The organism is Campylobacter concisus, assembly GCF_002165815.1.
GTDB classification, from domain to species: Bacteria; Campylobacterota; Campylobacteria; order Campylobacterales; family Campylobacteraceae; genus Campylobacter_A; species Campylobacter_A concisus_BH.
On the sequence record NZ_NDYN01000001.1, the window covers coordinates 283,935 to 399,277 of the forward strand.

The following is a 115,343-nucleotide window of genomic DNA, read 5'->3' on the forward strand; positions in this document are numbered from 1 at the left end:
CAAAGCTACTAATCGGCTTTGGAATTTCATTTGAGCTGCCAGTCATTACATTTTTCTTAGCAAAGATAGGCCTTGTCGATGACAAGATGTTAAAAGACTACTTCAGATACGCAGTAGTCGTCATCTTCATCTTCGCAGCCATCGTGACACCTCCAGATGTTATAAGCCAAATTTTAATGGCACTGCCACTCATCGGACTTTATGGAATCTCTATCATCGTAGCCAAAAGAGCTGGCAAAAGCGAAGACGATGAACAAGATAGCGACACAAACAGCGACGCAGGCGATGAGTGATATAAACGATATCTCAAGCTATGATTATTTTTTGCCTAGTGAGCTCATCGCAAAAGAGCCGGTTTTGCCCAAAGAAGAGGCAAGACTGCTTGTTTATCTTAAAAAAACAAAAGAGATAAAACACTATAAATTTAAAGATCTAGCCAGCCTCATCCCAGAGGACGCGGCGGTCATTTTTAACAACACAAAGGTGGTTAAGGCCCGCATTTTAGGACATAAGCAAAGTGGCGGAGCCTGCGAAGTGATGCTAAATCAACCGCTTGGTGATAATAAATTTAGTGTCTATATAAGAGGCAGAGTAAGTGTCGGTAGCGTTTTAAATTTCGCTGATGATATAAAGGTAAATGTGCTTGATCTAAATGATGATGGCTCAAGGGTGGTAAATTTTACCAAAAATGGCGTTATTTTAGATACGGCGCGACTTTTTAGCGAGCTAGAAAAGATCGGCCACGTCCCGCTTCCGCCATATATCAAAAGGGCTGATACAAAAGACGATGAGAGCTGGTATCAAAGCATATTTGCCAAAAATAGCGGCGCAGTCGCAGCTCCGACAGCTAGTCTGCACTTTAGCGAGCAGATGTTAGAGAAAATAAAGGCAAAGCACGATATCGCTTATATCACGCTTCACGTGGGCGCTGGGACATTTAAGGGCGTGGAGTGCCAAAATATAAATGACCACAAGATGCACTCTGAATTTTACGAGCTAAGCGAAAAAGCTCAAGAGATCATAAGCTCAAATAAGCCCATCCTTGGCGTTGGCACGACTGTGACTAGATGCGTTGAAGAGTTTGCTAGAAGCAAGCAGCCAAGCGGCTTTTGCAAGCTATTTTTAAATCTAAACAATAGACCTATCAGACAAAACTACCTTTTAACAAATTTTCACCTACCAAAATCAACGCTGATCATGCTAGTTACTAGCTTCATAGGGCTTAAAGAGACGATGAGGATTTACGAAACGGCGGTTAGTGAAAAGTATAGATTTTACTCTTATGGCGATGGGATGCTTGTGATATGAAAAATGTCGATTTTGTCGCGCAAATGGAGCTTTTTTTAGAGGCACTTTTTAAGGACGCAACCACTAGAGATAACGCCATCGTCTTTAACTACAACCCAAACTATCCACGCTATCTAAGCTTTGAAGCACACAAGCTAATAGGCGCGATCAAAAATTTAAGCAAATTTTACCTAAATAGCGTTAGCAACTCAAAATTGCTCATATCCTTTACTCTAGTAAGCTATAGCCTAAGTTTGGTGCATTTTGACATACATATAAGATGTACTTCATGCCCGCAAAAGCCAAATGAGAAGCTAGTAAAAGAAGCTGGCGAGCTATTAAAAGAGCTAAATGCCAAGATGAGCAAAGCAGAGGACGGCTTTAATATAAGCATAAGCGTACCACTACCAAAAAGTGGGACATTTAAAAGGCAAAGCGTCGAGATAGCAAGCCTTCTAGGCAAAAATGCGATAATAGCTTGCGATGATGAAAATTTATTTTTAACGCTAAGTCATGAGCTAAGCTTTACTGGGCTGAAGCTAAGCAAGCAAAAGAGCTTTGAGAGTTTAAATTTACACATAAAAGATGCCATTTTTAAGCCAGACATCATCTTCGTACAAAAGGAGTATCTAAGCGATAAAACAAGGCTTGACGAGATGCTAACTTATCAAAAACTTAAGAATTTCTACATCGTCATCATCAGCAAGGATGAAGCCAAAAGCATCAAAAGCGAGAAGATGACTACGCTTAGACAGCCATTTACTAGCGATAGTTTGCATGAAACTTTGGGGGTGGTGGCTAGAAATTTATAAAATTTTTAGATATCTCTTTAAGATAATGGTGGCTGAGACGCTATCAAGCCTACCATCTCGCTTTGTATTTGTGTAAATTTCACTTGCCTCGCTGCTGCTAAATGCCTCGTCTTGATAGACGATATTAGCCTGCACATCAAGAAGCGAGACAAAGTGCTCTATGCGCCTTCTCATCTCATCTTCGCTACTGCCACCGATCGGAACGCCCACTACTAGCGTATTTGGAGCGTATTCATTTACTTTTTGACTCACATCTCTTGCGGCTTGATTTCTATTTTTTCTAAGCACTGGCTCAAGTGGCGTCACGACCTCGCCAAAGCCAAAAGCAAGCCCTATGCGCTTTAGTCCAACATCAATTGCCATAAATTTCTCTCTCATAGCGCGCTTTTTACTCTTAAATTTGAAATTTCAACTAGCCCATCAAGCTCGTACTCGTAGATGATCTCGCCAAATTTAGCCAATGCTTCATCAAGGCTAACTCCGTTTTTGCAAAATTTCAAGATCTCATCATCAGCTTTTTCTTGCTCTTTTACCTCACCAAAAAGCGAAGCAAATTTAACGTAATCATCGATAAGCTCGGCCTTTTTGCTAGCTAGCAAGGCATTTGTCCCATTGCTCTCATTTATGCGCTGCGGCAGGACAAAGAGAGGGATTTTAAGCTCATTTGCAAGCCTTGCACTTTGCATAGAGCCGCTTCTTAGATCAGCCTGAGCGACAACTAGAGCTTGCGCAAGCCCCACAACTATGCGGTTTCGCTCTAAAAACCTATAAGCGATCGGTGGCTCGCCCTCGTCATACTCGCTTAGAGCCAAACCTTTTTCATAAATTTCTTTTATCGACGCCATATTTTGAGCTGGATAGATGATATCAAGTCCATTTGCAAAAACACCGATAGTTCGTGGCATGGCGGCCTTATGAGCTGTGATATCCACACCGATAGCCCCACCACTCACCACGCAGACATTTGCATTTTTTAGCGCTGCACAAAGTGCTGTGACACACTCTTTTGTATAGACACTTGCCTTTCTTGAGCCAACGACTGCTACTTTTGGCATGCTAAGAAGCGAAGTGTCGCCTATGAAATTTAGCTTTTTTGGGGGATTTTTTAGCCTATTTAGCGCCTCTGGGATGATTTCAAGCTTCATAAAATATCTTTTAGATAAACAACTTCTACATCTTTTAAGATGTTGTTTTTACTAGCTTTTATCACTGCGATCGTATTTTTCTTTGGATGTCCGATGGCGATCGCGTAACCTCTTTTTTTGGCTAAATTTACAGCAGCCACAAGCTCACGTCTGACAGCTGCAGCAGATGGATCATCATCTAAAAATATATCTCTTGAAATGTAAGGCTGATTATACTTTTTCGCAGCCCTTGCCACCGCAGTTTGAGCGATAGTTTTGCTATCAACGAAGATAAAACCCTGCTCTATCAGTGCTTTATAAGCCTTGTCCATCGCGTCATAATCACTGGTAAATCGTGATCCAGTGTGATTGTTTGTATATTTTGCACGCGGGAAGTCTTTGCGTATCTTTTTTATCTTCTCAAGCATACTCTCAAAGCTCTCATTTACTGTGAGCGTGCCTATCTCTGGACTATCAAAGTGCTTTGCTTGCATCGGCAGATGTATCATATAAAACTCAAACGACCTAGCGATGTTTGGCGTATCTGGATGGGTTTTTGTCGCTGGGAAAATGGACGGCGTTATCTTTAGACCGATTGATTTTACCATGCTAGCGTGCTCAAATGTCGCCACATCATCGATTATTAGCACTAGCTTAGCACGCCCTTTTACACTGCTATTTGGAGTAAATGGCACAACTGCAAAGTCATCTTTTTTCGCGCTCTCTTTTTGCGGTTTTTCGCTATAAATTTGCTTCTTATCTTTTTTGCTAGGCTCAACCTCACTTTTTTTAGTAGGCTCTGGTTTTAAAATTTCACTATGCTTTAAATTTTCTTTTACGCTTAAATTTGCTTCAGCGCTTTTGTTTTGCTCTGTTTTTGTCTCTGTTTTGCCTGCATAAAATGGCTCTATTACTTGCTCAACCTTTAATTCTGGCTTTTCTTCACTCTTTGTTTCAGAGCTTGCATCTACGCTACTTTGCATATTTTTATATAAATTTGCAAGTAGATTTTTCGTATCGTTTTGCTCTTTTTTTGGCTCTTCTTTTTTAGTTTCTACTTTTACTTCAGTTTTTATCTCAGGAGTTATCTTTTTTTGCTCTTTTGGCTCAGTTTTTGGCTTTAGAGCAAGTTCGCTTTTATGTTTAGGGTCGGTAAAAATTTTACTTAAATTTTCATCTTCATCAAATTTTAGAGGATATTTTCTCTTCTCATACTCTTGTTTTTTATCTTTGCTAGCGACTTTTTGCTCAGCTTTTTTTGAAATTTGCTTCTCGCTTTTTGGCTCATTTACTTTGCTTATCTGCTCAACATCTTTGTTTTTGATGCTAAGAGCTGCGATGAGTGCTACTATCAAAATAGCAGCGATGACGCCGATACCAAAGAAAATTTTATTATGAGAGCGACCTGCACTCTTTTTTGCAGGACGCTTCTTTGTAGTCTTTTTTTCGCTCAAGGCTTAGTTTTTGCTTTGATCTATAAGTTTGCCGTTAGTTATCCAAGGCATCATTGCGCGAAGTTTTTTGCCAGTTTTATTTAGCAAGCTTCTCTCAGCTATACCGCGCTCAGCGTTCATTCTAACATATCCTGCTTTTCTCTCTAGGATGAAGTCTTTTGCAAATTTACCATTTTGAATTTCTCTTAAAACTTCTTTCATAGCCTTTCTACTCTCTTCGCCAACTACCCTTATGCCACTTACGTAGTCGCCGTATTCAGCTGTGTTTGAGATAGAGTAGCGCATATCAGCCATGCCGCCTTGATACATTAGATCAACGATCAGTTTTAGCTCGTGCAAGCACTCAAAATACGCCATCTCAGGCTCATATCCAGCCTCTACAAGCGTATCAAATCCAGCATTTACAAGTGCGCAAAGACCACCGCAAAGCACAGCTTGCTCTCCAAATAAATCTGTTTCAGTTTCATCTTTAAATGTTGTCTCAATGATGCCAGTTCTACCGCCGCCTATACCGCAAGCATAGCTTAGAGCGATCTCTTTAGCCTTTCCACTTGCATTTTGCTCAACAGCGATAAGATCAGGTATGCCGCCACCTCTTAAAAATTCACTTCTAACTGTGTGTCCTGGAGCTTTTGGAGCGATCATGATGACATCTATGTTTGCTGGAGCTTTGATCTGTCCAAAATGAACATTAAAACCATGTCCAAATGCGATAGCAGCGTGATCTTTTAAATTTGGCTCGATCTCATTTTTATAAATTTCAGCTTGAAGCTCATCTGGCGTTAGGATCATAACTACATCAGCGCCTTTTGTAGCTTCGCTTACAGTTTTTACTTCAAAGCCCTTAGCCTCAGCTTTTGCCCAGCTTTTGCCACCTTTTGCAAGACCGATTACGACACTTACGCCATTGTCTCTTAAATTTTCAGCGTGTGCGTGACCTTGTGAGCCAAAGCCGATGATTGCTACTTTTCTACTTTGAATAAGGCTTAAATCGCAGTCTTTATCATAATAAACATTTATAGCCATTGTTTCTCCTGTTGTTAAAATTTGGCAAAATTATACATTTTAGCAACAAAAACGTTGCTGAAAAAGAGCAAAAAAGTATCTTTAAGTTTTATGCTGCAGCTTTTTGCTATAATGTGACAAAATTTTTAACCAAAAGAGTCACTTTACATGAATGAATCAATTTTTAAAAAAATCAAAGCGCTTCCGCCACTAGACGACACTGTCATACAGATCCAGCGCCTACATGCTGACGAAAATAGCTCGATAAATGACCTCACAAAAGTGGTCGAAAAAGACCCTATGCTAACAGCAAATATCTTGCGTTCAGCAAACTCGCCACTTTACGGATTTTCTCAAGAGATCACAACTATCGCAAGAGCCATTTCGCTTTTTGGCATGGCTACTATCCGCGGTTTTGCGCTATCAAGTGCCATTAAAAAGACCTTTTCTATAAATTTAGAGCCATATGACATTACCGCACAAGATTTTTTAAATATCTCAATCATGCAAAATGCTTTGATGTATCACTGGTACTCAAAGATAAAACCTAAAAATCTAGAAATTCTCTCTCCTGCTTCATTTATGCTTGAGGTTGGCAAGATCGTTTTAGCTCATGAGCTCACAGAAAATAACCAAGTCGCTGAGTTTAAAACAAAGTTAAAACAAATTTCATCTACCTATGATCTTGCGCTTTTAGAGTCTGAAATTTTAGACATCACAAACGAAGAGGTCACAGCTAAAATTTTTGAGCAGTGGAATTTAGAGATCGAGCTTGGAAATTCTATCCTCTACTCAAACACTCCTGAAGAGGCACCTGATCATATAAAAGAGTACGCAAGAGCGTTAAAAGTAGTAAAAACAGCGGTTAATATCTTTAACCAGCTTGATGATGTGAGCGTAAATAACGCAACACTTCTTATAAACGAATATGGCTTTGAGAGAGATACATTTTTAATGGCTGTTAGCAAAGTCAAAGACAATTTGTGAAAGAATTTTTAACATCACTACTCGTTGGCATCAAAGAAAAAGAGATATCAAACGAAGATAAAGAGGTCTTACGTAATCTCCTAAACCTTGGTGCCGTAAGCTCTCATAAAGATAAATTTTACCTAAACAACGGCTATGTCTGCGGCAAGCTAGACATCAGCCAAAATGCAACTGGCTTTATCATGCCATTTGACAAGCGCTTCAAGCAAGATATCATCGTCGAAAATAAAAATTTAAACAACTCTCACCTTGGCGATATCGTGCTAGCAAAGCTTTTGCCACTTAAGAAAAAACGCCAAAGTGCTAAAATAGTGATGAGCCTAAAGCTTGCAAATGAGACAAGCGTAGTCTATACAAAACGCTTTGGGGCAGCCATTTTAGGGGTAAATTTAAAAACTGGGCTAAGCACAACCCTAAAAGCAACTCAAAAAAGTCTAAAGATGCTCCCGCTTGGGACGCTACTAAAGATAAATAACCTAAACAACGAAATAGTCGAGGTTTTGGGAAATTTAGAAGATCCGCTAAGCGATGAGAAAATTTCGCTTGCTATTTATAATAAAAATGATAAATTTAGCGAGGCTTGTGAGCTTGAAGCAAAAGCATTTGGCGACGAAGTCGATGCTAGCATGTATCCAAGCAGGGTTGATCTAAGAAATTTAGAGTTTTGCACGATCGATCCAGTCGATGCCAAAGACTTTGACGATGCCATATATTTTGATGAGAAAAAGCGCGAAATTTACGTTGCAATTGCCGATGTAAGCGAGTATGTGACCGCGTATAGTGCCATTGATAGCGAGGCTAAAAAAAGAGGCTTTTCTATCTACTTTCCGCACATCTCAGTGCCGATGTTGCCGCGCGCGCTTAGTGAAAATATCTGCTCGCTAAAGCCAAATGTGCCGCGCCTTGCATTTTGTTTTAAAATTTCACTTGATGCAAACAACGAAGTAAAAAAAGAGGAGCTTTTTGAAGCAATCATCCTTTCAAAAAGGAGATTTAACTACGATGAGATCGATGAAATTTTAGAAGGCAAAAGAGAGTGTGAAATTTCATGGATCAAGCCACTTTTTAAACTCACCACAAAGCTTCGCAAAAAAAGGCTTTTGCACGCGTTTGACTTCAGGACAAAAGAGCTTAGAATGAGCCTTGATGAAGAGGGTCAAATTTCGCAAACTAGGTTTGAAAGCGACTCCGACTCGCACAGACTTGTTGAGGACTGCATGCTTTTAGCAAACAAAGCCGCTGCAAAACTCATCACAAAAGGCGTTTTTAGAAACCACGCATCGCCTGATTTTAAAAAGATAGATGCCTTGCTTGAGGACTTGCAGCTTTTGGGACTTGACTTTACCTACGAGAGCGACCTTGCAAATTTGATAAGAAAGATCCAAGCAAAGGCCGATGAAATGGGCAACCGCGAAGAGATAGACAAGCTCATCATCAAGTCTCAAAAAAAGGCTGAATACTCAAGTGAAAATTTAGGCCACTTTGGGCTTGGATTTGATAGATACACGCACTTTACAAGCCCTATTAGACGCTATTCTGACCTTATTTTGCACAGACTTTTAAAGGCTAAAATTTCAAAAGATGAGAAGCTTTACAACTTCTTGCTTTTAAACATCCAAAGCACATGTGCAACCTTAAGCGAGCTTGAAAGAGAAGCCGACAAGGTAGCCTACGACTTTATGGATAGGAAATTCGCACGCTGGGCAGCTGCAAATATCGGCAAAGAGGTGCGTTGCTACGTGAGCGAAAACCAAAATGTTTTGGTTGCTAAGCTTGATGATCATTTTGTTGGCGCTAGGATATTCATCACTGGATATAGCGCAAATTTACTTCAAAAGCTTGTCGTAAAGATCACAGAGGTCGACATCGCGAGCGCTAAAATTTTTGCAAAAGTGGTAAGAAAGATCGATGTATAGAAAAGATTTGGAGCTAAATTTAGCAAATGCAAATTTAAGCAACTACTTCTTGCTTTTTGGGGCGGACGAGTTTCAGATCGAGCTCTTTGGCAAGGAAATTTTAAGCTTTTATGCAAGCGAAGATGCAAATTTATTAAGCCTTTATTTTGACGAGTATGACTACGCGCAAGCAAGCTCTCACCTAAGCGAGCAGTCGCTTTTTGGCGGCAAAAATATCCTCTATGTAAAAAGCGACAAAAAGATCCCGGCAAAAGAGCTAAAAGAGCTCATCTCGCTTTGCTCAAAGAGCCAGGATAACTACTTTTTATTTGAGTTTTATGAGGCCGATATGAAGCTAGTTTTTGATACGCAAAAGGCTTTTGGGGCAAATTTTGCGAGATTTTTCAAGCCCTCAACTCCAGATGAGGCGATAAATTTACTAGCCAAAAACTCGGCCAAAATAGGCCTAAACATAACCAAAAATGCACTTTATGAACTTTATTTTACTCATAATGAAAATTTATACCTTGCAGCAAGTGAGCTAACGAAGCTAAAGAGCCTAAACACCCATATCGAACAAGATGATGTAAAAAGGCTGGTTTTTGGGCTTGGCGGGATAAATTTTGATGATTTTTTCAATAAATTTATGGCTCTAAAAGATATAAAAAACGACTTTTTTACCTACTTAGAAGATCCAAATTTTAATGAAATTTTACTTCTAAACTCACTTTACAAAGCATTTTTTAGGCTGTTTAAAATTTACTCTTACATCAAGATAAATGGCCGCTTAAATTTAGACGAAGCGATCGGCTATCAACCACCAGTAAATGTGGCAAATTTACTAAAAGCAAATAGCTTAAAGCTAAGTTTAAATGCCTATTTAGAGATATTTAAAACGCTAAATTTAGCAGAGCTAGAGCTAAAAACAAATACAAAAATGGATAAAGAAATTTTCGTTTTATCAACCATTTTAAATCTGCAGCATCTCATATCAACAGCAAATATTAAGTAAATTTAAGCTAAAATCCACCCTTGCTTAATGCAAAATCCTTGCTCACAAAGTGAGCTAAATATCCATAAGGAGAAAAAATGAAACATTATGAGCTTTTATTTATTCTTAAGCCGACATTGACGGAAGAGGAAGTTAAAGCTAAGGTTGATTTCGTAAAAGAAGTCATAACAAAAAACGGCGGCGAGATCGCTACTGTCGTTGAGATGGGCACTAGAAAACTAGCTTATGCCATCAAAAAATATGAGCGTGGAACATATTTTGTTATCTATTACAAAGCTCCACCAGCACTTCTTGCAGAGCTTACAAGAAACGTAAGGATCACAGAAGATATCATAAGATTTTTAAGCGTTAAATATGAAAACAAACGCGAGATCGCAGCTTGGGAAAGACTTTGCAAAGGTATCAAGCAAACTATTAAAAAAGAACCTCGCGAGCCAAGAGCACCACGCGAGCCAAGAGCTGAAAAAGTAGACGAGCAAACATTTACAGAAGAATAATCAAGGATAAAAAATGTTCAATAAAGTAGTATTAGTTGGAAATTTAACCAGAGATATAGAGCTTAGATATACTACTAGCGGCGTTGCCATAGGAAATTCTAGTATAGCTGTGACACGCAAAATCACCTCAAATGGGGAAAGAAGAGATGAGACTTGCTTTATTGATATATCATTTTTTGGCAAGAGTGCAGAGATAGCAAACCAATATCTCAACAAGGGATCAAAGCTGCTTATCGAAGGAAGACTTAAATTTGACCAATGGACCGACAATAACGGACAAAATCGCTCAAAACACTCTATCGCCGTTGAGAGCATGGAAATGCTTGGCTCAAATAACCAAACGCAACAAGGCGGATACTCTATGAATAGCCAAAATAGCGGTGGCTACGGACAGCAAGGCGGATATCAAAATAACCAATATAACCGCCCGCAAGAGACTAGACCACAAGCTGCGCCGCAAAGAAAGCAAGAGAGTTATTCAGAAGTTCCTGATATAGACGTTGATGCTGATAGTTTCAACAATGAAGAAATACCGTTTTAATTTTAAAGGATAAAAAATGGCAGAAAAAAGAAAATATTCACGCAAATATTGCAAATTTACAGAAGCAAAAATTGATTTTATAGACTACAAAGACACTTCGCTTTTGAAGTATTGCTTGTCAGAGAGATTTAAAATCATGCCAAGACGCCTAACTGGCACATCAAAAAGATACCAAGAGATGGTAGAAAAAGCGATCAAGAGAGCTCGCCACGCAGCTATCATACCTTACATAGTTGATCGCAAAGACGTAGCTTCAAATCCTTTTGAAGGTCTATAATCCATAAATTTTAGCCCTATTTTGGGGCTAAAATTTCAAAAACTATTTTTAATCACTTCATTACAAATTTAAATATTCATTTTAATTAATATCAAAATTAAGAATATATGTCACCCATAAGGTAACTAATTATTAATTATATTTTTTATCTTTCAAGAACTATTTCACGTTTTGCGAGCAAACAAATACACACAGACATATTTAATAATTTTTTTAGAGATAAAATTTATTGTTTTTTATCTTTATCAGTCTGAACTTTATCTAGTTTTATATATCCCATTTCAACTAACTTGTTATAAATTTGAGAGATTTTTGGTCCAGCAGCGCTACCGCCGTGACCGCCGTGTTCGACAACCATAGTTATAACGTATTGTGGATCCTCAAAAGGCGCATAGGTCGTCATCCACGCGTGAGATCTTTGCAGATATGCCATATCTTCTTCTTTCATACGCTTCTTTTCAGTTTGCGAGATACCAACGACCTGAGCTGTTCCAGTCTTTGCCGCAACCTTTACAAGGCTTCCCACAAAGTGTCTATTTGCCGTACCTCTTGGATGATTTGCCACCTCATACATCGCATGCCTAATGGCAGGTAGCTGCGACTTTTCAAACGGCGTAAAAGCATCATCTGTTGGCGTAAAATCAACATCTTTGCCATCGATGCTCTTTAAAAAATGTGGCGTCACATTTAGCCCAGTTGCAAGGCCTGCTGTGTATTTAGCCACCTGCATAGGCGTGACTAGAAAATTTCCCTGTCCGATAGAGGTGATGAGCGTCTCGCCTTGAAACCACGCCTTGCCATACTTCCTCATCTTCCACTCTCTGCTTGGCAAGGTCCCCACAAATTCATTTGGCAAATCAACCTCTGTTTTTCTACCAAAGCCCATGCGCTCAAGTATCGGCACAATGGCGTCTATGCCGATCTTTTGACTACCCTTGTAAAAATAGTCATCGCAGCTCTCTCTAATAGCTGTGTTCATATTGACCGTGCCGTGACCATGTGAGTTCCAGCAGCGAAATTTACGCCCTCCAAGCTCATACGAGCCACTACAAAAAAAGCTATCATATTTGCTCATGCCATTATCTAAAAAGGCAAGCGCCATGCCCATTTTTACGACAGATCCTGGTGGATAGAGGCCGTTTATCAGCTTGTTTGTAAATGGGTGATCGACGTTTTTTACAAGTTCTTCCCACTCAGCCTGAGAAATTCCAAGCACAAAAGGATTTAGATCATACTCAGGAAAGCTTCCTGCTGCGATGATAGCGCCATCTTTTAAACTCATAACTATGACGCTTCCTGCATCCTTACCAAAGACGTCAGCGACGAACTGCTGCAGCTCAAGATCGACGGCGAGCTTTATGTTTTGACTTTGTGGCGCTTGATAGCTCACCTGCTCGATCTCCTCATTTAGTGCATTTACTTTGATCTTTTTAAAGCCTTGAATTCCTTGCAAGATCGGGTTATAAAAGCGCTCTACTCCACTTCTGCCAATATAGTTTGTAAGCTTTGTCAAGGGGTCATTTTCCATATCTTTTTGGTTTGCCCTGCCGACATAGCCGATGATGTGAGAAGCTAGGTCATTGTATGGATAGTGGCGCTTTGAAGCGGGTCTTATCTCTAAATTTTCACGCAGAGAAAGGGGCGCAAAAAATGGCAAAAATTTATCATAATCAACAAATTCGACCACGTTTATAAAGTCTTGGTTGTAAGCTGAGTCGTTTTTGATATATTCATTTTTAAGCTTGGTGACGTTTAGATCGCCAAAAAGCGAGCCGATATAGGCTAGCTCATCGTCTAAAATTTTCACCTTTTTGTTTGCGCTAAGGTGCGGCTTTACATAGATAGAAAAGCCGAGGCGATTGACCGCCATAGGCTTGTCGTGCGCATCAAAGATGATGCCTCTAACTGGCGGGATGTAGATAGTTTTTATCGCATTTTGCTCGGCGATCTCGTTGTAATAAGTGTTTGAATTTACACTTAGGTGGTAAATCCGCCCCAAAAGCATGATCCAAAAAAGAGCGATCACGCCAAAAACGATACGCATCCTCATAGTACTTTGTCCCTAAAAAGCACGATAGCAAGCACACTTTCAAGCGCTATGAAAAATAGATACTCTGCACTAAAAGTCAAATTTGGCTCGTTTAAGACGTAGGCAAAAAGGTTATTTACAAGAAAGGTTAGCACATAGCCAGAGGCGATAAAGATTACAAGCAGGCAGTTTCGCCACTTCATCGTCGTATAGAGCCAGTCTAGCACGAAGTTGTAAAATAGCAAAAATGCAATGATAGTTGAAAAGAGATAAAAGCCATGAATTTGCTCAGCAAAGACCAGAAAAACGAGTGAAAAATACCACGAGAGCTTAAACTCATCATACTGCTTTTGCTTTCTTGAATACTCCAAAATCATATATGTAAAAAAGATGCCAATAAGTGGCGGCAAGAAGCCAAACTGCGTAGTTGCGATCTCGTAAGAGAGCAAAAAAATGACCCACCAAAAGCCTTTAAAAATTTTAATGTCTAAGCTGCTTATGGTTTGCATTTTACCTACCAAGAGCGTGGTTTATGATAGCTTCCCGTGCCTTGTCGATGCCGCTTTTGCTGAGTGTCGAGACCAAAATACCACTTGGGTCAAATTTCATTATCGCACTCTTCTGGCTTTGATTTAGCTTGTCGCTTTTTGTGTATAAATTTAAGATTTTTTGATCAGCTCTTAAAAAGCTTTTTAAGTAAGAATCCACGTTTACATCGATGTCTAGGTCAAAGTGCCTAGCATCGATTAGATGTATAAAAAGTCTGATGTCGCTTCTAAATTTCAAAAACTCATCTAAATTTTTGCGCCACTCGTCGTGTTTTGACTTTGCAACTTTTGCGTAGCCAAAGCCTGGTAGATCGACCAAGATGAGTTTAAATTTCTCTTTTTCGCTCTCTTCTTTTTCCTCACAAAACTCTGCTTCAAAGAAATTTATAAGCTGCGTTTTGCCAGGAGTTGATGAGCTTTTGGCTAAATTTTTTTGATTTACAAGTGCATTTATGAGGCTGCTTTTACCTACATTTGACCTGCCTAAAAAGACCACCTCGCTTGTCACAAAGCTTGGAGCCTCTTTTATACTTGGGCTTGAAGTGATAAATTTAGCGCCAAGAGCCCTTATCACTTGGTTTTATCCTCTATTTGAAAGATAAATTTAACCGGCTTTTTCTCGTCGCTATTTACGCTATATGTGCCATCTTTTTGATTAACCACGATCTTATCACCATAGACATTTTTATCAGTCTCTACCTCGTGCAAGTAGCCATTGCCAGTTACTGTGTATGTCTGCTTTGCTGGCTCATATGTGAGCGTATCGCCCTTGCCGTCATAGTGCTTATCTTTCATAAAAATTTTAGCTCTAGCGTTGCCTGTGGCTACATATTTTACTGGCTGGCGCTTTTTATCAAAATGCACAACGACTTTATTTGCCTTTAGCTCATCGTATGAACCTTTTTTGATATTTACATTGCCTACAAATTCGCTGATCTGCTTGTTTTCGTCAGCAAAAAAATCGTTTGATGTGATCTCAACTTGCTCTGCATTTAAAAATGTAAAGCCCAAAATCATCGCTAAAATCGCTGCTTTTCTTCTATCCATGCCCTTAACCCTTTTATCTGCGTTTGTTTTTTACCAAGATCGTAGCTTCCGCTATCACCCAGTGCTTTGTCGCCATTTCTAGTGATGGTGAAATTTGCTTCTGATCTTACTATTTTTGTCTTTGTGTTGTATATAACTTCATCGCTTTTAAATTTCAAACTATCGTTGTTTTCATAGTTTGCATTTTTTTGAAAGATTATCTCATCGTTTTGCGAGATAGCCTTGTCTGAGCTTAGAAAATGTCTTAAATTTCCCCTTAAAATTCTCGCTTTAAAGTCTAAAAATTCATCCCTGTCGCTATATCTATTTAGCTCGTCACTCTCATAAACTCCGCTTATCTTAGTTGAGTTTATCTCGTAATCAACCACATCATTTACCTGCATATTTGATATCTTTGTATCAACCTTTAGCACGTTTGCTAGGTATGGGTCTTGAGCCGCTAAAAATATCATCACAGCACTAAAAATGGCCACGACGAAGTAGAAAATTTTTACAACCAACGCTTAGACCACTCGTCATATAAATTTTCTGATTTTATGATCATCTCGATCATCTCTCTAACAGCGCCATTGCCGCCTTTGTGCTTTAGCTTTGTCTTTACATCAAGCTCTTTAATGGCATCTTTTGGCTTAAAGCTCCATGCAACTGCGTCTAAAATTTTATAGTCGTTGTAGTCATCGCCGATAGCTGCTGCATTTTTAAAGCTAAGCCCTTCAAATTTTAATATCTCGCTTGCTACTTCAAATTTATCGCCAACGCCTTGATAGACGTGATTTATCTTTAGATCCTCAGCCCTTCGCTCAACGATAGCCGACTTTCTGCCAGTGATGATAGCTACTTTCTTGCCAAGCTTTAGCCAGCTCTCTATCGCGTAGCCATCTTTTACATCAAAAAATTTAAGCTCTTCGCCGTTTGCATTGTAGATGATCTTGCCATCAGTGAGGCACCCATCAACGTCTAAAAATATAATTTCTATCATAAAACGCCTTTTGTGCTTGGAGTGCCGATTCTTGCGTTTTTGGCAAGCGCTCTGCGGAGTGCTACGGCAAATGATTTAAACGTTGCTTCGATGATGTGATGAGTATTTTTGCCACGAATTTGATTTAGATGAAGAGTGATGGCTGAATTTATAGCAACTGCTCTAAAAAACTCCTCCACAAGCTCAGTGTCAAACTCGCCAACTTTGGCATTTTCATTAAAATTTTCATACACAAGGTAAGCTCTGTTGCTAAGATCTAGCGCGCAAAAAACAGCCGCCTCATCCATAACAACGCTCGCCTCGCCAAACCTCTCAACACCACTTAATGGATATAAAGCCTCTTTTAAAAGCTGTCCCAAAACTATGCCTACATCCTCGACGCTGTGGTGAAAATCCACATGCGTGTCGCCCTTGCATGAAATTTCAAGATCAAGCAAAGAGTGCTTTGTAAATGCCTCAAGCATATGGTCAAAAAAGCCAATGCCTGTGCTTATCTTTGCAACCCCAGAGCCGTAAATTTTAAGCTTCATTGAGATTTGCGTCTCTTTTGTGTTTCTAGTTAGTTCTAAAATTTCCTCTCTCACGCCCTAACCTCTTACTATAAATGCGCCTTGGAATTTACCGCTTCTTGCGTAATCCCTAGCCTCGTCCTCGCTTCTAAAGCCATTTAAAAATACCCTATAAATGGTTGAGCCATCTATCGTAAATGTCTTAACGACTGATCTATAGCCATCTATACTTTTATGCTCTCTTTGGTATCTATTTGCGCCTTCAAGGTTCTTAAACGAGCCAATTTGTACCATAAAATCTCCACCCACAACGCGTTGCTCTGATGAGATCACGATGCCGCCAACTGGGGCCGTTGGAGAGACTGGATTTGGCACTTTTATGCCAGTGCTTGTTGGTTTTGTTGGTTGCGCGCTAGCAGTTGTAACAGCGTTAATGTCTTCATTAAAGCCGATAACCTCCATACTAACTGGAGCTGTGCCGGTGCCGATGACATCAAGCTTCATCGCAGCTGCTTTTGAAAGGTCAAGCACCCTGTCAGCCACAAAAGGTCCTCTGTCATTTACACGCACGATGACGCTTTTTTGATTTCTTAAATTTGTTACTTTAAGTATTGTATTCATCGGCAAAGTCTTATGCGCCGCAGTCATATTATACATATTATAAACTTCGCCATTTGAGGTCGTTTTGCCGTGAAAATTTGGACCATACCAGCTTGCCGTTCCGCTGGCTTTATCGCCGACGCTTACGACGGTTGGATAGTATGTTTTGCCGTTTATGGTGTATGGTCTCATTGTTGCTTTTTGAACTGAGGCGGAGTTGTTGCCTCTTACATTAGTTGGACCACTCGGAGTAAATGGAGCCCCGCTCCAAGAACAACCAGTAATTAGAAGTGTAAAACTTAGTCCTAAGTAGAAATTTAGGCTCTTACGGTATGACAATATTTGCTCCGACATTTAAATTTGAACTAGCCAAAGAATTTGCATCTTTTATATCTTTTTCACTTACATTAAATTTCTTTGATAAAGATGCGATCGTATCGCCTGTTTGAACTACGTAGTTGTGAGATTTATTTTGAGTAGAAAAAGGGATTATTAGTTTTTGATTATAGCTTACTGCGTTTGTGCTAAGCTCGTTGTAGTCCTTGATCGCTCTGTGGCTAACGCCTGTTTTTTTAGAGATAGAAAGTAGCGTCTCACCCTTTTTAACTGTGTAGGCGTAGAAGTTATTTTTGCCATTAAATGGTTTGAAATTATCTGAGAAAAGTTGCTTTTTATTTTCAGGGATATAAACGTAATAATCTTTTAAAGTTGGAGGAGTAAATACAAATTTTAAATGCGGGTTATTGCTTTTCATCTTTTTTGTGCTAAGACCGATACTGTCGCCTATCTGAGCTAAATTTGTACCGCCTGGCACTTTTACTTTCGTAAGTCTTAATCCGCCATTTATGTTTAGCAAAGATGACTCTTTAGATATCAAAAAGTCCGCATCTTTTGCTATATATGCCGCTCTTAAAATTTTAATGATGAAATTTCTAGTCTCAGCTGGGAGGTATTTTTTCTCAGCGTCAAGAAGTGTTACAAGATCGTCTGTACCAGCTTTTTGTATAGCTTTTTTTAATGCACCATCGCCGCAGTTATATGCCATTGCTGCCAAGTACCATTTGCCAAATTGATTTTTAAGTGATCTTAGATAGTTTGTAGCTGCGACAGTTGATTCAACCGGATCTTTTCTCTCGTCAGTGTATTGCCCTACTTTTAGACCGTGAATTCTTGCTGTTTGCTCCATAAACTGCCACATACCAGTAGCTTTAGCATTTGAGACAGTGTGATTTGAAAAGCCTGACTCTATCATCGCTAGATAGAAAAATGACTCAGGCACGCCTGATTTTTTGATCTGCTCTTTTATCATTGGTATATACATATAGCCATTTTTCAAGGCATCTGTAAATGTTCTTACCTGTGAGTTTTGTATGCCTTGTCTCATCTTTGCATAGTGAGAAGTTTTCATAAAGCTAGCATCGATGTCTAGCTCTTTTAAAATTTTAACCTGAGTGTCATAAGAGCTCTTCTCAGGGGCGTTTGCTAGTAGCAAGGTGCTACATGCAAATAATAAAAATATCTTAAGCATTGCTTTCATTTCTATCCTTTTTCGTGTCAAAGCTTAATGATGCTAGCATCTTAAGCAAGCACAATGCCCAAAATTTAGGCAAAGCACTTAAATAACCTTTTGGCATTATCTGAAGTTACTTTACAAACTACTTCAAATTCAAGGTTTAAAATTTCAGCTATCTTTTTAGCAACAAATGTCGTAAACGCCGGCTCATTTCTCTTGCCACGATTTGGTTCTGGCGTGAGATAAGGGGCGTCAGTCTCTATCAATACCCTATCAAAAGGAATTTTTGGCAGAATTTCAACTAAATTCTTAGCATTTTTAAATGTCAAAACGCCACCTATGCCAAAGTAAAAATTCCCAAATTTGCAAAGCTCCAAAAGAAGTGGCGAGGCATTATAACAATGCAAAACTGCCCCAGCTTCAAGCTTTGGCGCATACTCTTTTAAGATGTTAAAAGAGTCCTCATTAGCCTCTCTAATGTGGAGGATAACGGGTTTTTTTAACTCAACTGCTAAATCTAGTTGAGCTAGAAAAACACGTTTTTGATCTTCTTTTTCTCTTAGCTTTTCTTCTTCATCTTTTGGCAAGCGGTAGTAGTCAAGCCCACATTCACCGATAGCCACGCACTTTTTATCTTTGGCAAATTCTCTCAAAGTTTCAATATCAAAATTCTCTTTATCATATGGATGAACCCCAACGGCAAAGAAAATATCATTTTTTTCGTGCGCTATTTTAGCCGCTTTTGGTAAATCATTAATATCAGCTCCAGGGATAATAAAGCCTTTGAGCCCTAAATTTCTGGCTTCAGATAAAATTTGCTCTAGGTCAAAATCATAAACTTTACTATCCAAATGACAATGCGTATCTATAATCATAAAGCTATTTCTACCCTATTTCTACCATTTTCTTTAGCGACATAAAGCGCTGAGTCGCAAGCTTCGAGCATATCATCTATCTCGCAGTGACCTTTCCCAAAAGAAACCCCAATAGAAACGGTCACTTTTATGGTTTTATCTTTTATGATCACCTCATTTTCAGCCACTTTTGCTCTTAAATTTACAAAAAATTTAATTGCCTCCTCTTTTGCTATCTTTTTAAGAACGACACAAAACTCCTCGCCACCAAACCTAGCGACCACATCTCTTCCTTTTGTGTTGTCAATTAATATCTTAGCAAGTGATTTTAGTATCTTGTCACCACCATCATGTCCGTATGTGTCATTTATCTTTTTAAAGTGATCTATATCAAGCATAGCAAACGCATAAGGCTCATCAAGCTCTTCAGCTGCTTGGACGTACTCTTCTATATCTTGGTAAAAAAATCTTCTATTGTAAGCGCCGGTTAAAAAGTCGCGGTTGGCAAAATTTGCTATCTTATTTATATTTTCCATCGCCTCAATGGTGTTATTTACACGGCAAATGAGCTCTTCTTTTGAAAATGGCTTTGCTATAAAGTCGCTAGCTCCATTTTTTAAAAATATCGAAGCATCAGTCTTTTCGCTAGGAGATGTCATCACGATCACACCAAGATTATTTTTATCCTTCTCTTTTCTAACATCTTTTAAAACTTCAAGGCCGTCTTTGACGGGCATTCTGTAGTCTGTTATTATCAAATTTATATCTGGATTGTCAGCAAAATAGTTCATCGCCTCTTCGCCGTGAGCTGCTGCTAGCACCTTAAACTGGAGGCTTGTTAGCACTTTTTTTATCATATTTCTAAATGGCAGCGAGTCCTCCACGACTAGGACCTTGTATTGTCTATTTTTGCTAAGCCTATTTATCATTTGAAATATGTAGTTGATATCGTCCATGTTGCCTTTATAGACGTAGTCAACGATATCTTTGTTTATAAAATTTTCTCTTGTTTGATCGTCAATGCTACCTGTTAAAACGATAGCTGAAAGCCCCTGAGAAAGCACGTAGTCGACGATCTCGCCGTTTGGTGCGTCGGGTAAGTTTAAATCCAAAATAGTCATAAAATACTCTTTGCCATGCTCGCTAATAAGCATCTGGGCTTCGGCAAAATCGTACGCAACGTCGATCGCCATATCCTCAATGCTCTTTTCCATCTGCATGACGATTAGCTTTGCTAATGCTTTGTTATCATCAACTACTAGAATTCTTTCCATATTTTTTCCAAAAAAATTTTATAAATAATGGCAATTCTATCAAACAAACCTAATCACAAAGCTTAAATTTAAAACTTAAATTTCAAGCTATTTTAAAAGTCCTTTTGCAAAATTTATCGCCTCTTCGCTGATATGCTCGCCGCTTATCATACGCGCAAGCTCATTTACACGCTCCTCTTTGTCAAGCTCTCTTACGACTGAGCTCTCGCCATCACGCTCTACCAAAAAGTGCGAATTTGCCTTTGAGCTAAGCTGTGGCTGGTGAGAAATGGCAAAAATTTGATAAAAATTTGCAAGCTTGAGCAAGACATTTGCGATGCTCATCGCCTCTTTTCCACTTAAATTCGCATCTATTTCGTCTAAAATAATAACATCACCGCCCGTTTTTGTGATCTCACTAGAGGCAGCTATGAAGGCCAGTCTTAAGCGGTTTAGCTCGCCTGAGCTTAAATTTTTAAGCGAGGTCTCGTTTAAATTTAGACAAATTTCATCAGCGCCTAAGATATCAAGCTTTTTCTCCTCGATCCTTAGCGTGATATCTGGCATATAAAGCTCTTTTAGGTATAAATTTATCATCGCCTCAAGCTCTTTTAAATTTGCGCCCCTTGCCTTGCTTAATGTGCTGGCTAGCTCATTTGCCTTTTTGCTTAAAATTTCAAATTTCTTCTCAAGCTCGCTCTTTTCAAAGCTTAAATTTTCATATCTGGCAAGCTCTTTTTCCTTTTTATCAAGCGCTTCTAACGCCTCCTCCTCGCTGCCATAGCGTCTAATGATGGCATTAAGAGCTTCTATCCTATCAAGCACGCTCTCAACGTCGATATCGTCAAGCTCCTCCATATTTAGGCTATCACGCGCAACTCTTAGCTCGTTCATCGCATCTTCAAAAAAGCCACTATCAAGGTCACTGATACTTAGCGCCTCATTTACGCTGCGCTCTAGCTCAAATATCCGCTCAGCCCTAGCCCACGCCTCATTTATCTTATCCTTTTTACTAAGCCTTTTTTTAGTCTCCATAAGCTCTTCAAACTCGCCTTTTTTAGGCCCGACACTTCTTATCTTCTCGATCTCAAAGCTAGCAAGCTCCTTTAGCTCCTCGACCTTTTTCTCTTCCTCTTTTATAGTGGCTAGCTCTTTTGAAATTTTAGAAAATTCCAAAAACGCCTCTTCAAATTCTTGTTTTATCTCTTTAAATTTCTCATTTTTTGAAATTTCAAGCCTGTCAAGCAAATTTAGAAATTTCTCATTTTCAAATTCATTTGCCTCTTTTGCCGAGAGATATTTGATGTGTTCGCGCGCTACTTGGGCTAAATTTCTCTTTGAGATGGCTTGTTGGTTTATAAAATACCTCGTGCTCTTATCTTTTAAAAGCTTGAAAATATTGACCTCTTCGTTTTCTATGCCAAACTCATCAAGCTCAAATTTATGCTCCACATCAGCTTCTATTAGCCTTGCCTCGCTATCTTTTAGCCCAAAAACAGCCATTATAGCGCTCATCAGCACCGACTTACCAGCGCCACTAACGCCCGTAAATACGCTAAGCCCCTCTTTGAAATTTAGCTCGACATTTTTAAAATTTAGATAATCCTTAATCAAAATTCGATCAATCATTATAACCCCAGTGAAGTTTCTCTTTTAAAATTTGAAAATAATCCCTACCGATGTGGCGTATCAGCCTCGCTTTTTTATCGCTTAGGCTCATGCTAACAGCTGAAATTTTACTCATATCAAAGCGGTCTTGTCCGTCTATTACTAAAATAGCGTCGCTATTTGTTCTAAATTTGACCGTGTGATTTTTCGTAAGCACGACTGGACGCTGCGTGAGCGAGTGCGAGCAGATGGGAGTTATCGCAAAGACCTCGCTTAGTGGATATATGATAGGACCATTTGCGCTCATGTTATAAGCCGTTGTGCCAGCAGGAGTTGCCACTATGACGCCATCGCCAAAATATGAGTTAAAATACTTTTCATTTAAAAGTGCCTCGATATGCGTCATCGAGCCACCATTTTTACTAACGATGACCGCGTCGTTAAATGCTATCTTTTTCTCAGTTTTGCCATCATTTTTATGAAGCGTAACATCAAGCATAAAAGGCGTTTCCACCTCAAATTTGTCATCAAAAAAGTCTTTAAAAAACTTCTCACTCTCATTTATCGTTATATCTGTCAAAAAGCCGAGCCTGCCAGCGTGTATGCCAAGGATGAGCGGCGAGATGTGAGCTAGCTTTCTGCAGGTTGAGATGATCGTGCCATCACCACCAAGCGTGATAAGAAATTCGCACTCTTTGGCTAGTTTTATCAGCTCAAAGCCACTTTTTTCTACCTGCTTTGCACAGCTTTTTTCAAGCAAAATTTCTGCGTTATACTTTTTTAAAATTTTTTCTAGCTTTGCTAAATCCTGCTTAAATAAAGGATAATCTTTCGCGATAAGTCCCACTTTTTTGGCGCTTGTGGTATTAAATTTTTGCTCATTTTTCATAGAAATGATTGTAACATATTTTATTTTAACAAAGCTTTTCAAAAGAAAAAAGCGATTATAATTGCCTAAAAAACATTGCAAAGGAGCATTTTATGCGAAGTCATTATTGCACCGATCTTAGCAAAGCTGACATCGGCAAAGAAGTAATACTTTGTGGCTGGGCAAACACATATAGAGACCACGGCGGCGTTGTTTTCATCGATTTAAGAGACGTTAGCGGGCTTATACAATTAGTTTGTGACCCTGCTGATAGCAAAGAAGCACACGACGTGGCTGCAAAAGTAAGAGATGAATATGTCTTAAAAGCAAAAGGTAAAGTAAGAGCTAGAGGCGAAGGACTGACCAATCCAAAGCTAAAAACTGGCGAAATAGAGGTGATAGTAAGCGAGCTCATTATCGAAAATCCAAGCGAGCCACTACCATTTATGATAGGCGATGAGAGCGTAAATGAGGATATCAGGCTAAAATACCGCTTTTTAGACCTTAGAAGCGAGCGCTTGCAAAATATCTTTAAAATGCGCTCTCGCGCGGCGATAGCAGCTAGAAACAGCCTAGATAAAATGGGCTTTATCGAGTTTGAAACTCCAGTTTTAACACGTGCAACTCCAGAAGGCGCAAGAGACTATCTAGTGCCAAGCCGTGTATATCCGGGCCAGTTTTACGCGCTCCCACAAAGCCCACAGCTATTTAAACAACTTTTGATGTGTTCTGGCTTTGATAAGTATTTTCAGATAGCAAAATGCTTCCGCGACGAGGACTTGCGTGCTGATCGCCAACCAGAATTTACTCAAATAGATATCGAAATGAGCTTTGTTGAGCAAGAAGATATCATAAATATGGCTGAGACGATGCTAAAAGACATTTTTAAAGCCTGCGGACACGACATCAAAACGCCATTTAGACGTATGAGCTACAAAGAGGCGACCGAGACTTACGGCTCAGATAAGCCTGATCTTAGATATGATCTAAAAATGATCGATGTGATCGATATTTTCGAGCGATCAAGCAATGAAATTTTTAGCTCTATCGCAAAAGATAAGAAGAAAAACCGCATAAAAGCGCTAAAAGTGCCAAATGGCGACAATATCTTTAGTAAGCGCGAGATGAATAGATTTGAGGAGTTTGTACGTAAATTTGGTGCACAAGGTCTTGGCTACTTCCAGATGAAAGAAGATGGCTTAAAAGGCCCACTTTGCAAATTTTTCGAGCAAAGCGATCTTGACGAGATCGTCTCAAGATGTGAGCTAAAAGTTGGAGACGTCGTATTCTTTGGTGCTGGCAAGAAAAAGATCGTGCTTGATTATATGGGACGATTTAGAATTTTCCTAGCTGAGCAAATGGGTATCATCGATCAAGACAGACTTGAGTTTTTATGGGTGCTTGACTTCCCAATGTTTGAGCAAAATGACGACGGCAGCTACTCTGCGATGCACCATCCATTTACTATGCCAAAAAATATAGATGAGCCTGATCTTGAAGACATCCTCTCTATCGCTCACGATGTCGTACTAAACGGCTTTGAGCTTGGCGGCGGAAGTATAAGAATTCACAAAAACGACATCCAACAAAAAGTCTTTAAACTTCTTGGCATAGATGAAGCCGAGCAACGTGAGAAATTTGGCTTCTTGCTTGATGCCTTGACATTTGGTGCACCTCCACACGGTGGTATCGCGATCGGCTTTGACAGACTAAATATGCTTGTAAATAAAGCAAGCTCGATCCGCGACGTCATAGCCTTCCCTAAAACACAGCGCGCTCAGTGCCCACTCACAAAGGCACCAAGCTATGCTAGCAACGAACAGCTTAGGGAGCTAGGACTAAGGATAAGAGAAAAAGAGCAAAAGAATTAAAATTTTTGCAATAAATTTAGACTTTTAGATGTCTAAATTTGAGTTATTTTAAAAATTTAAATTTTTGAGATGAATTTGGATGTTGTGCAGAAAATTTCATCCCAAAGCTAGACATATAGTCTGCTGCAGGGTGAAATTTTCAAACTCATTCAAAGGCGCTCAAAAATATAAAAAAGGGAAAGAATGAAAAATTTATTTTTAATCATCGGCGCTCCAGGCAGCGGCAAAACAACAGACGCATCGATCATCGCACAGCATGATGAGAAATTTGCACACTTTTCAACTGGCGATCTTTTAAGAGCTGAAGTCGCAAGTGGTAGCGAGCTTGGCAAGCTTATAGACGGCTTTATCTCAAAAGGAAATTTGGTCCCACTTGACGTTGTCGTAAATGCGATCGTCTCAGCTATCAAAAGCTCAAATAAATCAAACATCATAATCGACGGCTATCCAAGAAGTGTTGAGCAAATGACTGAGCTTGACAAAGTCTTAAGCGAGCAAGATGAAATTTCTCTAAAAGGAGTCATCGAAGTAGATGTCAGCGAAGATGTGGCAAGAGCTAGAGTGCTTGGCCGTGCAAGAGGCGCTGACGATAATAACGAAGTCTTTAACAACCGCATGAAAGTATATCTTGATCCGATCAAACCTATCCGCAAATTTTACAGCGAAAAAGAGCTACTTCACGTGGTAAATGGCGAGCGCGGCATCGACGAAATCGTAGCTGACATCAAAAATTTACTAGCTAAACTTATATAAATTAACAAACCTTGCATCAAAAGGTGCAAGGTTTTAAAACTTACCATTTATTAACACCAAAAATGTAATATCCTTTAAATTTAACAACCAACCAAAAAGTATAAAAATGAAAAAAATCTTCATCGCTTCACTGGCTGCTAGCATCGCAATGGCTGGAGGCTTTGTCTCAAATCACAAAAGCGAAAATGTTATAAGCGTAAAAGAGGCTTTAAAACTAAATGACGATGCCAAAGTCGTGCTTGAGGGCAAGATAAAAGTCACACATCAAATCAGACAAATATGAATTTGTTGATAAAAATGGCGACACTATTATTGTTGAGATCGACAATAACAAGTGGGGCAATGTAACAGCTAACGAAGACACGCTTTTAAGAATAAGAGGCGAAGTGGATAAAGAGCTTACAAAAACGAAGATCGACGTAGATAGTGTAGAGGTTATAAAGTAAGTTAAGTCATTTTTTTGCATCCAAGTTTTATCCGTGTTTAATAGAAAAAGAATTAAAATCACATCATAAATTTGCTTAGACAAGGAGGCTTAAATGGCAAAAACAGCATATTTATCTTTACTGATCGGAGGACTTGCTGTGCTATGTTTTAGCGGTTGTGCTAGAGCTGGGCTAAATACACCTTTACACAACACAAGTGGTGTAAAATACGATAATGCGTATGCTTTGTGTAAAAATGGTCAAAATGATAAAACAATAGAAGCCAAGATAAATGAGTTGCTTGAAAAAAATATGAAAAAAGGCAACGATCTTGAAATTTATTGTGAGGTTACAGAGTACGTGGAAGGCAATCGTGCTTTGAGATACTTTGTAGGTTTTGGAGCAGGTCGTGGTAAAAGTATGACATTAGTAAAACTAGTAGACACAAATACAAAACAACAAGTAGCCGACTTTAAAGTTGAAGGAGGTTTGACAATGGGTGCATTTGGTGGAGATTCACAAGGCATGCTTAATGAAACTGGTGAAACCATCTTTAAGCAAGTAAAAGATAATTTTCTTAAATAAAAATTTCTAACACAAAGGACGAATATATGGACGTTTCAAAGATTAAATTTGGCTCAAACCCAGACAAAATCAATGCCGTAATCGAAATACCTTATGGCTCAAATATCAAATACGAGATCGACAAAGATAGCGGTGCGGTCGTAGTTGATCGCGTGCTTTACTCAGCGATGTTCTACCCAGCAAACTACGGCTTTGTGCCAAACACACTTGCAGCTGACGGCGATCCAGCTGATATTTTGGTGCTAAACGAGTATCCGCTCCAAGCTGGTAGCGTCATCCCTTGCCGCTTGATAGGCGTTTTGGTGATGGAGGATGAAGCAGGTATGGATGAGAAGCTTTTGGCTGTGCCAGTTACAAAGATCGATCCAAGATATGAGGCGATAAAAAGCTACGAAGATTTGCCAACCGCGACACTAAATAAGATCAAAAATTTCTTTGAAACTTATAAAATTCTTGAGCCAAACAAATGGGTTAAAGTGAAAGAATTTAAAGACGCAAACGCTGCAAAAGAGATTTTAGACGCTGCGATAAAAAATTATAAATAATTTATAAGCCCTATTTTAGGGCTTTTCTTTTTAAATTTTGTTCGTTTTATACGCCATATTAAAAAGGCTATTTTTATATTTAGATAAGCTTTTTCTTGTATAATACGATTTTCTTTCAACTGTGGGTTCATAGCTCAGTTGGTTAGAGCATCCGGCTCATAACCGGATGGTCCCAGGTTCGAGTCCTGGTGAACCCACCACCTACTTCACTAACATTATAAGATCAAAAATTTTTCGTTTTTTTTATTTAAATTTTAAAATATTTTTTAAAATTTAAAAATAGAAAAATTTAAATATCCCCAAATTTCTAAGTTCTCTCTAAAATTTCCTTTCGTTTTTGCCAATCAGGCATATAAAGCGTTAGATAGTCATAAAATTTCTTTGAATGATCAGGATAGAGAAGATGCACTAGCTCGTGGAATACAACATACTCGATACACGCTCTTGGCTTTTTGATAAGCTCTATGTTTAAATTTATATATGATTTATATGGATTACAACTTCCCCATCTTGTTTTCATCTGTCTTATTTTTACGCTTTTAATGTCTTGTTTTACTATATTGTTAAACTCTTGCAAGATATTAAAAAAATATAACGTCGCCTTTTCGTGATACCACTCATAAACCAAATTTCTTTTTCGCTCTAGGTCGCTTCTATCTTTTACAAAGAGCTCCAGATAGCCACATTGCAGCTTTACGCGCTCCTCTTTAGACTGCACGACTTTAAGCCTATAACTTCGCCCAAGATACTTAAAGTCCTCGCCACTTACGTATTCTTTTTGTGGCGTCTTAAACGAGGCAAAAAACGCGCGCTTTTGCGCTATCCACTTGGCTCTTTTTTCTATGATAAATTTTATATGCTCATCGCTTGCGGCTTTTGGCGTGGTTAGGATCGCTTCGCCATTTGGTCTAACTTTTAAAGTGATATTTTTTACGTCTTTTCGGACGATTTTTACGCCTTCAAGCATAAAAACTTATCCCTATGCCTCGGATAGTTTGGTAAATTTTCTCTTTCTCATTGATAGAAACGCCGTATTCGTCCTCTATCTCCCAAAGAGCATCCTCCATCTGGCTTGTTATCTCGTTTTCTACGTCTTTATTTTTGTGCCATTCTGGTTTTTTAGAGGCTTTTTCATAAATTTCATAAAATTTCAGGCTCAAATTTTTAGCGACCGTCTCAACATCCATAAGCCCCACATCGCCTAAAATATCAAGCAAATTATCATAAATAGCAAACAAAATTTTCTTACTATTAAATTCTTTTGGATACCTGTCTTCATTTGGTTTTAAAGCACCTGTTATGAGGTCTTTTAGCAGTTTTGCTTTGGTAAGTTTTTCCTCTTCGCTTAGCCTTTTTGCCTTGTACTCGTCGATGATATCTTGTATTTGTTGCGCTATTGATTTATAAAAGGCTGGATTTGAGTCCATTTTCTCTTTTACCACCGCGCTTATGGCGCTAATGATCGTGTCGGCCTTTGCGTTTTTACCCTCGACCCTTTGCACCTCATCGTCAAATTCCGTTTCAAAGATATTTACGAGCTTCGTAAGCTCATTGACCTCTTTTGCGCTCACGTAAGTATCGAGCAGCTTTTGCATCTGCGCTTCGTATTTGCCAAAGTCGCAAGCCTCGTGATACCTTAGCTGCACAGCCTTTCTTAGCTCGTTATAAAATTTAACCCTTTGCTTATAGGCTTTGATCACTTCTTCGCTTAATATGTCATAAATTTTCTCGCTTGAAAGCGCTAGTTTAAACGCCCTAGCAAACTGTGATAGCCACTCTTTAAAGTCGTCTCGTTTTTGCACGTCCTCTAAAACCGCTACGTAGCTCTCCAAATCATCTTTAAATTTCACGCCGCTAAAAAGATCGTCCAGATGAGTATAGTAGGTCTTTGCCTTTATGATCTCGCTTCTTACGTCTATCACGGCTCCAGTTATATCTTCTGGGTCAAATCCACTTAGCGACGCATAGTTAGTAAGCGCCTGATCAAGCTCGCCTAAAAGCCCTCTATAATCAATAATATAGCCGTAGTCTTTTCCGTCATAAAGCCTATTTACTCTAGCTATGGCTTGGAGCAAATTATGCTCTTTTAGCTGTTTATCTATATAAAGTGTGCTTGCTCTTGGCGCGTCAAAGCCAGTTAAAAGCTTATCCACGACGATAAGCAAATCTATCTCGTCGCCATAAATAAATTCGTCTTTTACGTACTTTAGATACGCCTCCTCGCTGCCATAGTCTTTTATAGTCTCTTGCCACGCTTTTGCGACATACTCTTTATGACCGCCCTCAAGTTCCTCGTGCTCGTTGCTTGATATCACATAAGCGCTTTTTATCTCTCCAAATTCTTCAAATATCTCATGATATTTTATGGCGTCGTATTTTCTTTGAGTAGCCAGCATCGCTTTAAAGCCACTTTTTTTCAAAGTCTTTTTGATGTGCTCATTTATATCCACAGCTATTAACTCCAGCCTTTGTTCGCTCGATGCCACACGCTCAAACCTCGCCCACTTTTGTTGCAAGTCCCTTTTAGCCTCATCGCCAAGCTCTCTTGATATGAGGTCAAATTTCCTAGTTAGCCCCTCAGGGTCTAGCACCTCTTGACCCACATATCGCCCTTCATAAAGTAGCGGCAACACGGCCCCATCTTTTACCGCGTCATCTATCGTATATCTATGAATTTCTCCGCCAAATTTCGCAAAGCTGTTTTTCTCACGCTTTAAAAGCGGCGTGCCAGTAAATCCTATATAACAAGCAAGAGGCAACGCCTTTTTCATAGCCTTATGCAGGTCTCCGCCTTGCGTGCGGTGGCTCTCATCCACTAGCACAAATATATCGCCATCTCTTATCACTACCTTTTGGTTTTTCACCTTTTCAAATTTATGCACGAGCGTAGTTATCACGCTAACGCCGCTTTGTAGCTTTTCTATCAGATCGCTTCCGCTACTTGCTCGTCCTGCTTTTACGTCCGTGTTTTCAAAGGTTTCGTGTATCTGCCCATCTAGATCTATCCTATCAGTTACTACGATGATCTTTGAGTTTATATAAATTTGCTTTAAAAGCTTTGTTAGCATCACCATCGTGAGCGACTTGCCGCTTCCTTGCGTGTGCCAGATGAGTCCGCCCGCTCTTGCGCCCTCTTTTTTCGCTGATACCCTCTTTAGCGTCTCTTCGATAGCGAAAAACTGCTGATAGCGGCAAACCTTTTTCATTTTCTTATCAAACACTATATAGTGCCTAACTAGCCTTAGCAGCCTATCTTTAGATAGTAGCGCAAAGAGCGTCATATCAAGCGCGCTCACCTCTCTACCATTTATCAAGCTCTTTAAGCTCTCTTTTGCCTTAGCTTCATCTTGCTCTTTCCACACACTATAAAATTTAAACGGAGTGCCAGTTGTGCCATATCTTGCTCCACTGCCGTTTGCCGCGATAGTTAGCTGGATGTATTTAAAAAGGTGTGCTATCTCATCTTTGCCTTGCTCCTTCTCAAGCTGCTTTATGCCGTTTTCAAAACTCACGCTCGATTTTTTAAGCTCGATCACGACTATTGGTATGCCGTTTATAAAAAGCACGAGATCAGGCCTTCTGTGCTTTTGCGCGTCGCTCTGGCTTACTCTGCTTACTTCAAATTCTTCAGTCACGTAAAAGTCGTTGTTTTGTAAATTTTCAAAGTCTATAAATTTAAAAGAGAAGCTCCTTCTCGTCCCATCTTCTAAATTTTCTTCTAAACTGGTTCCAAGCAAGAGTAAATTCGTGATCCTTTCGTTTGCAACCATTAGCCCTTCGTTTAAAGATACCCCAGCTAGCTCATCGACCGCCTTTAAAACGCTACTTTGGCTAAATTTATATCGCTTGCCCTTATACTCATAGCTATTTATCTCGCCAAGCTTTTTGGTTAAAATTTCCCTAAACAAAACCTCGCTAGTTTTACCGTCACGAAGCTTTAAATTTTCCTCTCTACTTATAAATTTATAGCCTAAATTTTGAAGCAAATTTATGCTATTTTGCTGGATCTTATTTTCTGAAGTATCTGGGGTCATTTGGTATCCTTATTTGGCTAACTTCTCTTTAAAGATTTTTTTACAATTTCATTATTATCGTATTTATTAGTATTACTAATATCATTCAATAAAAACCTCAATGCCTCTTTAGTATCTTCATCTATCTCATCTTTTTTAAAGCGTATAACAGAGAAAAAATCATCATCTAACTTATCAAAATTCTTCTCCAGTAAATCCGCAGTATGCTCATTTTTATTTTGATTTAGTTTCGCTATTTTAGCCGTTCCAATATAATTTCCATTATTCCATATATAAAACGAGGTTTGATATCCGTGGTCATCCCATGAATATTTTTTTAAATATATTTTATTTGCCTTGTTAGTATCTTCTAATTTAAATCCTTCCGTTTTAAGAACACTTAAATAATATTGTTTATCTCTTACTTGATTATTGGATTTTTGTATGTTTATTTCTGCAGTATTTTGCTTATTATATATTTGCAATTTTCCATTTGTTAAGTTTAAACTAATTCTATCTATCGTAGATTTTATAATAGCATCTATCTCCGATCCGTCAGTATAGTCAGCTTTAGCGATATAATTAACTCTATTTTGCTCCAAAAGAGTTTTGGCAGTCTCTTTATTTTCATCATAAACAGCAATTGAAGTTCCACCATTAGTTTTTAGTAACTTCATAGCTGGAACATCGGTTTCTCCATCACCTATATATATCATATTCTCAAATAAAATACGTCTTTCATTCTCTGGTATATATTTATTAATTAGTTTATTGTCCCAAGCGTTAAGAATTCCTTTGCTTATCCTGTATAAATATTGAGTTTTTGTCGTATAGTTAATTGCCAAAGCTGGCCAAGTCGGTTTGCCGTATTCATCATACATAAATGATGACGCATAAATATTTTTAAATTTATTCGCTATAGTCGTTCCATCGATCATTTCTTTGGTACCTGATGATACTATATAATGCTCAATCGATATCCCCTTTTGTGCAGCATAATCATTAATCCTTTCAAAAAACTCTTCCACACCGTTAAAGTATTTAACGGTTTTACCGTGTTTGCTAAGCTCCTCTCTTGTAATTTTTGCACCAGCACCATCTGCTTTTTTCACAATCAAATACATGTATGACAATATCTCATCCATATTGTTTTCTTCAGATAGTTCCTTTACGTTGTTCCAAAAATCTTCTTTTTTTATACATAGTGTTGTTGGTATAAAAGAATTTTCTTGTATATTGCCTCTTGCTAGTGTTCCGTCAAAATCATATGCGATTGCCATTATTACATTGCTTTTTTCACATAACATGTTCTCATTTCTCCTTTTAGTAGTTTTTGCATTAAGCCTTGTTTTTGTTTTTTCAAATTTTCTAGCTTTAAATTTAGTAAATTTATCTCATCATCGCAAGCCATTAAAACCTCTGCGATTTTTTGTTGCTCTTTTAAATTTGGAAGCTTTATTTTTAAATTTTCTATTGTCCTTTTGCTAAGCCCAAGTTGTGCCGTACCGCTAACTTCTCTTCTAATTTTTTTATTAATCAAATCGGAATTAATTAAATATGCTAAAAAATTGCTATTTTCTATTGTTTTTATCCTAAAAATATGATCGCTTAAAACATAAGTATTATCTTTATCTATCACAGCAACCTTGCCTATAATTTTACCGCCACCAATATCATCTTTTGGCATAACCAAATCACCAAAATCTAAAAAATCTTGATTTAAATTTGTTGTTTTTGTCAAATTCAATAAACCATCTTGTGTAATACTACCCATATCTACAATATAAAATTTTCCGTCACCAATAAATCTACTCTTTGAAGTTCCAGTAGAAATATCACAAATTTCACTAAGCTTTATTGCTCGCCACTCATCTTTGAATTGTGGAAAGCGGATTTTGGCTGTGAGTAAATTTTGCATAAGAGCTTTTTTAAACTGTTTTTTGCTTTCTATCAAATTTATAGTTAAATTTATAGTCTCATCCCAAGTAGATAAAATTTCCGCTATCTTTTCTTGCTCGTCTAACGGCGGAAGCAAAATTTTCAAAGAAAAAAAGGCATTATCTGTTATATTTATCCTATCATACCTAGCGCCATAGTTTGCTACACTTTTGACTTGATTTTGCCATACAATAGTCTTAAAAAAATATGCTAAAAATTTTGCCAATATCTCGTCTTGAACAGTAAAAACCGTATACAATGGAGATACTATGCCTTTAGACAACATATTTCTATTAATCGGTCCAGTAGGGGCACTCTGTGAAATTCTTGGATTATAAACAAAATCCCCCAAATCAACAATGTAATAATCTTGTATATTTTCTTTATTTGCTATATCTTTATCAAAATATACATTCTGTGCAACCAAACCATCAATAGCTGAATTTGACAAAACCAATTTAATTAAATTGTTTCTATTTTTAAGAATAGATTTTTCTGCAACATCCCCAAGCCTCACGACCTTCCATCCGCTTGGTAAATTCTTAAATTCGCTCATAGCCCAAGCTCCGCAAGATACTCGCTCATCTTGCTTTGAACGCTTTTTAGCTCGGCTTCTAGGCGTGAAATCTCAGCCTTTGTAGCCTCGATATCTACAAGCTCTTCTTCTTCAAAGGTATCTACGTAGCGAGGGATGTTTAGGTTGTAGCCATTCTCTTTTATCTCGCTAAGGCTTGCTAGGTGGGAGTATTTTTCTATCTCGCTTCTGTTTTTGTAGGTAGCGACTATCTTTTTTATGTTTTGCTCGGTTAGCGAGTTTTGGTTTTTGCCTTTTTCAAATTCTTTGCTAGCGTCGATAAATAGCACATCTTCGTTTGCGCGGTTTTTCTTAAAAACGAGTATGCAAGCAGGGATGCTCGTGCCGTAAAATAAATTTGCCGGTAGTCCGATGACGGCGTCTAGTAAATTTTCTTCGATCAGCTTTTGGCGTATCTTGCCCTCATTTGCCCCGCGAAATAGCACTCCATGCGGAAGCACGACGCCCATTTTACCGTTGTTGTTTAGACTTTTTATCATGTGCACGACAAATGCGTAGTCGCCCTTGCTCTTTGGCGGCAAAGCATAGCTAGCAAATCTCATAAAAGGATCGTTCACGGCAAAGTCAGCGCCCCATTTATCTAGGCTAAATGGTGGATTTGCCACGACTATGTCAAATGTTTTGATGAGATTATCTTGTAGATGCAGCGGATTTCTGATCGTATCGCCCCACTCGATGACGGCGTCGTTTATCTCGTGTAAGAACATATTCATCTTGCAAAGTGCGTGAGTTTGGCCGTTTTTCTCTTGTCCGTAAAGGCGGAAATTTTTACTGCCGACCTCTTTTGAAGCCTTGATAAGAAGCGAGCCAGAGCCACAAGTAGGATCATAGATCATATCGCCCTCTTTTGGCTCAACCAGCTTTGCAAGAAGCGTCGAAACCTCGCTTGGCGTATAAAACTCTCCGCCTTTTTTGCCAGAGTCACTTGCAAAATGAGCTATAAGATACTCGTATGCGTCGCCTATTATGTCGTTGCCCTCAAGCATAGAAGGGCGAAGATCTAGCCTAGTGTCGCTAAAATCATCGAGCAAATTTTTCAAGATGGCGTTTCTCTCTTTTGTATCGCCGAGCTTGTTTTTGTTGTTAAAGTCGATGCTTCTAAAAATGCCTTCGAGCTTATCTTTGTTGTCCTCTTCGATCTTTTCTAGCGTTTTGTTCATTATCTCGCCTAAATTTACAGCCTCTTTGTGCGCTAAAAGATACTCAAATGTGCAACTCTCATCAAGCTTAAATTTCTCTTTCTTTAGCTTTGCTTCGATCCTCTCGCTCTTCTCGCCGTATTCGGCTTTAAGTAATTCGAGCTTTTCTTTATAAAAATCAGATAGATACTTAACAAAAAGCATCGTTAAAACATAGTCTTTATAGTCGCTTCCATCCATCGTGCCGCGAAATGTGTCGCAAGCCTTCCAAACTACGTTATTTATGGTATCTTGTGTGGTCTTTTGCATCTTAGTTCTCCTCTTTTATTAAATTTTCAAATATGCTTTTGTGGTATTTTTGCTTTACAGCTATCAAATTTTGTAAAATTTCGCTCTCTTGGCGGGCTAAATTTAGGTATTTTACTATCTTGTTTTGAGTTTGCAAATTTAGCGTCGGTATTTTTAGATTATTTATACTGGCAACGCCTATCATCGCTATAGCAGTGCCTGAAACATCTGGCGCAAGGGCTCTTTTAACGGCGCTGCTATTTAGATAATGCGCCACAAAATGCGGATCAAATTTATCGCTTTTAACCCTTATGCGAACCATTAAAGACGTATATATAAGATCGCCATACTCCTTGTCTATATAAACGGCGAAATTTGGCTCTCTAAGCCGCAGCAAGATATCGCCCTGAGTTACTTTATACTCCTCGCTTATTTTTTCGCTTGATATGAACTCATCGGCAAATGTGTCATCAAAAAGCGCATTTTCATTAAAGGACTTTAGCGAGACTACTTTATAACAAAATTTCTCATCTACATTTTTATCCGCCTTTTTGCGGATTAAAACTAGACCAGTTTTTATATCAGATATATCGCTTATTTTTATCATTTCAAGATGCCCCTTTCTGTATTATTTTAAAAATAATACTAATGCTTTTATGACCGAAGTATATCAAAAAAGATAAAAACTAACAATACATTTTATATTATTTCTAAAATAATACATCAAATCGACGACTAAATTCTTAATTATTTTTTAAACAATAAATTTACTTTAGCAAATTTACCCCTGCACTTTTTAAATTTATCTCGATTTTTAAGCTAGCATTTGGCTATAATCACTCAAATTTAGATTGCGGTCGCAATTTACATTTGCATAAATTTACCTTCAACTACCATTTTTGCAAATTACAAAAGTCAAATTTCACAAGTTTCGCGTGCCGAAAATATCAAATTTACATTTCTTAAATCCCAAAAGGAGATTTCGTGGAATTAAAACAAACCGGTATATCACGCCGTGGCTTTTTAAAAGGTGCTTTAGCCACAGCTGCTGCTGCCACTCCGCAAACGATGCTGGCTGGCTTTACGCCATTTAAGTCTGACTCGCTTCAAGTTTGGTCGTGCGGAGGCCTATCTGAAGCTTTTAACGAGCTAAATGCCATTTACGAGTCAAGAACAGGGCACAACATCCAATACACCGGCGCTTTTGCTGGCGCTCTTGGCAAGTCGCTTTTAGCACTTCAAAGCACGACCGAGCTCTTTGGAGCAAGGGTTTTAGAGCTTTCTAAAAAACTTCGCAAAGCTGGTCTTAGCCTTCATTTTAGGCCGCTATGCTTTACTGACTACGTCCTAGTTGTGCCAAAAGGCAACCCTGCTGGCATTCGTGACTTAAAGGACCTTGCAGAACCAGGAGTTAGGGTGATGCTGCCGCTTAGATCATCGCCCCCTGGCAGTGGCCCAGTCAAAGGGATCTTAAAAAACTCAAACCTCACTGATGCGGTGATGAAAAACATGGTCGCAAACGGATCATGCGTCATAAATATGATGTGCGAACTAGTTGATGGCAAGGGCGATGCTTCGATCATCGAAAAGCGCCTAACAACGCACGATAGGTTTAAGGACAAGATAGAGTATATGCCCATCGACGAAAAGCTCATCCCACCTGGACCGCTCACTTTTACGCTAAATATAATGAAATATGTAAAAGATGAAAGGCTCGCAAATGACTTTGCAGACTTTGTTTGCGGCACCGAAGGGCAAGAAATTTTTGAAAAACATGGCTTTACCTCCATTTATTCAGCGCGTGGGCTAGAGCTTATAGAAAGGTTTGGTGTAAAAGATGTGTAGTAGCTGTAATAGCGCATGCTCTAATAGCAGTGCATGCGGCAATGTAAATTTAAAAAAGAAAAGCAAAAACTCTCCAACAACAAAGATAAGACGCCTAGTGCAGCTCATCTTTATAGCAAGCATCGGTCAGTGGGCGTATTACGGCATTTTTAGATGCCCTTTTGTAGTGCCTTTTGTAAATTGCCAAAACTGCCCTATCATCACCTGTTGGGGGCGGATCACATCGCTGTTTTTTGGATTTTGGCTATTTATCCCAGCGCTTGTCATCCTCTTTGGCAGGGCATTTTGTGGCTGGGTCTGTCCAGCAGGCTTTGTCAATCAAATGCTTGGTAAATTTGCCTTTTTCAAGCTAAAAATCCGCAGCAAAAAGCTAATAATCGCTCAAATAGGCATGCTAATTGCCATAGCAATCAGCCTTTGGGTCTATTTCGTCTGGGGCAATCCTCGCATGATGATACCTATAAGAACGAGCGATGAGTACCTAACTGCCGTTACTTTATCACTTCGCTTTGGCGAATGGGAGTGGGTCACTCGCACGGTGATCATCATCTCAGTCATGCTAGCCTCGCTAATCGTAGCCAACCTTTGGTGCCGTTTTGTCTGCCCATCAGGTGGCGTGCTTGAAATTTTGCGTAAATTTTCGATCTTTCGCGTCTATAAAACAAGCGCCTGTGACGACTGCGACGCATGCTTGCGCAAGTGCGAAATGGGGACAAGACCTGATGAGATAAACTGCACAAACTGCGGGGACTGCCTCAATGTTTGCCATGCAAATGCCATTAAATTTGGAAGGAAAAAGAGCTAATGATCTTTCGCACCAAAGCTGATCTAGATAACCACCCATGCTTTAACAAAAAGGCCTCCGCTAGCTACGGACGTGTGCATCTGCCAGTAGCACCTCACTGCAACATCCAGTGCAACTTCTGCAACCGCATATATGACTGCGCTAATGAAAATCGCCCTGGCGTAACGGCAAAGGTGCAAACGCCAGATGAATCGGTGAAATTTCTAGAAAAGCTCTTTAAATTTAGACAAGACATCTCAGTCATCGGCATCGCTGGACCTGGCGATCCGATGTGCGATGCTGACAAGACGCTAGCGACCTTTGAAAAGTGTAAGTCCCACTTCCCAAATGCCCTGCTCTGCCTCTCGACTAATGGCCTAGCTCTGCCTGAGCACGTTGATGAGATCGTGCACCTTGGAGTGAGCCACGTGACAGTGACGGTCAATGCCGTGACCCCAGATGTTGGCTCGAAAGTCTATTCGTGGGTGAGATATGAAGATAAAAACTACTACGGCGAGGAGGCTGCTAGGATACTGCTAGCGCGCCAAGACGAGGGCATCCGCAAGCTAAAAGAGGCTGGCATGCTAGTAAAGATAAACACCGTAGTCATCCCTGGGGTCAATATAGACCACGTCCAAAGCATCTCAGCAAAGGCAAAGCAGTGGGGAGCTGACATAATGAACTGCATGGCGATGATACCGGTGCATGACACCCCTTTTGAAAATTTAAAGTCCCCTTCAACCGATGAGATCCACAGAATCCGCAGATCGATAGGCGGCGATATAGAGCAGATGACGCACTGCAGTAGATGCCGCGCTGATGCATGCGGGAAGCTTGGCGAAAGATAACGATAAAAGACACTAAATTTAGTGTCTTTTTGGTTTTTGGTTTTGGCTCGCGCGACTTTTGGTTTTTCTTGTGTGTCTTGCAGCTCTTGGTTAAATTTTGTAAAGTTATCTTAGATAGCAAAGTTATAAAAGGCATAGAAAAAGGCGATTTATTCGTAGTCAAAGTGTAGAAGTGGCGAAAATTTCTTTACATTACTTTGCAAAACATCTTTTTACAAACTCTTTTTAAGCTCTTTAAATGGGCCTTAAATCAGACATCTTAATACTTTGCTCAATATTCATCTATCTCATAGCCTTGATGGTTTTGTATGAAATTTAAATTCGCTCTTATATTTGTTTTACTCTTGTATAAATTTTGTCCAGCAAACTGCTTAAATTTACACTTGCTTTAAATTTACAAGCTCAAATTCAGCCCAAAATTCGCTCCCAACCCCTACTTCACTTTTTACGCCTAGCTTTGCGCCGTGAATTTTAGCGATATTTGCAGCGATAGCAAGACCAAGACCACTACCTCTGTTTTGGCTTTTGTTTCTTGAGCTATCGGCTTGATAAAATTTATTCCAGATTAGCTCGCTATCTTTTTTAGAGATGCCTAAGCCATCGTCTTTTACAGACAAAAGTGCATGCGTTTTTGTGAGGCTTAAATTTAGCTCGATCTTAGTTTCTGCAAATTTTAGTGCGTTGCTTAAAAAGTTATCCACTAGCCTTGAGATCATCAGCTCATTGCCTAAAATTTGGGCATCTGGTGCTACAACGCAACTAAATTTTAGCCCCTTTGCGCTTGCTAGCTTCTCATAGTCGCTGGCTAAATTTTGCAAGATAGAGCTTAAATTTATGCGCTTTAGCTCCAAATTTCTGCCAGCTTCCAGTCTTGAAAGCTCCAAAATTTGATCTATCAACGAGGTTATTTTCCTTGACTGCCTAGAGATGACCTCCAGCGACTCCTTGGCCTCGCCTAAATTTTGTGAGTAATTTTTAGCGTAGTCGCTCTCAGCCATTATGACAGATAGCGGCGTTCGCAGCTCGTGCGAGACGTCTGAAGTGAGCTGTTTCTCGCTTTGATAGACCTTTTCTAGGGAGTCTAGCATCTGGTTAAAAACGCTTGCAAGCGCGTGCAGCTCGTCTTTGCCAGCAGGCAGGTCTATGCGCTTTGAAAAGTCCCGGCTGCTGCCTATCTCAAGCGCAGTTTTTGACATCGTAGCGACTGGTTTCATCGCGTTTTTTATCGTTTTATAGCCGCCATAAAGCACAAAAATAAACAAAACCGGCACAAAAACGCCCAGAGCCAGTAAAAACAGCCCCTCTTTTTTGAAAAATTTCTCCGCATTTATCACGCCTCTGACCCAGACACCTTTGCCTTTAGCTGCTATATCGTAGTAGTAAAAGCGGTTTTCGCCGTTTTCAAAAAGCCTGACAGCACCACTATTCATTTTAAGTGAGATTTGAAAGTGTTTTGGCGCTAGACCACCGATCACATCGCCTTTTGCGTTATATTTTATAAAAAATATCCCATCATCGTATGGCTCAAATTCATCCATATTGTTGGCTATTTTCATGACTGATTTGGCTAGCTTTTTTTGGCTCACGTCCTCAAAAACCTCATCCGCCACGACCGCCGAGATAGCAATGAGAGCCGCCACGATAACGATGATAAAAAACGAATACCAAAGCGTTACGCGCGCGGTTATCGGGATGTTTGCAAGTGTTTGTTTAGTCTTTAATAACATAGCCAAGCCCTCTTTTAGTCTGGATCACATCGCACTCGCCAATCTTTTTTCTTATATTTTTTATAAGCACGTCGATGACGTTTGAGCCGCCTGTGTAGTCAAAGTCCCAGACGTGCTCTTTGATCTGGTCGCGAGTTAAAATTCTGCCCTTATTTAGCATCAAAAACTCTAAAATTTCATACTCTTTGCCGGTGAGCTCGATCTGCTCGCCGCTAAATTCGACTGACTTTTTAGAAAGGTCGATCTTTAGCTCGCCTGCGCAAATTTCACTAGCCACGTTGCCGCTGTTTCGGCGAATGAGCGTGCGCACTCTAGCTAGCAGCTCCTTAAAGTCAAACGGCTTGACCAAGTAGTCATCCGCACCCGCGTCAAGCCCCTTTACAACGTCGTCCACATCGTCCTTTGCCGTTAGTATCAGCACAGGGGTCGCTAGCTTTGCGGCGCGCGATCTTTGCAAAAATGTAAGTCCGTCCATCACTGGCATCATGAGATCAAGCACGATAAGATCGTAGTGTGCGACGGCGGTAAAGTCCATCGCCTCCTCGCCGTTAAACGCGCTATCGACGCTATATCCGTTTTTCTTTAGGTGCCTTGTGATGACGCTATTTAGGTCTATTTCGTCCTCGACGACTAAAATTTTCATCTTTGCCTCACGTAGTTTTGCCAGCTATTTTATCAAATTTGGCTTTTTATTTTTAGATTTAAAATTTCGCCATTTGCTGCACCTATCTTAAAATCATATAAAAAGCCATTAAATTTAGCCCTTGCCTCATAAAAATACTCCGTGCAAAATGTGCCAAAACTTTGTTTTTTCGCTAGATAGATCGGAGAAAATTCCACCTCTTCTGGCTTTGTTTTTAGGCGCTCTATGACGATCTCTTTGACTTTTTCTGGCAAGATGTGAGTTAGCCCTTCAAATTTGGCCTGCTCTTCATTTATCTTTGATAGCTCCGCCCTTTGCGCCTCGTCTTTTAGGCAGTTTGAAGCGTTTGATAGCCACACTCCAGCCTTGCCTGCGTAGATGAGCACATCCGCTGCACCTTGAAGCGAAAGCTTAAGCGCATTTTTAAAGAAATTTTGAGCTTTGTATTTCGGAGCTGTTTGGCCTGAATTTTTATCTAAATTTTCAGGGCTTTGCTCGCTCTCTCCTAAATTTTCGCAACTATTTTTATAAACGCTAGGCTTGACATTTTTACTTAAATTTTCTCTCGCGCTTTGGCTAAAATTTTCGTTCAAATTTCTCTCTAAACCCTGTTCGCCAACGTTATCGTTTAAATTTTGCTCTAAATTTTCACTCATCTTTTTCACCTTTATAAAATTTAACGCCCAAAAAGGGCGCTAGATCACTTTGTATAGTTACCGATTATCTCGCCTGTTTGAGCGTTTATGATCACTTTTTTCTCGCTCCTGTCGCGTTTAAGCTCTACTTTGTATATCCAAGCACCATTTTTATTATCAAGCTCTGCCTCATCAAGGCTCCAGCCAGCCTCAAGCGCTTGAGCTTTAGCTACAGCTTCATCGATGCTAAGAGCAAATTTTGAAAAATCTACCGCTTCGTTCGGCAAGATGTGTTTTTTATTTTTATTCTCTACTTTAACGATCTGACCGCTATTGGCATCGATCTTGATATCTTGTTTGACGCCGTCTTTAAAAGACTCTATCTTATAAAATGTCACGCCCTTTTTGACGTTCATCTCGATATCTTTGACGCTTGAGCCTGGGAAGTTTTTCTCAGCTATGTTTAAAGCCTCTTTTGACGTGATGGCTGCTTGCAAACTTGTTGCTCCTAAAACTGCTGCTAAAGCTGCTGCACCTAATACCTTTTTCATTTTTGATCCTTTTATTTTTGATTTCCAACTTTCGTTTGGATGAGCGCATTATAAAAGCCTAAAATGAAGCTAGGATGAATGAAGAAATTATTTTAACTTCGCCAAAGATTAATATCTAATAGCATTTTGACTGCAAATCAGAACGATATACTGAAACAGCAAATAAACCTGAGTTGAAATAAAATAAAAAATACAAAAAATAAGAAAACTTAAAGTTCTTGAAATATAGTTAAAATCGGGGTTTTAAAAGGATTTTTATAGAAGAATGGCTCCGGATGCTGGGTTCGAACCAGCGACCAAGTGATTAACAGTCACCTACTCTACCGCTGAGCTAATCCGGAACACTTAAAAGAAGTCGTATTATAGTTAGCAATCATTTAAAAATAGCTTAAATAACTAAAGAATAGAAAATTTATATTAAAAATAATTTAGGGGCAAAGCTGCCCCTAGTTTTAGTAAAGACCAAAAGTTCCGTCTGTTCTTTTGTAGATGACGCGCATTTTGGCATCAACATCGTTAAATACGTAAAATTGTTTATCGCTTGATTTTAGTTTATCAAGCGCTTCTTCTACCTCAAGAGGCTTGTAAATTTCAAGCTCCATAGGCACGATCTCTTCGACACCTTCGATCTTTTCTTCGCCTATTCTCGAGCGAAATTCTTTATCATCAGCCTTGCCTTTTACTGTAAATTTCTTATCGTGCTCTCTTCTTAAAACTTTTGAAGCCTTTTCGATAGCAAGATCGATCGCTGCATAGAGATCTTTATCTTTTTGGCGAACGACTATCGTGTCTTTATGAGCCATATTTAGAGAAAATTCTGCATTAAAGCCCTTTTTACCTTGCTTTTCATCCGCTCCTACTACGCATCTTGCTGAGATGATGTCAAGGTTGTACTTGCCAAGGGTGTCAAAAGCGTCTTGGATGTAGTTTTTGATGGGCTCTGTTAGCTCAAATTGTTTTCCTACAATGCTTATGTTCATCGCAATCTCCTTTATAGAAAGTAAGATGATTATAACATGGCGAAACTAAAAGCAAATTAAAGTAAAATCTTTATAAAATTTTAAAGTTTCTGAAGAGTTCGTTTGTGAAAATTTATAGGATTTGAGGCTTTTCCTGGTTTTGAGCTGACAAAGACATCAAGCATTATTGTGCCTTGATTTATTCCTTTTACTATCACAGCATCTTTGTTTTTACAAGCATCGCCCATATCGCCAAAGTATTTTACATATACTTTAAAAGTAAAGAGGTCGCCAAATTCGCCAGCTATCGGATTGTCTTCACTTGCATTTTTACTTTGGTTCCCTAGACAAGTGGTGCTAAAGTCATTGCTTATGATAGCTAGCATGGCGTATTCTGTCGCTGCGCGGGCTACTAGCTCGCTTTGCTCTCTTAGATAAATTTCACTATTTTGCTTAACTGAAGTGCTAGCGATCGAAAGAGCCAGCATACAAATAGAGCTTGCGATCACCACAAAAAATATCGCTGCAATGAGCGTAAAACCTCGCCTCATCAATAAACCGCCTTTGACTTGCAGATGGTTATCTCTGAGTTTTTTGCCCTCATGCAAAGTTTTAGCACGATGACGCCATTTTTTTCAGTAAAGACAAACCTCGTAACGTTTTTGGCGAGGGTTGCTTTTTCGCCGTTTGGTTTATATTTTTCTCCCATCCATGGACGATAGTCGTAGTATAAATTTAGATCAAAGACGCCGTTTGCCGCATCTTTTGGATCAGCGCTTTGCTCTGGCACTATGGCATTTGCTGTGTAGGCTAGATGATATTGCTCTGAAATTTGCTTGCCACCAAAACCAGAAATTTCTAGAGTATCGCCATCAGTGCTTTTTACTCCAACTTTTGCTATGTCTAACTTTGTAATATCACCCTTGTATCCAAAAGAATCTTGCACATTGTAATAAACATCAGAAAATATCGCTACTACGCCACCATCTTTTTTTGTAAAATCAACACAAGTGGCATTTCTTGTGTCATCTTTGCAAGTTAGATCTTTTATGGTTTCAACAACTTCGGTAGAAAAATTACTTCCAGGACTTATCAGACCAGTTGCTGGCGAGCTCTTAGCAAGATCTACGTAGCCACTATATCTGCCTGCTTTATTACCAGAAGGCACATCGTTAAAAATTTCATACGCATAGGGGATAAATTCTAAAATTTCATACTTAGCATCTAAATTTACCCCACTATCATTTAGCGCCAAAAACTCTCCATCAGTTTTTCTAGCGATCACGCTTGGCTTTATGCGGTGCTCTAGTCTCTTTGAAATTTGCTCCAGTGCGATCTCCGTTTGCGTCTCGAGCTCATTTACTGTCCTTGTTTGAAAGTAGTTTGAGTAGATGTTCATTATGGCGTTAAAGCTCATCATAGCGATGATACCAAGTACAACGATGACGACTACAAGCTCAAGAAGTGTAAAGGCTCTTTTCATTTCCACGCTTTCGTATTTAGCGAGCCGCCCTCACCTAGGTTAAAAGCGTAGGCTCTTAACACTGATGTCGTCTCTTGTTTTGTGTCATTTTTGTATGAAGTTGCAGTTACACTTATCTCTTTTACATCACTGTTGTCTAGCCCTAAATTTGGCTTAAACCAGCCCTTACCCTCGCTAACACTTACCTCATAGTCTGAACCAACTATGTAGTCTCTGTTTTGATTTGTTGTGTTTAAATTTTTATTTCTTGTTTTGTAATAATCCACAGACCTCACTGCCGTATCAGGTACTAGATCTGATGAGTTTGTATAGGCAAAAACTCTATGCCCGTCGCCTGTTATTTTATTTATCTTATAAAATTCGTTTCTTTGATCACCTGGCTTTAAGATGATAGGAAAAAAGTAAGCCGTCTCAGCGCTACTGCCGCCGATGTTTGTTGAGACCTTGATGACCTTGTCGCTAAAAGGAGCTTTTAAGATAAGCCCCATGTAGGTCTTAGCATTCATCAAGCTCTCTTGCGTAACCGCCTTTTGATTTAGCTCAGATGTGGTCTTTAGTACAAGCGGTATCGACGTGCTGATGATCGCCACAACGACTATCGAGAGGATAAGCTCTATAAGAGAAAAGCCTCTTTTTACCAAGAAATTCTCCTATTTGTCTTATCGCTTAGATCGTTAAAGTTGTTTTCGCCGCCTATGACATTTCCTACGTCACCTTTACTAGAGCCATTTTTTAGGGTCTTGCCAGCCCAGTCGCCATTTGGCACGAGAAATCTCACTGTGAAATCATTTGTCGCCGCATCTTTATCAAATTCATTATATATGAGCCAGTTTTTCGTATGCATCTTGGCTATATCTGTAACTGCTCGGTCATTTTTTACGTAAATGTAGCTGATGCCGTCACTAAGTGCTGTCTCTTTTGCTGTATCTCGCGTAGTGTGATTTGAAAAGCTGTAACTATCGACATTGCCATAACTAGCATCGTGAAGAGGATTTACATACCATGAGTGCGTACCCGCAAACTCCTCCCAGCGAGCGCTTGATCCAGGTTTTTGCAACATAAATTTACTCTCGTCGCAACCATTGCAATACACTCCGTAGTAAATTTTTGCCTTAAAGCCAGTGTTTGGTCCCTCATAGTAAGGTGCGTATGTCCTAGCGTAGTAAAATTTTGCAGATGTTTTTGTGGTTGGCTTTTTGTAGTTATCTCCCTTTGTTTTATTTCTACTACTTTGATCCTCAGCCAAGCTTTCAAAAGTGAATACATCGCTTGTCACCTCAAAAGGATTTTTTGCCACATTTTTTTCGCGTGCGAAGTTAAATTTTAGACTTACATCAGCATAGCCGTCACTTCCAAATGCCTCTTTCTTAACACTATAAGCTCCATCATGCGGAGATAAATTTACCTTTTTTACAAGTGCAGAAGGATTGCTATCATCAAAAAATATTATTTCACTGTTTAGTCTATCTACCCCAGCAGCATCACCGCTTAGCTTTGAACCACTATTATCAGTATATTCGGCTATGATCTCTCCAGCTTTTATTTTAAATGTTGTATTGTTTGCATAGCAACCATTTTGATACAAAAGTGCTGGATTGTCGTTAAAAAGCCTTGCTCTTACTTTAAAATTTAAGGTTGGAGATGGAGCTTCTTTTTCATTAGCAATATAACTAATACCACCTCCTAATATCTTAAAGTCACTTACTTCAAGGTCTTTTGGTGCAAAATTAAATTTATGCTGATTAAAATTTATATCACAACCAAATTTACCATCCCCATCCTCTTCATTATAGCTCTTGCCAAGCGCACAGTCACTATCTTGCTGTGTTGTTTTTTGATCTACTTTTGTATAGCTAGCATCTCTTACGTCAAAGTAGGCTTCACCTATATCAGAAAAAGAAAATCCATTATCATCATCACCTATAGATCCAAGCTTACTTATAATCCCTATGGCTTTATCAGGATCATTAAAGCTTACTTGAAGCTGATCGCTACTTCCATCACTTATAGCCGTTGGTAAGACGCAATCACTTGTGCCTTTTTTTACTGAAGCAAGTAGTACTTTATCAGTTGTACTATCAGCTTTTAGAGTGTTTGTATAGCCGTTTGCCAAGCCTCCATTTGCGTCATAAGCTCCAAGAGTGATCTCACTGTAGCTTTTGCCACCTATTAAAGTTTTGTCCGTATAGGCCGAATTTGTAATCGCATCATAAAGACCAAATGTTGCTGGCCTTACTGCAAAACTATCAAAAGCAGCACATTTTTCATCGGTTAAATTTGTGATTTTATTTTGATAGCTAAGCTTTACATGTAAGTCAGGATATGGTCTTGGCACGGTCACTCTTCTTGTGATAGTGTGAGTTGAAGTAGTAAAGTGCAAAGTCTCAGCTGGTATGACTGATTTATCAGAACTACAATCAGTCACTAGCTTTAATGTCACATCAGTATTTGAGTCAGGCGCCTTTAGAGTACCATCAGTCTTTTTGTAGTTTGAGATAGTGATATCAAAAGGCTTATTTGCTATCTTTGTATAAAGCTTGTTTTTAAAATTCCCACTTGGATCATTTGCTTGACTTCTTGGATAAAAGTCATTTTCCTCTTCATTAACGATCTTTAAGTCGTAATTCGTTGGTACACACTCTTTAATCCTGCCATTATATTTTAACCCTATAGAAGCATTTTCAAATTCAGCCTCATATTTTGTCTTTTTATATTCTGAATTTAGTATCCCAACAAATTTTAATCTTGCAAAGTTTCCTGAATCATGCACAAGCGTTCCACCAACTCCGGTACTTGCATTTTTGCCTATTACGTATTTTAATGTATTACCTATGATTTGAACACGATCCCCACTATCTTGTAATACTTGACAATTATTATATTGAGAATCGCTTGGTCCAGATGTATTTATCTGAAGGCAACTTGAGCTAGGTTTATAACTTATAAATTTAGGATCAAAATTTATCTTTAAAAAAGCATTATTTGCATCTTCGTGACCTTTATTTTGTATGGTTACAAGCGTTTTAAGTTCAGTTCCAGTTTTTACTTTTCTTGCTTTATTTGTGTCATTATCTCCTTTAACAGCAACATCCACCCATTTTTTTGCAACACTATCCCATATCTGAAGTTGCTCTGTATAACAAACCTCAGGATCGTATAGTGTAGTAGAGAAAGCAACCATACCGATATTTAACCTATCGCCTTGAGTATTTCCAGATACATTTGAAGCAGTTGCTTCAAACTGCATATCAACTCTGCTTTGTTTATTTGACATAAAATTTGATATATCAAAGAGATCTAGATCCATTTGGCTATTAAATTTTTTATCAACATTAGCCAGATAGCCAAACCTTGTTATAGAAGAGTTAAATTGATTATGGCTTGGGTTACCTACTGAATTTGGATCAGATGGATTAGCCCCTGAAGTGAGGCTTTGAAAAGTTCCATCGTTCTTCTTTATCATCACATCTTCGCCTGTTATCTCCTTACGTCCACCAAAGCCCATAAAAGCAAGACTTGAATTTACAGTGCCTGCAGTCGGAGTATAAAAGTCATCAAATATTAAATTTAGTTTTGTATTTTGTATAGTTTGAGTTGATGTCGTCCTCGTTCTTTTAACAAAAGGTGAGATATTTGACATGCCGCTATAGATATTTACAGCTTTTGGCTTAATCCTGCCTTCATCCTCTTCACCAAAGTCATAAACTATAACCAAACTCCAGCCGCCATACTGTGAGACAACGTAGCTAATGCTCCAGTCACCATCAGCGTACAAAGCTGTACCATGAGCCACCTTTGCGTCTTGCTCTTGTGCATCTATCGTTACTTTATAGCTTCTTGGAGTAGTTTTTTTGATAGTTGATGCTATACCGCCAACTGCAAATGTCCTACCAGCATCACTCTTGCCAAGACTAGCCTTAACTAGATCAGTCACATCAGCGCTCGCCTGATAAGTAAAGTACATACCACTTCTTATACCAACAGTTGATTTTCCAGCACTGCCATCCTCATTAGGATGAAGTGGTATAGTATATTTAGCATTACAGCCACCAGTATCATCAAGGTTATTTGGATCTTTGCAGTATTTATAATATGTATCGCGTGTTACGGCATTTGGATTATAAGGCGTAAAAGAACTATCCCATTTTACATCTTCCTCATTAGCCTTTACAAGATGCACTAATCCATCAGGGGTTTTAAATTTAACACTAGTATAGCCAAAGATATTTTCATACATAACATTTAGCAGTCCTTTATCTTTTTGCCACTCATCATAAACAGCTCCACCCCAGTAAAGCCTGGCGTATTTGATCTTTGTCTTATCTATATTTTTTCGCTCATATTCACTTTTATCTTCAAATTTAAAAGTAGCGCGAGATGAATTTGGAAATTTGCTAGTGCCAAGACCCGGCTCTTCATTAACATATCTTTTTTCTATTACTTGAGAAGTGTTTGCACTAGGATCATCTGTTGTGCCACTTAGCGATGGTTCAAACTTAAAGCCACTCACTCTTGGCACGATGACGCTAGCACCGATAACATCCATGCCACCGATAACCCTTACAAATTTATCTCTTTTTTTCATTTGGTTGCTATCGTTTAAATTTTTATAATAGCTCACGTCCCTATATCCACTTAGGATTAATACTCTACCATTTACTACATTTGGTGTTTCTGGATAAACGGCTCCAGTATCCTGACTTGCGCCTACACAGTGTCTAATATTGTCATAGTCGATCCTACAAACAATGCCTGCACCACAAGCCGCTTCCTCAACAGAAGTACACTTTCTAACAGTAGCTGGCAACTCAAGCTCATCAGGATCAGTATCACCAAAAACATAGATAAAAGATAAAAGAATAAAAAAAAGAATTTTCAAATTACAATCTCCTTAATGTAATTAGAGCTAAGAGCTCTAAACGTCCTTGTTTGTTATTTTTGTATGAAATTTTCTATCATTTCAGCTTGTCCGTATTGTGGATATTTTGTAACGTCAAGCACTACTTGAGATAAAGTCATATTGTCCATATTGCAAACGATAGGAGCCACGAAATTCACGGTTGATTTCTCAAGAGGGAGGGCAACTACGATGATGTTGTAAATTCTAAGTTGCGAACTCTCTTTGATATCCATAAGCTCTTCGTAGTAGCTTGGGATGTCAAATTCATAACTTCTTAACGCGAAAGGATTTATCATTGTAAAAGATGTTTCGTCATCTTTACTTGCCAACTTAACAAAAAATTTATCGAGCTCAATAAGTTCCATCGTCTTGATATGCTCGAAGCCTAAAATAGGGCTTTTAACACTAAAAATCATACTAACTCCTGTTTTGTAAAATTGCCTTATTTTAGCATAGTTTTAAAAAATTTATACAAAAATAATGCCAAAAAATGTAAAATAAGCGAATTTAAAATTTTTAAGGAAAAGCATGAAAAGATTTTCTAAATTTCTAGCAGTCGTAGCTCTTTTAGGGCTTTTTAGTGGTTGTGCTGAAAAATACACTGAACTTTACAATCTAACTCCAGATGAATGGTACGCTCAGGTCATCGCTGACATAAAAGATGGCGATCTGGAGTCAGCTGATAAACACTACGTTTCAATGGCTAGCGAGCACGTTGCAAGCCCACTTTTGGAGCAAATTTTACTCATCCTTGCCCAAGCTCACGCAAATGACGAAGAGTATCTCATGGCAAATCACTATCTTGACGAGTACATCAAAAGATACGGCGATAACGGCCCAAAAACAGAATTTGCCCAGTATCTAAAGATAAAAGCAAATTTTGACTCATTTACCCAGCCAAACCGCAACCAAAAGCTAATGGAGGATAGCGTAACTGAGATCGAGAAATTTCTTTATATGTATCCAAACACCGAGTATAAGCCACTTATCGAGACTATGCTTATCAAATTTAAACTTGCTCTTTACTTCTTAGATATGCAAATAGCAGATCTTTATAAGAGAACTGGCCGTGACGTTTCGGCTAAAATTTACGAGCAAAAGCTAGAAGAGTCGCCGTTTAAAAACTCAGACCTTATCAAACCTGACGTGGCATGGTATAGAAAACTGTTTGAATAGGAGAAATTTTGCATGCAAATAAACGAAAACAAAGGTTTCCCAACTGAGATCCCTATCATAGTTGAGGACGAGCTATTTTTATATCCATTTATGATAACGCCGCTTTTTTTAAGCGACGAAGAAAATTTAAAAGCCCTTGAGCTTGCCATACAAGGAGAAACGCCGATCCTTGTCGTGCCAACAAAGCCCCAGCAAGACGGTGCTAGAGACTTTGACGGCATCTATGACGCAGGCGTGATCGGCACGATAATGCGCCGTGTGCCGCTACCTGACGGACGCGTAAAAGTGCTATTTCAGGGCATCGACAAAGGTAAAATTTTAAAACAATCAGGCATAAATCCACTCCGTGGTATCGTCGATATGCTCCACGTAAAGCGCCCATCACAGGTCAAAACTGACGCTCTCATCGTAGTTTTAAGAGAAAAAGTAAGAGAGCTTTCGCAGTTTAGCCACTTTTTCCCACCTGATCTTTTAAAGACGATCGAAGAGAGCGCTGAAGCGATCAGAGTTTGCGATCTAGTTTCAAGTGCGCTTCGTCTAAAAAAACAGATCGCTTATAGCTTTTTTGTCGAAGAAAATTTAGAGCAGCGCCTACTAAAGCTCATCGACTACGTCATTGAAGAGATCGAGGCAAACAAACTTCAAAAAGAGATCAAAAATAAGGTTCATTCAAAGATCGACAAGACAAATAAAGAGTACTTCTTAAAAGAGCAGCTAAAACAAATTCAAGCTGAGCTTGGAGCGGACACGAGCCGTGAAGAGGAGCTTGAGGAGTACCGCAAAAAGCTTGATGCGAAGAAGAAATTTATGGCTGAGGATGCCTATAAAGAGATCAAAAAACAAATAGACAAACTTTCTCGCATGCACCCAGACTCAGCAGACGCGAACACCTTGCAAAGCTACCTCGACTGGGTACTTGAAATTCCATTTGAAAATGTAGCTAAGAAAAAGTCATCTATCACCGAGGTGAGCAAGCACCTAAATGCCGACCACTACAGCTTAGAAAAGCCAAAAGAGCGCATAGAGGAGTATTTTGCTTTGCGTGAGCTTTTGGAGCTTAGAGGAGTTGGCGAGAAGGTAAATAACGGCGCCATTTTATGCTTTGCAGGCCCTCCAGGTGTAGGCAAAACAAGCCTTGCAAACTCGATCGCAAAGGCACTAAAGCGCGAGCTAGTTAGGATCGCACTTGGCGGACTTGAGGATGTAAACGAGCTAAGAGGTCACCGCCGCACCTATATAGGCGCTATGCCAGGCCGCATCGTGCAAGGTCTCATAGAAGCCAAGCAGATGAATCCAGTGGTTGTTTTAGACGAGATCGACAAGGTTGGCAGAAGCTACAGAGGCGACCCGACCGCTGTTTTACTTGAGATTTTAGACCCAGAGCAAAATAATAAATTTAGAGACTACTACCTAAATTTCAACATCGATCTTAGCAAGATCATCTTCATCGCCACAGCAAACGACGTGAGCATGATACCAGCTGCACTTCGCGACAGGATGGAGTTTATCGAGCTTAGCTCATACACCCCACAGGAGAAATTTGAGATCGCTAAAAAATATCTCTTACCTCAAGAGCTTAAAAAGCACGGGCTAAAACCAAGCGATGTGAGCATCAGCAAAGAGGCACTTGAACTAATAATTAGCGACTACACAAGAGAGAGTGGCGTGCGAAATTTACGCCGCAGGATCGCTGACATACTAAGAAAAGTCGCCAAAAATATCCTCACCAAAAAGAACGAGGGCAAGATCAGCGTCACGGCTAAAAATTTAAAAGAGTTTTTAGAGAAAAAGGTCTATGAGATCGAGCCAGCGGATAAAAAAGATCAGATCGGCTTGGTAAATGGCCTCGCGTGGACGAGTGTCGGAGGCGACGTGCTAAGGATCGAGGCTATCAGGATACAAGGCAAAGGCAATATGCAGATCACCGGCCAACTAGGCGACGTAATGAAAGAGAGCGCTCAGATCGCATTTAGCGTGGTAAAAGTGCTGATAGATAACAAAAAGCTAAAAGTGCCGATGGCTATCGTGCCAAAATTTGATGATGACAAGCACAAGCTAGAAGCCAGCGATGTTTATAGACGCTACGACCTTCACTTACACGTGCCAGAGGGCGCGGTGCCAAAAGACGGTCCAAGCGCTGGTATCACGATGGCAACTGCGATCGCATCGATACTAACTGACACAAAGGTCAAGCACGATATCGCAATGACTGGCGAGATCACGCTAACTGGCAGAGTTTTACCTATCGGCGGACTAAAAGAGAAGCTAATCGCCGCTCACAAAGCTGGCATCAAAACAGCTCTCATACCTCGTAAAAACTATGACCGCGACCTTGTCGATATCCCAGCTGAAGTAAAAGGCGACATGAAGATCATCGCAGTTGATACGATCGATGATGTGCTAAAAAACGCTCTTGTAGCTAAAAAATAATCTTTCTCTAGCCCCATTTGTCTCACTTGGGGACTAGAGAAATTTATAATCCTAAAAGTACAAAAAGCACATATAAGTAGTTGATAATTTAAACAATATAACGCGAAAATTTCTAGTAAATTTTAAAATTTCATGAACGAGTAATTTCGGCTCTAAAATTTGAGCTAAGCGGTGAGCGAAGCCAAATTTTAGTAGTCAATTCTTGCGAGTGAGTGAAAGTTTAAAAATTTGCAGAATAGATTTTTATAAATTTAAAGTTTTTCTTCTTTGCTAAGGGGGAAGAGGCTTAAATTACGAAGTCGCTCCCTTTCCCCCTTAACAATCCCCTAACCCCTACGACGTTATAGGTAGCATGCTTCAGTGCTTTGCACTGCATGCGGTTTGTTTAAATTTGGTAGATAGTTCTTGAATATTAAATTTAAAGTTTAGAATTTAAAAAGATTAAACCCCAACCCAGCTTAAACTAGGTTGGGATTTATGAATATTAATGAATTAATCTATATTAAACAAATTTGATTTTGTTAAAACTCTAAAGAAAGAAGTTAAAACCTCTTCTTCCTAACCTCTTCAACTATAGCTTTAGCCATCTCATCTACTTCTGATGTTACTTCGTTTGCTTGGTTTGCAATTACCACGTTTTCTTTTGTTAGATTATCTATTTGAGCAACTGATTGATTTATCATATTTATTCCTTCACTTTGCTCTTTTATTGATTCACTCATCTCATTTATTGATTGAGCTAATACATTTGTATTTGCTTCTATCTCACCAAGTGATTTTTGAGTTCTCTCAGCTAGTTTTCTAACTTCATCAGCCACAACTGCAAATCCTCTGCCATGTTCTCCAGCTCTGGCTGCTTCAATTGCAGCATTAAGAGCTAGAAGGTTTGTTTGATCTGCTATATCTCTAATGATAGTTATGATGTTTTTAATTTCATCACTTTGTCTTATAACATCAGCTGTCTTTTGAGAGATGGCATTCATTGAGCTAGACATTTGCTCAACTGCAGCAGCACTTTCTTGTAAGCTATTTGCTTGAGTATTTGCTGAGCTTGCTACTTTTGATACTGAGCTTGCTAGAAGTTTAGCTTTTTCTTCTAGTACTTGAGCTTGGTTTAGATTGTCATTTAGCATTTTAGATATTTCTATGCCAAGAGAGTTTATGCCACTTGCTATCTTACCATCATCATCAAGTCTTTTTGTAAAGTCTTGGTTTTTATAGGTGTTTAGTAGATCAAGTACATCTTTGCCATTACTTGAGATTGCATTTTTAAGAGCAAGTTGTAGATCTTTAAATGTGCTTTTTAGTTGATTTAGAGCTGGGTTATTAGTATCAGCTTCTAGACTTGCTTCATAGTTGCCATCTTTTATCTCATTTACAAAGGTGTTGGCTTTTTGGATGAAGGTGTTCTCTTTTTCTTTAGATGTTTGGATCTTTTGGATGTTTTCGTTTATAAGAGAAGACATAACACCAAATTCATCTTTAGAAACGATATTTGACTTAACTGGCTCTTTGATCTCGTAGTTTAGAAATTTAAAGAACGAAATAAGCGAATCAGATATCTTTGAGAGTGGCTTAAGCGATCTGCTAACGATAAATATAAGAAGCGCTACGATGACTATTATAAATATAACTGATGAGATGACTTGTGAGACAAGTGTTTTGCTAAGGCTTGCGTCATAATCGCTCCAAGAGTTTGCAGAGCACACAAGCCAGTTTGCTTGATCGTAAAGCTCGCAAGCAAGAAGCCTCTCTGTGCCTCTAAGATTGTAAGTAAATGTTTTATCTCCATTTTTCTTATACTCGTTTGAGTAGTCGTCAATGATCTTCATAGCTTCGCTAGCATCAGATAAAACAAGATCCTTATGAACAAAATGAATTATCTTTTTATGCTCTAGATCAAATAAAGCTATCGCGCTACTTGGAGTTGGTTTTATCTTGTCAAGCTCAGCATCAAGTTTATCTATACCTATATCTCCACCAAAGACACCAACAACCTTACCGCCAACTACTACCTTTTTAGCGATAGTTAAATTTAAACCGCCAGCTGAGCTAGTGTATGGAGCTGAGAAGATAATGCCCTCTTTTGCAACAGCGTCTTTATACCAGTTTCTAGTTCTTGCATCATAGTTTTTTTTCTGATCAAAAACCATAAATTTACGCTCATTGCCATCAAGCACAGCGTTATAAGCAGCACCATCTTCTGCATAAGCAAAGTAAAATTCAGAAAAATCAGTCGCTCGCGATCCTGTCATAAGCTCTTTTTTTAAAGCCTCTCTATCATCTAAAATTTCTGGATGCAACTCAAGATATTTGGCGAAATTTTCAACCGTTGCAACCTTATCTTCAAAAAATGCATTCATATAAAACTGCAAAACTTTTGAAGCTGAAGTCTTAGACCCCTTTGCTAGATCATAAATATTCTCTTTGGTGTTTGTATAACTTACAGTAGAAAATACAGCCAAAGAGACAACTAAAAGCACTACGATAATGAGTGCTATTTTATTTGCCACTTTCTTCATTTGGTAAAACTCCTTGTTTAAATTAACTAAAACTATATCGGTAAAAAATAGCTTTAGTTAATAGCTAATTAATACTATTAAAGCATAAAATTTCAAGCTAAATTTCATATAAAGCCTAGTTTCTAGCATCAGCTAAAACAAGCGCAAAAAGCACATCAACGCCTGTTTTTTGAAGTGTATCTCTAGCTTCTAGTATCGTTGTGCCAGTGGTTACGATGTCATCGACTAAGATAACTGGCGCAGTGATCTTTTTTAAAATTTTAAAATTTCTTGGATTATTTTGTCTAAATTTAAGCTCCTTGCCACTGTAACTAACACTGCTTGTCGCATGCAGAGCGTGAAAAACTGGCTTAAGGTTTTTAGCACGAAGTTCATTTGCCAAAATAGCTGTGTGAGAGTAGCCATTATGCACTCTATCATCTATCGGCAGGGCGTAAATTTGCTCTGGAAAGTTAAAATTTTCAGCAAATTTCTTAAATGCAAATTTGGCTAAATTTTTATATATAAAAAGTCCGTGCATGTGGTGCTTTGAGTGGATGAGCTCTTTGATCTCAGAGTAGCCGTAGAAGCTATAAATTTTAAAGCCCTCCAGCTCTCTTACCAAAGGGCTTGGCTCGCTTAAAATTTGCGAGCAGGTTTTACAAAATGTCTTTAGCGTAAAGCTCTTGCAAAACGCACAAAACATCAGCTATTTAAGATAGCGATCGCAGAGCGCTTAACAGCGTCATTAATGATGTCTGTTAAGAATGGCTTAAATGCTCCGCCAGTGCGAACTAGCTCAAATTTGGTTTGGTTGTTTGAGATATTTTTGATGATGCTTTGATCGCCTTTTTGGATTTTAAGAGTGATCTTTATCTTGCCCTTTGTGTTGTCGCTGCCATATCCGCTCATATTTGCTTCAAATTCGTTTATGAAAACTTCAACCACGACGCCACCCATGCCATTTACATTTGCGCCACGTGCCGCAAGCTCTCTTTTAAGGGAGTCGCTAAAGTAAGTCGCAAGATCGTTTTGAAGTACGACATACTCTTTTACAGTGCCTCTGCCATCGGTTATAGTTGCGATAGTGCTTTTGTTTTTGCGACTATCATGCACCGCGCTTATATAGACTTCAAGGCCGTTAGCTTGCTGACTTGCAGCAGTTTTGTAAGGATCAAACGCAACTACTGTCTGAGTAGGAGTGCAACCGCTCAAAAATAGGACAAAAAGTCCAAAGATAGCTAGAAATTTAAATTTACTCATATTTTTCCTTTCAAAGTTTAGTGATCTCATCAGCCACTTTTATGGCAGCTTGCTTGACTAAAAGCGCGATAAAGAAGTCAAACTGACCGCTTCTTGACGCCTCAAGCTCCTCCACGTGGTGTCTAGTCGAGATAGGAATTCGTTTTTTGAAATTTATATCTGAAAGCACAAGCTCGCCATATAGATGCCCGTTTAAAATTTCAGAGCTTCTAGAGTAAGTGCCTCTAAGCTCGTCAAATCTAAAATCAAGCCTATATGTATAAGGCGATGTTTGCGTATCTACGACTACGATGCCACGAGAATTTAGCTCACGTTTTAAAAACATATAAAAGAGCACTTCAAGACGTGGATTTGAGTTAAAGACTACGCCGCTACCATCTTCTCTTGTATAGTAAATCGACCTTGCGCTGCTTCTAGCATCCACGATCCTATGAAAATAGACCTTCTTTAGCCCGACATTTATGTCGATCATATTTTTTTCTAAGCAGCAGTTTATCGCCACGTCGCTTCTATACTTGACGCCATTTATAAAGACGCCATCGCCCCTGCCCCTGCAAGCACTGCAGTCAGCTGGGATCCTCATAACCTCTTCAAAATAGGTCTTATCTTCGCTACTTATGCTTGCACTTTGCACGCCGTCTATGCCCTCGCACGATAGACAAAGACTAGCTTTTGCCACGCAGCCAGTTAGAAAGACGGCTGCAAAAATTGCTAATAATGTCGCTCTTAGCATTTCACTTCCTTTTGCTCTTTTTGTTTTTTGCGGAGATTTTTCACGCTCTCGCCTGCGATGCCGTAGTTGTTCGTATCGATTTCATCGATAATGACAACGGTATTTTGAGCGCTTCTACCTAAAATTTCGCTTATTAGCTTTGTAACTCCGCTTATCATCTTCTCTTTTTGCTCCACACTTGGGCTATCACCCTCTTTTGTCACGCAAATTTTCACAAACGGCATAGCACTCCTTTTTGTAAATTTAGCACTTAAATTTTAATCAAAAATTTTTCAACCAAAACAATCCGCAGGCAGATGTATCGCAAAGTCAGACGAGGTGTGGATAAAATTTACGACTGGAGTTACCATGATAGGTAATGACCGAGTAAATTTTAGTCACAACAAAGTATGACAAAGCGAGACTCCAAATGCGGCAGTATCGCCACCTCATAACAAGGCGAGATATTTTGTGATGATTTTGAAAGCTGTGACGTGAAATTTTGGTGCGGATAGAACATATAGTTCATCAAGCCAAAATTTCACTAACTCTTTCAAAAGGGCACAAAAGATAAACCGCTAGTCTATTTTTAGGACAGATAAAAACGCCTCCTGTGGCAAATTCACCTTTCCTATCGCCTTCATCCTCTTCTTACCCTCTTTTTGCTTTTCTAGCAACTTCCTCTTACGCGTGATATCGCCACCGTAGCACTTGGCTGTGACGTTTTTACCCATTGACTTTACGGTTTCGCGAGCTATTATTTTATTACCGATGCTAGCTTGTATCGCCACCTCAAAGAGCTGACGCGGCACGATCTCTTTCATCGCCTTTACGAAGTCTCTGCCCTTTGTCTGCGCCTTGCTCTCAGGCACGATGATAGAGAGCGCATCGACCGTCTCGCCGGCCACTTTGACATCAAGCTTTACTAGATCGCCCACGCGGTAGTCGCTAGGCTCATAGTCAAAGCTCGCGTAGCCTTTGGTGCTTGACTTTAGCTTGTCGTAAAAGTCCATCACGATCTCGTTCATCGGTATGTCATACTCGAGTAAAACGCGGTCAGTCGTGATGTAGTCCATCTTTGTTTGTATGCCGCGGCGGTTGTTTAAAAGCGTGATGATGTTGCCCAAAAACTCGCTTGGAGTGATGATAGTAGCCTTCACGTACGGCTCAAGGATCGAGTCTATTTTATTGACTGGTGGCAGCTGGCTTGGGTTTTGAATTTTTAAATTTAGCCCATCAGTTTGGATGACTTCATAAGTCACAGTCGGCGCTGTGGCGATGAGATCAAGGTCAAACTCACGCTCCAGCCTCTCTTTGACGACCTCCATATGAAGAAGACCCAAAAAACCAACCCTAAAGCCAAATCCAAGCGCGACCGAGGTCTCTGGCTCGTAGCTAATGGAGCTATCGTTTAGCTTTAGCTTATCTAGCGCGTCACGCAGATCTTCAAATTTATCAGTTTCAATAGGATAAAGTCCCGCAAAAACAAATGGCTTAGCCCTCTCAAAGCCACCAACTGGCTCTTTTAGAGGATTTCTTGACTGCGTTATCGTATCTCCAACTTGCACGTCGCTAACGTTTTTAAGCCCCAAAACAACGATGCCAACCTCGCCAGCGTTAAGCGTTTTAGTCTTTATCGGAGCTATAGGATTTGGATACATGAGGTCTAGCACGATATGCTTTTTGCCCGTGCCCATGACCAAAATTTCGTCATTTTTTGAAATTTCACCATCATAAACACGCACAAGGGCTAACGCACCAAGGTAGTTGTCAAACCAACTATCGTAGATTAGCGCCTTTGTAGGCTTGCTTACGTCGCCATTTGGCGCAGGGATCCTCATGATGATCGCTTCAAGCAGCTCCTTTATGCCAACGCCTGTTTTTGCGCTCACTTCGATCGCTCCTGAGCAGTCAAGTCCGATGATGTGTTCGATCTCGTCTTTTACCCTAGCAGGATCAGCCGCTGGCAGGTCGATCTTGTTGATGACTGGGATGATCTCTAGGTTGTTTTCAAGTGCGATATAGACGTTTGCGATGGTTTGCGCCTCCACGCCCTGGCTAGCATCCACGACAAGCAGCGCGCCCTCGCAACTAGCTAGGCTGCGACTCACCTCGTAGCTAAAATCGACGTGTCCTGGGGTGTCTATCAAATTTAGAACAAAATTTTGCCCATTTAGTGCGTAGTTTAGGCGGACAGACTGGGCTTTGATCGTGATGCCACGCTCTTTTTCGATGTCCATCGTGTCCATGATCTGCGAGCTCATCTCACGGTCACTTACGGCGCCACACTCCTGAATGAGACGGTCAGCAAGCGTGCTTTTGCCGTGGTCGATGTGAGCTATGATGCTAAAGTTTCTAATGTTTTTCATGAAATCCCTAGTTAAATTTTAGGCGATTTTATAAAAAAAATCGTTAAAGTTGAGTAAAAATGAGTTTGCTAGGCTAGCAAGGCTTAAATTTAAAGCTCAAATTTAGCTCTTAAAATTTTACGCAGATCACAGAGCACAACGCAAAGCGAATATAAAAAATAGGCGTAAGCCACAAGCGGCAAAAAAATAAGAAAACCTGAAGCATAAACTAAAGCACTAAGCATGTATGTCGCAGTTGCCAGCGCTGGCACGTAATAAGTCCAAAGCTCTGGTTGTTCAAACGGAGCATCTATGGCATTAAAATATAGAGCAAAATTTAACCCTAACAACAAAATAAATATATAGCCCTTTTTCATACAAAATAGAGCGCAGATCAAGGCTACTACAAAATTTACTGCGATAAGAGGAACTATGACACTGCCCATAAAAGTGCAAAACAAACCCATAGCCACGACCATTAGATATTCATTTTTTATGCGAAACATTAAATTTAAACCTTTTGCGTCAAATTTTAGTGATGATGCCCAAAGTGCTCGTCTTTATGCGCGCTTTTTAGCTCGCAGATGAGATCGTCTTTATGTCCAAGGTTCTCGCTCTCAAACTGAAGCGTGACATGGCCGATGCCTGCGTGAGAAAGCTCGTGTTCGATGTGCTTTATCATCTTTGAAATTTCAGCCACGCTTAGCATATCATCCACCACCACATGGGCTATGAGTGCATTTGTGCCGGCATTTATCGCCCAGATATGCAGGTCATGCACGATTTTAACGCCATCTACGCCCTTTATAACGCCTAAAATTTCATCAGTATCAAGCTTAAGCGGCACAGCTTCGATTAGGATATTAAAGCTATCTTTTAGCAAGCTAGCGCCACTTTTTATGATAAGCAGCGAGACAAAGATACTTGCGATGCTATCAGCCTGCGTGAAGTCAAATTTCATCACAAGAAGCGCCGCGACGATGGCACCAACCGAGCCAAGCGTGTCGCCAAGCACGTGCAGATAAGCACCTTTCATATTTAAATTTTCTTTTGTGTCAGCACTTTTGTGCATGTAAATAGCCACGACTAAATTTACCACAAGCCCCAAAATACTAACAAAAAGCATCGTCTCAGCTTTGATCTCTGGCTCGTTAAAAAGCCTAATGATCGCTTCAACTATGACAAAGATAGCAAGCGCGATAAGAGCGATAGCGTTTATGAAAGCGGCGATGATCTCGACCCTTTTGTAACCAAAGGTCTTTTGTAAATTTGCCCTTTTTTCTGCGATCTTAAAAGCAACCAGCGACAAAAAGAGAGCCGCGGCGTCTGAGAGCATGTGAAATGCGTCGCTAATAAGCGCAAGCGAGTTTGAAACGAAGCCAAAAACGGCCTCAACTATCATAAACGTGAAAATTAGAAAAAATGAATTTCTAAGAACGCTCTTGTTGTGCATCATTATCCTTCTTTTAGGCGTCGATCCTCTTACCGATATCTTTTAAATTTGAAAATTCCTCGATGAGCTTTGGCGAGTCGTCAAGACTGATGACGAAATTCCATATATAGGTCATCACGGAGTAGATGTGGCCGGCGTTTGTCTGCTGCGAGCTTAGCACTATTATCGCCACCAAAAAGAGTAGCGAAGCGCTAATGCCGATGATAAAATAGCTCATCGCCTCCCTGTTTGAGATCGCTATACGAAATTTAGAAACGACATCGTAGTGCCTATTTAGCGTGCTTTTGTTAAAAACACCTATCACTTTTGCCTCTTTTTCTAGGCGGTCATTTAAGCGAAGATAAAGGTCGTCATTTTTCTTGATATATCTTGGTAAAAATATAAGAAAAAAGGTCATCACTACAAAGCACGCCACAGCGACCTTTGGCTCGACAAAGATGAGCATAAACGCTGAGCCGATGATTGAAATAACCGATGTAAAAAACATAGGAAAATGCGTCTCAAAGAAATTTACAAACTCTCGCGAGAGCGCTACTCTGGCGATGATGGCGGAGTCGTCTTTGGCATTTTGTTTTTCATTCATGATGACATTTACAGCAAGCTTTGCGTAGATATTTGCAAAAACTTGCGTATCCACGCGGCGCCTAATGGCTCCTACAAGCCACGCTATGAGCACAAAAAGTGCGTAAATAAGGGCATTTAACGTATTGCCTTGCATGATTGCGTTTATCGCAAAGCCCGCAAATATCGGGTATGCTAGAAAAAGTCCGTTCTCTGCTAGCACCAAGGCAAAGGTCAAAATGAGCTTTTTATTGTGCTCGGTCGCTATGCCTTTTAGCGTTTTAAAGGCGTTATTTTGCAAATTTACTCCTAAAAATTTTGCGAATTTTAGCTCAAATTTATAAATTTTGAAAAATTTTTGTTGTAACTATTAACATTACAACAAAAAATCACTATACTTCGCTCATTGGTTGTAAATAAAAATATTACAACAAAAAATAAGGAGAATAAAATGAAAAATTATCAGGTTGCAAATATCGCAAACGAGCCAAGGGTCGAGCTAAAAGAGGCTTTAAATTTAACTGGCTGTGAAGTATCTATAAACGAGCTTGCGGCAAATGTGAGCGTGCCATTTGTCCATGTACACAAGCAAAATGAGGAGCTTTACATCATCACTGATGGCGATGGCGAGCTCTTTATCGACGGCGAAGTGATAAAAGTAAGCAAAGGCGACGCGGTGCGCATAGATCCGGATGGCAAAAGGTGCTTTAAAGCTGGCAAAAACGGCATCAAAATGATCTGCATCCAGACAAAACGCGGTAGCCTAGAGCAATATACTATGAGTGACGGCGTGATAGTTGATGACGTAAAGCCAAGCTGGCTGTAAATTTAAAAAGCAAAATTTAAATAGCAATCTTAGGCACAAACGGCAAAAGCGGCGTAAATTTATCTAAAAATGGCTTCAAAACTCGGCGATCGTTAGAGACAAAGAGTAAAACGACGGCGTAAAAGTCATCTATAAAAGATATTTTTAAGCCTACAAAAGCTGATCTAACAGGCTTTAATACGGTTATCGGCGCATTTGCTGCATGGAGCGAAGAAACTTTCCCGCTTCACAAAAAAGTGGCCGCTCACCTAGTAAATTTACTAAAAGGCACTAGCACAAGGCTCATCGTAGTTGGCGGCGCTGGTACGTTATTTGTTGATAGCAAAGGCACTATGCTAATGGATACCCCAGACTTCCCAGCGGCATATATGGGCGTGGTAAAGGCTACGGCGGAGTCATATTTTGAGCTAAAAGGTAGCACAAATGTGCTTTGGACGTATGTAAGTCCAGCAGGCGACTACGACGCAAACGGCGCTCGCACTGGCAAATACGTTCTTGGCGGAGATGATCTCATACTAAACTCAAAAAATGAGAGCTACATAAGCTACGCAGACCTTGCGCTTGCGATCATTGACGAGCTAAAAAATAAGAAATTTATCCAAAAGCGCTTCACTGCGGTCTGCGAGAGAGCGTGAGTTTATAAATTTGACAGCTGGCGAAGGCTCGTAAGTCAAATTTAGCTGGCTGTCTTTGGCGGAAAATTTAAGTATAATCACGAAAAATTTAAGGACGATCATGCAAGTTGGCATTAAATTTTCAACTGCGATACACGCGCTTTTGTGTGCTAAATTTTTTGAAAATGAGAAGGTTACAAGCGAATTTATAGCTGGTAGCATAAACACAAACCCAGTTATCGTTAGACGCCTGCTTGGTACTCTAAAGGCTGCAGGGCTCGTAAATGTCGCAGCTGGAGTTGGTGGAGTGAGCCTTGCAAAAGAGCCAAAAAATATAAATTTACTTGAGATTTTTAACGCAGTAAACGACAAAGAAAAACTTTTTAAAATTCACTCTGACTCGCCCAAAGCCTGCCCGCTTGGTGGCAGGATAGAAGAGCTTTTGTCTGGGCACTTTTTAAGAGCGCAAACTGCCCTAGAAAATGAGCTAAAAAGTGTTACTTTGCAAGACTTGCTAGACGAGCTTGCAAAGATAAATTTAGGCTAGAGTTTGATCCTTTCTAGCCTAAATAAATTTAAAACTACTCCTGCATCGTGATCCATTTTTGTGCGATCCTGACGGCATTTGTCGCAGCTCCTACACGGATCTGATCGGCACTGCACCAAAGGTGAAGCACATTTGATCTAAAGTTATCAACCCTGATCCTACCAACATAAGTCTCGTTTGTATCGCTTGAGATAGTAGGCATCGGATACTCTTTTTTAGCTGGATTATCGACTACAACGACGCTTGGAGCTTTACTTAAAACCTCTCTTGCTGCATCTGCGCTCACGTCCTTATCAAAGTGGATAGTGATCGCCTCAGAGTGGCTTCTAAGCACTGGCACACGCACGCAAGTAGCGCTCACTTCGATATCTTTGTGAAGAATTTTTTGCGTTTCATTGACCATTTTCATCTCTTCTTTTGTATAGTCATTGTCCAAAAAGACGTCGATATGCGGGATCACGTTTAGCGCTAGGCGGTGCGCAAAGACCTTTGGCTCGCACTCATCAAGCTTAAATTCAAAAAACTTTTGCATCTGCACGACAAGCTCTTCCATGCCCTCTTTGCCAGCGCCGCTTGCTGCTTGATAGGTAGAAACATCGACCCTGTTGATGCCAAAAGCGTCGTTTAGTGGCTTTAAAATTTGCACCATTTGGATGGTTGAGCAGTTTGGATTTGCGATGATGCCGCGGTTTTTCCACATGGCAATGTCACTTGGGTTACACTCAGGCACAACTAGCGGGATATCTTTATCCATCCTAAAATGGCTGGTATTATCGATGACTACTGCGCCGCTATCAGCTGCAAATTTGGCAAATTTCTCTGAAACTGAGCCGCCTGCGCTAAAAAATGCGATATCGATCTCGTGCTCGCTAAAAACTTTCTCGGTTAGCTCTTTTACTTTGTAGTGTTTGCCCTTAAATTCGATCTCCATGCCAACACTCTTTGCGCTTGCAAGTGGCAAAAGCTCACCAACTGGGAAATCAACCTCCTCCATAACTCTAAAAAGCTCTTCGCCGACCGCTCCAGTAGCACCAACAACCGCTACGTTAAATTTTCTCATCTGCTCTCCTTGGTTTCTTTTAATTTTCTTAATTTGCATAATTTTACTAGCCAAAAACTTAAATTTATTATTATTTCTTACTTCTCGCTTGCAAAAATAGATCTTTTGGCAAAATTTCATCGCCCTCGCTTAGTATCGCCGCACGCTGCACAACTGAGATAAGCTCTCTTATGTTGCCTGGATAGTCATAGCTCAAAAGCTCCTCTTTGGCTGCTTTTGAGAAATTTTTAGCCTCAAAGCCATACTCTTTGCAGCATTTGTCCAAAGCATCCTGCGCGATAGGTAAAATTTCATCCTTTCGCTCGCGAAGTGGCGGGATGAAAAGCGGGATCGTATTTAGGCGGTAGAAAAGGTCCTCTCTAAACCTACCCTCCCTCATCGCAAGCTCTAAATTTGCATTTGTAGCGCAGATGATGCGAACGTCTATCTTTTCGCTTTTTGTAGCGCCAAGCCTTGTTATCTCGCGCTCCTGCAAGGCACGAAGCAATTTTGGCTGTAAATTTATAGGCATCTCGCCGATCTCATCTAAAAATAGCGTTCCGCCATTTGCCAGCTCAAAATGCCCTTTTTTGGTAGTTGCAGCGTCAGTAAAAGCGCCCTTTTCAAAGCCAAAAAGCTCACTTTCTATCAAATTTTCAGGGATCGCAGCCATATTTAGAGCGACAAATGCCGCATCTTTTCTTGGTGAGTTTGCATGGATAAATTTAGCAAAGACCTCCTTGCCAACGCCGCTTTCGCCACTAAGCATTATTGAAGCGTCAGTTCTTGCAGCTTTTACCGCGATATTTAGCGTAGCTTCAAGCGCTTTTGAGCTGGCTAAAAAGCCGTTATTTTCGCTTTTAGTTTCAACTTTTTTTATGCTTTTTGGAGTTTTTTGTTTTAGCGCCTCTACCCTTTTTATCGCCTCATATAGCGTCGAGACGTCAAATGGCTTGGTTAAAAAGTCCTTCACGCCGAGCCTAACGCTCTCGATCGCCTTATTAAGTGTGGCGTTTCCAGTCATTATGATGACGTCAAATTTGCCGTTTAACTCTTTAATGAACTCAAGTCCGTCCATCTTTGGCATGTTTATGTCGGTGATGATTAGATCAGTGTCGTCGCTTAGCTTTTTTAGAGCTTCAACTGCGCTCTTGTAACTCTTGATGTTTAGCTCTTCACACTCGCCAAGTGCGATCTCAAGCGACTTTCGCATATTGATGTCATCTTCTACTATGACGATATTCATTTGATCTCTTTTTTATTGAAGTGTGCCGATGATAGCGGATTTTGGCTTAAATTCCACCATAAATCTAACTGGCAAAATTTTCAAATTTGAAGCATTTGTGACCTGTGAGTTTTTGACATTTAGCTCATTTTTTATCATTACTTTTTTTAAAGCAAAGCAGTCAAAAATTTCATCTTTGTGTAAATTTAAAAAGACAAGAGTTGTGATATTTTCATCTTTAAAAGCATCTATCTGGCAAAGAAATTTTGGTTGTGGATTTGGCGAAAGGGTCATCGCCTTAGAAAATGAAATTTCTTCAAAGGCAACTATTTGATTTTTCGTATCGACCTTCGCCCAGAAGATAAACTCCTCCAGGCAAAAGGCGAAATTTAAAAGTATCGTTAGTAAGAAAAGACTTCGCGCCACTTATCTTCGTCTATCTTAAGCTCCATATTTACCTTATAAAGCCCGTCTTTGAAATTTTCATTCACGATCCTTGCGTTTTTAACAAGACCTTGAACCTTTGAAGTGATAGATGAGTCGTTTAGCATCGCGTCTCTTACGGTGTCTTCAGCGTTGATCTTTACGCCATAAAGCTTACCTGCAAGCTGCGAATAAGCATCAGCCATCGCTGCTCTTTTTGCAAGAGTGACTGACTGAGCATATGAGAGCGAATTTAGCGGAGCTATGCCCTCGCCTGTGGCTCTAAAAGTGGTCTCTCTTGGAGCGCTATCATATATCATCTTCTCTTTTTTCATCACCTCTCTAAGATCGTCCTTATCGACCTTTTGGATGACTACGTTGCGGTTTGATGTGCTAGTTGGCTCGCCCATAAAGCCGTTAAATGAGCAGCCGCCAAAAATAGCAACCATCAAAGCAAAAGATAAAATTTTAACCTTCATAAACAACCTTTTTTATGCTTTTATTTAAAATTTAATAGCAAATTTTATTCCAAAAGCCCCATATCTTCGCCTGGTGCTTCATCCTCGTCCTCGCCGTCTTCAGCCTTAGGGCATCTTGCGATACTTACGACATCATCGCCATCGACATTTACGACGATCACGCCGCTTGTGTTACGTCCTGCTTTGCGGATACTTTGCATATCAACTCTTATCATCTTGCCACTTGATGTTAGAGCCATAAGATCTTGCTCTTCATCAACCATCACAACGCCCACAAGATCGCCTGTTCTGCTTGTTAGCTTCATGCAGATGACGCCTTTGCCACCGCGATTTGTCAAGCGGTACTCATCAGCGGTTGTGCGCTTGCCGATACCTTTTTGAGATATGCTTAAAATTTCTTGATCATTGCTTTCGATGACTGCTGCACCTACGACCTCATCTCCTGGCTCTTTAAATTTAATGCCAGTTACGCCGCGTGCAGTTCTTCCCATTTGGCGAACTTTGCTGATCTTAAATTTAAGACACATACCCTTTTTAGTAACGACAAATAGCATTGTCTCATCGCCTGAGTTTGCGTCTTCTTCGGCATTTGCGCTATCTTCATCGATCTCATTTTGAAGCTCTTCAACTTCAAGCACCTCTGTCTCTACGCTTAGCTCATTTTCTGGGTCAGTCACTGGCATATCATCGTATGTTTGAGCGATGAGCGCAGTTACAAGCTCGTCGTTCTCATCAAGGCTTATTGCTCTTACACCAACTGAGCGGATATTTTTAAACTCGCTTAAATTTGTGCGTTTTACGATGCCGTTTTTAGTGAAGAATGCTAGAGATTTACTCTCGTCAAAGTCAGTCGTTGGGATGATCGCTTTGATCTTCTCATCAGGCTGCAACTGGATCAAATTTACAACTGCTTTGCCCTTTGCTGTGCGGCTTCCCTCTGGGATCTTATAGACTTTTAGCCAGTAGAGCTGTCCGCGGTCAGTCACAAACATAAGCGTATCGTGGGTATTTGAAGTAAAGAAGCTCTCTATAAAATCATCGTCGTATGTTGTGACCGCTACTTTGCCCTTGCCACCACGTTTTTGCTTCTCGTACTGCTTGCTTGGCACACGCTTGATGTAGCCGCGGTGAGTTATGGTTACTACCATATTTTCATTTGGTATAAGATCTTCGATATCGATATCATCGTAGTCATCAACGATCTCAGTCACTCTTGGTACTTTAAATTTATTTTTGATCTCAAGAAGCTCTTCTTTGATCAAATTTTCAAGCAATGTCTCGCTCTTTAAAATTTCATCAAGTCTTGCGATCTCAGCCATAAGCTCGGCTAGCTCGGCCTCTAGTTTTTCTCTCTCTAGGCCTGTAAGCTTGCTTAGACGCATATCAAGGATAGCGTTTGCTTGAAGCTCTGAGAGGTTAAATTTACTCATCAAGCCTTCTCTAGCAACGGCTGTATCAGCACTATTTCTAATAAGCTCGATCACCTCGTCGATGTTATCAAGTGCGATCTTTAGACCCTCTAAGATGTGGGCTCTTGCGCGCGCTTTTTCAAGCTCAAATATCGTTCTTCTAATGATAACGGTTTTTCTGTGGTTTAAAAATAGCTTAAGTAGTTCAATAAGATTAAATACCTTTGGCTCTTTGTTATTAATAGCAAGCATAATAACGCCAAAAGTGCTCTCCATCGTGGTTGATTTAAATAGGTTATTTAGCACGATGTCGCTCATAGCGTCGCGTTTTAGCTCGATGACTACGCGAATGCCGTCCTTGTCAGACTCATCTCTAACCTCGCTGATGCCCTCTATCTGCTTATCTTTTACAAGCTCGGCGATCTGCTCGATAAGCCTAGCTTTGTTTGTCTGATAAGGTAGCTCGTCAATTACGATGACATCTTTGTTTGGCTTTTTTTCTATGTGAGTTTTGGCTCTTAGTTTGACCCTGCCACGACCTGTGCGGTAGGCCTCTATGATGCCCTTTTTACCAAAGATGATACCACCTGTTGGGAAGTCTGGACCTTTTATAAATTCCATCACCTCTTCAAGTGTCGCCTCTTTGTTTTCAAGAAGAAGCAAAAGACCGTCTATTAGCTCATCAAGGCTGTGTGGCGGGATATTTGTCGCCATACCAACAGCGATACCGCTTGAGCCATTTAATAATAAATTTGGCACACGGCTAGGCAAAACATCTGGCTCAACCTCTCTATCATCGTAGTTTGGTACAAAATCAACCGTGTCTTTGTCGATATCTTTTAAAAGCTCTTCAGTAAGCATGGTCATTCTAGCTTCGGTATAACGCATCGCAGCTGCGCTGTCGCCATCAATCGAGCCAAAGTTTCCTTGTCCATCAACGACTGGATAGCGCATAGAAAATTTCTGAGCCATACGAACAAGTGCGTCATAAACCGCTGTGTCGCCGTGTGGGTGGTACTTACCGATGACTTCACCGACGATACGAGCTGACTTCATATAGGCACTTCTACTGCCAACGCCGAGGTTATCCATAGCGTATAAAATTCTTCTATGAACTGGCTTTAGTCCGTCTCTAGCGTCAGGCAAAGCACGTCCGACGATGACGCTCATAGAGTAGTCAAGATAGCTATTTTTTATAGAATCTTCGATATCAACTGAAGCGATATCTTGAGTTAATTCAAGTAGATTGTCTTTCATTTTTATCCTTAAATTTAGCTTGTGGGATTTTAGCTAAAAATTGATAAAAACTTTCTAAGGGCAAAGCGGCTTGGGTTAAATTTAACCCTTAAGCACGCTCGTAATATGTAGCTCCGTTTGAAAAACGCTTTGTGTAAAGCGGGGTGTATGGCACAAGATCAGCGTGTCCTGCGTAGAGCCTGCCCTCTGGTTTAAGTAGTTTGTGCAGCCTCTCAACGCATTTTAGCCTAAATGTATCGTCAAAATATATCATCATATTTCTTGAAAGGACGATGTCAAATTTACCAAGATTAAACATCGCATCGTCAAAGACATTTAAAATTTTAAACTCACACCTTGGCAAAATTTCTTTTTTGATGAAAAATTTGTCATCTTTTTTTGTAAAAAATCTCTCTTTTTGAAACTCGCTTAGTCTGTGCAAGCTCCTATCGCCGTAGCATCCGACGCTACAAGCTTGTATGGCTTCTGAGTTTATGTCGATGCCAGTTAGCTGGATATCATTTTGTTTAAGGCCAAATTCATAAGCAAGCATCGCAAGCGAATAGACCTCATCGCCAGTTGAGCAAGGCGCACATAAAATTCTAGCCTCTCCAAGCTCTTTTGCGTAGTAGATCACGTCTTTTAGCTGGGCTAGCTCTCTATAAAAATATGTTTCATTTACGGTGACTAAATTTAAAAGATCTTGCCTAAGCAGCGTGTCAAATCTTATCATCGAAACTAGATCTTTAAAGCTTTTTATCTGGCGATTTTTGGCAAATATACTAACTCTTTGCAGAGTGATGTCTCTCTTTGGTTCCAGATCAACCCCGCAAAGCGTCTTTATAGTGCTCATAAATTCGTTAAATCCATCCATGTCGCTTGGTGCTTTTGCCTCTAAAACTTCGCTTTGTTTATCCACTTTGTTAAAAAGCATTTAAAAACTCCTCAAGCTCTTTTCTTATCATCATTAAATTTAACGATTTTAAATTTTGATTTAGCTCCTTAGCACGCTTTGGCATGCCATAAACTATGGCGCTCTCTTCGTTTTCAGCTATGCATTTTGCGCCTGCTTTATAGAGCTTATCAAGCCCAGCTGCGCCATCATCACCGATGCCAGTTAGCAAGATCGCTAGTAAATTTACATTTTTGGCGATCTGCGTGCCTGAGTTAAAAAGCACATCAACATTTGGCGTATATATCGTTTTTATCTCAGGTTGTGGCTTTGCGCTAACTGGCAAAGTCGCTGAAATTTCAAAATTTTGATCACAGATATAGACGATATTTTCTTTTAAATTTGTCTTTTCGCTTAAAATTTCAACATTTATGTTGCACTCCCTGCCCATTTGCGTGACAAATGAGTTTATAAACATCTTGTTCATATGCTGAGCGATGACGACCATTGCACCATTTAAATTTATATCTTTTAATAGTTTTTTTATATGACCTGGGCCTCCTGTAGAAGCCCCTATTAAGACCAGTTTTTGAGCCACTAATTGCCTTTAAATTTAAAATTTACCACATAAATCAAGTTCTAAATTCGCCAAGTTTTGCATTTAGCGTATCTGTCATCTTGTTTAGATGTTCAGCTGCAGAAGCTATCTCTTCTACGCTTCTTGTGCTTTGAGATGAAATTTGACTTATGCCCTCCATGCTTTTTACTATATCGTCAATATCCTTGCCAGTCTTTATATAGTCTTCGATAGTTTTATCAGATAGTCCTATGGCTGATCTCATGATATCACTCATATCTCTTATGGTGTTTTGTGCGTTGTTTGCCACGCCTGTTAGCTCGCTTATTTGTTTAGAGTTTATACTCATTTGCTCGCTGCTTTCATTTATCGCTTGAACGATGACGTTGATAGTTGCGTTTATCTCTGTTAGGCTCTTTTGAGTGCGCTCAGCTAGCTTTCTAACCTCATCAGCAACGACTGCAAAGCCACGTCCGTGTTCTCCTGCTCTTGCTGCCTCAATGGCAGCGTTAAGAGCTAGTAAATTTGTCTGATCAGCGATGTCGTTGATAACCACAAGGACTGATTTAACCTGCTCAGCGTCACGGCTAAGCTGCTCGATCTTGCCAGCCATTTGGTTCTCAATATCAGATGTCTGAGCGATCTCTGAAGATAAATTTGAGATGGTATTTAAGGTCTCATCAACGTAGGTTAGCGCCTTTTGAAGATCATCTTTGCCACCTTTTGCAACTTCGATTGAATCTTTCATATATGATTGTATCTCAGCGCAATCCTTCCCAGCGCTCTGAACTATCTTGCTTGAGTTTTCTACCCCACGGCCAGTTTGAACGGAGGTTGAGCTAAGCTCATTTGCGATGGAGCTGTTTTCATTTGAGATATCTTTTGCCTCGGCGATTAAAACCCTTACTTTTTCTATAAATTTATTTATAGCCTCGCTGGCTTTTGCTATCTCATCTTTGCCAACGACTTCTAGTTTTCTTGTTAGATCGCCATCGCCACTTGAGAGGTTTGTAGCTCGCAAGATTAGCTCATTTAGCGGTTTTGTGATAGAAAATTTAGAGTAGAGCATGGCAACTATTAGTGAGATGATTAAAACTACGACGGCTATGACGATGAAATTTGTAGTGTTTGCATTGGCATCATTTTGCATGGTAGCTGAAATTTTATCTATCTCTTTATACATACCCTCAAGATCAACAACAGACATCAAAAGCACATCCTCATGAAATAAATTTAGCTTTTGTCCACGTGCTATCTTTCTTATAGTATTGCCATCCTTTGACTTCGCAACAAAATTTACAAAGTCTCCATTACTATTTTGCTTAGCCTTTTCGATAAGCTCTTTTACATATTTATAGCCATTTGCGTCAGTTGCATCAAGCCTATTTTGTCCATTAAATTCAGGCAAGCCAGGGTTTGCAATAACAACTCCATCTATTGTTGAGAGACTAAAGTAGCCAAGCTTGCCATCGCCAAATCTAGCTTTTGAGAGGTAGTCGATGATATCTTCTTTTTGATCTTCAATGGTCTCGTTTGCGTCGTCATAGACCTCTTGAATTTTTAGCAAAATGCTTGAGACGATATCCATCTCTTCACTTAAAGCTGCCCTTTTGTCGGCTAAGACCGTTTCAGTCAGCTGTTTGGTAGAAAATTCTATCGCTTTGTTTTGCTCGTAAATGTTTAGAAAGACTAAGATGGCTCCAAGCACCAGTAGGGACGAGACGATCATCATCGTCACTTTTGATGAAATTTTCATAATACCTCCTTTTTAATGTTTAAATTTCCTTAATTTTGAGATTATAGCACTATTAAAGTGCAATATTTACTTTTTATTTGTGATCTTATATAAAAAGCTAAATATCTCAGCTACCGCCTTATATAAATTTGGCGGTATCTCTTGATCGACCTCGACCTTGCTTAAAATTTCAATGAGATCAGGATCCTCTTTGATCGGTATGTCATGCTCTTTTGCAAGGCTTATTATCTTATTTGCTATCTCTCCAGCACCGCTTGCAAGCACCTTTGGAGCGTTATCTTGCGATCTGTTGTAGCCAAGAGCGACGGCTTTTTTCTTATTTACTTGCATCAAATTTTCTTATCAAAGCCCACATCAAGGCCGCCAAAATTTTTAAATCTATCGTTTAACTTCACCTTTGGCAAGGTTTTGATGTTAAAATTTGAAACGATTAGTCCAAGCTTTGAGATAGCCTGCTTTAGCTCGCTTGAATTTCCTAAAATGAGCTCTTTAAACTCATTTGTCTGCGTTGCCACCGATAGATCGATATAGCGTTTATCCACAAGCCCCACCATCACATTTATCTGTCCAAATTTCTTAAAATTTAGATCGATCTGGGCGTAAAATTTATCCTTTTTGCCCTGTTTAAATGCGACATTTCCGCCCTCCACGCCGTCCCAGATATAAGGCATATAAGTTTGTATGCCTCCTTGCAAGCTTGAGACCATCTGATGCATTTCTATTTGAGAGATCATCTTGTTTGCAGCATTTACGCTCTGGGCGTTTTGGCTCTTTTCGCTTATGTTTAAAAGCGTGCTTTTTACATCTTGATTTAGCACCTTTGAAATTTCACTCTGGCTCTTTGTAGTGATGTTGTTTATATCATTAGTGGCTAGTTTTAGCTGCTTTAAAAGCGCCTTACTCTCAGCTAGATCGCTTTTCGCCGCACTTGCTTCTGGATCTGCTAGACTTAGACTATGAGCGAGACGTCTGGCTGCACTTTGGAGCTTATCTTGTAAGCTACCCTCTTTTGAGACGTCGCTAACCTCATTAAACGCCTTTACAAGTCCAGCCTCATCGCCTATGTTATTTAGCATTTTTAGATCGTTTTTTAGGCTTTCAAGTATAGCTTTTAGCTCTTTGTGATTTGAGCTAAAAGCCACACTTTGATTTAGCTTTTCACTCGCTAAATTTCCTACCTTCTCGCTTAAATTTGAGATGAAATTCTCCATCTTACTGGTCTGATTTTTAACAGCGTCTGCGCTTTGCTCTTTTGAGAAGTTTTTATCTAGAAATTTAGCCACATTATCAAGCTTATCCACATCTTTTAAAAGTGTTTTTACACTTGAGTTATCAAGGATGTTTTTAGCATCACTGCTCGCTTTTTCAAGCATCGAAGTAAGCTTCATAAATGAGTTTTGATTATCCAAGCTCTCATCATTTAGGGTTAAAATTTGACTAAGTAAATTTTGATTTGATAGGTTTTTTATATCGCTTAGTAGCTTTTGTATCGAGCTTGGCAGCTTCTCTGGGGTAAGTGCATCTTTTAAATTTGCTTCAAGCATGACACCTGAGTTTTTGATCTGATCATTTAGCGAGCCAGCTTTAAGGTCAGCTATTGGCTTTAGAAATTCTTTTAGTTTTAGAGCAAGGCTCTTTATCTCAGGGCTTTCATTTTGCACAGCTTCTGCCTCTAGGCTTTTGGCAAGGTCAGAGAGCTCGCTAGCTAAATTTGGAGCGATCTTGGTATCTTTTGCCTGAGATAAAATTTGCTCAGCTTTGCTAAGGCTTGAAGCGCTTTTTAGATCATCAAGCACCCTTGCAACTAGCTTGCCAACGTTATCAAGGGCGTTTGAGACGCTCTGTTCGCTTGGCGTCCCAGCTGGCTGATTTTTAAAAAGCGAACCCTCGTTTTTACGGACAGGCGCGTTTTGGGTGGCGTTTTGCCCAGTTTGAACCGAGGTGTTTGAGATATTTAGAGAATTTGCTACGTCCATTTTCTACTTTTTATTTTCTCTATCGGCAAAATTGCCATTTTGCTGAATAGTCGCGATGCCAGCCGTCCTTGCAACGAGCCTGTCGTTATACTCTTTTCTCATGTGCTGTGGTATGGTCTTTTGCGTTAGCGCAAACAAAATAAGCCCAACATAAAGCACCAAATAGACATATATAAAGCCAAATGCACCAAAAATTTTCATCGCATAGCTCATAAGAAGCGGCGAGAAAAGCGAGGCAAAAGAGTAGCTAAAAAGTAGCGCGCGTGCCACTTGGACGCTCTTTGTCTTGTCTGTGATCTCGTCATTTGCCCTAGCAAGCGAAAGTCCGTATGTGCAGAAAATTCCGCCGCCAAAGAAAAATGAAAGTATGTATTGAACGATCAAATTTGAGCCATTTAGCAAAAAGAGTGCTGCACTTACTAATGCCACGGCGCTACAAAGCAAGAGTGCTGGGCGTCTGCCGTATCTATCTGAAAAGCCTCCGATAAACGTTTGAGCCAAAAAGCCCCCAGCCATCGCTATGGTCATAAAAAATGACGCCTCTTTTGCGCTATATCCTTGAAGCAAGACAAAGAGGCTTGCCATAGAAAAAAAGCCATTTATCGCAAGTCCTGCAACTAGCGCTCCCACAAGGGCAAGTGGGACGATGCCAAAAATTTTAGGGATGTTTATGGGTTGGCGCTGCGGGATTTGAGGCTGGTTTATGCGGATTAAATTTAAAGGTATGCTTGAGAGCATGATAAAAGCTGCGCTGATGATGAAAATTTCAAATGCGCTAAGATCAAGCGCTAAGATCAAAATTCCAAGTCCAAAACTCGTGTAGAAAACGCACTCGTAAAAGGCGATAACGCGCGATCTTATCTTGTTTGGGATCTTAGCGTTTAGCCAGCTTTCTATAACCATCAAAAGTGCGTAGTAGCAATATCCCAAAAAGGCTCGCAAAATCGCCCAAAAGATCAAATTTTCACTTATGGCGTGAAGCATGGCTGAGACTGCAAAGATAGCTGAAAAGATAGCAAAAGCTCTGATGTGGCCGGTGGTTGAGATGACCCTGTGCGCTGTGATCGTGCTAATTAACGCTCCTATGAAAAATCCAGTGTTAATTAGTCCAATCGCAAGCTCGCCTACGCCATTTTGCTTAAGAAGTGCGCTACAAGATGCGATGACTAGGCCATTGCCTATAAAAAGTAGGCTCATGCCTAAAAATAGCGGCCCCATCGAGCGAATGATCCTAAAGCTACTTGCCATCTGCGTCCTTTCTCAAATTATTTTGCATTATCCCAAAGATAAAAGCTCCAATGGGCATCGGAGCAAGCCCCACTAAAAAGCCAGGCACGTTTAGTAAATTTTCATTTTTTAAAAATATAAATCCAAAAAAGAGTATCGCATACGCGACCAAGCGATAAGGTATAAAGGCCGCTGCAAAGCTTCTATCTTTAAATGAAAATTTCTGCTTTTTTAGCCTTGCTTTTTCATCTTTTAGGCTAAATTCTTTTGCCTCATTTTGGGGCAAAATTTCATCATCTTCTTCATCCTCTTCTTCTATCTTGGCTAAAATTTCCTCTCTTGCATTTTCTAGCCTCGAGTTTATGCGGTTTTTATAGGCAAAAAAGCTAGCCGTTAGGATGATAAGCGAGGCAAAAAATGAAATTTGCGAGCTTATAAAAAATTGATTTGATATAAATTTACTAACCACGCTAAGGGCTAGCCAAAGCGCAAAGTAGCAAATAAAAAGCCTACTAATCGTCCTCGTCATCATCGTCTTTTTTATAGCCTTTATATCTAGCCTCATCCTTTAGCTCATCTAGGCTTTTAACCTGCGCTTTGTAGGCTTTATAAACGTTTAAAATGGCAGCTGCGATGCCAAAGGCAAGCCCTATCCAAAGTGCTGGCGTGAAATTTGTAGCCTTTTTTACAAGATATCCTAGCCCAGTGCCGATAACCACAGCCACGACCATCGATATACCAAGGCTTAGCTGCTCAGCACCAGCTACGATATCTTTTATCTTAAATTTTGCCATTAAGCTTTTATCTCCAAAAATGCCTCTTTAGCTGCATTTACCGCTAGATCGATATCCGCTTCACTCATCGCATCGCAGATAAATCCCGTCTCAAACTGGCTAGGTGCAAGATAAATTCCGCGTTTAAGCATCGCTTGGTGAAATTTAGCAAAGAGTTTTGTATCGCTCTTTAGCGCATCGTCGTAGTTTTTCACAACGTGATCTGTAAAAAAGTAGCCAAACATCGAGCCACGAACCTCAGTTTGAATGGTGATGCCAGCGCTTTTTGCTGCCTCTTTGAAGCCATCCATTAGTTTTTTAGCTAGTTTTTCAAGTCTGGCGTATAAATTTACGTCGTTATTTATCTTAGAAATAGCCGCTATACCAGCGCTCATCGCCACTGGGTTACCACTTAGCGTACCTGCTTGATATACAGCGCCCTCTGGACTTAAGCAGTCCATGATCTTAGCCTTACCGCCAAATGCAGCGACGTTCATGCCTCCGCCTATAACTTTGCCAAATGTGACAAGATCAGCATCCACCTCGTGAAATGGATATGAGCCAAGGCGAGAAGCTCTAAAACCGCTCATAACCTCATCAAGTATAAGCACTGCACCAAATTTATCGCAAAGCGCTCTAAGCTCTTCTAGAAATTTCTTATCAGCTGGCACAAGCCCCATATTTCCAGCGATAGGCTCGATTATGACGACACCTATTTTGTCTTTGTTGTTCTCAAAAATGGCTTTTACGCTCTGGGTGTCGTTGTAGATAGCTAAAAATGTATTTTTCACAACATCTTGTGGCACGCCGCCGCTTGAAGCGTTGCCGTATGTCGTAGCGCCACTTCCTGCTTTGATAAGAAGTGCGTCGCTGTGTCCGTGGTAGCAGCCTTCAAATTTAATAAGGCCGTCTTTTTTAGCATATCCTCTAGCCACTCTGATAGCGCTCATGGTAGCCTCTGTGCCAGAGCTAACGAAGCGAATTTTATCTATTTGTTTAAACTCATCACATATTAGCTTTGCTAGAGCTGTCTCTTTTGGCGACGGCGCGCCGTAAGATACGCCTTGTTTTACAGCAGAGATGATCGCCTCTTCGATATCTTTGTCGCAGTGACCAAAGATGAGCGGACCCCAGCTTTGGATGAAGTCAAGGTACTTTTTACCCTCGACGTCGTATAGATAAGCACCCCTAGCATGATCTATCATCACAGGCTCGCCACCAACGCTGCCAAATGCACGAACAGGCGAATTTACGCCGCCTGGGATATATTTTTTAGCTTCGCTAAATGCCTCTTTATTTGTCATTTTTTATCCTTTTGATTTTGTGTTTTTAAATTTGTCTTTTGATTATCTTTTTGATTTGTAGCTGGTTTTGCTGGTGACTTTGGTGCCTGCGTGTTAGCTGGCTTTGCTGGCTCAGCTGGTTTTGCAGGAGCGCTCTTGGCTGGCTCTGCAGTTTGTGCGCTTGGGGCTGCTTTGGCAGGTTCAGGCTGTTTTTGCGCAGCGACAGGTGCTGCTGGCTTAGCTAAATTTTTAGGTGCTACTTTTGCCGCTTTTGCAGGAGGTTTCATCTGATTTGTGATGTATTCATAAAGGATGGTCGTCTCCTCGTCTGTCAAAAAGTAGCTTGGCATGACGCCTTTTGGCTTTGTTAGAGCTGCTTTAAAGCTTTCAAAATCTATATCATTTATCTTTGGCGCTCTAAGCTCATCATCGACCGTTTTGTTTGCTTTTTTGTCAAAGTGTTTGTATTTAGAGATTAGGCTGCCCTCGCCCTTTGCGCCGTGACATTTATCACAGCCTATGCCACGCGGATTTAGGTAGAGCATCTTGGCGTACTCGGTCTTTGTGATAAAATCAGCTCCAAAAATCGCCACGCAAAAAAGCAAAATCAAAAAAACAGACCTCATAAACCTCTCTTTTAAAAATTTAATTTATTTTTAGGTATGATACCACCCTTGTGATTAAAAAAGCTTTTAAGTAAGGATCGAATATGAAAATTTTAGACGGAAAAGCCGTATCTTTAAAGGTCAAAGAAAGCGTAAAAGTAAGAGCTGATGAGCTAAAGAAATTTGGTGTCGAGCCAACCTTAGCCGTCGTCTTAGTCGGCGAAGATAAGGCATCTCAAACATACGTTAGAGCCAAAGAGAAAGCCTGCAACGAATACGGCATAAAAAGCGTGGCTCACCGTCTAAGCGAAAATACAACCCAAAACGAGCTACTTGCGCTTATAAACGTGCTAAATTTAGACGATAGTATCCATGGCATCTTGGTTCAGTTGCCACTGCCAAAGCACATCGATACAAATGTCGTGCTCGCAGCGATCGATCCACGAAAAGATGTAGATGGCTTTCATGCTGTAAATGTTGGCAAGCTTGTTAGCGGGCTTGATGGCTTCGTGCCTTGCACACCGCTTGGCGTGATGGAGATTTTAAAAGAGTATGGCATAGATGTAGCTGGGCTAAATGCAGTGGTGATCGGCAGAAGCAACATCGTTGGCAAACCTATGGCAAATTTACTCCTAAATGCCTCTGCAACGGTTACGGTGACGCATAGCAAGACTAAAAATTTAAAAGAAATTTGCAAAAATGCTGACCTTATAGTTGCAGCCATTGGCAAGCCGTTTTTCTTAAAGGCTGACATGGTAAAAGATGGCGCTGTAGTCGTTGATGTGGGCATAAACAGACTTGATGATGGCAGGCTTGTGGGTGATGTGGATTTTGACGAGGTCGCACCAAAATGCTCATACATCACGCCTGTTCCTGGCGGCGTTGGTCCGATGACAATAGCCATGCTTTTAAACAACACAATCCTTGCTGCACAAGCAAAGATAGCTAAAAATTAAAGAGTGAGATAATGAAGAGAGCTTTTACTAAATTTTATGACTTTTGCTCGAGCTGGACAGGCACGGTTATCATCGTTTTGCTTGTCATTTTCTTTGTAGCTCAAGCCTTTGTGATCCCGTCTGGTTCGATGAAAAACACGCTTTTGGTTGGGGATTTTTTATTTGCTAAAAAGTATGTTTATGGCATACCAACACCAAGAATTCCTTGGCTTGAGGTAAAAATTTTACCTGAGCTAAATGACAATGGTCACCTTATAACTGGCGATGGTCCTGCAAGGGGCGATATAGTCGTTTTTCGCTATCCAAACGATGAGAAAACTCACTTTGTAAAGCGCTGCTTTGCAACTGGCGAAGATGAGATCGTCTTTACTGAAAAAGCCCTCTATCTACGCCCAAAAGAGGGAGATAGCTTTATAAAGGCAAACTGCCGTGAAAATTTAAACGGCAAAGAGAGTAAATTTGGCTACTCATGCAAGGACGTTGTCGAGCTTGATGGCAAGCTTTTCATAAAAGAGCCATATAGATTTAGCGGCATCCACTACGATGAAAATGTAAATTTATTTGAGCAGATGGTTTTCATGCTAAATACAAATAAATCAAACGTTTTTATGAAGCCAGCGCTCATTAGCTCACTACCGCAAAATCCAAATTTTAACTTTAACGCTTTTTACGCCAAAGTGCCAAAAGATGAGTACTTTATGATAGGCGACAACCGCGACCACTCAAACGATAGCCGTTTTTGGGGAAGCGTGGCTTACAAAGATATAGTTGGACAGCCTTGGTTTATATATTTTAGCTGGGATAATAACTACAATGTGCGCTGGGAGCGTATCGGACGCTTTGTAGATACGATAGAAAATGATGAGTTTTTCACAAAACAAGCTCTAAAAGAGGGAGAAGTTGATGGACTTCACTAATTTTGACCCCATAAAAGTCGCTACCATCGTCCTCTCTTTAGTAATCGCCATCGTCGGCCACGAGATCGCTCACGGATATGTCGCTTATAAATTTGGCGACAACACCGCAAAAAGTCTTGGCAGACTTAGCATAAATCCTATAAAACACATCGATCTTGTTGGCACTATCATCGTGCCACTGGTGCTTTATCTAAGCACTGGTATGATGTTTGGCTGGGCAAAACCAGTGCCTGTAAATACCTACACAGTAGTGCGAAATGGCGGCTACAAGGCAGCTATCTACGTAAGTCTAGCTGGCATTTGCTACAACGTCATCTTAGGCATCTTATCGCTATTTGTGCTAAAAGCTCTATTAAATATAGAAACCTTTGAAATTTTACTTCAGTTTTTATTTACGCTTGCGCTTTTAAATTTGATGTTAGCCATCTTTAATCTCTATCCGATCCCGCCACTTGATGGCTTTCACGCACTCGAGTACGCGCTTAGAAATTTTGGCTTTCACGCACTAGCTGAGAAGCTTGAGGGTATCTCAAGATATGGCTTTGTCATCCTTATCATCATCCTCGTCTCGCCTTTAAAAGATACTATCTTTTATCCGACAAGATACGTTTTAGATATCGCAAGTGCCTTTATAAATGGCTAAATTTAGAGCAAATTTGCTCTAAATTTTTGGCTTTGTGATCTTATAAGAGTACTCTTTTTTAAATTCCTCTTTTGGTGCGAGGCTAAATTTAAGCTCCACCTTGCCATCTTTGCTGATATCTTTTTTATCAAAGCCCTTTATCTCGACCTTTACTGCCTCGTCGGCAGATACTGGCACACGATCAACCAAGGTGACATCAACGCTCTTGCTTGAGTTATTTTTGACACTTATCTCATAGCCCTCTTCGCTTATTCGCTCTTTGCCAAGAAGCGAGCTTTTTTTAAATTTATTTAAGCGCTCTTTTTTAAGCTCGATTAGCTCGTTTTGTCCTAAAAATAGCTGAGAGGGCTCATCTTTAGCTTTCATCTCAAACTCGCTTGGACTGCCAACACTCACGCCATTAACGTAAAACTGCGTTTTAGCTGGAGTTAGATCATCATTTAGCTTAAAGCTAGCTACGTTATATGCCTTTAGCGAGCCGTAAAAATCAGCAAAAACGCTAAAATTTGCGTCCATTTTTTGCGTGTCGTAAGTTATATATTTGCTCTCGCCTTTTGCTAAATTTATCCCATCTATCTTCCAAATTTTGGCAAATTCATTCTCATCTCTTTGCACACGCATATCAGCGACCTCAGCGGCGACTTTCGCAGCTCTTAACATATTTTTTGAAGTGCCGTAACCATCAGCCTCCACCTCACTCTCCTCGTACCAAGGGTAAAACTTGCTTGGAGCAAGCGCCTTTTGATATCTGGTCGGATAGATGGCGAGTTTTAAATTTTTAACTTCACTTACAAATGGGTTGGTAAGCAAAATTTCTTGTTTTATCAAGATATTTTTGTTTTTTGTATCTGCATAAATTTCATTTAGCGTCTTTGGCGCCTCATCATCCATATATGAAAGCGTCGCCTCTTTTGGACTGCAAGCAAATTTCATATCAAGCTGCAAAAATCCAGCCATCTCGCTCTTTGGCTCATTTTCTTTAAGCGCTTCAAGCTCACTTTTAGCAGCTGAAATTTTCTCGATATTTTCTAGGCTAAATTTATAAAACTCATCAGCTCTTTTTGTCACATCGTTATTTTTGTTTTCTTCTACCAAAGCTTGTTCTATAAACCTACCTCTTGCATTTAGCGCCTCAAGCTTATTGTTTAAATTTGCAACTTCTTGCTTCCATTTTATGTAACTTGGGCTATTTTCTTCGCCGATCTTTTTTAGATAAGCATTCGCGTCACAATCCCCATTTATAGTGATGTTCTCACTCTGCACACCCTCTGGCACAAAGGCGCTAAAAGAGCTATTTGCGTCGCTAAATTTTTGAGTGATGATGGTTTGATCTGTGTAGATCTCTATTAGATTTTCATTTGCAAAGGCTAGCGTAGAAGCCACTAAAAAGAGCGCTTTTTTCACATTTTCTCCTTTAAATTTTTGGTAAATTATAGCTTCATTTTGGCTGAGAGTAAAATTTTATTTTAATGCAACTTTGACTATAATCAACAAAAAATTTAACGGACTTTTCATGAAGATAGACAAAGTTTTCTTAGCTAGCGATCACGCTGGTTTTGAGCTAAAAAACGAACTTAAAGAGGCTATTAAAGGGCTTGGATACGAAGTAGTTGATCTTGGCACAAACGATAAAAATAGCGTTGATTACCCTGATTATGCGCATTTGCTAGCTAGCAAGCTTGAGCCTAACTGCTACGGCGTGCTAGTTTGTGGCACTGGCATAGGCATATCAATAGCCGCAAACAGGCACGAAAACGTAAGATGTGCCCTTTGCCATGACGAATTTACCGCTAGACTTGCCAGAGAGCACAATGATGCAAACGTGATCGCTTTTGGCGCAAGGGTTATCGGCGTAGGCGTGGCTATCTCGGCGGTTGAAGCCTTTTTAAAGACTGAGTTTGCAGGCGGCAGACACGAAAGAAGAGTCAAAAAAATAGAGCTTGAGGCAGGCAAATGATAGGCGAGTGGATCGTTTTTACCGCTCTTGTTTGTGCTGCGATCTACCTAACCGTCATGGTTTTTTACTTCAAAACGCTTCTAAAAAAAGAGCGTGCGACAAAAGATTTTATGAAAAATAACCTCCAAGACACCGAGGTCGTCATAAGAAAATTTCAGATCCAACTCCAACGAAGTCTAGGCAACATCGACATCTTGACAGATGAGCTAAACAAAACTAAAAACGACGTAACCTCACTTCGCACAAGAAACTCCCAGTACCGCTTAGAAAACGACAAGCTAAGACAACGCATACGTGAGCTTGAAGGCAAGATCGAAGCGCTACTTTAACATCAAATTTAAGGAAATTTATGAAAATTTTAGATCAAAAAGGCAAAGAATTTTTACTAAACTCTATTCGCTGCATAAACGACTTTCCAAAGCCTGGCATAGTCTTTCGCGACATCACGACGCTACTAAACAACAAAGAGGCATTTAACTTTTTGATAGATCATTTAGTGGCTAGATATGAGGACGCAAAGATTGATTACATCGCTGGCATAGAGTCTCGTGGCTTCATCTTTGGCGCGGCGCTTGCAGCAAGACTAAGGCTGCCTTTTGTGCCTATTCGCAAGCCAAAAAAGCTGCCTTTTATCACGCTTTCTCAAAAATATAGCCTAGAATACGGCGTCGATGAAGTGCAAATTCACATCGATGCTTTTGGAGAAAAAGCGGGCGCAAGAGTGCTTTTGATGGACGATCTCATCGCGACTGGTGGCACTGCAAAGGCTTCAGTTGAGCTTATCAATCAAACTAACGCAACCTGCGTAGAGGCGTGCTTTCTCATAGATCTAGTCGATCTAAAAGGTAGCGAAAAGCTAAAGTCGCTTACTAAAATTTACAGCGTTTTAGAGGTTTAGAATGGAAGAGTTTTTTATAGAACTGCTTAAAGAGTACGGCTACATCATACTTTTTGTCTGGTGTATCATGGAGGGCGAGATGGCCTTAATAATGGCTGGAATTCTCGCTCACACCACGCATATGCACATCGCGCTTGCTATCTTTGTGGCTGGACTTGGAGGCTTTGTGGGAGATCAAATTTACTTCTACCTTGGCCGTTACAATAAAAAATACATCGCAAAAAGGCTTCACACGCAGCGGAGAAAATTTGCAGTGGCGCATATAATGCTGAAAAAATACGGCTGGCCGATCATCTTTTTGCAACGCTATATGTATGGCTTTCGTGTCATCATCCCGCTTTGCATAGGACTTACGGGCTATGATGCTAAAAAATACGCCTTTATAAATTTGATCAGCGCTTGGTGCTGGGCGGCGATCACCACCATACCTGCTTGGATACTTGGCGAGCATATACTTGTGCTTTTGCAAAAAGCAAAAGAGCACTGGTACGTCGCTATCCCAGTGGTTGCTATATTTATGGGGCTTTTGATCTATGCATTTAAGCGCATCGAAAATAAAATTTTAAACGAAAGGAGAGACAGAAGACATGCAGTTTCAAATAGTTGATAAAAAATTAAAAGACATAAAAGCTGATATTGAACTAATTTTCGTAGTAGATAAGGAGTTAAAACATAAATTTATAGGCGATAAAGAGGCTATTAAATTTAATAATTACAAAGGCGATAGCGTCCTCATCCTAAGTGAGGCAAAGAGGGCTTACGCGCCAATTTCTAAGCTTGATCTTGACGAGCTTAGAGTTGCAGCCGCTAAAGCTTATAACGCGCTAAAGTCACTAAACATTAAGAGTATAAAGCTAGCTTCTTACGTAGCGGAGTGCCAAAAACTAAGCTTTGAAGCGCTAGCTGAGGGCTTTTTGCTTGGGAGCTATGAATTTAACAAGTATAAAGAGAAAAAAGAGAAATACACCCTAAAAGAGATCATCTTTTCTACTGAAGAATTTGCTAGCAAAAAGATCGATCTAAAGGCAGCAAACGATGGCTTTAAAGAGGCGGAGATAATAGCAAGTGCTACAAATTTCACAAAAGATATCGTAAATGAAATCCCAGAAATTTACACACCGCAAAAGATGGCGCAGGACGCTTTAAATTTAGCCAAAAACATCGCAAGCATAAAGTGCGAGGTCTATGACGAGAAATTTCTAGCTAAAGAGAATATGAACGCATTTTTGGCGGTAAATCGCGCAAGCGTGCATAAACCAAGACTCATCCACCTAACCTATAAGCCTAAAAAATCTAAAAAACGCATCATCTTTGTTGGCAAAGGGCTGACATACGATAGCGGTGGCCTTAGCTTGAAGCCGGCTGATTATATGCTTACTATGAAGTCAGACAAAAGCGGTGCAGCAGCAGCACTTGGCATCATAAAAGGTGCAGCAGAGCTAAATTTACCATTTGAAATTCACGCCATTTTGGGTGCTACTGAAAATATGATCGGCGGCAACGCTTATAAGCCAGACGACGTGCTAATTTCAAGAAGCGGCGTTAGCATAGAGGTGAGAAACACCGACGCGGAGGGACGCTTGGTGCTGGCTGACTGCCTAAGCTACGCGCAGGACTTTAAGCCAGACATCCTAATCGACATGGCAACCCTAACTGGCGCTTGCGTCGTGGGACTTGGCGAATACACAACAGGCATCATGGGCAACAGCGAGAGCTTAAAAAGTGAGTTTAAAAACAAGATAAAAGATAGCGGCGAGCTAGCGACTACGCTTGATTTTAACCCTTATCTTAGCGAGCTTATCAAAAGCCAGATCGCAGACGTTAGCAACTGCGCCTCAAGCAGATATGGCGGCGCGATCACAGCTGGCATGTTTTTGGCTAAATTTATCAAAGATGAGTATAAAGATAAGTGGCTACACCTTGATATCGCAGGCCCAGCATACCGTGAAAAGGCTTGGGGATACAACCAAGCAGGTGCGAGTGGGGCTGGCGTGAGAATGAATTTATACTTTTTACAAGCACTTAGCAAGGAGAATTGATGGGACTTTCAGTTGGAATAGTAGGCCTACCAAATGTGGGCAAATCAACGACATTTAACGCACTTACAAAAGCGCAAAATGCCGAGAGTGCGAACTATCCGTTTTGCACTATCGAGCCAAACAAAGCCATCGTGCCAGTGCCTGACAAGCGCCTAAATGAGCTTGCAAAGATAGTTAGTCCTAATAAAATTCAATATTCAACCATCGAATTTGTCGATATCGCAGGTCTTGTGAAGGGTGCAAGCTCAGGAGAAGGACTTGGCAATAAATTTTTATCAAATATCAGAGAGACCGAGCTTATTTTGCACATAGTTCGCTGCTTTGAGGACGAAAATATCACCCACGTCGAGGGCAGCGTCGATCCAGTAAGAGACATCGAGATCATCCAAACCGAGCTGATACTAGCTGACATCGAGCAGCTAAATAAAAAGATAGAAAAGCTCACAAGGGAGGCGAAAGCAAACGCAAAAGGCGCAAAAGAGGCGCTTGAGATAGCAAATTTACTTCTGGCTCACTTAAACGATGGCAAAAGTGCAAGTAGCTTTGAGCAAAGAGATAGCGAGGCATTTTTGGCGCTAAACAAAGAGCTAAGGCTTCTAAGTGCAAAAGAGGTAGTTTATGGCGCAAATATCGATGAAGAGGGACTTAGCGAAGATAATAAATTTGTAAAAGAGCTAAAAGAGTATGCTAAGGCCTCAGACCACGAAGTGATCAAGCTTTGCGCCAAGGTCGAAGAGGAACTAATAGGCCTAAGCGATGAGGAGGCTCACGAGTTTTTGGCATCTCTTGGCACGAGTGAGAGCGGCCTTGAAAAGATCATCAAAACGTCTTTTGCTAAGCTAAATTTGATAAGCTATTTCACAGCTGGCGTCGTAGAAGTAAGGGCTTGGACGATCACAAATGGCTGGAAAGCGCCAAAAGCAGCAAGTGTCATCCACAACGACTTTGAGAGGGGCTTTATCAGAGCTGAAGTGATAAGCTACGAGGACTACATCGCACATGGCGGAGAAAATGGAGCCAAAGAGGCTGGTAAGATGAGGCTTGAGGGCAAGGACTACGTCGTGCAAGATGGCGACGTGATGCACTTTAGGTTTAATGTCTAAATTTAGCCCTTTTTGGGCTAAATAGCTAAATTTTATAGATAAAATATTTAAGCCTTGGGTTGCAAGGTAAAAATTAAATTTTTTATAACAAGTTAATAAAATATCTTTTAAAAAATACGATAAGTCATAATCTTATATCTTATTAATATATTTAAATAATGTAAAAGCTATCGACTTAGTAAAACAAATACCAGCTTACAGATGAGCCAATCAAATCTTAGTCCTAGAGAAATTTTGGTAGATAAAATAATACGTTCATCATCTTTTACAAGCCTTCATACCTATAATATTTTGAAGACTATAATTCATATTATAATGGATACAAAAAATTAATCATTAGATAAGGTATAAAAATTTACTCATATGCTTAGCGTATTTATTTTATAAGTCTGATCGCTTCAGCAAATTTAAGCTCTTTGTTTTCAAAAAGGTTGTATTTGGTCGCATCTTTTTAGCTAAGTATGACAACAGTTGAGCCAAGCTCGAAATTCCAAGACGCTCGCCCTTTTTGATGTGTAAATTTTCATAATCATAAATTTGCGTAAAATTTGCCACCACATTTGTTTGGATGCGACCATCAAAGCAAAATTTCATCTTGCTAGCGTTTAGTGCGCCTACGAAAATATGGTCGTTAGATAGGATAAATTTATCTTGACATTAGTTATTCTTTTTAAAGCCGAACAACAAAAATTTGCTTTTGCAGGTCGATTTGCCGCCTTGCAAATTTAATTATTTATCTTTTTGCAAATTCTTTTTATTATCCCTATATGCCATAAAGCATGCACATATAAAAACAAAAATCGTTATGGCTAGGATCAAATTGTATCCTGGCATGAAAGCTCCTGATTTATAAATTTAAACCTCTTTTGCGCTGTTTTTAAAGACATTTACCACGCTGGCTCGTTTGTGGCAAATTTCAGCATACTCTTTCTCGCTCTTTGAGTCATAGACTATGCCAGCTCCAGCTCCGACAAAGACGTCGCTAAAGCCCTTTTTAGCTGGCACAAAGATGGCTGAACGGATAAGGATCGCCACCTGAGCGTCGCCATTAAAATGCAAAAATCCAATGCCCCCGCCATAGATATTTCTCTCAAAAATTTCAAGCTCGTTAATGATCTGCATCGCTCTGATCTTTGGCGCACCGCTTAGCGTGCCAGCTGGGAAGATGCTAGCTAGCACGTCAAAAAGATTAAGCTCCCTAGCGCACTTGCCATAGACGTCGCTCACGATGTGCATCACTTTTTCAAATTTCTGGATATGCATCGCATTTTTCACGACCACGCTCTTTGGCTCTGAGACCCTGCCGATGTCATTTCTGGCAAGATCGATTAGCATCTTATGTTCAGCTAGCTCCTTTTCGTCGCTTAGTAGCTCATTTTCAAGCGCCGCATCAGCGTTTGCATCGCCGCCTCTTGGTCTTGTGCCAGCGATCGGTGCTACAAAAATTTGCTCACTTTTCATCTCAAAAACAAGCTCAGGCGACGAGCCGACCACATCGCCATAAGGCGTAGGAAAATGAAACATATACGGGCTAGGATTTGCTATGGCAAGCTTTTTGTAAAAGTCTAGGCTACTCATATTAGTTGAAATTTCAAGTAGCTCCCCAAGCACAACTTGAAAGACGTCGCCGCTTCTTATGTATTCTTTTGCTACTTCAACCATATCTTCAAAGTGTTTCTTTTCGCTACTAAGATCAGTTTTTATGCTAAATTCACACTCTTTTTCGCCCTTATGCTCTGCCTTTAAATTTAACAAAAAGTCATAATACCTCTCTTTATCTCCATAAAAAGTGTAAATTTTACTCATCTTATCAAAGTGCAGATATGCTTTAGCATCGGCGTAGATAAATTTTGGAAATTCATACTTTTTAGCCTTCTCTTCGCCGATATACTCAAAGTATCTCACGCCATCATATGCAAAAACGCCAAAAAGTCCAGCAAAAGGTGAGAGCGTTCTGTTACGATTAGTATCAAAGTAGCTTCTAAGCCCGTAAAAGTCCATATCCTTTTCATCGATATATTCGCAGTCTATGCCGATTATCGTTTGCGTCTTGTCTTCAGCAAGGTAGCTATTTTTAAATTTCTCTCTTATTGCTTCGTAATAAAAAAGTGGTTGTTCTAAGAGCATATTTTTCCTTTTAAATTTTTATTGATTATAAAAAATTTTCGCTTTTACTTTTTAGAATTTTGGCTAAATTTTTAAATTTACGCCTTTTTTACTATTTTTTTAAGAGCCCCTTGGCTAAAATTTGCGCCAGTCGAGGGAGAAAAAATGCTTTTTGTAGAACTATTTATAATCGGTATCGGCGTTGGTTACATCGCTGGGTTTTTTGGCATCGGTGGCGGCACGGTCGTCGTTCCTATCATGGTCGCCTTTGGATATGGCGTCAAAGATGCCATTGGCATAAGTGTCATGCAGATGATCTTTAGCGCGACATTTGGCTCGTATCTAAACTACAAAGCTGGGCTTTTAAAGCTAGATCGTGGTGTGGTTTTGGGGCTTGGAGGCTTGGTTGGAGCTAGCTTTAGTGGCATCATCGTATCGCACGCACCTGCACTTTTGCTTGAGTCTATGCTACTTGCGACATTTGTCTTTTCGCTTATAAAACTATACTTTTCACCAAATAGCGACGGCTCAAATGCGAATAATTCACTCTTTTTGCTATTTTTAGTTGGCGTTTTTGTTGGCGTTTTTGCCATTAGCATCGGCATCGGTGGAGGCGTATTTATCGCTCCTATCTTGGTTGGCTTTTTACGTTATGAGCTGAAAAAAGCCGTTTCTATGGGCGTATTTTTCGTTATGTTTGCAGCCATTGCCGGCTTCATCTCACTCTCACTAAATGGTCACATCTCATACGCTGAGGGCACATTTTTAGGTCTTGGCTCGCTAATAGGCGCATACTTTGGCACCAAAAAGACGCAACATACCGACAAAAAAACACTTAAAAAATGGTTTTTGGTCTTTTACATAGCGATGATATGTTTGATATTAAAAGATATGTTTTTTGAGTAAGAGCATGGCTAAATTGCCACGCTCTTTTTTTAAATTTCTTCAAAAAAGTAAGCTTCACTTAGTTTAAAAGCAAGCTCTTTTAGCTCATCTTCGCTTAAATTTACGCCCTTTGCGATCTCTTTAAGGCTAGCCTTGCCGTCAAATTTCAATGCAGCTTTGATCTCTTCAACGCTTAAACCAAGCTTGCCATTTAGCTCATTTGCCAAAGATATGACTGGCGAGCTAGCATCCAGAAAATACCCAAGATAGGCCGCAGCTCTAGGCTTTAACCTAGTTTTTTTAGGCTCATAAGCAAGTGCAGCAAGCTTTGAGGATGAAATTTTAGTGTTTTGATCGTTTAAAATTTCAAGTAGCCCCATAAATGCTTCGCTCTCGCTCTCACCAAGTGCAGCCTTTACTTCACTTAAATTTAGGCTTTGCGGATAGGCTTTGCTTAAAATTTCTTGCGTTTTTGTCCTTGGCTGCTCACTAAAGTAGGCAAAATAAATCCTATCAAGCTCGCTCTCTCCAAGCACCGCGTCAAAGTCCTCAGCGCCACCAAGCCTTTCTTTATGAGCGATGAGGCTTTTTCTAAAGGATCTGTTAAACAAAAAGTCGTTTAGCTGCTCTTTCTTGATGCGAGTGTTGTAGCTTTGCTCGATGTGCGCGTCAAAGCGGTAGATCCCAGTTGAGCTTGCAAAGATATCGTTTAGCGAGGCGTCTATGACGTAGCAAAGTCCGTGTTTATCGATGTGTTTGGCAAATTTATGAAAGTAAGTTGGCTCGTTACTTGCCTCCAAAAAGTCGTGTAAAATGTAATAATCACTCCCCTTTGCGATGATGCCTTGTAAGAAATTTAGCTGCGTCAAAAGTAGCTTCATGCTGTCTTTATAGACGACGTCGCTTTGGTTTTGCAGGCTAAATTTCAAATAATCCTGCAAGAAATTTAGCTCCTCTTTGACGTGAGAAAGTGCCTCTTTGCTCTCCTTGCCAGCGCTCGCAAAGAGCATGAAGTCTCTTAAGATATCAAGGCTCTTCCAACCTGGGTAGGTGTTATAAGAGACGTAGGCGATGCCATCTTTGCTAAGTAGCGCCTTTATCGTGGCTAACAGCGCGTCTCTCACGTTTGGGCTCACCCAGCTATAAACGCCGTGAGCGATGATGTAGTCAAACTCGCCAAGCTCTTTGATATCGTGCTCATTCATGTGCAAAAAGTCACGCTCAAGAAGGGTGAAATTTTTTAAATTCATCTTCTTTGCGATCTTGTTGCCCTCTTCTACTTGGTGGCTTGAGATGTCGATGCCAACTACCTTTGCCTCTTTGTGAGAAGCTGCAAATGGCAAGATATTGCCGCCATACGATGAGCCAAGCTCCAGCACTCTAGCATCTTTTAAATTTGCCGCCTTTAAGCCCAGAAATTTAGCCACCGCCTCTATCCTAATGGGCGAGCAGTCGCTAAATGCAGCTGAGAAATAAGGAATTTCGTCGTAAGCTTTTTTTGCCTTGTTCATCAGCCGTGCTTTCTGGCAAATTCTCTCATGAACTCGCCAAGTTTCTCAACGTCGCTTTGACTAACGGCGTTGTAGATAGAGGCTCTTATGCCACCAAGATGTCTGTGGCCCTTTAGCCCTAGCATGCCCTCTTTTAGCGCTTCTTCGACAAAAACTGGCTCAAGCGCATGATCTTTTGGTATCGTAAAGCTCACGTTCATATCTGACCTGCTTGATTTTTTGGCGTGACCCACGTAAAAGCCATTTGAGCTATCTATGATGCTATAAAGCGTGCTTGCTTTTTTGGCGTTTATCTTCTCAACCTCGGCAAGTCCGCCAAGATTTAGCAGGTGCTGCATGGTTAAATTTAAAAGATAAATTCCAAAAGTTGGCGGTGTGTTATAGAGCGAGTTTGCCTCTACGTGCGTTTTGTAGCGTAAAAACATAGGGATGTTTTGGCTGCTCACGCGATCAACTAGGTCTTTTCTTAAAATGACGATAGTCACGCCGCTTGGGCCTGCATTTTTCTGAGCGCCGCCGTAAAGCAAGCCGATACTACTAAAATCAAGCGGTCTAGCGAAAAAATCGCTCGAAGCATCGACAACTAGCGGCGATTTGCTCTTTGGCATAGCCTTATACTGCGTGCCGTAAATCGTGTTGTTTGAGCAGATGTAGGCGTAGTCGGCATCGTCGCTAAATTTAAACTCAGGGATGTAAGAGAAATTTTCATCCTCGCTGCTTGCGACGACATCTACATTTACGCCAAGCACTTTTGCCTCTTTGATCGCTTTGTTTGTCCAAACGCCAGTGTTTGCGTACTCGGCCTTGCCACCTTGATATAAATTCATCGGTATCATGCTAAATTGCAAGTGTGCGCCGCCTTGCAAAAATAAAATTTCATACTCATCGCCGATGCCATAAAGCTTTCTTATCTTATCCATCGCGCCAAAGTGGATCTCCTCAAAGGTCTTGCTTCTGTGGCTGATCTCCATGATCGAGTAGCCCTCGCCTCTGTAGTCGGTAAATTCGGCCTTTGCGTGCTCTAAAACGTCTAATGGTATCGCGCTTGGGCCTGCGCTAAAGTTGATTTTTCTACTCATTTTTACTCCTTGATAATTGCTTTTTTATGTGTATTTTGCGAGATAAGCTCGATCTCATCATTGGAATTTAAATCCCTAAGATCAGCCCTCTTGCCATCTTTTCTAACCTCGATAAGCCCCTTCGTGCTCTCAAAAAAGAGCTCCCTCATCTCATAGGCTTTCTCCAAAGAGCCAAGGGCTGAGCCAAGAAGCAAGATCTTTCTTTGCACGGCGTTTGTTAGGGCATTTTGCTTGTTTGCCACCTCACTAAATTTTAGCTCGATCCTAGCTTTTAGAGCGTTTGATGAAAATTTAGAAAGTAGTAAATTTAATAAATTTTGCTTTTTAGTGATCTTTAAATTTAAAGCGCTGTCAAGATCGTCGCTGAGCCTGTCAAGATACTGGAAAAACGCCTCTTCATCAGGCAGCAGATCAAGCATGGCTGCACTTGGCGTAAGCGACCTGCGATCCGCCACAAAGTCGCTTATAACGTAGTCTATCTCATGTCCGATAGCGCTTATAACAGGCGTTTTTGTAGCGTAAATTTCACGTGCCAAACCCTCGTCGTTAAAGCACCAAAGATCCTCTTTACTGCCGCCTCCGCGAGCTAAAACGATCACATCAACACCGTATTTATCGGCTTTTCTCAAGGCTTTTATAAGCGAGCTTGGGGCATTTTCGCCCTGAGTTAGTGCGTCAAATATATAAATTTCACTTAGCCTCCAGCGGCTCGTGACGACTTTTAGCATATCCTGAAGTGCAGCTGAAGTGGCGCTTGTGACAAGGGCTATTTTCTTAGGTAAATTTGGTATCTCTTTTTTCGCAGCGATGTCAAAAAGCCCCTCGTTTTCGAGCTTTTCTTTAAGCTGCCTAAACGCGAGTTCAAGCTCGCCCTCGCCATCAGGCAGCATAGCACTAGCCACTAGCTGATACGACCCACTTGGCGAATAAATGGTCACTTTGCCATAAATTTTGACCTTCAAGCCCTCTTTTGGCAGAAATTTCACCTTTTGGTTATTCATACGATACATCACAGCTGAGATGCTTGACTTTTCGTCCTTTAGCGTGAAGTACCAGTGCCCAGAGGCGTGCTTTGTAAGGCGCGAAATTTCGCCACTTACCTCGACGTAGTCAAGGGTTGCCTCAAGCAGTGCCTTTGCTTTTTCATTTAGCTCAGATACGCTAAGCATTGATCTCTTTGACCTTTTTAGCGATAAATAGCGTCGAGATGTCCATGCTAAAGCCCTTGCAAAGCTCTATCTCAAAGCCAGCATCAACTAGCTCATCGCAAAAACTCTTTGCATCGAGGAAATTTTCTATCGAGCTTGGTAGATACTCGTATGCCTCTTTATTTTTTGAGATAAAGCCGCCGATACTTGGCAAAATTTTACTTAGATAAAAATCTCTTAGCGCAGTTATAAAGCCCTTTTTCTGGCGTTTGGTAAATTCAAGCACCACGACGTATCCGCCATCAGCTAGGACCCTGTTAAACTCCCTAAGTGCAGCCTTTCGCTCGACCACGTTTCTTATGCCGTAGCTTATGCTTAAAATTTGAGCCTCGCCGCTTGCAAGCGTTGTATTATCAGCGTAGGCCTCTATAAATTTAAAATTTGGAAATTTCGCTCTCGCCTCTTTTAGCATGCCACTTGATGGGTCGATACCAGTTAGGCTTTTTACATCTACGCCAAATTCTTTTGCTATTTCACTCCAAAGCCCCATCATATCGCCAGTGCCACAAGCCACATCCACGATATTTATGCTTTTATTTTTAAAAATTTCTAGCATATATCTGCAGGCAAATTTCCTCCAACTCACATCCACGCCAAGGCTTAGCACCCTGTTTGCGACGTCGTAAGTCGGAGCGATCTGGTTAAACATATCAACTATTTTTTCTTGTTTTTGCATAAATTTTAGACCTTTATATGTAGTAAATTTTTAAATTTCGCGAGATCTTGCGAGTTGCTTTTATAAATTTAAGCCGTTTTTTTAGTATCTCTTCTCTGGTTTTGTAAATTTGTTTGTAGATTTTACTCTCTAGTTTTTCTTTACCAGCAGCCACTGGCAAGCGCTCCAAGATGCCCAGCCAGACGTCATAGTCTTGAAGCGCACCAAAGATATCTTGCATATCTTTTAGCCGCTCTTCATACTTTTTAAGCCCGTCAAAATAAAAAATCTCACTCAAAAACTCATAGGTATATCTCACCTTTTTAAGCTCGATCCTGATCTTGTGAAAGCTCTCATTTGGGCAGTCTTGATCTAGGCTTTTTAGCCTCTTTTGAGCCAAAACTAGAAGCGTTCTAAGTTTAAACGAGCCAAGGCGCGAAAGGCTTACGTCAAAGAGCTTTGATCTATAAAACTCGCCCTCGTTTAAAAATATCTCCCACTCTTTTAAAAATGCGTAGTTTTCATCATCACCTAGATAGCTCTTTACATTTTCATACTCTAAATTTAGAGCCTTTTGCACAAAATAAATTAGCTCATTTGCATGCTTTTGCTCGCTTAAAAAGCCTAGAAATATGTCTAAGTCTCGCTTTTTGTTGGTTGAATTTGCCAAAATTTTAAAATTCTCTCCAAAAAAGAGCGTCACTTTTTCATCAAAAACGCCGTTAAAAATTTTAAGTAGCGATCTAACTTTTCTTAAATTTACTCGCAGACTATGTAAAATTTCTTCATCGTGATCTTGCAGATAGTTGCTCTTTAGTCTCTTTATCTCTTTAAAGATGCTTAAAAACAAAGTTCTAAGAGCCTCGCCGCTTTTTAAATTTGCAGCAAAATTTGGCGAAATTTCTTTGTTTTTAAAGACATTGTAGGCTCTTTTGTAGTCGATTTGTTCATTTTCATTTGCGTGGATGGCAAGAAATTTGTTTTTATATCTTTTATCGCAGGTGACATCGGCCTTACAAAACTGCTCCAAAAATGGTGGCAACTTAAAATAGACAGCCTCATTTTCATCACTAAATTCGATTTCAAACGTGCAAAGTCCATTTAAGCAGTCTTTGAAAATGTCGATGTTACAAGGGTTATTATTTAGCCGAAAAATGTATCTATCTTTTGTGATTACGCGCCCGATGTGGTTTTTTAGGGCCTTTTTAAACTCTGCCTTTTCGCAAAATTCCTCATTTTCTTCTCTTATAAGATCTTTGCCGACCTTGATCGTTTTTATAAATTTACCCTCTTCGCTTCTAAAACGGATCTCTTCATTTTGCGTGATCTTGGTGTAAAACTGAGAAATTTCAAGGTGCTTGAAGCTTACTCCAGCCTCTTTTAGAAAATCTAGAATTTGAGAATTTTTGAGTAAAAATTTACGCTCTATCTCCAAACCCACATTTTTCTCCGAAATTTTTTGCTTATTTTAGCGAGTTAGTGCTTAAAATAATGAGAAAAAAGCTAATTTCAGGCTTGTTTGAAGTGTTTTATGAAGAAAAATAAAAATTTATGTTGCGTAGTGCAACATAAATTTTGCCTTATCGGCAGTGTTTACAGCTTTTTACGCTAGCAACGATATTTAGGCGCTCGATGATGTTACCGATCTTTTTTTCAAGCGCTTCTTGGTATTTGCCAAGCTCTGAGTCGTCATAGCTCATATCCTCGACGCTACCGCAGTTTTCGCAAACCACGTGGATGTGCGGATGCTCGTAAATGTCGTATCTCGCCTTTTGATTGACGATATTTACTTCAACCACCAACCCCTCGTCTTTTAGAGTGTTTAGGTTTTTATAAACAGTTGCGAGCGAAACTGATGGATTTTCTTTCAAAATTTCATCATAAAGCTCATCGATCGTTGGATGTGTGTGACGATCAAGAATTCTCAAAACGCTAAGACGCTGTGGCGTTACTTTAAGCCCAGACTGTTTTAGCAACGATACATATTGCATAATTTTCCCCTATACAAATTTTTGCTTTATGCTAGCAAAAGTAATATTAAACGTTTCTTTATTAAATGATATTAATTATTCTCTAGTAATTTTTGGGTAATTTGCTCAGCGCTTATGCCAAGACTCTTTTCGACCTCAGCTGTCGAGCCATGCTGGATAAATTTATCGTCATACTCGAAGCTAACAACGCTTACATTTGATATGCCATTTTCTTGTAAAAATGCACTTACGATCTCGCCAACACCGCCTTTTTTAGCACTATCGCTAAAGATATACCACTTTTTAGTGCGTTTTGCTAGCTCACATAAAAGCTCTCTATCAAGCGGCTTTACAAAGACTAGATCAACTAAGATCACCTCAAGCTTGCCAGCTAGTAAATTTCTAACCAAATTTGCCTTGCCAACGCCATTACCATAGCCTAAAAATGCGGTCTCACTCTTTGCATCAGCCAAAATTTCACCCTTACCAAACTCAAGCGGCCTAGCTTTAAACTCATCTCTTAAGATAAACGCCCCGCGCGGATATCTAAACGCACTAACGCCCTTGTAAGAGTAGGCAAATTCCATAACATTTTTCATGCTCTCTTCGCACCTTGGAGCAAAAAGAACCATGTTTGGCACAGCGTTTAAAAAGCTGATATCAAAAGCACCCTGATGCGTTTCGCCGTCCTCGCCCACGATGCCCGCTCTATCCATCGCAAAAGTGATGTTTAAATTTAATATAGAAGCGTCGTGGATGACCTGATCGTAGGCTCTTTGCATAAAGGTCGAGTATATCGCGACAAATGGCTTAAAGCCCTCTTTTGCCATGGCTGACATCGAGGTGACTGCGTGCTGCTCGGCTATCGCCACGTCCCAAAAGCGGTCTGGAAACTCATGTATGAGTGCGTCCATGCCAGTGCCTGTTGGCATCGCAGCCGTTACGCCAACGATGTCGCTGTGCTCTCTTGCCATATTTAAAAGCTGCTCGCTAAAGATCGCCGTGGCTGACTTGTTTGACTGTCTTTTTATAAATTCGCCACTTTTTAGATCAAACGGCCCAACTCCGTGCCAATTTTCATAGCAACCCTCGGCAAATTCATACCCTTTGCCCTTTAGCGTTTGCACGTGCACGATGACTGGTTTTTTCATATTTTTGGCAGTTTCAAATGTGCTAAGAAGTGCTGCGAGATCGTGCCCATCGACTGGGCCTATGTACTCAAGTCCAAGCTCTTCAAAAAACATGCCAGGAGTGATAAGCCTGATACCCTCCTCCATGCGTCTAGCCATGTAGGCTGCAGAGTCTGGCATATAGCTTAAAAAGCGCTCAACCCTGCCTTTAAATTTTTGATAAAACTGCCCTGCCATCATCTGGCTTAGATACTTGCTAAGAGCGCCTATTGGCTTACTTATGCTCATTTCGTTGTCATTTAGGATGATGACGCAAGGATATTTTCTGTCCCCAAGCTCATTTAGCGCCTCGTATGCCATGCCACCACTTAGCGAGCCGTCGCCTATGACAGCTACTGGCAAGCGCTCTTCATTTTTTAGTTTGATCGCCTTTGCAGCGCCAACCGCAAGCGAAATGGACGTTGAGCTATGACCTGCTACAAAGTAGTCAAATTTGCTCTCGCTTGGCTTTGTGTAACCGCTGATACCGTTAAATTTTCTAAGCGTATCAAAGTTGTCCCAGCGCCCAGTTAGTAGCTTGTGCGCGTAGCTTTGGTGACTCACGTCAAATATAAACGGATCTTTTGTAACGTCAAAAATTTTATGCATAGCAACGATGATCTCGACTGCGCCGATGTTTGAGCTAAGATGGCCGCCATTTTTACTAACGGTGGATAAAATTTTATCTCTGATGTCGTGGCAAAGCGCGTTTAGCTCATCGACATTTAGGCTTTTAACGTCTTTATTCATTATTTACCAGCATTTTTAGCTTCTCAAGCCTTGTTTGCATCGTCGCATCGATGTTTCCGCCCTCGCTTATTATCACCACGCCACCTTTGCTTATGGCGTCATCAGCGCTTACTTTTACGCGTTCGTTTTTACTAAATTGCTCTTTTAGATAGTCGCTATCTTCTGGATTTACGCGAATTTCTATGTTTTTTACGTCGCTTAGCTCTTTTATAAGCGAATTTGCTAGGTGGTGAGCGATCTGGCTAGATGCGCTTGATACCTCTTTTTCTATCACCTCTTTTGCGATCTTTATCGCAGTTTGCCCAAGCTCTTCCTCGCTCTTTTTCAAAAACTCATCAAATTTAATGCACTGCTCATCTAGCTTTGCAGCTGAAGCGCTAAATTTAGCCTCAAGCTCCTTTATCTTTGCCTCGTTTGCAGCATTTGTTTGAGCGATGCCTTCGTTTTTGCCATCCTCTTTTGCACGAGTGGTCTCAGCTTCAAGGCGTTTTGCAAATTCACTCTCTTGATTTTCTATTTGCATTTGAAGCTTGATGATATTGCTGCTTAGCTCATCTGTCTTTTTAAGTAGCTCCTCAACAAAACTCGAGTCAAATCCAGGCTGGTGAGCTTGACTATTTTGAGGCTGAGGCGCAAAGTGATTTTGTATGTTTGGTTGCACTGGGTGTGACATCTGAGGTGCAAAATTTTCACCACCTTGCTCTAAATTTTGCTCATTTAGCTCTTCACTAAGGTTGTTCTCTTCTATCAAAACAGGTGCGCTATCTTGGGCTCTTTCGTTACTCCCAAGCACCTTAAATCTATAATTTTCTATAAAATGAGCCGGCGAGGTCTCACTTGTTATCACGCTACTTTTCATTCTATCATCTCATCTGCTTCGCCAACTTGGAAGACGCCTTGATCAGCTAGACCTTGGACGACCTCAACGATGCGTCTTTGCGCCTCTTCAACATCTTTTACACGAACAGCGCCAAGGTATTGCATCTCCTCCTTGAAGGCTTCGGCTGCACGCTGAGACATATTTGATAAAAATTTATCTTTAATGCCATCGCTTGAACCCTTAAATGCAACCATAAGGTCCTTTTTATCGACATTTTTGAGAATTTCTCTAATCGCAGTTGCGTTAAGATTGATAATATCTTCAAAGGTAAACATAAGCTCTTTGATCGTTGTAGCAAGCTTGTCGTCGCTTTGCTCGATGCGCTCGATCGTGCTTTTGCTAGCTTTTTGACCAAGTCTGTTAAGCACTTCTGCCACAGCTCTTGGACCGCCAACCTCGACCTTGTAAGATGTGAGGCTTTCTAGTTTGCCCTCAAGCACGGTTGAGACACGCTTAATGACTGATGGGCTGATCTCGCCAAGATTTGCCATCCTGATCACGACCTCGCTTCTTAGCTCATCTGAAAAAAAGCTTAGCGTCTCGGCAGCGCTTGTTGAGTCCATGTGGGCTAGGATTAGCGCGATAGTTTGAGGGTGCTCTTTTACGATGAAGTCTGCGAGTTGCTGTGGCTTTATCTTATCAAGATAGCCAAAGCTTTTTGAGTTTTCCATACTTTTTGCAAGCTTGTCTAAAATTTTCTGAGCAGCCTCTGGACCAAATGTGCGGTATAAAATTTCTTTTGCATACTCTAAGCCGCCACTTCTCATATATTGATTTGACTGCATTAGAGCGTAAAATTCTTCTAAAATAGCGCCTGCAACTTGCTTGTCTATATTTTTTGCAGTTGCTATGTAGCCTGAAATTTCAGTGATGACATCAACATCCATGTGAGAAAATATAAGAGCTGTCGCCTCTTCGCCAAGTTGAATTAATAAAATAGCGATCTTTTCTGGCATCGAAAGATCGTCATATATCATCTTTTGCTTATCGGTTAGTTTTATAGACATCAAATTTCCTTACGCATGTTAAAGTCACTATCATTTTTAACCATATCTTGGAGTAAATTTGAAATTTCCTCACTTCGCTCGGTGACTACTATCTTCATCTTTTCAAGAAGGACGTCGTATTTTAGCTCGTCTTCGTTAAATTCACCGCTAAGACCAAGCTGCTCCTCGACTTTCTTACGAGCGGCTTTAAATTTCTCAAGCGTATCTTCAGCATCCACCTCGATATCTTCAAGATCGTCCTGGGCTTGCTCCTCTTCTTCTTTCGTCTCTTCAAGCATCTTTTGCATAAATGGCACGATGACTTTTTTATAGAAGATATAAAGTAGCAGTGCTGCAAAGATGTATTTTAGTAGCGGCAAGAAAGGCATCACGTAGTTGTTCATAAAGCCATCCATCTTCTCGCCAGTGCTGACATCTTTGCCAGTTTTAAACTCGAAATTATCTAAGCTCACCTCATCGCCTCTATTTTGATTGTAGCCGATTGATTGTTTGATTAAATTTGTGATTGACTCTCTTTGCTCTTTGGTAAGCGGGGCAAATTCAAGCTCGCCAGTTGGCTTGCCGTCTTTGTCCTTTTTGCTTTGATAAAGTCCGTCTATAACGACAGCTGCGCTTACTCTGTTGATGCTAGCAAACTGCCCTTTTACATTTGTCACTTTCTTTGAAATTTCGTAGTTTGTCTGCTGCGAGCTTTTGTTGTACTGCTCTTTTAAAGTGCTATCATCAAGACCTTGAACAGGGCCTATGTTGCTAACCGCACCTGGTACGCCGCCTACTTCATTTGGAGCCGAGCCTTGGCGCTTTTCCTCGATGTTGCTCTCGCTTCTTACGACGTTATTTGGGTCATAAACCTCGCTTTTTGTATCTTTTTTATCAAAGTCAAAGTCGATATTTACCTTTGCTACGACCTTGTCTGCCCCGCCCACGATAGGAGCTAGGACATTTACGATCTTTTGCTCGTAATTATTTTCAAACTCACGCTTATAGCGGATCTGCTGAGCTATGGCGTCACTATCAAACTCTCCGTCCTCATCGCCAAGTGCAACGCCATCTTGATTGACGATCTTTACATTTTCGGTGCTTAAATTTGTAACAGAGGCAGCAACTAGGTTTTTAATGCCAAAAATTTGCTTCGCATTTAGACTAACGCCTGGCTTTAACTCAACCACGATCGAGGCCGTTGGCAGCGACTGGCGCTCGGTAAATACACTCTCTTTAGGTATTGCGATACGAACGGTTGCTTTTTGGATAGACGATAGACTCTCTATCGTTCTAGCTAGCTCACCCTCAAGCGCTCTTTGAAATTTGACCCTTTGCTCGGCGTCTGTTGCGCCAAATTCTTGCTTGTCAAAAATTTCAAAGCCGATCTTGCTCTCTTTTGGTATGCCAAGTGTTGCAACCGCGATACGCTCTTTATATACATCGCTTGTTGGCACAAGGATCGTGCCTTCATTTGCTAGTTTATACTTGATGCCGTCTTTGTTTAGCTGATCGACTATTAAGGCTGAGTCGCTTGGGCTGATATTTTCAAAAAGGACGCTATATCCTGCAAAACTATCACTTTTACTTTTGTAAAGCGTTAAAAATACCAAAAAAGCCACAACCAAAACGATCGAGCTGCCTGCGACGATCTTTTGTTTTAGTGAAAGCTTTTGATAAATTTGACTTATTTGATGAAGTAATGCCTTAAAATCCATATCCCTACTTTAAAATTTGCTCTAACTCTTCAAAAACTCTATCGTTTTGCCATGCCTGACCGATGGTGATTCTCACCGCATTTAAGGCGTAGCTTTTTAAATCTCGTAAAATTATACCTTTTTTTAGCATCTTTTCGCATATCTGGCTTGATTTTGGCTCGTTAAATTTAAAAGTGATGAAATTTGTATAGCTTGGGATAAACTCGATGCCATTTTGCCTTGCAAACTCCTCATATCTCTTCATCTGCTCGAAGTTGTTTTGCATAGTTTTTTGCACAAATTCATCATCCCCAAGTGCTACTATCGCTGCTCTTAGGCTTGGAGTTGTGATGTTAAATGGAGCTCTTAGCTTTGAAAGAGCGCCTATGATCTCTTCATTTGCCACGCCGTATCCAACGCGCATGCCGCCAAGTGCGTAGGCCTTTGAGAAAGTGCCAAGATAGATGGCATTTTTAAATTTCACCACCTCGCTTGGCTTTATCTCTTTTTTGCTATCTTTAAATTTAGCAAATTCGTTGTAAGCACAATCAAGCACCACAAGCGTGTTTTCGCCAATGTTTTTTATAAATTTATAGACCTCACCAGCATCGATGCACTCGCCTAATGGGTTGTTTGGCAAACAAAGAAAAATGACTGAAATTTCATCTTTGTGCGCGTTATAAATTTCTAAAAACTCACTCAAATTATGCTCCACACTCTTTGTGCGGTAAATTTTAGCCCCTGTTTGTTTTGCATAAATTTCATACATCGCAAATGTCACGCCAGCCATCAAAACGCCACTTTGCTTGTTCGCCTTTGCGTGAAGTGCAAACTCTATGATCTGGTCGCTTCCAGAGCCGATGATTAAATTTTTGCTAGTTACACCAAATTTCTTAGCTAGCCCCTCTTTTAGCTCAAAGTAGCTATCATCTGGATAGAGATGTGCGTTTTTAGCGACCTCTTTTAGCGCCTCTTCTACGCGTTTGCTAGTGCCAAAAGGGTTTTCATTGCTCGCTAGTTTTATCACATCTTTTGCATCGATGCCAAACTCTCTAACTACAAGCTCGATCGGCTTTCCAGCCTCGTAATTTACTAGATCATCTAAAAAGTCATTAAATTTCATTACTCATCTCCGTTTAAATAGCTTCCAAGCCAAGTTATCTCAGCGCCGCTCTCTTTTGCGAGTTCAAAGGCGTTTTGCACCTTCTCATCGTCGATATGCCCTTCAAAGTCAAGGTAAAAAATTGACTTAAATTCGCGTTGTTTGATAGGACGTGACTCAAGTTTTGTGATATTGATATTTTCATTTTTAAAGATAGAAAGTAGATCAGCAAGGCGTCCTGGGCTGTGATCAGTCTTTGCTAGGATCGAAGTTTTCGAGTTTTCAACCTTGGCGTTTTTAAAATCGCTTAAAATCAAAAATCTCGTTCTGTTTGCCATATTATCTTCGATAGTCTCATATACGATTGGCACGTTGTAAATTTTAGCTGCGATTTTTGAGCAAATGGCGGCTGATTCTCTATCCATAGATGCCATATATGCAGCTGCTGCGGTTGATTTGGCTGGGACAAATTCGACCTCATTTAGCAAGTGATCTTCTAAAAATTTACGGCACTGGTTGTAGCCTTGCGGATGTGAGTAAATTCGCTTTATCTCTTTTAAATTTTCATTTATGCTAACAAAGCTGTGGTGGATATCTACGTAGAGCTCTGCCACTATCTTTATATCATCAAATTTACTCAAACAATCAAGCGTAGCTCCAACAGCGCCTTCAGTGTTGTTTTCGATAGGCACGACGCCGTATTTTGCCTCTTTTTGGGCTAGCTTCGTAAAAACTGCCTCGATCGTAGCAAGTGGCAAATATGCACTCATCGCGCCAAATCTACTCTGTGCCGCTTGATGCGTATAAGTGCCCTCAGGTCCTAGATAGACGATCTTTTGAGGCATCTCTAAATTTCTACTAACAGCAAAAATTTCAAGATAAATAGCCTCGATAGCAGCCTTATTTAAGGCTTTATCTTTGCTAAGGCTAGTTAAGCGGTTTATGATAGCTCGCTCACGCTCAGGGCGATATATAGGCGTCCCAGTCGTTTGCTTTAGCTTGCCGATCTGCTCGACAAGTTTCATCCTTTCGTTTAGCTTATTTAAGATGAGATCATCGATACTATCGATCTCTTTTCTAAGCTCATTTAGCTCTTGCATCAGCGCTCTCCAAAAATTCTCTCTCCAAAGCCACGACGTCCTCGAAACTCTCGCGTCTTCTTATGAGCCTATCTTTGCCATCAAGCACGCAAACTTCAGCGGCTCTGTTTCTTGTATTGTAGTTTGAGCTCATGCTAAAACCATAAGCCCCAGCTCCCTTAACCACGATGACATCGCCACTCTTACACTCTGGCAGCTCTATATCTTTTGCTAAAAAGTCGCCACTTTCGCAGACTGGACCAACCACGTCGCAAGTGCCTAAATTTTCATCCTTGCCGTAGGCGAAAATTTTGTGATGCGCGCCATAAAGGCTTGGTCTTATGAGATCATTCATCGCGCCATCAGTGATGACAAATCTTTTCTTGCCGTTAAATTTCTCATATAAAACGCTTGCGACAAAGTAGCCAGCATTGCCCACGATGAAGCGTCCTGGCTCGCAAACAATGGTCACATCTTGACCTTTTAGCGCGCCTAAAATTCCTTGTGCGTAGTCATATAAATTTATCTCTTTTTCGTCGTTATAGATGATGCCAAGTCCGCCACCAACGTCAAAGAATTTGATATCTATTTCAAGCGCTTTTAGCTCTCTTAAAAGCTCGCTAACGATCTTTGCAGCGTCTATTATCGGGCTTAGTGAAGTTAGCTGCGAGCCGATATGAAAGTGTATGCCAGTTGGCTCAAGAAAATCTGAAGCTTTAGCGTGGATATACATCTTTTTAGCTGTCTGCGCATCGACGCCAAATTTGTTTTCATTTAGCCCTGTCGAGATATATGGGTGCGTTTTTGCATCAACGCCTGGATTTACCCTGATGCTGATCCTTGCCTTTAAATTTAGCCCCTTTGCAATGTTTTCAAGCCTTAAAAGCTCGGCAAAACTCTCGACATTTATAAGCAAAATTTCATTTTCTAAAGCCTCTTTTAGCTCTTCGTCGCTCTTGCCAACGCCGCTAAAGATGATCTGATATCTCTTAGCTCCCGCTAACAGCGCTCTTTTGACCTCGCCGATGCTCACGCAGTCAAATCCTGCTCCAAGATTAGCCAGAAATTTTAAAACACTTAAATTTGAGTTTGCCTTTACAGCGTAGCAAACCAGAGATTTTCTAGCGTAAAATGCGTTTTTTAGCGCTTCATAGCGCTCTTTAATGTAGTTAAAATCATAAACGTAAAGTGGGGTTTTGTATTTGCTTGCAAGCTCTTTAAAATCCATAAAATAGCCTTTTTTAAAATGGCTTGATTTTACAAAAAAGTTGCCAAAATTTGGCTTAACGATGCGATTTTATGAGATAAATGGCGTATGCAAAAAGCAAAATAACAGGGAGCACCATGCCGATCTCTGGCAAGATGACTGAGGTTTGAGCAAATTTAGTTAAGATAAAAAGAAGTCCCCAAACTACGAGAGTTATGACAACAAAAATAAAAGTTGAAAGTGCAAGGTTGAAAAACCTGCCGGTTACTGGCAAATGATAGTAGAAAATAAGCAATAAAAATGGCGCAAAAAATGGCGTGATAGCAAGGTTATAAAATGCCGTTCTTGCGCTGTCTAGCCCTATGCCTTCGTTTTTAAATGTCTTTATAAAATTTATCGCATCAGGTATGTTAAATTTCGAGTTTTCAACGCTTGCAGCACTCTCGATGCTCTTTGGCTTAAAGCCTCTTAATGCATCTAAATTTTCACTTTTTACCTTGCTAAAGCCATTTTCGCCAAGCTCTAAATTTTGAGGCAAAAAAGTCTGATTTACATCCTCTAAAACCCACTCATTGTCTTTAAATTTAGCGTGGTTGGCAAAGGTTGTTGAGAGCAAGTCAGTGCCATTAATGTCAAAAATTCTCACGTCATTTGCCCTTTGTTTGGCTGAGTTTAGCTCTTTTATATAGATAAATTTGCCTTCAAATTTCAAAAATGAGTCATTTGTACTTTTTGAAAAAGCAGTGTTTTTAGCAATGCTTTTTTGATAATCATGCGCATAAGCAAATGGCGTAAAATTTAGCCCAACGTAAAAAATCGTCACAAAAAGTGCGATGAGAAATGGCGGCAAAATGAGTTTGTTTTTACTGATGCCAAGAGCATAAAAGCTGATTAGCTCGTTTGATCTGACCATATTTACATGTAAAATTATTAGCGCAAAAATGAGTGAAAGTGGCAAAACGTAGCTAATGGCACTTAGTGCAGTAAGGCCGACATAGAGTAGCTGAAGGTTGGCAGATGGCGGCAGATCTTTTAAATTTGTAAGTAGATCAATGCCAACATAAAATAGCTCAAGCGCTAAAAATACGATAAGAAAAGATTTTATATAGACCCAGCCAACGTATCTGGCGTATAGTTTCATTTGATAAGACCTTTTTTTACCGTAAATTTTTGTGAAATTTCGTTGATGTCGCTCTTTAGCAGCTCACAAACCGCATTTTTTGTATAGGCTAAAATTTCATCTAAAGCCTTTTTTTCTTCATCGCTAAACTCGCCAAGGACGAAATTTTTAGCATCGCCCTCATGCCCTATGCCAATGCGCACCCTTTCGTAGTCGTTGCCGATTAGTCCGTCGATCGATTTTATGCCGTTATGTCCGCCGCTACTGCCGCCTTTTTTAAATTTAACCGCGCCAAAACTAAGATCAAGATCGTCGTGGATGACGATGATCCTATCTGGCTTATAAAAGTCTTTTACTGCCTTTACACTTTGACCTGAGAGGTTCATAAAGGTCGTTGGTTTTAGCAAGATAATGCCATTAAATTTAAAAACTTCGCCTTGAAATTTAGCTGAGCTAGCATCTTTGAAATTTGAGTCTTTTAGGAGGTCTATAAGCATAAAGCCTATGTTGTGTCTAGTGTTTTCGTATTTGGGGCCAGGATTGCCCAGCCCCGCTATTAGTGTCACAAAAGCCCTTTTTATTTAGCTTTAATAACTCCAAGTACCGCAACACGGTCAGCGTCAATGATAGTAACGCCTTTAGGAGCTGTGATATCACGAACCAAAATCGTATCATCAATGTCAAGTTTGCTTACATCAACGTCAAATGAATTTGGTAAATTTTCAGCCGTGCATTTTACGCAAAGACGTCTTTTTGACTGGATCAAAACACCCTTATTTTTAAGACCAATAGGTGTTCCAACTGGCTTAACTGGGATCATATATTTTGATAAAACGCCTGGAAGTGCTACTTTTAGATCTACGTGTTTAAGATCACTTGTAACAACATCTCTTTGGTAATCAACAATAACGACATTATAAACTTTTCCGCCTACTTTTACATCAAAAGCAAGGCTCTCTTTTTTGCGTGCCTCTTTAATAAAGTCATTGACTTTAAAAGCAGCTGCAACATTCTCTAATCCCTTGCCATAAATGTTGGCGATTAGATAACCATCTCTTCTCAAAGCCTTCGCAGACTTCTTACCGATACTCTCTCTAACGATACCTTCTAACATCGTTTTCCTTTCATAAAAAATAGGTGCTGATTTTATCTAATGCTTTATAAATTTCACATAAAGCTTATTAAATTTCTTTAAGCGCGATCACTTCTGGTTGATCTTGTTTGCTTTGAGGTTTGCCAAAATTTACACCATTTTCAAAGCTAAAACCTGCCACATTTGAGCTTTTTATCTTAAGCTGTAAATCGCCCCTGTTGCTAGCATTATCAAGCGCTACTTCGGCACTAATTATCTTATTTTCATAAAGCTCAAGCAGGTGCTGATCAAAGGTTTGCATGCCATAAGTATTTTTTGACTCAGCTATGGCAAGATCGATCTCGTCAAATTTCTCTTCAGATATGAGCTCTTTTATGCGGGTATTTTTTCTCATGATCTCGACTGCTGGGCGTCTTGTGCCAAAAAGCGTCTTAACTAGCCTTTGTGAGATGACGCAAGCAAGCACTGAAGAGAACATAAGGCTGACTTTATCTCGCTCGCCTTGCGGGAAGCTATTTACTATTCTATTTACGCTCTCTTTTGCATCAAGCGTGTGAAGTGTCGAAAGCACCAAGTGACCAGTCTCAGCAGCTCTAATGGCAGTCTCTATCGTCTCAAGATCTCTCATCTCACCCACCAAAATGATGTCAGGATCTTCTCTAAGTGAAGCCCTTAGCGCATCTGAGAAATTTAGCGCATCTGCGCCGATAGAGCGCTGGTTGATTATGCTTTTATCGTCGTTAAATACGTATTCGATCGGATCTTCGATAGTCACGATGTGCGATCTTTTTGTCTGGTTGATGAAATTTATCATGCTTGCAAGCGTTGTCGTCTTGCCGCTTCCAGTTGGGCCAGTCACTAGGATGATGCCACGAGTGGTCTCGGTGCAAATTTTTTCTATCACGCTTGGTAAATTTAGATCTTTTATGGTTGGGATTTTTGTTGGAGTGACACGAAAGACAGCAGAAATTCCATTTATCTGCAAAAACATATTTACACGAAAGCAGTACTCGTCATTTAGTTTATACGAAAAATCTATATCTTTTTTATCCATAAACTCATCAAATTTAGCCCCCAAAAGCTCCTTTGCGATAGCCACCGCATCACTTGGATCTAAATTTTCTTCACTAAGTGGCATGATCTCACCATTAAATCTGCCATAAACAAGGCTTGCAGACTTTAGATGAAGGTCGCTGCCGCCTTTATCCACCAAAGAGCACAGATATGAGTCTAGGTCTTTTTTGGTCATTAAAGTGATTTCATAATCTCATCAAATGCTGCAACAAACTGCTTTAAGCCGTCATTTAAAAGCTCTTTATAAGTAGCATTTATATCGATCTCATTATTTTTTATGATGTGAAAAAAGCTTGAGATATTCTCTTTGCTAGGGGCATTTTTTGCCTCAGCTTTTTCTTTTATAAATTCTTTTATCGTCTCTATCGGAGCTGTGTTTATAGAGTTTTTATACATTAGTTCTCTAACGTAATAATCCCCTCTTAAACCACCACCTTTTACGCCAGTGCTTGCAAAAAGTGTCCTTACGTTTTCTAAGCCAAAGTCCTCAATGATATGATAGATATTTGCAGCATTCATTATGCCGATCTGTCCTGTTGGTAGGCTTTTTGCAGACATTGTCTCATCAAGCTTTCTATCAAATCTACTAACAAAAACGCTGATCACACCTTTTGGCATCGTCGTATCCACAAAGCGGCTTGCATAAGCTTTGCTACCCTCTTTAAAGGCCTCTAGGCAGTTTTTAGCCTGATCTGGCGAGAAAATGAGCGTCGCATTTACGCTGATACCTCTTGCCATGAGTGCGCTCATCGCTTCATAGCCTTCTTTTGTAGCTGGAATTTTTATCATGACATTTGGCATTGAGATAAGGTTGTGAAGCCTGATGCCCTCTTCTATCGTCGCAGCTGTTTCGCCACTTAAATTTGGATCAACCTCGATGCTAACAAAGCCATCATCACCATTTGCGTAGTTTTTTAGCATTTTACATGCGGCGATCTTGATATCTTGGGTCGCTAAAATTTCATAAAGATCTTTTGGATGACGCTTGTTGCTATTTTGTATGATCTGTTTGTAAGCAGGTGATGCAAAAGCTGTTTTAAAGATAGCTGGGTTGCTTGTAGCTCCGTTTATAACGCCATTTTCTAATAAAGAGTTGAATTCGTTTTGTAAAAAATCTCTCTCTATAAAGTCACACCAAAGAGAAAATTTAGCTTCATTATCATACATTTTTTTCACCTTATAAAATTTAAAATTTCACGCAGATCTTTGACATCCACGCAATGCGTCGCCTCTTTTTTTAAAATTTCTTTCGCACAAAAGGCAATTTTTAGATCACATTTTCTAAACATTGACACGTCATTGGCTCCATCGCCAACGCACATGATCTCACTTTTATCTAAATTTAATAGCCCCTTTAAGCGATCTATCATCTCTCCTTTTGAGCTACCAAACATCATCTCTCCGCCAACTTCACCTGTTAAAATTCCATCTTTGTGGTGCAAGATATTTGCAAAATTTGCATCAAATTTAAGTTTTTCTTGCATCTTATCAGTTGCGATGTGAAAACCGCCACTAAAGACCACAACCTTTACGCCCTTTTGCTTTAGGGCAGCTATAAGCTCGCTAGCTCCTAGCATGATGGGTAAATTTTTACAAATTTCATCTGCTTTTGAAAGTGGCATTCCTTTTAAAAATTTTACTCTTGCTGTAAGACTTTCAAAAAAATCAAGTTCGCCGTTCATCGAACGCTTCGTTATGCTAGCCACCTCATTGCTGGCGTTATTAGCGGCGGCGAGGATATCAATCGTCTCGCCGTCCATTATCGTAGAGTCAAAGTCAAAAACACAAAGTTTTATCAAGATATGCCCTAAAAATCACGCTTTAAAAGGCTCTCAACCTTTAAAATCGTAAGGATATTTTGATCTCGTTTGCCGATACCATAGATCATGCCTTTGTCTTTTACTAAAGTCTCTGGCGGCGGATCGATCCTGTTGCGGTCTATTCTGATAGCCTCCGTCAAGCGGTCTATCACGAAGCCTGCTATGTTATCCTCATCTTTCATGACGATATATCTTGTATTTGAGCTTTGTTTTGTAACATTTAGTGAAAAACGTTTTCGCAAATCAATAAGCGGGATAACGTTTCCACGCAAGTTAAAGACACCAAGAACATAGTCGGGCACGCTAGGAACACGGGTGTATTCGATAGGCTTGATTATCTCTTGGATATTTAAAATAGGTATCGCATACTCTTCTTCGCCAACAACGAAGCCTACAAGTTGGACTATATCTTCGTTGTTTTTTATCTCAGGCTCGTCAATTTGCTGTTTTTGTTTGCTTAAAACTTGGTTTAGTTTATCATTCATCGCCTAACCCCTAACCTAATTTAATATTTTTTCTAACAACGTTTTCAAGGTACTCTGACGAATATGGTTTTGTGATATATTCAGTCATACCAACCTCTACTCCGCGCAATCTATCAGTTTTAGACGTTCTTGATGTTACTGCTATTAGCGGTAAAGTGCGATACTTAGAGTATTTGCGAATTTCACCAGCTAGAGTATATCCGTCCATCCTTGGCATCTCAATGTCAATGAGCACCGCATCAAATGCATGCTCGCCTGATTTAATTATATTGAGTGCTTCTACTCCGTTAGTTGCTTCTATTATTGTGACGCCGATTGGCTCAAGCGACTTTTGCATAATGGTTCTATCCATCTTAGAGTCATCAACGATTAGGACCTTATAATCGCTTGGTTTCTCTTTTGCTTTAGTGCTATCTTCCATCTCGGCTCTAATATTTACCTTAATATCCTTTGCCATCTCCATCATAGCACCAACGTCTATGATAAGAGTTACGCGGCCATCGCCTCTTATAGTAGCTCCAGCGATGCCTGGGATATTTTGCAAATAATCACCCATTGACTTAATAACGATCTCTTCTTGACCGACTAATGTATCTACGATGATGCCCAGTTTTGCCTCGGCAACGCCGATGATAACAACATAAGTTTGATCTCCGCCGTCAAAGACTTTATTGACACCAAAGACATCTGAAAGTCTAACAAGAGATAAGACCTCATCTCTTAGTCTTAGAACGTTTTTGCCATCGATCGTGTAGATATCATCGATTGGCACGCGAACAGTCTCAAGAACGCTCGCAAGCGGTATCGCATAAAATTCCTCTTGTGTTCCGACAAGAAGTGACTGAATGATCGCAAGTGTGAGTGGAATTTTAAGCTTCATAACTGTGCCTTTTCCAACTTCACTCTCGATATCAATGATACCATTTAGTTTTTCAATGTTTGTCTTAACAACGTCCATGCCAACGCCACGACCAGATACGTTTGTAACCTTCGCTGCAGTTGAAAATCCTGGCTTAAATATAAGACCAAAAGCCTCTTTCTCGCTCATCGCATCGGCTTCACGCTCAGTGATGATGCCTTTTTCTATAGACTTAGCTTTAAGCATATCAGCATCTAAGCCCTTACCATCATCAACTATCTCAACAACGATATGGTTGCCCTCGTTGTAAGCTTTTAGCTGAACAAGGCCTTTTTCAGGTTTGCCCATTGCCTTTCTTGTCTCAGGATCTTCGATACCGTGGTCGCATGAGTTTCTGATGATGTGAACTAGCGGATCGCCGATCTCTTCAACGATTGATTTATCAAGCTCAGTCTCTTCACCTGAAATTTCAAGGTCGATCTGCTTACCAAGCTCACGGCTAAGATCGCGTATCATACGTGGGAATTTATTAAAGACTTTTGCTATTGGAAGCATTCTTGTCTTCATAACAGCTAGCTGGATATCAGTCGTAACTAGACTTAGGCTTGATACTACTTGATTTAGCTCTTCAAGGAATTTCTCGCCCTCATATCTCTCTTCTACGTCATCATAAATTTTTAGTAGGCGGTTTTTACCAAGAACAAGCTCGCCGATTAAATTCATCAAGTGATCAAGTCTTTTGACTTCAACACGTATCGTTTGCTCTTGTGCTACCGCACTGCTACTATTAGCTGCTGGCACTTTTTTATCTGCATCTCTTTCTCTACTAGGAGCTGGCTTAGGTGCAGGTGCTGGCGCAGCGCTTGTGGCTGGAGCTATCTCTTCAGGAGATTTTGGAGCTATGCCTTTTGAAGCACGTCTTGCTTGATCTTCAGCCTTTCTAACTTTTAAAAGTCTCTCTATCTCAGCTTCAACCTCAGAGTCACTTAGCTTTGAAAGCTCGGCATCACTTACTTCAGGAGCTGCTTCTTCAGCTGGCGCGACAGGTTCTGGCTCTTTTACTGGCTCAGGTGCTGGTGCGGCTGCTGGAGCTTCTAGGGCTGCGCTTGGGGCTTCACCTTCAGAAATTTGAGTAAGTCTTACACAAATATTTTTGATATCAATGCCAGCGGCTGCGTCACTACCGTTATCTCTAATGCTCTCAAGTAGTCCCTTCATCATATCAACTGACTCAAGAACAACGTCCATGATATCTGGAGTGATCTTTAGCTCGCCTTTTCTAGCTTTGTTCAAAACATCTTCCATGTGGTGAGTAAGCTCTGTTAAAACGTCAAAATTTAAAAAGCTTGAGCTACCTTTTACTGTGTGAGCAACACGGAAAATTCTATTTAAAAGCTCCAAGTCTTCAGGGTTTGACTCAAGTTCGACAAGGTCATGGTCTATCTGCTCAATAAGTTCGAAAGCCTCTATTAAAAAGTCTTCCATTATTTCTTTCATATCATCCATACTTCACCTCACTTCGCAGATTTAGAATGTGCTTCAATCACTTTTAGCACCTCTTGATAAAATACACCAGCATCAAATTTTGTAAGATACGCAGCACCACCGGCTTCTTTACTCTTAACCTCACTAAATTCGTTGCTTAATGAAGAGTTAAACACAATCGGAACATCTTTAAATCTATCATCATTTTTAATAGTTGAAGCAAAGCGGTATCCATCCATCTGTGGCATTTCGATATCACTTAAGATAACTCTAAGCTCTTTTGTTAAGTTATCTCCATATCTTTGATAAAGCTCTTCCATTCTCTCTAATCCCTCAACGCCGTTTTTAGCTTCAACTACGCTAAGACCCATCTTCTCAAGTGCGTCTTTTACTAGCTTTCTAGCAGTTGAGCTATCATCTAGAACTAAAGCAGCACCTTTGATCTTTTGATCTTCTGTTACGTCAAATTCGATCTTTGGTGAGTAAATTCCTAGCTCTTCAACGATGCTTTCAAGATCAAGAATGAGAAGTACTTCGTCATTTTCTATTCTTGTTACGCCTGTGATCTTACCTTTATCCAGAGTACCAGCTCCAGCAGCAAAATTTGCAGGCTCTATATCTTTCCAGTTTATACGTCTGATCCTCTTGGCCTCATGGACGATAAAACCGATTAATATACCGCTAAATTCAGCGATAATAACACGTGGCTTTATGACTACACCCTCAGTTGGCTCGACGATATTCATCCATCTTGCCAAATTTATGACAGGGATAACCACACCTCTTAAATCAAAAATTCCCTCGATATACTCAGGAACGCCAGGAAGCTCGGTAAGATTTGGCATCTTAATGATCTCCCGCACCTTTGCGACATTGACTCCGTATATTCCTTCATATACTTTGTTTTCGGCCTTTTTAAAGATACGAAAATCAACAAGTTCCATCTCGTTTGAGCCCGTTTTTAGTACGTTGTCTCCAAACATCAATGTCCTTTCAAACTCATTTTGAGCAAATTCAACTTTTGCTGGGCGTATTCTACAACAAAATAACTTTGCTCGCATGCAAAACAAGGTAAATTTATATAAAATCTATCGTAAATATCAAATAGCTCACCTTGATGATAGTGTCCCTCTATCACTATACTTGCGTCAAAGCCCTGCAAATGCTTGCTCATTAGCTCCTTGAAGTTTGAAATTTTATAGTGCAGATTTTTCTTAGTAAGTTTGGCTAGTATCGCTTTTGAAATTTTAAAATCCAAAATTTTATCAAGCGCGTTCATAAATTTCAAAAACCATCTAAGCCTTAAAAACCTAAGCGCATACTTATCTATAAAAGGCAAAAATATATCGCCATGCGCGATCTGGACGTGCTCGCCGCTTATAGTTCTAAATTTCACTGGCTGAGCGCAAATGTCATAGACCTTTACCCCCTCAAAGCTTAGCCTCTCGCCTTTGTCCCAAAAATCTCTAGTTTTATTAAATAAATTTGAAAGCCTAAAATCGTGGTTGCCCTCGAAGTAAAAAATTTCCACCTTTTGTGAAATTTTATCTATAAGCCTTAAGTGCTCAGCGTAAAATCCTCTTGTATATTCGCCCTCGCCCGTTAAAAAATCAAATATATCGCCAAGCAAGAAAATCTGTGGCGGCTCCTTGATCTCTCCGCTATCAACGCCGCGCAAGAATTTCAAAAATCCATCTCTATTTACATTTTCATGCGCATCAGCCAAAAAGATCGCGCCTTCTTTTATAACGGGGGCATATAGGTATTCGCTCAAATTTTGCCTTAATTAAAAATTAGCAGAGCCAAAAAGCAGTTTTTAGCTCTTTGCCTCGTCTTTTTAGTCAAATTTTATAGGTTTATAGCAGATCTTAACGATCTCGACGTCGCTTCTGCCTTTTGGTAAATTTAGCGCTACCTCATCGCCCTCAGCCTTGCCTAAAAGCTGCTTTGCAAGAGGTGAGTTTATCGAGATATAGCCCTTGTCTAGGTCGCTTTCGCTCACACCAACTATCGTGTAAGTATGCTCTACCTCAGTCTCTTCGTCCATTATCGT

At 40.1% G+C, this 115,343-nt stretch carries 116 protein-coding genes, 2 tRNA genes and 2 pseudogenes (2 of these 120 cut by a window edge); 34 read left to right on the plus strand and 86 right to left on the minus strand.

The features are described from left to right. The 3 genes in view from tatC to B9N65_RS01585 are tightly spaced (each overlapping or abutting the next) and all read left to right on the plus strand, a layout consistent with a single transcriptional unit that may run on beyond the window. Positions 1–293 carry the final stretch of a twin-arginine translocase subunit TatC gene (tatC, locus tag B9N65_RS01575; RefSeq protein WP_087582537.1) on the plus strand. Its footprint begins 463 nt before the window's first position, so the window shows 293 of its 756 coding nt (coding positions 464–756); its start codon lies off the left edge, out of view; it ends in the stop codon at positions 291–293. Then, entirely contained in the window at positions 286–1,308 is a 1,023-nt protein-coding gene (queA, locus tag B9N65_RS01580) for a tRNA preQ1(34) S-adenosylmethionine ribosyltransferase-isomerase QueA (RefSeq protein WP_087582733.1), read from the plus strand. Before tatC ends, queA begins: the two co-directional genes overlap by 8 nt. Further along, a complete protein-coding gene (locus B9N65_RS01585; protein ID WP_087582538.1) occupies positions 1,305–2,099 on the plus strand; it encodes a hypothetical protein in 795 nt (264 codons plus the stop codon). Before queA ends, B9N65_RS01585 begins: the two co-directional genes overlap by 4 nt. Here B9N65_RS01585 and ruvX read toward each other — a convergent pair. From ruvX to ilvC, 4 genes are read right to left on the minus strand one after another with little or no spacing between them, the layout of a single operon-like run. Next, a complete protein-coding gene (gene ruvX / locus B9N65_RS01590) occupies positions 2,094–2,477 on the minus strand; it encodes a Holliday junction resolvase RuvX (RefSeq protein WP_004317765.1) in 384 nt (127 codons plus the stop codon). The genes B9N65_RS01585 and ruvX overlap by 6 nt on opposite strands. Next, positions 2,474–3,244: a DNA-processing protein DprA gene (gene dprA, locus B9N65_RS01595; protein WP_087582539.1), complete on the minus strand. Its 771-nt coding sequence runs from the start codon at positions 3,242–3,244 to the stop codon at positions 2,474–2,476. Before dprA ends, ruvX begins: the two co-directional genes overlap by 4 nt. Next, positions 3,241–4,677 (minus strand): divergent polysaccharide deacetylase family protein, encoded by a 1,437-nt coding sequence (locus B9N65_RS01600; protein ID WP_087582540.1) that lies wholly within the window; start codon positions 4,675–4,677, stop codon positions 3,241–3,243. Before B9N65_RS01600 ends, dprA begins: the two co-directional genes overlap by 4 nt. A gap of 3 nt (positions 4,678–4,680) precedes the next feature. Further along, positions 4,681–5,703, minus strand: a complete 1,023-nt coding sequence (gene ilvC, locus B9N65_RS01605; protein WP_087582541.1) for a ketol-acid reductoisomerase — start codon at positions 5,701–5,703, stop codon at positions 4,681–4,683. Between the two features lie 147 nt (positions 5,704–5,850). On the opposite strand from ilvC, the gene B9N65_RS01610 reads away from it, so the two are divergent. The 6 genes from B9N65_RS01610 (at position 5,851) to rpsR (ending at position 10,891) form a co-directional block, all read left to right on the plus strand. Continuing rightward, positions 5,851–6,669 (plus strand): HDOD domain-containing protein, encoded by an 819-nt coding sequence (locus B9N65_RS01610; RefSeq protein ID WP_012140069.1) that lies wholly within the window; start codon positions 5,851–5,853, stop codon positions 6,667–6,669. Further along, the gene (locus B9N65_RS01615) at positions 6,666–8,585 is read left to right on the plus strand and encodes an RNB domain-containing ribonuclease (protein ID WP_087582542.1); all 1,920 of its coding nucleotides are present in this window, start codon (positions 6,666–6,668) and stop codon (positions 8,583–8,585) included. Before B9N65_RS01610 ends, B9N65_RS01615 begins: the two co-directional genes overlap by 4 nt. Beyond that, positions 8,578–9,576 carry a DNA polymerase III subunit delta gene (gene holA / locus B9N65_RS01620; protein WP_087582543.1) on the plus strand — a complete coding sequence of 333 codons (999 nt, stop codon included), beginning with the start codon at positions 8,578–8,580 and terminating at the stop codon, positions 9,574–9,576. The genes B9N65_RS01615 and holA overlap by 8 nt, the downstream gene beginning before the upstream one ends. A 77-nt stretch (positions 9,577–9,653) precedes the next feature. Beyond that, on the plus strand, positions 9,654–10,073 hold the full coding sequence (rpsF, locus tag B9N65_RS01625) for a 30S ribosomal protein S6 (protein ID WP_087582544.1): 420 nt from the start codon (positions 9,654–9,656) through the stop codon (positions 10,071–10,073). A gap of 13 nt (positions 10,074–10,086) precedes the next feature. After that, positions 10,087–10,614, plus strand: a complete 528-nt coding sequence (locus B9N65_RS01630; RefSeq protein WP_087582545.1) for a single-stranded DNA-binding protein — start codon at positions 10,087–10,089, stop codon at positions 10,612–10,614. Between the two features lie 16 nt (positions 10,615–10,630). Next, positions 10,631–10,891 carry a 30S ribosomal protein S18 gene (rpsR, locus tag B9N65_RS01635; protein WP_087582546.1) on the plus strand — a complete coding sequence of 87 codons (261 nt, stop codon included), beginning with the start codon at positions 10,631–10,633 and terminating at the stop codon, positions 10,889–10,891. A gap of 226 nt (positions 10,892–11,117) precedes the next feature. Here the strand turns inward: rpsR and mrdA are convergent, their stop codons facing one another. From mrdA to B9N65_RS01700, 13 genes are all read right to left on the minus strand, one after another. After that, complete coding sequence (gene mrdA, locus B9N65_RS01640; protein ID WP_087582547.1) at positions 11,118–12,941, minus strand: penicillin-binding protein 2; 1,824 nt, start codon at positions 12,939–12,941, stop codon at positions 11,118–11,120. Then, the gene (locus tag B9N65_RS01645; RefSeq protein WP_087582734.1) at positions 12,938–13,429 is read right to left on the minus strand and encodes a hypothetical protein; all 492 of its coding nucleotides are present in this window, start codon (positions 13,427–13,429) and stop codon (positions 12,938–12,940) included. The genes mrdA and B9N65_RS01645 overlap by 4 nt, the downstream gene beginning before the upstream one ends. A 1-nt stretch (position 13,430) precedes the next feature. Beyond that, positions 13,431–14,042 (minus strand): ribosome biogenesis GTP-binding protein YihA/YsxC, encoded by a 612-nt coding sequence (gene yihA, locus B9N65_RS01650; RefSeq protein WP_087582548.1) that lies wholly within the window; start codon positions 14,040–14,042, stop codon positions 13,431–13,433. Beyond that, positions 14,039–14,515, minus strand: a complete 477-nt coding sequence (lptA, locus tag B9N65_RS01655) for a lipopolysaccharide transport periplasmic protein LptA (protein WP_087582549.1) — start codon at positions 14,513–14,515, stop codon at positions 14,039–14,041. Before lptA ends, yihA begins: the two co-directional genes overlap by 4 nt. Beyond that, a complete protein-coding gene (lptC, locus tag B9N65_RS01660) occupies positions 14,488–15,015 on the minus strand; it encodes an LPS export ABC transporter periplasmic protein LptC (RefSeq protein ID WP_087582550.1) in 528 nt (175 codons plus the stop codon). The genes lptA and lptC overlap by 28 nt, the downstream gene beginning before the upstream one ends. Beyond that, positions 15,006–15,494, minus strand: a complete 489-nt coding sequence (locus B9N65_RS01665) for a KdsC family phosphatase (protein WP_004317467.1) — start codon at positions 15,492–15,494, stop codon at positions 15,006–15,008. The genes lptC and B9N65_RS01665 overlap by 10 nt, the downstream gene beginning before the upstream one ends. Further along, a complete protein-coding gene (gene hisB / locus B9N65_RS01670; RefSeq protein ID WP_035142991.1) occupies positions 15,491–16,066 on the minus strand; it encodes an imidazoleglycerol-phosphate dehydratase HisB in 576 nt (191 codons plus the stop codon). Before hisB ends, B9N65_RS01665 begins: the two co-directional genes overlap by 4 nt. 15 nt (positions 16,067–16,081) lie before the next feature. Beyond that, positions 16,082–16,942 (minus strand): septal ring lytic transglycosylase RlpA family protein, encoded by an 861-nt coding sequence (locus B9N65_RS01675; RefSeq protein WP_009294185.1) that lies wholly within the window; start codon positions 16,940–16,942, stop codon positions 16,082–16,084. Further along, complete coding sequence (locus tag B9N65_RS01680; protein ID WP_021092790.1) at positions 16,929–18,140, minus strand: lytic transglycosylase domain-containing protein; 1,212 nt, start codon at positions 18,138–18,140, stop codon at positions 16,929–16,931. Before B9N65_RS01680 ends, B9N65_RS01675 begins: the two co-directional genes overlap by 14 nt. A 65-nt stretch (positions 18,141–18,205) precedes the next feature. After that, positions 18,206–18,991, minus strand: coding sequence for a TatD family hydrolase (locus B9N65_RS01685; protein ID WP_087582551.1), 786 nt, complete (start codon positions 18,989–18,991; stop codon positions 18,206–18,208). Further along, positions 18,988–20,244, minus strand: a complete 1,257-nt coding sequence (locus tag B9N65_RS01690) for a diguanylate cyclase (RefSeq protein WP_087582552.1) — start codon at positions 20,242–20,244, stop codon at positions 18,988–18,990. The genes B9N65_RS01685 and B9N65_RS01690 overlap by 4 nt, the downstream gene beginning before the upstream one ends. An 87-nt stretch (positions 20,245–20,331) precedes the next feature. Then, positions 20,332–21,852: an AAA family ATPase gene (locus tag B9N65_RS01695; RefSeq protein ID WP_180385112.1), complete on the minus strand. Its 1,521-nt coding sequence runs from the start codon at positions 21,850–21,852 to the stop codon at positions 20,332–20,334. Then, on the minus strand, positions 21,845–22,720 hold the full coding sequence (locus B9N65_RS01700) for an NAD(+) kinase (protein WP_087582553.1): 876 nt from the start codon (positions 22,718–22,720) through the stop codon (positions 21,845–21,847). The genes B9N65_RS01695 and B9N65_RS01700 overlap by 8 nt, the downstream gene beginning before the upstream one ends. A 92-nt stretch (positions 22,721–22,812) precedes the next feature. On the opposite strand from B9N65_RS01700, the gene aspS reads away from it, so the two are divergent. The 7 genes from aspS to B9N65_RS01730 all read left to right on the plus strand — a co-directional run bounded on the left by aspS (position 22,813) and on the right by B9N65_RS01730 (position 27,078). Then, positions 22,813–24,570, plus strand: a complete 1,758-nt coding sequence (gene aspS, locus B9N65_RS01705) for an aspartate--tRNA ligase (protein ID WP_087582554.1) — start codon at positions 22,813–22,815, stop codon at positions 24,568–24,570. Between the two features lie 183 nt (positions 24,571–24,753). Further along, entirely contained in the window at positions 24,754–25,323 is a 570-nt protein-coding gene (locus B9N65_RS01710; RefSeq protein WP_004317610.1) for an adenylate kinase, read from the plus strand. A gap of 106 nt (positions 25,324–25,429) precedes the next feature. After that, positions 25,430–25,606, plus strand: coding sequence for a hypothetical protein (locus B9N65_RS11345; protein WP_307772198.1), 177 nt, complete (start codon positions 25,430–25,432; stop codon positions 25,604–25,606). Between the two features lie 28 nt (positions 25,607–25,634). Continuing rightward, positions 25,635–25,769 (plus strand): NirD/YgiW/YdeI family stress tolerance protein, encoded by a 135-nt coding sequence (locus B9N65_RS11350; RefSeq protein ID WP_307772199.1) that lies wholly within the window; start codon positions 25,635–25,637, stop codon positions 25,767–25,769. Between the two features lie 93 nt (positions 25,770–25,862). Next, positions 25,863–26,333 carry a DUF4410 domain-containing protein gene (locus B9N65_RS01720; RefSeq protein ID WP_021089725.1) on the plus strand — a complete coding sequence of 157 codons (471 nt, stop codon included), beginning with the start codon at positions 25,863–25,865 and terminating at the stop codon, positions 26,331–26,333. Between the two features lie 26 nt (positions 26,334–26,359). Beyond that, on the plus strand, positions 26,360–26,878 hold the full coding sequence (gene ppa, locus B9N65_RS01725) for an inorganic diphosphatase (protein ID WP_009294194.1): 519 nt from the start codon (positions 26,360–26,362) through the stop codon (positions 26,876–26,878). A 123-nt stretch (positions 26,879–27,001) separates the two neighbouring features. Next, positions 27,002–27,078, plus strand: a tRNA-Ile gene (locus B9N65_RS01730). 107 nt (positions 27,079–27,185) lie between these two features. On the opposite strand, the gene B9N65_RS01735 is transcribed toward B9N65_RS01730, so the two are convergent. From B9N65_RS01735 to B9N65_RS01760, 6 genes are read right to left on the minus strand one after another with little or no spacing between them, the layout of a single operon-like run. Continuing rightward, complete coding sequence (locus B9N65_RS01735; RefSeq protein ID WP_087582555.1) at positions 27,186–27,845, minus strand: M48 family metallopeptidase; 660 nt, start codon at positions 27,843–27,845, stop codon at positions 27,186–27,188. Further along, positions 27,838–30,912, minus strand: coding sequence for a type I restriction endonuclease subunit R (locus tag B9N65_RS01740; protein WP_087582556.1), 3,075 nt, complete (start codon positions 30,910–30,912; stop codon positions 27,838–27,840). Before B9N65_RS01740 ends, B9N65_RS01735 begins: the two co-directional genes overlap by 8 nt. Before the next feature lie 17 nt (positions 30,913–30,929). Continuing rightward, on the minus strand, positions 30,930–32,198 hold the full coding sequence (locus tag B9N65_RS01745; RefSeq protein WP_087582557.1) for a haloacid dehalogenase-like hydrolase: 1,269 nt from the start codon (positions 32,196–32,198) through the stop codon (positions 30,930–30,932). Continuing rightward, positions 32,174–33,385: a restriction endonuclease subunit S gene (locus tag B9N65_RS01750; RefSeq protein WP_087582558.1), complete on the minus strand. Its 1,212-nt coding sequence runs from the start codon at positions 33,383–33,385 to the stop codon at positions 32,174–32,176. Before B9N65_RS01750 ends, B9N65_RS01745 begins: the two co-directional genes overlap by 25 nt. After that, on the minus strand, positions 33,382–34,872 hold the full coding sequence (locus B9N65_RS01755; RefSeq protein WP_087582559.1) for a type I restriction-modification system subunit M: 1,491 nt from the start codon (positions 34,870–34,872) through the stop codon (positions 33,382–33,384). The genes B9N65_RS01750 and B9N65_RS01755 overlap by 4 nt, the downstream gene beginning before the upstream one ends. 1 nt (position 34,873) lies before the next feature. Then, on the minus strand, positions 34,874–35,458 hold the full coding sequence (locus tag B9N65_RS01760; protein ID WP_087582560.1) for a restriction endonuclease subunit S: 585 nt from the start codon (positions 35,456–35,458) through the stop codon (positions 34,874–34,876). Positions 35,459–35,835: 377 nt separating this feature from the next. Between B9N65_RS01760 and B9N65_RS01765 the strand changes: the two genes are divergently transcribed. Genes B9N65_RS01765 through nifB form a run of 3 tightly spaced genes read left to right on the plus strand, consistent with a single transcriptional unit; the run spans position 35,836 to position 38,328 of the window. Beyond that, positions 35,836–36,696 carry a substrate-binding domain-containing protein gene (locus tag B9N65_RS01765; protein WP_021087798.1) on the plus strand — a complete coding sequence of 287 codons (861 nt, stop codon included), beginning with the start codon at positions 35,836–35,838 and terminating at the stop codon, positions 36,694–36,696. Further along, positions 36,689–37,501, plus strand: coding sequence for a 4Fe-4S binding protein (locus B9N65_RS01770; RefSeq protein WP_087582561.1), 813 nt, complete (start codon positions 36,689–36,691; stop codon positions 37,499–37,501). Before B9N65_RS01765 ends, B9N65_RS01770 begins: the two co-directional genes overlap by 8 nt. After that, complete coding sequence (gene nifB, locus B9N65_RS01775) at positions 37,501–38,328, plus strand: nitrogenase cofactor biosynthesis protein NifB (RefSeq protein ID WP_087582562.1); 828 nt, start codon at positions 37,501–37,503, stop codon at positions 38,326–38,328. Before B9N65_RS01770 ends, nifB begins: the two co-directional genes overlap by 1 nt. Positions 38,329–38,705: 377 nt before the next feature. On the opposite strand, the gene B9N65_RS01780 is transcribed toward nifB, so the two are convergent. The 11 genes from B9N65_RS01780 to fliW form a co-directional block, all read right to left on the minus strand. Beyond that, positions 38,706–40,055 (minus strand): sensor histidine kinase, encoded by a 1,350-nt coding sequence (locus tag B9N65_RS01780; protein ID WP_087582563.1) that lies wholly within the window; start codon positions 40,053–40,055, stop codon positions 38,706–38,708. After that, positions 40,039–40,698: a response regulator transcription factor gene (locus tag B9N65_RS01785; RefSeq protein WP_087582564.1), complete on the minus strand. Its 660-nt coding sequence runs from the start codon at positions 40,696–40,698 to the stop codon at positions 40,039–40,041. Before B9N65_RS01785 ends, B9N65_RS01780 begins: the two co-directional genes overlap by 17 nt. 32 nt (positions 40,699–40,730) lie before the next feature. After that, complete coding sequence (locus B9N65_RS01790) at positions 40,731–41,354, minus strand: hypothetical protein (protein ID WP_087582565.1); 624 nt, start codon at positions 41,352–41,354, stop codon at positions 40,731–40,733. A gap of 44 nt (positions 41,355–41,398) precedes the next feature. Next, positions 41,399–41,884 carry a PepSY domain-containing protein gene (locus tag B9N65_RS01795; RefSeq protein ID WP_087582566.1) on the minus strand — a complete coding sequence of 162 codons (486 nt, stop codon included), beginning with the start codon at positions 41,882–41,884 and terminating at the stop codon, positions 41,399–41,401. A 266-nt stretch (positions 41,885–42,150) separates the two neighbouring features. Next, a tRNA-Asn gene (locus B9N65_RS01800) sits at positions 42,151–42,225 on the minus strand. Between the two features lie 111 nt (positions 42,226–42,336). Continuing rightward, positions 42,337–42,864, minus strand: coding sequence for a ribosome hibernation-promoting factor, HPF/YfiA family (gene hpf / locus B9N65_RS01805; RefSeq protein WP_004317788.1), 528 nt, complete (start codon positions 42,862–42,864; stop codon positions 42,337–42,339). 80 nt (positions 42,865–42,944) lie between these two features. Next, the gene (locus B9N65_RS01810) at positions 42,945–43,394 is read right to left on the minus strand and encodes a type II secretion system protein (protein WP_087582736.1); all 450 of its coding nucleotides are present in this window, start codon (positions 43,392–43,394) and stop codon (positions 42,945–42,947) included. Continuing rightward, a complete protein-coding gene (locus B9N65_RS01815; RefSeq protein ID WP_087582567.1) occupies positions 43,394–44,326 on the minus strand; it encodes a prepilin-type N-terminal cleavage/methylation domain-containing protein in 933 nt (310 codons plus the stop codon). The genes B9N65_RS01810 and B9N65_RS01815 overlap by 1 nt, the downstream gene beginning before the upstream one ends. Further along, on the minus strand, positions 44,323–44,967 hold the full coding sequence (locus tag B9N65_RS01820; RefSeq protein WP_087582568.1) for a prepilin-type N-terminal cleavage/methylation domain-containing protein: 645 nt from the start codon (positions 44,965–44,967) through the stop codon (positions 44,323–44,325). Before B9N65_RS01820 ends, B9N65_RS01815 begins: the two co-directional genes overlap by 4 nt. Beyond that, positions 44,961–49,205, minus strand: a complete 4,245-nt coding sequence (locus B9N65_RS01825; RefSeq protein ID WP_087582569.1) for a hypothetical protein — start codon at positions 49,203–49,205, stop codon at positions 44,961–44,963. The genes B9N65_RS01820 and B9N65_RS01825 overlap by 7 nt, the downstream gene beginning before the upstream one ends. A 53-nt stretch (positions 49,206–49,258) precedes the next feature. Beyond that, the gene (gene fliW / locus B9N65_RS01830; protein ID WP_012140104.1) at positions 49,259–49,642 is read right to left on the minus strand and encodes a flagellar assembly protein FliW; all 384 of its coding nucleotides are present in this window, start codon (positions 49,640–49,642) and stop codon (positions 49,259–49,261) included. A gap of 112 nt (positions 49,643–49,754) precedes the next feature. Here fliW and B9N65_RS01835 point away from each other — a divergent pair, with 112 nt between their 5' ends. Further along, positions 49,755–50,402, plus strand: a complete 648-nt coding sequence (locus B9N65_RS01835) for an outer membrane protein assembly factor BamD (protein WP_009294177.1) — start codon at positions 49,755–49,757, stop codon at positions 50,400–50,402. 12 nt (positions 50,403–50,414) lie between these two features. Continuing rightward, entirely contained in the window at positions 50,415–52,832 is a 2,418-nt protein-coding gene (gene lon, locus B9N65_RS01840; RefSeq protein WP_087582570.1) for an endopeptidase La, read from the plus strand. A 542-nt stretch (positions 52,833–53,374) separates the two neighbouring features. Here lon and B9N65_RS11395 read toward each other — a convergent pair. The 10 genes and pseudogenes from B9N65_RS11395 to B9N65_RS01885 form a co-directional block, all read right to left on the minus strand. Continuing rightward, complete coding sequence (locus tag B9N65_RS11395) at positions 53,375–54,298, minus strand: methyl-accepting chemotaxis protein (protein ID WP_374220068.1); 924 nt, start codon at positions 54,296–54,298, stop codon at positions 53,375–53,377. 252 nt (positions 54,299–54,550) lie between these two features. Then, positions 54,551–55,354 (minus strand): annotated as a pseudogene (locus B9N65_RS11400) (cache domain-containing protein); the annotation flags it as partial. Between the two features lie 115 nt (positions 55,355–55,469). Beyond that, the gene (locus B9N65_RS01850; protein WP_087582572.1) at positions 55,470–56,039 is read right to left on the minus strand and encodes a ComF family protein; all 570 of its coding nucleotides are present in this window, start codon (positions 56,037–56,039) and stop codon (positions 55,470–55,472) included. Then, a complete protein-coding gene (locus B9N65_RS01855) occupies positions 56,039–56,596 on the minus strand; it encodes a YajG family lipoprotein (protein WP_087582573.1) in 558 nt (185 codons plus the stop codon). Before B9N65_RS01855 ends, B9N65_RS01850 begins: the two co-directional genes overlap by 1 nt. 10 nt (positions 56,597–56,606) lie before the next feature. Beyond that, entirely contained in the window at positions 56,607–57,329 is a 723-nt protein-coding gene (locus B9N65_RS01860; RefSeq protein WP_012001473.1) for a membrane protein, read from the minus strand. Further along, positions 57,323–57,553 carry a 2-hydroxymuconate tautomerase family protein gene (locus tag B9N65_RS01865; RefSeq protein WP_009294206.1) on the minus strand — a complete coding sequence of 77 codons (231 nt, stop codon included), beginning with the start codon at positions 57,551–57,553 and terminating at the stop codon, positions 57,323–57,325. Before B9N65_RS01865 ends, B9N65_RS01860 begins: the two co-directional genes overlap by 7 nt. Before the next feature lie 333 nt (positions 57,554–57,886). Beyond that, entirely contained in the window at positions 57,887–59,677 is a 1,791-nt protein-coding gene (gene lepA / locus B9N65_RS01870) for a translation elongation factor 4 (protein WP_087582574.1), read from the minus strand. 89 nt (positions 59,678–59,766) lie between these two features. Next, positions 59,767–60,162: a transporter gene (locus B9N65_RS01875; RefSeq protein ID WP_087582575.1), complete on the minus strand. Its 396-nt coding sequence runs from the start codon at positions 60,160–60,162 to the stop codon at positions 59,767–59,769. Positions 60,163–60,188: 26 nt separating this feature from the next. Beyond that, positions 60,189–61,109, minus strand: a complete 921-nt coding sequence (locus tag B9N65_RS01880; RefSeq protein ID WP_087582576.1) for a cation diffusion facilitator family transporter — start codon at positions 61,107–61,109, stop codon at positions 60,189–60,191. 13 nt (positions 61,110–61,122) lie between these two features. Beyond that, entirely contained in the window at positions 61,123–61,971 is an 849-nt protein-coding gene (locus B9N65_RS01885) for an ABC transporter six-transmembrane domain-containing protein (RefSeq protein ID WP_087582577.1), read from the minus strand. Positions 61,972–62,121: 150 nt separating this feature from the next. Here B9N65_RS01885 and B9N65_RS01890 point away from each other — a divergent pair, with 150 nt between their 5' ends. The 3 genes from B9N65_RS01890 (at position 62,122) to B9N65_RS01900 (ending at position 63,657) form a co-directional block, all read left to right on the plus strand. After that, positions 62,122–62,496 (plus strand): cupin domain-containing protein, encoded by a 375-nt coding sequence (locus B9N65_RS01890; RefSeq protein WP_087582578.1) that lies wholly within the window; start codon positions 62,122–62,124, stop codon positions 62,494–62,496. Positions 62,497–62,732: 236 nt separating this feature from the next. Continuing rightward, entirely contained in the window at positions 62,733–63,131 is a 399-nt protein-coding gene (locus B9N65_RS01895; protein WP_087582579.1) for an NAD(P)-dependent oxidoreductase, read from the plus strand. A 100-nt stretch (positions 63,132–63,231) separates the two neighbouring features. Continuing rightward, positions 63,232–63,657: an Rrf2 family transcriptional regulator gene (locus B9N65_RS01900; protein WP_087582580.1), complete on the plus strand. Its 426-nt coding sequence runs from the start codon at positions 63,232–63,234 to the stop codon at positions 63,655–63,657. Positions 63,658–63,691: 34 nt separating this feature from the next. Here the strand turns inward: B9N65_RS01900 and B9N65_RS01905 are convergent, their stop codons facing one another. The 15 genes and pseudogenes from B9N65_RS01905 to B9N65_RS10970 form a co-directional block, all read right to left on the minus strand. Further along, a complete protein-coding gene (locus B9N65_RS01905) occupies positions 63,692–64,717 on the minus strand; it encodes an aspartate-semialdehyde dehydrogenase (protein WP_002939724.1) in 1,026 nt (341 codons plus the stop codon). 70 nt (positions 64,718–64,787) lie between these two features. Next, positions 64,788–65,942: a sigma-54-dependent transcriptional regulator gene (locus tag B9N65_RS01910; protein WP_087582581.1), complete on the minus strand. Its 1,155-nt coding sequence runs from the start codon at positions 65,940–65,942 to the stop codon at positions 64,788–64,790. Positions 65,943–65,954: 12 nt separating this feature from the next. Further along, the gene (locus B9N65_RS01915) at positions 65,955–66,347 is read right to left on the minus strand and encodes a hypothetical protein (RefSeq protein WP_087582582.1); all 393 of its coding nucleotides are present in this window, start codon (positions 66,345–66,347) and stop codon (positions 65,955–65,957) included. After that, positions 66,323–66,823 (minus strand): LPP20 family lipoprotein, encoded by a 501-nt coding sequence (locus tag B9N65_RS01920; protein ID WP_087582583.1) that lies wholly within the window; start codon positions 66,821–66,823, stop codon positions 66,323–66,325. The genes B9N65_RS01915 and B9N65_RS01920 overlap by 25 nt, the downstream gene beginning before the upstream one ends. Before the next feature lie 44 nt (positions 66,824–66,867). Further along, positions 66,868–69,489 (minus strand): DNA gyrase subunit A, encoded by a 2,622-nt coding sequence (gyrA, locus tag B9N65_RS01925; protein ID WP_087582584.1) that lies wholly within the window; start codon positions 69,487–69,489, stop codon positions 66,868–66,870. Positions 69,490–69,577: 88 nt separating this feature from the next. Then, the gene (locus B9N65_RS01930) at positions 69,578–70,402 is read right to left on the minus strand and encodes a CheR family methyltransferase (protein ID WP_087582585.1); all 825 of its coding nucleotides are present in this window, start codon (positions 70,400–70,402) and stop codon (positions 69,578–69,580) included. Then, positions 70,392–70,958 (minus strand): CheB methylesterase domain-containing protein, encoded by a 567-nt coding sequence (locus B9N65_RS01935; protein WP_021090049.1) that lies wholly within the window; start codon positions 70,956–70,958, stop codon positions 70,392–70,394. The genes B9N65_RS01930 and B9N65_RS01935 overlap by 11 nt, the downstream gene beginning before the upstream one ends. Before the next feature lie 34 nt (positions 70,959–70,992). After that, positions 70,993–72,693: a methyl-accepting chemotaxis protein gene (locus B9N65_RS01940; RefSeq protein ID WP_087582586.1), complete on the minus strand. Its 1,701-nt coding sequence runs from the start codon at positions 72,691–72,693 to the stop codon at positions 70,993–70,995. Positions 72,694–72,759: 66 nt separating this feature from the next. Next, complete coding sequence (locus B9N65_RS01945) at positions 72,760–73,026, minus strand: FlhB-like flagellar biosynthesis protein (protein ID WP_223227339.1); 267 nt, start codon at positions 73,024–73,026, stop codon at positions 72,760–72,762. Next, on the minus strand, positions 73,023–74,669 hold the full coding sequence (gene fliK / locus B9N65_RS01950) for a flagellar hook-length control protein FliK (RefSeq protein ID WP_087582587.1): 1,647 nt from the start codon (positions 74,667–74,669) through the stop codon (positions 73,023–73,025). The genes B9N65_RS01945 and fliK overlap by 4 nt, the downstream gene beginning before the upstream one ends. Positions 74,670–74,672: 3 nt before the next feature. After that, positions 74,673–75,917, minus strand: a complete 1,245-nt coding sequence (locus tag B9N65_RS01955; RefSeq protein ID WP_087582588.1) for an MFS transporter — start codon at positions 75,915–75,917, stop codon at positions 74,673–74,675. Next, entirely contained in the window at positions 75,907–76,425 is a 519-nt protein-coding gene (locus B9N65_RS01960) for a hypothetical protein (protein ID WP_257640007.1), read from the minus strand. Before B9N65_RS01960 ends, B9N65_RS01955 begins: the two co-directional genes overlap by 11 nt. After that, entirely contained in the window at positions 76,409–76,690 is a 282-nt protein-coding gene (locus B9N65_RS01965) for an AtpZ/AtpI family protein (RefSeq protein WP_087582590.1), read from the minus strand. The genes B9N65_RS01960 and B9N65_RS01965 overlap by 17 nt, the downstream gene beginning before the upstream one ends. After that, the gene (hemL, locus tag B9N65_RS01970; RefSeq protein ID WP_087582591.1) at positions 76,690–77,973 is read right to left on the minus strand and encodes a glutamate-1-semialdehyde 2,1-aminomutase; all 1,284 of its coding nucleotides are present in this window, start codon (positions 77,971–77,973) and stop codon (positions 76,690–76,692) included. The genes B9N65_RS01965 and hemL overlap by 1 nt, the downstream gene beginning before the upstream one ends. 269 nt (positions 77,974–78,242) lie before the next feature. Then, positions 78,243–78,578: pseudogene (locus tag B9N65_RS10970) on the minus strand (c-type cytochrome); the annotation flags it as partial. A gap of 83 nt (positions 78,579–78,661) precedes the next feature. Between B9N65_RS10970 and folD the strand changes: the two are divergent. From folD to B9N65_RS01990, 3 genes are read left to right on the plus strand one after another with little or no spacing between them, the layout of a single operon-like run. Beyond that, positions 78,662–79,513 carry a bifunctional methylenetetrahydrofolate dehydrogenase/methenyltetrahydrofolate cyclohydrolase FolD gene (gene folD / locus B9N65_RS01980; protein ID WP_087582593.1) on the plus strand — a complete coding sequence of 284 codons (852 nt, stop codon included), beginning with the start codon at positions 78,662–78,664 and terminating at the stop codon, positions 79,511–79,513. Between the two features lie 11 nt (positions 79,514–79,524). Beyond that, positions 79,525–80,430, plus strand: coding sequence for a signal peptidase I (gene lepB / locus B9N65_RS01985; protein WP_087582594.1), 906 nt, complete (start codon positions 79,525–79,527; stop codon positions 80,428–80,430). Then, a complete protein-coding gene (locus B9N65_RS01990) occupies positions 80,417–81,073 on the plus strand; it encodes a site-2 protease family protein (protein WP_087582595.1) in 657 nt (218 codons plus the stop codon). Before lepB ends, B9N65_RS01990 begins: the two co-directional genes overlap by 14 nt. Positions 81,074–81,091: 18 nt before the next feature. Here B9N65_RS01990 and B9N65_RS01995 read toward each other — a convergent pair whose 3' ends face one another. After that, positions 81,092–82,477 (minus strand): DUF4139 domain-containing protein, encoded by a 1,386-nt coding sequence (locus B9N65_RS01995; protein ID WP_087582596.1) that lies wholly within the window; start codon positions 82,475–82,477, stop codon positions 81,092–81,094. A 109-nt stretch (positions 82,478–82,586) separates the two neighbouring features. Between B9N65_RS01995 and rpiB the strand changes: the two genes are divergently transcribed. The 6 genes from rpiB to ychF are packed head-to-tail and all read left to right on the plus strand — an operon-like array spanning position 82,587 to position 87,070. Next, the gene (gene rpiB, locus B9N65_RS02000; protein ID WP_087582597.1) at positions 82,587–83,030 is read left to right on the plus strand and encodes a ribose 5-phosphate isomerase B; all 444 of its coding nucleotides are present in this window, start codon (positions 82,587–82,589) and stop codon (positions 83,028–83,030) included. Further along, positions 83,027–83,359 carry a hypothetical protein gene (locus B9N65_RS02005; RefSeq protein WP_002939538.1) on the plus strand — a complete coding sequence of 111 codons (333 nt, stop codon included), beginning with the start codon at positions 83,027–83,029 and terminating at the stop codon, positions 83,357–83,359. The genes rpiB and B9N65_RS02005 overlap by 4 nt, the downstream gene beginning before the upstream one ends. A 20-nt stretch (positions 83,360–83,379) precedes the next feature. Then, entirely contained in the window at positions 83,380–83,928 is a 549-nt protein-coding gene (gene apt / locus B9N65_RS02010) for an adenine phosphoribosyltransferase (protein ID WP_087581040.1), read from the plus strand. A gap of 1 nt (position 83,929) precedes the next feature. Then, positions 83,930–84,535 (plus strand): DedA family protein, encoded by a 606-nt coding sequence (locus tag B9N65_RS02015; RefSeq protein WP_021086394.1) that lies wholly within the window; start codon positions 83,930–83,932, stop codon positions 84,533–84,535. Next, positions 84,516–85,967, plus strand: a complete 1,452-nt coding sequence (locus tag B9N65_RS02020; RefSeq protein WP_087582598.1) for a leucyl aminopeptidase — start codon at positions 84,516–84,518, stop codon at positions 85,965–85,967. The genes B9N65_RS02015 and B9N65_RS02020 overlap by 20 nt, the downstream gene beginning before the upstream one ends. Next, entirely contained in the window at positions 85,967–87,070 is a 1,104-nt protein-coding gene (gene ychF, locus B9N65_RS02025) for a redox-regulated ATPase YchF (RefSeq protein ID WP_087582599.1), read from the plus strand. Before B9N65_RS02020 ends, ychF begins: the two co-directional genes overlap by 1 nt. 381 nt (positions 87,071–87,451) lie before the next feature. On the opposite strand, the gene B9N65_RS02030 is transcribed toward ychF, so the two are convergent. Both B9N65_RS02030 and B9N65_RS02035 read right to left on the minus strand, forming a co-directional pair. Continuing rightward, positions 87,452–87,664, minus strand: a complete 213-nt coding sequence (locus B9N65_RS02030; protein WP_087582600.1) for a hypothetical protein — start codon at positions 87,662–87,664, stop codon at positions 87,452–87,454. Positions 87,665–87,925: 261 nt separating this feature from the next. Next, the gene (locus B9N65_RS02035; protein WP_087582601.1) at positions 87,926–89,197 is read right to left on the minus strand and encodes an anthranilate synthase component I family protein; all 1,272 of its coding nucleotides are present in this window, start codon (positions 89,195–89,197) and stop codon (positions 87,926–87,928) included. A 144-nt stretch (positions 89,198–89,341) separates the two neighbouring features. On the opposite strand from B9N65_RS02035, the gene B9N65_RS02040 reads away from it, so the two are divergent. After that, positions 89,342–90,082: a sulfite exporter TauE/SafE family protein gene (locus B9N65_RS02040; protein ID WP_087582602.1), complete on the plus strand. Its 741-nt coding sequence runs from the start codon at positions 89,342–89,344 to the stop codon at positions 90,080–90,082. A gap of 29 nt (positions 90,083–90,111) precedes the next feature. On the opposite strand, the gene B9N65_RS02045 is transcribed toward B9N65_RS02040, so the two are convergent. From B9N65_RS02045 to greA, 24 genes are all read right to left on the minus strand, one after another. Further along, positions 90,112–91,572, minus strand: a complete 1,461-nt coding sequence (locus tag B9N65_RS02045) for a class I SAM-dependent methyltransferase (RefSeq protein ID WP_087582603.1) — start codon at positions 91,570–91,572, stop codon at positions 90,112–90,114. Next, positions 91,572–92,651, minus strand: a complete 1,080-nt coding sequence (serC, locus tag B9N65_RS02050) for a phosphoserine transaminase (RefSeq protein WP_087582604.1) — start codon at positions 92,649–92,651, stop codon at positions 91,572–91,574. The genes B9N65_RS02045 and serC overlap by 1 nt, the downstream gene beginning before the upstream one ends. A gap of 2 nt (positions 92,652–92,653) precedes the next feature. Further along, the gene (gene xseA, locus B9N65_RS02055) at positions 92,654–93,820 is read right to left on the minus strand and encodes an exodeoxyribonuclease VII large subunit (protein WP_087582605.1); all 1,167 of its coding nucleotides are present in this window, start codon (positions 93,818–93,820) and stop codon (positions 92,654–92,656) included. Then, positions 93,813–94,535 carry a bifunctional demethylmenaquinone methyltransferase/2-methoxy-6-polyprenyl-1,4-benzoquinol methylase UbiE gene (ubiE, locus tag B9N65_RS02060; protein ID WP_087582606.1) on the minus strand — a complete coding sequence of 241 codons (723 nt, stop codon included), beginning with the start codon at positions 94,533–94,535 and terminating at the stop codon, positions 93,813–93,815. Before ubiE ends, xseA begins: the two co-directional genes overlap by 8 nt. 13 nt (positions 94,536–94,548) lie before the next feature. Then, positions 94,549–95,955, minus strand: coding sequence for a CYTH and CHAD domain-containing protein (locus tag B9N65_RS02065; RefSeq protein WP_257640008.1), 1,407 nt, complete (start codon positions 95,953–95,955; stop codon positions 94,549–94,551). A gap of 139 nt (positions 95,956–96,094) precedes the next feature. Next, positions 96,095–96,505: a Fur family transcriptional regulator gene (locus tag B9N65_RS02070; protein WP_009294652.1), complete on the minus strand. Its 411-nt coding sequence runs from the start codon at positions 96,503–96,505 to the stop codon at positions 96,095–96,097. A 71-nt stretch (positions 96,506–96,576) separates the two neighbouring features. Next, complete coding sequence (gene dxs / locus B9N65_RS02075; RefSeq protein WP_087582607.1) at positions 96,577–98,403, minus strand: 1-deoxy-D-xylulose-5-phosphate synthase; 1,827 nt, start codon at positions 98,401–98,403, stop codon at positions 96,577–96,579. Continuing rightward, positions 98,396–99,262, minus strand: a complete 867-nt coding sequence (gene fliH, locus B9N65_RS02080) for a flagellar assembly protein FliH (protein WP_087582608.1) — start codon at positions 99,260–99,262, stop codon at positions 98,396–98,398. The genes dxs and fliH overlap by 8 nt, the downstream gene beginning before the upstream one ends. Then, positions 99,259–100,290 carry a flagellar motor switch protein FliG gene (gene fliG, locus B9N65_RS02085; RefSeq protein ID WP_012001435.1) on the minus strand — a complete coding sequence of 344 codons (1,032 nt, stop codon included), beginning with the start codon at positions 100,288–100,290 and terminating at the stop codon, positions 99,259–99,261. Before fliG ends, fliH begins: the two co-directional genes overlap by 4 nt. Continuing rightward, on the minus strand, positions 100,290–101,987 hold the full coding sequence (fliF, locus tag B9N65_RS02090) for a flagellar basal-body MS-ring/collar protein FliF (RefSeq protein WP_087582609.1): 1,698 nt from the start codon (positions 101,985–101,987) through the stop codon (positions 100,290–100,292). The genes fliG and fliF overlap by 1 nt, the downstream gene beginning before the upstream one ends. A gap of 4 nt (positions 101,988–101,991) precedes the next feature. Then, positions 101,992–103,089, minus strand: coding sequence for a histidinol-phosphate transaminase (gene hisC, locus B9N65_RS02095; protein ID WP_087582610.1), 1,098 nt, complete (start codon positions 103,087–103,089; stop codon positions 101,992–101,994). Then, positions 103,089–104,168, minus strand: a complete 1,080-nt coding sequence (gene pheA, locus B9N65_RS02100; RefSeq protein ID WP_009294657.1) for a prephenate dehydratase — start codon at positions 104,166–104,168, stop codon at positions 103,089–103,091. The genes hisC and pheA overlap by 1 nt, the downstream gene beginning before the upstream one ends. Next, positions 104,152–105,375: a diaminopimelate decarboxylase gene (gene lysA / locus B9N65_RS02105; RefSeq protein WP_087582611.1), complete on the minus strand. Its 1,224-nt coding sequence runs from the start codon at positions 105,373–105,375 to the stop codon at positions 104,152–104,154. The genes pheA and lysA overlap by 17 nt, the downstream gene beginning before the upstream one ends. A gap of 55 nt (positions 105,376–105,430) precedes the next feature. Further along, a complete protein-coding gene (locus B9N65_RS02110; protein ID WP_087582612.1) occupies positions 105,431–106,495 on the minus strand; it encodes an LptF/LptG family permease in 1,065 nt (354 codons plus the stop codon). After that, positions 106,492–107,040, minus strand: coding sequence for an aminoacyl-tRNA hydrolase (pth, locus tag B9N65_RS02115; protein ID WP_087582613.1), 549 nt, complete (start codon positions 107,038–107,040; stop codon positions 106,492–106,494). The genes B9N65_RS02110 and pth overlap by 4 nt, the downstream gene beginning before the upstream one ends. A gap of 11 nt (positions 107,041–107,051) precedes the next feature. Then, positions 107,052–107,588, minus strand: a complete 537-nt coding sequence (locus tag B9N65_RS02120) for a 50S ribosomal protein L25/general stress protein Ctc (protein ID WP_002939542.1) — start codon at positions 107,586–107,588, stop codon at positions 107,052–107,054. Between the two features lie 67 nt (positions 107,589–107,655). Next, on the minus strand, positions 107,656–108,816 hold the full coding sequence (locus tag B9N65_RS02125) for a type IV pilus twitching motility protein PilT (protein ID WP_021089656.1): 1,161 nt from the start codon (positions 108,814–108,816) through the stop codon (positions 107,656–107,658). Next, on the minus strand, positions 108,816–109,808 hold the full coding sequence (locus tag B9N65_RS02130; RefSeq protein ID WP_087582614.1) for a transaldolase: 993 nt from the start codon (positions 109,806–109,808) through the stop codon (positions 108,816–108,818). Before B9N65_RS02130 ends, B9N65_RS02125 begins: the two co-directional genes overlap by 1 nt. Before the next feature lie 5 nt (positions 109,809–109,813). Beyond that, positions 109,814–110,440 (minus strand): phosphoserine phosphatase SerB, encoded by a 627-nt coding sequence (serB, locus tag B9N65_RS02135; protein ID WP_087582615.1) that lies wholly within the window; start codon positions 110,438–110,440, stop codon positions 109,814–109,816. An 8-nt stretch (positions 110,441–110,448) separates the two neighbouring features. After that, the gene (locus B9N65_RS02140; protein ID WP_021087872.1) at positions 110,449–110,946 is read right to left on the minus strand and encodes a chemotaxis protein CheW; all 498 of its coding nucleotides are present in this window, start codon (positions 110,944–110,946) and stop codon (positions 110,449–110,451) included. A gap of 10 nt (positions 110,947–110,956) precedes the next feature. Next, positions 110,957–113,311: a hybrid sensor histidine kinase/response regulator gene (locus B9N65_RS02145; protein ID WP_087582616.1), complete on the minus strand. Its 2,355-nt coding sequence runs from the start codon at positions 113,309–113,311 to the stop codon at positions 110,957–110,959. Between the two features lie 8 nt (positions 113,312–113,319). Beyond that, positions 113,320–114,273: a chemotaxis protein gene (locus B9N65_RS02150; RefSeq protein WP_087581061.1), complete on the minus strand. Its 954-nt coding sequence runs from the start codon at positions 114,271–114,273 to the stop codon at positions 113,320–113,322. Continuing rightward, the gene (locus B9N65_RS02155; RefSeq protein WP_087582617.1) at positions 114,273–115,064 is read right to left on the minus strand and encodes a UDP-2,3-diacylglucosamine diphosphatase; all 792 of its coding nucleotides are present in this window, start codon (positions 115,062–115,064) and stop codon (positions 114,273–114,275) included. Before B9N65_RS02155 ends, B9N65_RS02150 begins: the two co-directional genes overlap by 1 nt. Before the next feature lie 63 nt (positions 115,065–115,127). Beyond that, positions 115,128–115,343 carry the final stretch of a transcription elongation factor GreA gene (gene greA, locus B9N65_RS02160; RefSeq protein WP_012001423.1) on the minus strand. Its footprint extends 270 nt past the window's final position, so 216 of the gene's 486 nt are visible here — the last part of the coding sequence; the start codon falls outside the window, past its right edge — the gene reads right to left on this strand; its stop codon occupies positions 115,128–115,130.

What these genes read in the sequence shown, in the direction of transcription:
- queA (WP_087582733.1), top strand. Translation starts at nt 286, where the DNA reads ATGAGTGATATAAACGATATCTCAAGCTATGATTATTTTTTGCCTAGT.
- B9N65_RS01585 (WP_087582538.1), top strand. Translation starts at nt 1,305, where the DNA reads ATGAAAAATGTCGATTTTGTCGCGCAAATGGAGCTTTTTTTAGAGGCA.
- ruvX (WP_004317765.1), bottom strand. Translation starts at nt 2,477, where the DNA reads ATGAGAGAGAAATTTATGGCAATTGATGTTGGACTAAAGCGCATAGGG.
- dprA (WP_087582539.1), bottom strand. Translation starts at nt 3,244, where the DNA reads ATGAAGCTTGAAATCATCCCAGAGGCGCTAAATAGGCTAAAAAATCCC.
- ilvC (WP_087582541.1), bottom strand. Translation starts at nt 5,703, where the DNA reads ATGGCTATAAATGTTTATTATGATAAAGACTGCGATTTAAGCCTTATT.
- B9N65_RS01610 (WP_012140069.1), top strand. Translation starts at nt 5,851, where the DNA reads ATGAATGAATCAATTTTTAAAAAAATCAAAGCGCTTCCGCCACTAGAC.
- holA (WP_087582543.1), top strand. Translation starts at nt 8,578, where the DNA reads ATGTATAGAAAAGATTTGGAGCTAAATTTAGCAAATGCAAATTTAAGC.
- rpsF (WP_087582544.1), top strand. Translation starts at nt 9,654, where the DNA reads ATGAAACATTATGAGCTTTTATTTATTCTTAAGCCGACATTGACGGAA.
- B9N65_RS01630 (WP_087582545.1), top strand. Translation starts at nt 10,087, where the DNA reads ATGTTCAATAAAGTAGTATTAGTTGGAAATTTAACCAGAGATATAGAG.
- rpsR (WP_087582546.1), top strand. Translation starts at nt 10,631, where the DNA reads ATGGCAGAAAAAAGAAAATATTCACGCAAATATTGCAAATTTACAGAA.
- mrdA (WP_087582547.1), bottom strand. Translation starts at nt 12,941, where the DNA reads ATGAGGATGCGTATCGTTTTTGGCGTGATCGCTCTTTTTTGGATCATG.
- B9N65_RS01645 (WP_087582734.1), bottom strand. Translation starts at nt 13,429, where the DNA reads ATGCAAACCATAAGCAGCTTAGACATTAAAATTTTTAAAGGCTTTTGG.
- lptA (WP_087582549.1), bottom strand. Translation starts at nt 14,515, where the DNA reads ATGGATAGAAGAAAAGCAGCGATTTTAGCGATGATTTTGGGCTTTACA.
- B9N65_RS01665 (WP_004317467.1), bottom strand. Translation starts at nt 15,494, where the DNA reads ATGATAGAAATTATATTTTTAGACGTTGATGGGTGCCTCACTGATGGC.
- B9N65_RS01680 (WP_021092790.1), bottom strand. Translation starts at nt 18,140, where the DNA reads ATGAAAGCAATGCTTAAGATATTTTTATTATTTGCATGTAGCACCTTG.
- B9N65_RS01685 (WP_087582551.1), bottom strand. Translation starts at nt 18,991, where the DNA reads ATGATTATAGATACGCATTGTCATTTGGATAGTAAAGTTTATGATTTT.
- B9N65_RS01690 (WP_087582552.1), bottom strand. Translation starts at nt 20,244, where the DNA reads ATGGAAAGAATTCTAGTAGTTGATGATAACAAAGCATTAGCAAAGCTA.
- B9N65_RS01695 (WP_180385112.1), bottom strand. Translation starts at nt 21,852, where the DNA reads ATGATTGATCGAATTTTGATTAAGGATTATCTAAATTTTAAAAATGTC.
- B9N65_RS01700 (WP_087582553.1), bottom strand. Translation starts at nt 22,720, where the DNA reads ATGAAAAATGAGCAAAAATTTAATACCACAAGCGCCAAAAAAGTGGGA.
- aspS (WP_087582554.1), top strand. Translation starts at nt 22,813, where the DNA reads ATGCGAAGTCATTATTGCACCGATCTTAGCAAAGCTGACATCGGCAAA.
- B9N65_RS01710 (WP_004317610.1), top strand. Translation starts at nt 24,754, where the DNA reads ATGAAAAATTTATTTTTAATCATCGGCGCTCCAGGCAGCGGCAAAACA.
- B9N65_RS11345 (WP_307772198.1), top strand. Translation starts at nt 25,430, where the DNA reads ATGAAAAAAATCTTCATCGCTTCACTGGCTGCTAGCATCGCAATGGCT.
- B9N65_RS01720 (WP_021089725.1), top strand. Translation starts at nt 25,863, where the DNA reads ATGGCAAAAACAGCATATTTATCTTTACTGATCGGAGGACTTGCTGTG.
- ppa (WP_009294194.1), top strand. Translation starts at nt 26,360, where the DNA reads ATGGACGTTTCAAAGATTAAATTTGGCTCAAACCCAGACAAAATCAAT.
- B9N65_RS01735 (WP_087582555.1), bottom strand. Translation starts at nt 27,845, where the DNA reads ATGCTTGAAGGCGTAAAAATCGTCCGAAAAGACGTAAAAAATATCACT.
- B9N65_RS01740 (WP_087582556.1), bottom strand. Translation starts at nt 30,912, where the DNA reads ATGACCCCAGATACTTCAGAAAATAAGATCCAGCAAAATAGCATAAAT.
- B9N65_RS01745 (WP_087582557.1), bottom strand. Translation starts at nt 32,198, where the DNA reads ATGTTATGTGAAAAAAGCAATGTAATAATGGCAATCGCATATGATTTT.
- B9N65_RS01750 (WP_087582558.1), bottom strand. Translation starts at nt 33,385, where the DNA reads ATGAGCGAATTTAAGAATTTACCAAGCGGATGGAAGGTCGTGAGGCTT.
- B9N65_RS01755 (WP_087582559.1), bottom strand. Translation starts at nt 34,872, where the DNA reads ATGCAAAAGACCACACAAGATACCATAAATAACGTAGTTTGGAAGGCT.
- B9N65_RS01760 (WP_087582560.1), bottom strand. Translation starts at nt 35,458, where the DNA reads ATGATAAAAATAAGCGATATATCTGATATAAAAACTGGTCTAGTTTTA.
- B9N65_RS01770 (WP_087582561.1), top strand. Translation starts at nt 36,689, where the DNA reads ATGTGTAGTAGCTGTAATAGCGCATGCTCTAATAGCAGTGCATGCGGC.
- nifB (WP_087582562.1), top strand. Translation starts at nt 37,501, where the DNA reads ATGATCTTTCGCACCAAAGCTGATCTAGATAACCACCCATGCTTTAAC.
- B9N65_RS01780 (WP_087582563.1), bottom strand. Translation starts at nt 40,055, where the DNA reads ATGTTATTAAAGACTAAACAAACACTTGCAAACATCCCGATAACCGCG.
- B9N65_RS01785 (WP_087582564.1), bottom strand. Translation starts at nt 40,698, where the DNA reads ATGAAAATTTTAGTCGTCGAGGACGAAATAGACCTAAATAGCGTCATC.
- B9N65_RS01790 (WP_087582565.1), bottom strand. Translation starts at nt 41,354, where the DNA reads ATGAGTGAAAATTTAGAGCAAAATTTAAACGATAACGTTGGCGAACAG.
- B9N65_RS01795 (WP_087582566.1), bottom strand. Translation starts at nt 41,884, where the DNA reads ATGAAAAAGGTATTAGGTGCAGCAGCTTTAGCAGCAGTTTTAGGAGCA.
- hpf (WP_004317788.1), bottom strand. Translation starts at nt 42,864, where the DNA reads ATGAACATAAGCATTGTAGGAAAACAATTTGAGCTAACAGAGCCCATC.
- B9N65_RS01810 (WP_087582736.1), bottom strand. Translation starts at nt 43,394, where the DNA reads ATGAGGCGAGGTTTTACGCTCATTGCAGCGATATTTTTTGTGGTGATC.
- B9N65_RS01815 (WP_087582567.1), bottom strand. Translation starts at nt 44,326, where the DNA reads ATGAAAAGAGCCTTTACACTTCTTGAGCTTGTAGTCGTCATCGTTGTA.
- fliW (WP_012140104.1), bottom strand. Translation starts at nt 49,642, where the DNA reads ATGATTTTTAGTGTTAAAAGCCCTATTTTAGGCTTCGAGCATATCAAG.
- B9N65_RS01835 (WP_009294177.1), top strand. Translation starts at nt 49,755, where the DNA reads ATGAAAAGATTTTCTAAATTTCTAGCAGTCGTAGCTCTTTTAGGGCTT.
- lon (WP_087582570.1), top strand. Translation starts at nt 50,415, where the DNA reads ATGCAAATAAACGAAAACAAAGGTTTCCCAACTGAGATCCCTATCATA.
- B9N65_RS11395 (WP_374220068.1), bottom strand. Translation starts at nt 54,298, where the DNA reads ATGTCTTCTCTTATAAACGAAAACATCCAAAAGATCCAAACATCTAAA.
- B9N65_RS01850 (WP_087582572.1), bottom strand. Translation starts at nt 56,039, where the DNA reads ATGTTTTGTGCGTTTTGCAAGAGCTTTACGCTAAAGACATTTTGTAAA.
- B9N65_RS01855 (WP_087582573.1), bottom strand. Translation starts at nt 56,596, where the DNA reads ATGAGTAAATTTAAATTTCTAGCTATCTTTGGACTTTTTGTCCTATTT.
- B9N65_RS01860 (WP_012001473.1), bottom strand. Translation starts at nt 57,329, where the DNA reads ATGCTAAGAGCGACATTATTAGCAATTTTTGCAGCCGTCTTTCTAACT.
- B9N65_RS01865 (WP_009294206.1), bottom strand. Translation starts at nt 57,553, where the DNA reads ATGCCGTTTGTGAAAATTTGCGTGACAAAAGAGGGTGATAGCCCAAGT.
- lepA (WP_087582574.1), bottom strand. Translation starts at nt 59,677, where the DNA reads ATGAAAAACATTAGAAACTTTAGCATCATAGCTCACATCGACCACGGC.
- B9N65_RS01875 (WP_087582575.1), bottom strand. Translation starts at nt 60,162, where the DNA reads ATGTTTCGCATAAAAAATGAATATCTAATGGTCGTGGCTATGGGTTTG.
- B9N65_RS01880 (WP_087582576.1), bottom strand. Translation starts at nt 61,109, where the DNA reads ATGCACAACAAGAGCGTTCTTAGAAATTCATTTTTTCTAATTTTCACG.
- B9N65_RS01890 (WP_087582578.1), top strand. Translation starts at nt 62,122, where the DNA reads ATGAAAAATTATCAGGTTGCAAATATCGCAAACGAGCCAAGGGTCGAG.
- B9N65_RS01900 (WP_087582580.1), top strand. Translation starts at nt 63,232, where the DNA reads ATGCAAGTTGGCATTAAATTTTCAACTGCGATACACGCGCTTTTGTGT.
- B9N65_RS01905 (WP_002939724.1), bottom strand. Translation starts at nt 64,717, where the DNA reads ATGAGAAAATTTAACGTAGCGGTTGTTGGTGCTACTGGAGCGGTCGGC.
- B9N65_RS01910 (WP_087582581.1), bottom strand. Translation starts at nt 65,942, where the DNA reads ATGAATATCGTCATAGTAGAAGATGACATCAATATGCGAAAGTCGCTT.
- B9N65_RS01920 (WP_087582583.1), bottom strand. Translation starts at nt 66,823, where the DNA reads ATGAAGGTTAAAATTTTATCTTTTGCTTTGATGGTTGCTATTTTTGGC.
- gyrA (WP_087582584.1), bottom strand. Translation starts at nt 69,489, where the DNA reads ATGAAAGACAATCTACTTGAATTAACTCAAGATATCGCTTCAGTTGAT.
- B9N65_RS01930 (WP_087582585.1), bottom strand. Translation starts at nt 70,402, where the DNA reads ATGCTTTTTAACAAAGTGGATAAACAAAGCGAAGTTTTAGAGGCAAAA.
- B9N65_RS01940 (WP_087582586.1), bottom strand. Translation starts at nt 72,693, where the DNA reads ATGAAAATTTCATCAAAAGTGACGATGATGATCGTCTCGTCCCTACTG.
- fliK (WP_087582587.1), bottom strand. Translation starts at nt 74,669, where the DNA reads ATGGACGTAGCAAATTCTCTAAATATCTCAAACACCTCGGTTCAAACT.
- B9N65_RS01955 (WP_087582588.1), bottom strand. Translation starts at nt 75,917, where the DNA reads ATGGCAAGTAGCTTTAGGATCATTCGCTCGATGGGGCCGCTATTTTTA.
- B9N65_RS01960 (WP_257640007.1), bottom strand. Translation starts at nt 76,425, where the DNA reads ATGACGAGGACGATTAGTAGGCTTTTTATTTGCTACTTTGCGCTTTGG.
- B9N65_RS01965 (WP_087582590.1), bottom strand. Translation starts at nt 76,690, where the DNA reads ATGGCAAAATTTAAGATAAAAGATATCGTAGCTGGTGCTGAGCAGCTA.
- hemL (WP_087582591.1), bottom strand. Translation starts at nt 77,973, where the DNA reads ATGACAAATAAAGAGGCATTTAGCGAAGCTAAAAAATATATCCCAGGC.
- folD (WP_087582593.1), top strand. Translation starts at nt 78,662, where the DNA reads ATGAAAATTTTAGACGGAAAAGCCGTATCTTTAAAGGTCAAAGAAAGC.
- lepB (WP_087582594.1), top strand. Translation starts at nt 79,525, where the DNA reads ATGAAGAGAGCTTTTACTAAATTTTATGACTTTTGCTCGAGCTGGACA.
- B9N65_RS01990 (WP_087582595.1), top strand. Translation starts at nt 80,417, where the DNA reads ATGGACTTCACTAATTTTGACCCCATAAAAGTCGCTACCATCGTCCTC.
- rpiB (WP_087582597.1), top strand. Translation starts at nt 82,587, where the DNA reads ATGAAGATAGACAAAGTTTTCTTAGCTAGCGATCACGCTGGTTTTGAG.
- B9N65_RS02005 (WP_002939538.1), top strand. Translation starts at nt 83,027, where the DNA reads ATGATAGGCGAGTGGATCGTTTTTACCGCTCTTGTTTGTGCTGCGATC.
- apt (WP_087581040.1), top strand. Translation starts at nt 83,380, where the DNA reads ATGAAAATTTTAGATCAAAAAGGCAAAGAATTTTTACTAAACTCTATT.
- B9N65_RS02015 (WP_021086394.1), top strand. Translation starts at nt 83,930, where the DNA reads ATGGAAGAGTTTTTTATAGAACTGCTTAAAGAGTACGGCTACATCATA.
- B9N65_RS02020 (WP_087582598.1), top strand. Translation starts at nt 84,516, where the DNA reads ATGCAGTTTCAAATAGTTGATAAAAAATTAAAAGACATAAAAGCTGAT.
- ychF (WP_087582599.1), top strand. Translation starts at nt 85,967, where the DNA reads ATGGGACTTTCAGTTGGAATAGTAGGCCTACCAAATGTGGGCAAATCA.
- B9N65_RS02030 (WP_087582600.1), bottom strand. Translation starts at nt 87,664, where the DNA reads ATGAAATTTTGCTTTGATGGTCGCATCCAAACAAATGTGGTGGCAAAT.
- B9N65_RS02035 (WP_087582601.1), bottom strand. Translation starts at nt 89,197, where the DNA reads ATGCTCTTAGAACAACCACTTTTTTATTACGAAGCAATAAGAGAGAAA.
- B9N65_RS02040 (WP_087582602.1), top strand. Translation starts at nt 89,342, where the DNA reads ATGCTTTTTGTAGAACTATTTATAATCGGTATCGGCGTTGGTTACATC.
- B9N65_RS02045 (WP_087582603.1), bottom strand. Translation starts at nt 91,572, where the DNA reads ATGAACAAGGCAAAAAAAGCTTACGACGAAATTCCTTATTTCTCAGCT.
- serC (WP_087582604.1), bottom strand. Translation starts at nt 92,651, where the DNA reads ATGAGTAGAAAAATCAACTTTAGCGCAGGCCCAAGCGCGATACCATTA.
- xseA (WP_087582605.1), bottom strand. Translation starts at nt 93,820, where the DNA reads ATGCTTAGCGTATCTGAGCTAAATGAAAAAGCAAAGGCACTGCTTGAG.
- ubiE (WP_087582606.1), bottom strand. Translation starts at nt 94,535, where the DNA reads ATGCAAAAACAAGAAAAAATAGTTGATATGTTTAACCAGATCGCTCCG.
- B9N65_RS02070 (WP_009294652.1), bottom strand. Translation starts at nt 96,505, where the DNA reads ATGCAATATGTATCGTTGCTAAAACAGTCTGGGCTTAAAGTAACGCCA.
- dxs (WP_087582607.1), bottom strand. Translation starts at nt 98,403, where the DNA reads ATGAATAAAGACGTTAAAAGCCTAAATGTCGATGAGCTAAACGCGCTT.
- fliH (WP_087582608.1), bottom strand. Translation starts at nt 99,262, where the DNA reads ATGAAAAGTAGCGTGATAACAAGTGAGACCTCGCCGGCTCATTTTATA.
- fliG (WP_012001435.1), bottom strand. Translation starts at nt 100,290, where the DNA reads ATGTCTATAAAACTAACCGATAAGCAAAAGATGATATATGACGATCTT.
- fliF (WP_087582609.1), bottom strand. Translation starts at nt 101,987, where the DNA reads ATGGATTTTAAGGCATTACTTCATCAAATAAGTCAAATTTATCAAAAG.
- hisC (WP_087582610.1), bottom strand. Translation starts at nt 103,089, where the DNA reads ATGAAATTTAATGACTTTTTAGATGATCTAGTAAATTACGAGGCTGGA.
- pheA (WP_009294657.1), bottom strand. Translation starts at nt 104,168, where the DNA reads ATGCAAGAGCTAAATGAGCTTAGAAAAGAGATCGATAGTATCGATGAT.
- lysA (WP_087582611.1), bottom strand. Translation starts at nt 105,375, where the DNA reads ATGGATTTTAAAGAGCTTGCAAGCAAATACAAAACCCCACTTTACGTT.
- B9N65_RS02110 (WP_087582612.1), bottom strand. Translation starts at nt 106,495, where the DNA reads ATGAAACTATACGCCAGATACGTTGGCTGGGTCTATATAAAATCTTTT.
- B9N65_RS02120 (WP_002939542.1), bottom strand. Translation starts at nt 107,588, where the DNA reads ATGTTAGAAGGTATCGTTAGAGAGAGTATCGGTAAGAAGTCTGCGAAG.
- B9N65_RS02125 (WP_021089656.1), bottom strand. Translation starts at nt 108,816, where the DNA reads ATGACCAAAAAAGACCTAGACTCATATCTGTGCTCTTTGGTGGATAAA.
- B9N65_RS02130 (WP_087582614.1), bottom strand. Translation starts at nt 109,808, where the DNA reads ATGTATGATAATGAAGCTAAATTTTCTCTTTGGTGTGACTTTATAGAG.
- B9N65_RS02140 (WP_021087872.1), bottom strand. Translation starts at nt 110,946, where the DNA reads ATGAATGATAAACTAAACCAAGTTTTAAGCAAACAAAAACAGCAAATT.
- B9N65_RS02145 (WP_087582616.1), bottom strand. Translation starts at nt 113,311, where the DNA reads ATGGATGATATGAAAGAAATAATGGAAGACTTTTTAATAGAGGCTTTC.
- B9N65_RS02150 (WP_087581061.1), bottom strand. Translation starts at nt 114,273, where the DNA reads ATGTTTGGAGACAACGTACTAAAAACGGGCTCAAACGAGATGGAACTT.